Raw genomic sequence first — 108874 nt, 5'->3', positions numbered from 1 at the left:
ACACGCCCCTGGCGACATCGGTTCGGCGCTCCTTCTGGCACGCTTTCGCTGTCCAGATCGCCAATCCAAAGACCGCGATCGTCTATGCCAGCGTCTTTGCTGCCCTCCTGCCGAGGGACGTTCCATTCTGGATGCTGATATGCCTGCCTCCCCTGATTTTCTGCATCGAGGCGGGCTGGTACGCGGTGGTCGCCTTCGTCTTCTCCGCACCAAAGCCGCAGCAGCTCTATCTACGCGGCAAGCGGTTCATCGACCGGACAGCCGGCCTCGTGCTCGGACTGCTGGGGGTAAGGCTGACGGCGGAGGCGGTCCAGGTGTCAGGCTGAAATGGCGTGCCACTTACAGGCATTGCAGGCCCGGACGGGATTGCATGATGTTGAAATCGCGATCCTTCTTGCAGAAGCGGGAGGTCATGTTCGATGCAAGATGTGCCAATGATTACGTCCGTTGATCGACGGACTGTAAGTCCTTTTCGGCGTAGTGTTCTGTAGTTCAAGGCGGATTTGCGGGCGAGCTCCGGACTTAAGCATTGGCGCGAGCTTGAAACGCCGCAATCGTCCATCGAGGAAAGCCGCGCGTTCCTCGATGCGGGCGCCTTGCTGCTTTTCCATCAGGATCAGATCACCGACGACAATTGCATCTGGCGCGTCGTGGTGAAGCAAAACTTGAACCTTATCGTCTTCACGACCATTCAGGAAATTTATCCAGACGGAAGTGTCTACGACCATCATGAAGCCTCGGGAAATTCGCGCATCCGGCGCATTTCATCGAGATCGCCGTCCCATCCTGCTCCTCCAAGGTCCAGAAGGGCCTGCCTTGCCAGCAACTTGTCGCGTAGTTGTCGAAGTGCAGTGTCCACGGCCGCTTATTTGGTGGCGTGACGGGTCAGCGCCATGACCTCTTCAAGCAGATCGTCATCCATTTCGATATTGGTCCGCATGAGCATGACCTCTGTCCATGGAACATCCAGGATCATACACAAAGGCAGTGGGACTAAAAAGGCGACTTACTGGAACGCGGTTTCGTAGAAGCTCCTGAGCTTGCGCGAATGCAGCTTTTCCTTCTTCATCGCCCCAAGTTTCTGCAGCGCACGAATGCCGATCTGCAAATGCTGGCTCACCTGGGTGCGATAGAAGGCCGTCGCCATGCCGGGCAGCTTCAACTCCCCGTGTAGCGGCTTGTCGGAGACGCAAAGAAGCGTGCCGTAGGGCACACGGAAGCGGAAGCCATTGGCGGCGATCGTTGCCGATTCCATGTCCAGCGCGATGGCGCGCGACTGCGACAGCCGCTTTACCGGCCCGCGCTGGTCGCGCAGTTCCCAGTTGCGGTTGTCGATGGTGGCAACCGTGCCGGTGCGCATGATACGCTTCAGCTCGAAACCCTCGTAACCGGTAATTTCCTCGACAGCGTCCTCGAGCGCCAGCTGCACTTCGGCAAGCGCCGGGATCGGCACCCAGACAGGCACGTCATCATCCAGAACATGGTCCTCGCGCACATAGGCATGGGCAAGCACGTAGTCGCCCAGCCGCTGGCTGTTACGAAGACCGGCGCAATGGCCAAGCATCAGCCAGGCATGCGGGCGCAACACCGCCACATGGTCGGTAATGGTCTTGGCGTTTGAGGGACCGACGCCGATATTGATCATGGTGATCCCGGCATGGCCTTTCATCTTCAGGTGATAGGCCGGCATCTGCGGCAGACGGGGCGGGTTGATATCGCCTTGCGGATGGGAAGACCCCGCCGGTGTCACGATATTGCCGGGCTCGACAAAGGCCGTATAGCCCTCGCCACCGTCGGCCATCAGCTTGCGGGCATAGGCGCAGAACTCGTCGATATAGAACTGGTAGTTCGTAAACAGCACGAAATTCTGGAAATGCGAGGCGCTGGTTGCGGTGTAATGCGACAGCCGGGCCAGCGAATAGTCGATGCGCTGGGCAGTAAAGGGCGCCAGCGGATGCGGCTCGCCGGGCTTGGGCTCATATTCGCCATTGGCGATCTCGTCGTCGGTCGTCGTCAGATCGGGCGTATCGAACAGGTCGCGCAAAGGCACATCCACGAGCGACGAGGCATCGGCCTCCACATGCGCTCCTTCGCCAAAGGCGAAATGCAGCGGAATGGGCGTTGTGGATTCAGAGACTGTGATCGGCACTTCATGATTGCGCATCAAAAGGCCGAGCTGCTCTTTCAGGTAATGGCGAAAGAGATGCGGCTTCGTCACCGTGGTGGTGTAGACGCCCGGTCCTGTCACATGCCCGTAGGACAGACGCGAGTCTATATGGCCGAAACTGGTCGTCTCGATACTGACCTGCGGATAGAAGGCGCGGTAGCGGCCTTCAATCGGTGCCCCCTTGGAAAGGGCGGTAAAATTGTCGATCAGGAAATTGGTGTTGCGCTCGTAAAGCGCGGTCAGTTCATCGACTGCCGACTTGGCGTCCGTGAATACCTTTGGCTCGTAGGCGTCAGGCTTGATGAAACTGATGGATGATGGCTGTGAGATTCGTGTGTTCATGCGCCATTATAGAGTGGAGTTTTTGGCAGGCAAGCGACGGTTCAATGACGAAATTCAAAAAAATATGCGGTTTGTTGCGACGTGTTCGCGATTTTCAGGCCAGACCTGACGCGTCCTGGTCCTGAACTCTCAAAATCAGCTCATCGACTGGCGCTGCAGGCTGACGAAAAGAACAAGGCCCGCGCCCTGTTTGGCAATCACCGGTTCGCCGCTCTTGGCCATGCCCAGGGCTGCAAGCGGCCCCAGCAGCATGACGGCCATCAGCGCAAGGCGAAGGCCGGAAGAAAAAGTGTTGGTCAGCGAGTTTGTCATTGTCCTGGTATCCCGTGTTTGTGGCATCAGCTTTGAGCGACGCAGAAAATGCTGTTGGGGTGAAAGCAGGGAATGCTGGTGCCGCGATGAACGCGCTGCTCGGGCTTTTCAACGAGGGCGCTCATCACCAGAGCGAAAACCGTCATTGTCAACGTGAAGATCGTAAAGCGCCGTGCCAGTTTTCCCATGTCCCTCAATCCTCTTCCAGATCGTTGGACCCTTTATGACAGAGGCTGCCTGAACGCTTGCTGATGCGGGCATTCATCCAGCGTTCAGAAGCGTTAACAGCGGGAAAGATGTGGGGTTTGGCTGCGCGAGGCCGGTTTCAGATCTCGGCCGCTGCAAAGATACCAGACACCCAATCGAGAAATACCCGCAGTCGCGGTGAAAGCTGGCGGTTCTGGGGATAGAGCGCAGACAAGGGCGTGGGCGAAGGGGGATGGTCGGGCAGGACTTCCACAAGCGTGCCCCGGTCCAGATCGGGTTTGAGCCGGTAGCGCGGCGCCTGGATGAGGCCGAAGCCGAGGCGCGCGAGTTCTGCCATGGTGTCAGAATTGTTGACCGTCACCCGGCTCGGCAACTCGACCATGCGCAATTCGCCCCCAACGGTGAATTCGAGCGGCATTACCGTTCCCGTGCGCGAGGATACAAAGCCCACGCATTGATGACCGCCCAGTTGTTCGGGCGAAGCGGGCATGCCGTGCCGCGCCAGATAATCGGGGCTTGCGCAGGTCACTTCGCGAATATCGGTGAGGTGTCGCATGATCAGGCCACTATCCGGCTGACTGCCGGCGCGCAGAACGCAGTCCACACCCTCGCGCACCAGATCGACGATCCGGTCGCCCTGGCCGATATGCAGATCGAGTTTGGGATTGCGGGCCAGAAATTCCGGCAATTTGGGCAACAGATAGGTATGGGTCAAAAGCGGGTGCGCGTCGATCCGCAACAAGCCCTGCGGCTCCGCATTGCGAAAGGCGGAGTTTGCCTCCTCGAATTCGGTGAGGATCTGCTGGCATCGCTGGTAATAGGCCTGACCATCCAGTGTCGGGCGTACAACGCGTGTCGTCCGCTCCAGCAACCGGGCACCGAGCTCGGCCTCCAGCTGCTTGATCGCTTCCGTCGCTGTCGAGCGCGCCAAGCCGAGATCGCTGGCAGCAGCACTAAAGCTGCGCCGGTCGACGACCCGGGTGAACAGATGCATGCGGTCAAGACGGTCCATTTTCATTGTTCATCACAGACGAATTAACATGTCAATTATGGTGTTATTGTTTGGTTGCGGGTTCGGTTCTATCTCCTGTTCACCAACCAAGGAGAAAACCATGACTGAACATAAACAGAAGACCGCAATCGTCACCGGCTCCTCCAAGGGCATTGGCGCGGCTATCGCCCAGCGCCTTGCCAAGGACGGTATGGCCGTTGTCGTCAATTATTCCCGCGATGCCGAGGCGGCCAATGCCGTGGTGTCGAAGATCGAGGCCGATGGCGGTCGAGCGCTTGCGGTCGCGGCGGATATCGGCACCGCGCATGCCATGGCTTCGCTGTTCGATGCGGCCGAAGAGGCGTTCGGCGGCGTCGACATCCTCGTCAACAATGCCGGCATGATGCAGCTCTCGCCTCTGGCGTCCGTCGAGGATGACGCGTTCGAGCGGCAGATTGCCGTCAATCTTGGAGGCGTATTCCGGGGCATGCGGGAAGGTGCCAGGCGATTGCGCGATGGCGGTCGCATCATCTCCTTCTCCTCCAGCGTTGTCGGCCTCTACCAGCCAACCTACGGCGTCTATGCCGCCACCAAGGCTGCCGTCGAGGCGATGACCCATATTCTTGCCAAGGAGCTTGGTGCCCGAAATATCACCGTCAATGCGGTTGCCCCCGGTCCGGTCGAAACCGATCTGTTCATGCAGGGCAAGCCGGACGAACTGGTCAAGACCATTGCCGGCATGAACCCCTTCAAGCGTCTCGGCCAGCCGGACGACATTGCCAATGTCGTCTCCTTCCTCGCCAGCCCGGATGCCGGATGGGTCAATGGGCAGGTCATCCGCGCCAACGGCGGCGTGATCTGAGCGCCGCCTGCCTGCTTGTCTCCATCAAACCCATCACCAACGAAGCGAAAGGACCGCATCATGCCGTTCATCAATATCAAGACTCCGCAAGGAGCGCTGTCGAAGCAGCAGAAGGAAGAGATCGTCCATCGCGCCACCGATATGATGGTGGACTATTTCACCGAGGCCGCACGTCCGCACACCATGGTGCTGATCGAAGAAGTCAAGGATGGGGGCTATGCACGTGCCGATGAGGTCTTCACCATCCCCGAAAGTTACCGGGCGAAAGACTGATCTGACCAAACGGGAGGCGAAGGCCCGGGCCTGAGGATGCCCGGGCCTTCAGTCTATTCATCATAATGTCGGATGCGGATCAGAGACGTGTCCAGGTCTGGCTCTTGCACAGAACCGCCAGCACGCAGCCTTTCATCTTCAGGGAATTGCCGGACACGGTTCCGGACCCGGCATAGGTCTTGTCGGTTTCCGGGTCGGTGATCTCGCCCTTGTAGGCATCGCCGGCACCGCGCATCTTGCCGATCTGTTTGCCGGCATGCTTGCCGCTCTTCAGCGTGACGCAGAATGCGCCGCCGCAGGGCGAGATATCGGCGGTCGCGCCGCTTGCCGTCTTCCATTGACCTTGAATGGGTTCGGCTGCCTGTACGCTTGTGACCGACAGCGCCAGAGCGGCGCCAAGAATGAGTTCCCGTATCAATGTTGTTCCTCCCGATAGCGATGCCGGTGCCTGATTTAGGCCTGGCATCATGTTGGCAATGGTTTCACCGCTCCACCCGGCGCGTGCCATCGGTTAAGAAATAACTTACGCGCACGTAAAGGTAAAGTGGGGAGACGGCTGTCTCCGGCTGCATTTTTCCATGCGAAAACCAGCGATTCCGGTTTTTCATAAAAACGGGAACGAAAATCGTGGTGAATTTTCCGTTTAAACCATCGCATGAAGAATCCGTAAAATTTTCGCCAAATCCCACTGTTCTCAGGGGCAGCGATGCTTAACAAATTCCCAAGTTTACGAACAATTTGTACTTTGTTTTCAGCAAATTAACTCTGCCTTTTAAGCGCCTGTTGAAGCCCGTTTGGCATAGTGGGCTCATCAAACGAGCAGGGAAAACCTGCCGACGCTTGAAGGGTCGAGACGGAGCCGCAGAAGACGGACCGGACCCGACAAGCGGATCGCAAGGGCAAAACAGGGCAGACGGAACAGACAAGCTTTTTAACAGGGATAGTACCAATGGCACGCTTTGAAATGCACACTTCAGAAATGGCCACCATGGGTGGCGAAACCAAAGCTGATGTATTCCGCGATATGGGGCTGATGTATGCCACCGGCCGCGGTTGCAACGTCGACCTCGTTTCGGCCCACAAGTGGCTGAACATCGCCGCGATCAAGGGCTGCGACCGCGCCGCTGAATTGCGCGCCGATCTGGCCCAGACCATGAGCAAGCTCCAGCTCGCCGAGGCGCTGCGCGCTGCCCGCGACTGGATGACAATGCACTGATCGTCTGATCACACAATTCTCCGGGCCGACGGCCCGGCGCGACACAATAAAAAAGAACCCTCTTGCGAGGGGACCGTGGCGGGGGACCTTTGGACGGGGCCGATGCCAACACATCAGAACCGCGACCGGCAGGAACAAGGCCGGCGCGGTTCTTTTTACGTTTGGCTTCCGTTGGTTATCCTGACCCGCTAGAGCGCTTTCAACACATCTGGAAGCGAAGCTTCAAGAAGGTCCATGGCGGCTGGAACACCGGCTGAAATGCGCACGCATCGATTGAGCGGTGCGACGCCCGGCATGCGGATGAACACCCCATGCTCCATCAATCCGTCGACTACGGATTTTGCATAGGCGCCATCACGCCCGCAATCGATGGTGACGAAATTGGTCGCGGATGCCAGCGGCTTCAGCCCGTTCGTCTCGGCGATGGCGGCAATCCTGTCGCGCGAGGTCTTGATGGCGGCAATCGTCTGGCCGAGATAGGCCTGATCCTCAAGGGCTGCCAGTGCTGCAATGACCGAAAGGCGTGGCATGCCGAAATGATTGCGGATCTTGTCGAAATAGATCGCGGTTTCCGGCGTGCTGATGGTGTAGCCGATACGAGCGCCGGCCAGTCCATAGGCCTTGGAGAATGTGCGGGTGCGGATCACGTTCGGGCAATCGATCAACGCATCGATTTCGGGCACCGAACCCTCTGGCGCCGTCTCGCTATAGGCCTCGTCCAGAATCAACAAAGTCGTTTCCGGCAGCGCCCTGGCAAAGGAGACGATGCTGTCTGCATCCCACCAGCTTCCCATCGGATTGTCGGGATTGGCGAAATAGACGATCGGCGCATTCTCACGGCGAACCGCATCCAGCAGTCCGTCGAGATCTTCGCGATCATCGACATAGGGCACTGTCACCAGCCGCCCGCCGAAGCCGGTGACATGAAAGTTGAACGTGGGATAGCCGCCAAGAGATGTCACAACCGGCATGCCGGGTTCGATGACCATGCGCACGATCAAACCGAGCAGATCGTCAATGCCCTCGCCAACGGCAATATTGGCGGCAGCGACGCCAAGATGCCGGGCGAGAGCCTGTTTCAGCTGAAAGTTTTCCGGATCCGCATAGCACCAGACCTCGCCGGCATTGTCGCGGATGGCCTGCAGCACGGAGGGCGCAGGGCCGAAACCACTTTCATTGGCGCCGATCCGGGCCTTGACCTTGAGGCCGCGATTACGCTCGATGGCTTCGGGACCGACAAATGGAACGGTGGAGGGCAGGGCGCTGATCAACGGTGTAAAGCGCTGGAATGCGGACATTTCTGAAGTTTCCCGGGCATTTGAAAGAGGGCATCTGGAATAGGCGCGCCCACAATAGGGGCTAATTCGCGCTGTGCAAGCACGCCAAGGCCGCAGAAAGACCGGAAATGAAAAAGGATTTGCGCGCCTTCGTCAGGACAGGCGTGACAAAGGGGAGATGCCGCGACGGGTCTTAAAAATCGCGCGGCCTGCGCCCCATGCCGGGCGGAAAGCCGACGGTTGGACCGGGACGTTTCTGGCGCACATCGTCCCCCATCAGGAAGTCCGCACGGATGATCTGCTGCAGGATGTCATCGGGAATGGGCGCAATGAACTTCACCCCGACGCGCGTGCCGTTGCGATAGGCTTCCGCACAGCCGATCCGGCGGGAAATGCCGATGACCTCAATATAGTAATGCAGGCCGAGGCCGGCCGAGGTCGACATTTCCAGCCCCGCGCCGCCGCGGGAAATATCCAGGATTTCGCAGTTGCGGATGGAGATGTTGTTCATGCAGGGGCTGACTGTCCACACACGGGCGGGGCGGCGCACCTGATACCGGTCCCAGCGCCGCTCGTACATTTCGGAATTGACCGTCGCCAGATGTGTTCCAGACTGCATGCTGTCCCTCGATCCTTGGTGTTCAAGAATATCCTCAATCAGCATGCTGCCTGAAAACTGTTCCTGTCAGGTCAATGAAAAGGTTAAACTTTTACACTTGGGTCGATGGCCCGAGCCTCTGAAAATTCCCGGTTTCCCGAACGCAAGCAATTGATGAACGGTAATTCATGGAACAACGGCTCAACCGCACTTGTTACCGATTGGCACACCAATTCGGTGTCATCGACGACAGGAGAAAACCACATGAGCCAATTCAAAGTACCAACCAAGTCCTGGGTGATTGTCTGCGACGGCGCGCGGGCTTTGTTCATTCAAAATGACGGCGATACCGAAAAGCTGAATTTGCGTGTGGCCGAACGGTCGTCCCAGGAGGATGAGCCAAGCCGGGATCTGGGTGCCGATCGGCCCGGTCGCTCGCACCAGTCGGTCGGGAATGGAAGAAGCGCCATGGAAGAGACAGACCTTCATGCGCAGGCCGAGGAGGCGTTTTTGAAAAGGACCGCCGAACGGGTCAACGAGATGGTCTATGACAAGACCATAGAGGATTACGTGCTGATCGCACCGCCGTCAGCGCTTGGCACCTTGAGACAGCATCTCAATGCGGCATCGACGGATGCGGCGAGCGCTGAAATTCCGAAGGATCTGACCAATCAGCCAATCACGGATATCGAAAAGCATCTGACCAGGCTCAGGGCCGCCTGAGCCGATCCGAACGAGGACGAAAGCCGGCACGCCCTTGAAGGCTGTGTCGGCTTTTGTCACATCACTGGCTGAGTTCGAAGGACAGCCGCACCACATGATGCAGGAATTCGGGGTCGATCAGCATATTGAAGCCAACCGTGACCTTTTCTTCCTCGCGGCGGATGACCGTGCAGCCGATCTCGTCGTGAATGCCCAGAATTTCCAGGAAAAAATGGGCCGGCACATCGAACTGGGGGCTCACCTCGAGTTCGGCTCCGTAACGCGAGATCGATTGAATGAGGCAGCGCATCGAACTGGTTGTGCTCAGGCGATGGCCGACAAATATGATCCGCCCCGGCCGGTCGATCCTGAATTTCTCATAGATCTGGTCCGGCGGTATGTCCTGTGTCGTCTTAGGCGTCGTTTGCAAGGGCATGGCACCCTCCCCAGACTTGTTTTTTAGGTACCCACTATAGCGCAGCTTTACGCATGAAGGGTGAAGAGATTTCTTCAAATCCCAACAATCTGCGCCGATCTGCCACAACTGCGAAGACTCTCGGATCGGCCCCGCTTGACAGGATCGCACAGCCCTTGCATATCTCGAAACGGTTCGAGGCACCGGCCGCCCGCAGGCATAATTGCCCCTGGTTAAGTCCTCTTTTCTAAAACTGGTTCAGCCCATCCTGCGCATGCGCAAATGGGGCAATGCGGGTCCCTTGTTTCAGTTGTCGCATGCCTGTTCAGGAAAGAGGCAAGCCATGTCCACATCAATGGCACATCTGACGATTGACGACCTCAAGGCCCAGGCCAAACGCCTGCGCCAGGCCATGTCCGCTGCCGGAACTCCGGTTGGCCACAGCCGCGCACTCGAACTGGTGGCCAAAAGCCATGGCGTGCGCGACTGGAACACACTCGCAGCGCTGGCCAGCCGCCACGACAACGCACCCTTGCCGCCGGCATCGGTCGGCGCTCTGGTCTCCGGCGAATATCTCGGCCAGCGTTTCACCGGCAAGGTGCTTGCCTTGCAACAACTCTCCGACAGCGACTTCTACGCCATCACGCTGCATTTCGACGAACCGGTCGATGTCGTCACCTTCGACAGCTTTTCGGCCTTTCGCCAACGTGTGAACGGCACCATCGACAGGAAAGGCGTCTCCCCAAGACAAACCTCCAACGGCCGCCCGCAAATCGTGCTGGATCGGTGAGGGTAGGTGGGACAAGGCAAATCGGGCAGCTCCGCCCCTTCGTATAAGCAGGGGGCGGAGGTGGAGCCGGGCTTTGGCGCAATGGTTGAAATGGGGCCGGGAGGGGAAGGGCGGGTTTGGAATGGAGGAAGAAATAGCTGCCATGAGCGCCAGCAACCTCCATGCCCGCTTCCGACCCCGTTGCGGTAGTTGCAAGGTCACCGACGGCTTCGCGGATACCGCCGTTCCACTTACATAGCTCGGGAGGCATTCCAGCGGGCTCTAAGCCAAAGGTATTTCGCGAGGATGCCTTCGTCGTTGCGGTGCTGCTCAACCCAGTTGTCGATCTTGCACTGAATGATTTGTGCAAGCTCTTCACTCCTGGCGTAGCCAGTCAAGAAGTCGGTTTCGTAGTAGCCGTCGTCGGCGAGCAAGACAAAATGCCAATCTCTCGGCAGGTTCGAAGCCGCAGCCTCAACATCGAAGTCAAGCGCTCGGTCGATGATAACTCGAGGCATCTTCGCGACCTTGCTTTCGAGATGATACGCGCAGTTCAGCGCTGGTCCGAACGCGATCGCATTCATATGGAATAGCGGACCGACGGTCACTCCCCCACGTATCGGCAGCCCGAGCATCAACATGCTGGTCTGGAATTCCGTGACGAACTTTAGCAGCCGGAACAGGTCATGGTAATCTGAGTAGGGAAAGGAGATTATCAAGCTGTCGGAAAACTGCGAATATTCATCTCGCGACGGCTGATCTGAAGTTTCCGTCTCAACATAATCTCGCGTCCGCGCCACAAAAGACCACACTGCGTTCAATAGGATTTTCCTGAGCTCAGAGTTGGACTCCGATTCTTCCACGGCTTGCCCCCAGCCTAGGATATCGAAGAAGGCGACCGCACGAGTTTGATACTCGAGCGGTGCCTCGCTATCGTAACTGGCGATGAAATTTCGAGGGGTGCGCTTCCTCTCTTGCTCGGAGCTCACCTCAGGTCGATTTCTGGTCGACCGAACGGACACAACATTTCGAAACTGACCATCATGATAGACATCTATTGATCCTTTTCCAAAGCCGCCACTATTGGCCCTCAGGCAGGGAACTGCCGGCTCAGGGGTCAAACTTGAGGTTATTGCAGCCGCACAGCTCAACGAGATGGCGAGCCCAACCACCTCATTAACATAAAATATCAGTCTGCGGCGATGAATTCCAAGGCTTCTGCTTGATCCATGCTTACGATTCGATCGACGAGGCAATCTGGCACACTACGTGCAAAGACAGGCTTCTTCGCAGAGCCTTGTGATGTCGCTGCCTTGTGTACGCCGACCATATTGAGCACACGCAGTACTTTGTTTTCTTTTGCGATAGGATGCCCCCAAGTCTGCCTCACCGCATGTGTACGGTTCCTGTCCTGATCAAGCGGCCCCTTCCCAAGTCGTTCGGAGAGCAAACCAGCCAAATAATCTTCCAGATCAAGTTGCCTCAACAACTCAATGTCGAAAAATCCGACAGCATTTTGCGCGGCACGTATAACGGCAGCGGCTTCCTTAAAGTGAGGCGGCTCCGAAGCGTCAAAATGCTTTAACATATCATTAATCAACAGACCCGCGTAGTCACGCTGAAGCTCGGTATGCTTAGATTTCAGGCAATCCCGTTCGTCTGCCGTTATGTCATTATCTGACAAGGAGTGAACCCTTCGGTTTCTCCAAGCAATCCCAAGGCTTAGGAGGGCAGCGTGTTCCGGAGGCAACGGACCAGCGTGGGCCAGGAAGACCGAAAGCCTCTTGCTCACACTCTGCCCAGTTCCATCCATCGCACTTCGGAAAGCAGACGCAGAAATAGCAAATGGCTTCCTATTTGTGCGCATCATATAGGTGTCAAGTGCATCAACCGCGCGGACTAGAGCAAGATCCAGTGAAAACATCCGGCTTCGGTCTGCCGAATCCTTTGCACTCTTAGGGTTCCATGACGTCCTGAACTCTTCGTCCGGCGTAGCTGTCCCGTCTCTGACCGCTTGCAAGCCAATCAATATTGTAATCAAAAAATGATTGGCCTGTCCGAGAAGCCGTTTGAAGACAGCCCGAGCTTCAGTTCTCTTCAGTTCATAAGACATTTGGTACGCCGTGCGCGAATTGAACGCGCCCGTCCGCTTTGAAGGAGCATATAGAGCCCTTTAAAGGCGGTGCTCAAATCAGAGCTACGGCGCAAGCTACGTTAGACGAGCGGACACCAGGAATGCAAGGAAAATAGACTTCTTGAAGTGCAACAGCAGTCGCGACAAGATTTTATACCGTCAATTTCGAAATTTGAAGTAATGCATCGCCGGCGACGGCAATCGGGCGCCAGGGTGAAAACTCTGTCTGCTTCCATGTGTTGCCAGCCGAGAGCTGTCGGGCAGGAATCCACCCCAAGTTAGTCATACTGTCTGATTTGGCGGGCGGCATCTTTCAGAGGATTCAAAAGAAGACTGAACGGCCGAAATCGCGGCGCGAAGCAGAAATGATTTCCGCAAGGGGGCCGGGAGGGGACTGGCGGGTTCAAGGTCCATGAATGGTCAAGGCGGATATTTTACGCGCAGCTGGCTCGAAATTGCTTTCGACACAGGGCGATGATTAGGTGGTGTTGAGAGCACCCCCTTCTTTGCGCGTCCATACCCGCCTTTCACAGATCCCGCTCGATCGATCCAAGACAAATTCTTGTCGCGTGCAATGAAGGGCTCGTTTGTAAATTCTATCTGGAGGCGAAGCGGTGCCTGGCCGCCGCCGTTTCCGGCATGTAAAACGATACTGCATTTCCTTCCGGGTCGCGGAATTGAAACGTCCTGTTGCCCCAGGGCATCGTCTTCATGTCGTGCACCAGTGGCACCCTTTCCTTTAGCCGCTCGAATTCCGCATCGATATCCTCGACCTGAAATTCCAGATAGGCGGTACGGTTCGATCCTGCCTCGCCGCTTCCTGCTTTCCAAAGTGCGACGGTTTCGGCTGCGCCGATTGCCAGCGTCGCACCGGGGCAGACGATTTCGGCAAAAACCGGCGCAAGCCATTCGGCCTTGACGCCAATGACCATTTCATAAAAAGCGACCATCTTGTTCAGATCGGCTGCAATGAGGCGGACTGATGCGAGTTTCATTCTTTTGCCATTGGTTTGAGGGCTGATCGTTAAATTTGCGACCCGTTGCTTGTGGCACAGCCCTCTTGCCACCATTATGGCAGCAGGAGTCAGTAGCGATGCGCCGTGCCGACCGTTTGTTTCAGATCATCCAGATATTGCGCCGTTCGGAGCGGGCGGTGACGGCGGCTGCAATCGCCGAAGAGCTGGAAGTGTCCAAGCGCACCGTCTACCGCGACATCGCCGATCTCATCGGCCAGCGTGTCCCCATCCAGGGCGAGGCAGGATTTGGCTATGTGCTCGATCGCAATTACGACATGCCGCCGCTGATGCTGACCGTCGACGAAATCGAGGCTTTGGTTTTGGGTGCGCAATGGGTCACGGCCCATTCCGACCGTTTGCTGGCCAATGCCGCGCGTGACCTCGTTGCGAAAGTGACAGCGGCGATCCCTGAAGAGCTTCGGCCGTTCATCGCCGAGCCGAGCATTGCCGCGCGACAACCGCTCTTTCCCGAACCCGAAGATGGGCTTGCCGCGAAACTGCGTCAATCGATCCGCGATGGGCGCAAGCTGCTCATCGTCTACCGTACATTGGATGGAAAAACGACAGAAAGAGTGGTCTGGCCGGTCACTTTGGGTTATGCGGAGACAAGCCGTCTGTTGATCGGCTGGTGCGAATTGCGGGCGGGTTTTCGCCACTTTCGATGCGACAGGATTCAATCTGCGGACATTCTCGATCAGCCGATCGGGTTGCGTTCGGGAGATCTGCGCCACCGTTGGCAAAGATGGCGGGCGCAAGAGTTGATGCGGCTCCAAACTGCGGGGGATAATGTTGCCCTATAGCGGACAGGCTGCGCGCGCGTCAGCGCAACGCCGCGATGGCAGCGTTTGTTATGCCATCAATCTGGAACCCAGGAAAATGAGCCGTTGAAACCGATCCGAACCGACCGTCTGGCGATCAGGAATTTCCGTATGGGCGATGCGGAGGCCTTGTTCGCCTATCTGCGGGAGCCGACTGCGAGTTGCTTCTTCTCGCTAAAACTCGCCGATCTGGCGGCATCCGAAAGCGAGGTTCTAAAGCGCGCTGGCGACGACGAGTATGTCGCCGTTTGCCTGCAGGAATCGGGCGACCTCATCGGCGACCTGTTCGTCCATCCAGATGCCGATTGGCCGGACGATGAAGAAAAAGCGCAACAATCTGACACGGTATCTGTGGGCTGGAACTTCAATCCACTGTTCAGTGGCGAAGGCTATGCGTTCGAAGCCGCACAGGCCCTGTTTGAAGACTTATTCACGCGTCGGAATAAAAGGCGCATCTACGCCTATGTCGAGGATCACAACACCTCGTCGCGGCGGCTGTGCGAAAAGCTTGGCATGCGAAAAGAAGGCCTATTCCTGGAATATGTCACGTTCCAGAACGACAGCGCCGGAAATCCGATCTACGAAAACACCATGCAGTACGCCATTCTGCGGCATGAATGGGATCGACGTTAAACCACCTGTCCAGGGCTGCCTGTTGGTGATCGCGGGCAAGAGCCTTGGTCCGCTTCCCCATCTCGGTCAGGGAGGTGAGGCCAGATAAGCCGCGTGGCTGCCGCGGAAAATCTTGCGGCCGGTGTGAACGGGCGCAATGGGGGGATTATCCGGCGAATGCGATAAGGGCGGCCCCACCCTTATCTCACGCAAATCCATAGAAATCGGCGGTCGCCGCACTTGATGCGGGCGACCGCCGCAATCCTTATTGAAACGCTTGCAGACCGGTCTGCGCACGGCCCAAGATGAGCGCGTGGATATCGTGGGTGCCTTCATAGGTATTGACGGCTTCCAGGTTCATCACGTGGCGGATCACGCCATATTCGTCAGACACGCCATTGCCGCCATGCATGTCGCGCGAGACCCGGGCGATATCGAGAGCCTTGCCGCAATTGTTGCGCTTCATCAGCGAGATCAGTTCGGCCGGTGCCCGGTGTTCGTCAAACAGGCGGCCGAGACGCAGGCACCCCTGAAGGCCAAGCGCGATCTCGGTTTCCATGTCGGCAAGCTTCTTCTGGATCAACTGGGTGGCGGCCAGCGGCTTTCCGAACTGCTTGCGGTCGAGCGTATATTGGCGCGCAGCATGCCAGCAGAATTCGGCAGCACCCATGGCGCCCCAGGCAATGCCGTAACGGGCGCGGTTGAGGCAGCCGAACGGGCCGGCCAGACCCGACACATGCGGCAGAAGGTTTTCTTCCGGCACGAACACGTCCTGCATCTGGATCATGCCGGTGGCCGAAGCCCTGAGCGAGAACTTGCCCTCGATCTTCGGCGTCTCGAAGCCCTTCATGCCGCGCTCAAGCACAAAACCCTTGATCTTGCCGTCATGGGCATCCGATTTCGCCCAGACCACGGCCACATCCGCGATCGGTGAATTGGTGATCCAGTTCTTGGCGCCCGAGATGGAATAGCCGCCATCGACCTTCTTTGCGCGGGTGATCATGGAGCCGGGATCGGAACCGTGATCGGGTTCGGTGAGACCGAAGCAGCCGACCCATTCGCCAGACGCGAGCTTGGGCAGATATTTCGCCCGCTGTTCATCCGTGCCGAAGGCGAAGATCGGATGCATGACCAGCGAGGACTGCACCGACATGGCCGAACGATAGCCGGAATCGACCCGCTCGACTTCGCGGGCAACCAGTCCATAGGCCACGTAATTGGCGCCAACGCCGCCGAATTCCTCCGGAATGGTGGGACCAAGAAGGCCAAGCTCGCCCATCTCGCTCATGATTTCGCGGTGGAAGATTTCATGGCGGTTGGCCTCGGTCACGCGGCTCATCAGTTTGTCCTGACAATAGGCGCGCGCCGTATCGCGGATCATCCGCTCTTCGTCAGTCAGCTGATCTTCCAGCAGAAAAGGATCTTCCCACACGAAATGCGCCATCCTGGCGCGGGCCTGTTCGGGCGTTGCGGTGTGATGGTCACTCATGGGTGCGTCCTTCCGGGAATGGCTGCTTGTTTTGCGACCATAGGTACAACAGCTTTGTCTCCGAGAAAAGCCCGAAGATTCAGGCTTTTCATCTCATTCTCGATCTTGCGGCGAGGACTTAAATCATTCCACTGGGGAATGAGTTGTTGGGTGCGTTGCGTCTTCTTTGGATAGGCACGGGGTTGTCGAGCCGGCGACATATATGGTTACCACCCATGACGCCGTTTGCCGGCCCTGCCATCCTTGACGGGGTGATACCGTCACGGTATCGCTGGACCGCAGATTGCCCGCCGCAAGACGGGAACTTCAGTGCATGGCAGGAGTACGGCGTGACGGACAGGCTGGTCATCATCGGGGCAGGGCAGGCAGGTTTTGCGCTTTCTGCCAAACTGAGAATGCTGGGCGACATGCGGCCGATCACCATGATCGGTGCCGAACCGGAGATCCCCTATCAGCGACCGCCGCTTTCCAAGAAATATCTGCTCGGCGAGATGACGTTCGAGCGCCTGACCTTCCGTCCGGCTGAATGGTTTGTGGAAAACAAAGTCGAGCTCAAGCTCTCCACATGGGTAGACGCCATCGACCCTGCGGCACAGACAGTCACGTGCCGGGGCGGGGAAGAAATCGCCTATGGCACACTGGCCTTTGCCACCGGCTCCACGCCGCGCCGCCTGCCGGCAGCCATTGGAGGCGATCTGAAAGGCGTGTTTGTCGTGCGCGACAAGGCCGATGCGGATTGCCTGGCGGTGGAGATGAAGCCGGGTCGCACACTGCTGGTGGTCGGCGGCGGCTATATCGGCCTTGAGGCAGCAGCCGTGGCCCGCAATCTCGGTCTGGATGTCACCGTGATCGAAATGGGGGAGCGCATTTTACAGCGTGTCGCCTCGCGGGAAACAGCCGATGCCATGCGGGCGATCCACGAAAGCCATGGCGTGACCATTCGCGAAAAGACCGGTCTGGTGCGGTTGATCGGAGAGAACGGACATGTCACCGGCGCCGAACTGGCCGACGGCACGACGATGGCAGTTGATCTCGTGATTGCCGGGATCGGTGCCAGCGCCAATGATGCGCTGGCGACTGCAGCAGGCCTTGCGACGTCGAACGGTATCGTCGTCGATGAATATGCGCGTTCGTCCGATCCGAACATTTACGCTATGGGCGATTGTGCCGTTCTTCCGTGGAAGGGCGCGCAGGTGCGCCTGGAATCGGTGCAGAATGCCATCGATCAGGCGGAAGCCGTAGCGTGCCTGCTGGTCGGTGGAACAGAGCCCTATCGCCCAAAGCCGTGGTTCTGGTCGGATCAATACGATGTCAAGCTGCAGATCGCAGGCTTCAATCTCGGTTTCGATGAAACTCTGGTTCGTCCGGGCAGCCGCGAAGGCAGCCGGTCGGTCTGGTATTTTTCCCATGGGGAACTGATCGCAGTCGATGCGATCAACGATGCGAAGGCTTATGTGACCGGCAAACGCCTGCTGGATACCGGCAAGATAACGCCTGATCTGGCGATTCTGGCCGATCCTCAGGCGGATCTCAAACAGCTGCTGCAATAGAATTGTATCGAGGGGGTGGGGGGCACTGTCCGGTTCGCGGTACATTCCCCTTGGCGTGGATCGTACAGGGATTTTCAGATAGCGGGCGAGGGGCGGGACTTGCTGCGCCCTAGCGCCCGCCACGCTCCAGAATAGGTATGCACATATCCAGATCATGCGATGCCAGATGCGCATAACGCATGGTCATGGACAATGTCTGGTGACCCAGCCACATCTGCACACGGCGGATATCGATACCACCCTGAACCAGACGCGATGCGCATGTGTGGCGCAGGACGTGCGGAACAACATCCTTGTCGTCGCCAAGACCGACAGTGGCCTTGCAGGCATGCCAGCAGGTGCGAAAACGCTGCTGATCGATCATGGAAAAGGGGCCGGGCTTGCGACGATCGCCGTTTTCAACGGCCTTGCGGGCGCGATCGGTCAACGGAACCGAGCGGCTGCGGCCGGATTTGGTGACCCAGAAGGTCGCGCGGCAATCGGAGATATCGTTCCAGCGCAGATTGAGCGCTTCGCTCAGACGTGCTCCGGAATCCACCAGGAAGACACAGAGACGATAATAGTCATCCGACTGGGACCGGATGGCTTCAAACAGATCGTGTTCTTCCACGCCGTCGAGAAAGCGGATTCGTCCCGCACTTTCCTTTTGGCGTTTGAACTCCGGCAAGCTGTGAATCTCGCCCATCTTGTTGGCCTTTCGCAGCAATTTGCTAAGGGCCGCCATCTTGCGATTGATCGTTGCGTTACTGTTACCGCGCTTGCGCAGGATGCCAATCAGGCTGTCGAGCATATCCTGGCTGAAACAGGCGAATTCCGGTTCAACCAGAAGGTCGTGCATTTCGTGGATGAAATTCGTCACATTGTATTTGTGAGGACCGTTCATCCACAGGATGTCACCATATTTGCGAAACATCTCCCGCAACGACGTATTTTTCACGACAGATAGCCTGGCTCTTTCGCCATGCTGATAGTTTACGCTGTACTCGGGTACATTACCCGTAACGAACGACGCGCCGATACCGGCCTCTACGCTGCTCAAAACCAGTCCCCCTTAAAGAGACGAACGAAAAACGCTCGCCGCACACTGAGTAGTGGAGCAAATTGTTATAGTCAATAAACGATATGCAGCAATACGGTCCCATCGTATTCACATATCTATCTTACAAAGGCTTCAAATACGGTCCCATCGCATTGTCGGCCATCGCCCTTTCAGAGGGCAGAAAACCCGGCCCTAAGGCCGGGTTCCCGTTTCGATCAGATGATCGAATTAGAACGAACGCTGCAGACGGAAGTAACCGCCGAAGTCTTCGGTTACATCGTCATACTCGACGGTAGCGCGAGCAAGCAGGTTTTCGACTGGGTAGTAGTCGAAGGTTACGCCGTAAAGGAAGCGCTCTTCGCCGTTGCCGTAAGCTGCTACGCCCGATGCACCGCTCTTGGTGTAGTCATCCCAGTACTGAACAGACGGGGTGATGGTCAGCTTTTCAGTAGCCTTGAGGGCGTACGAAGCAGCAATCGACCACTCGGACTGATCCCAGTAGGCGTTGTCGCCTGTCGAGTAGACAGCAGCAACCTGAAGCGAACCGGGACCAACATCAGCCTTAACGATACCGCGGATAGCGCCTTCTTCGGTGTTGTTGTCGTACGAACCGAGCAGGTTTGCGGACACTGGACCGAAGGCAACAGCGAGGTAACCGGTCACACCGATATCGTGGTATGTGTCACCTTCGAGTTCGTCCAGCGAGATGCCAGCTGTGAAAGCGTCGGCTGCGTAAGTGTATGCAACCGAGACGAATTCGGTTGTGTCGCCGAGGCTGTCGGTTTCGCCAGCAATGCTCGAATCCCACCAGCTGTAGAACCAACCAGCCTGGAAGCCGCCGAGAGCGATATATGCCGAGTCAGCATAGATATCGTTGCCGCCGTTGTTCGATGTGTCCATTTCGAAGGTGATGTAGGACTCAAGAACACCGAGTTCGGTGTCGCTCTTGGCCGAGAAGTTAACCCAAGCAAGGGTCTTCATGTCCCAGTCGTCGCCGTACCAGCCAGAAGCGCTGCTACCGTTAGCGTCACGGCTATCCTGCGTGCCGAAGTCGACCTGGAAGCGCATCGCACCAGAGATCTGCAGGCAGGTTTCAGTGCCAGGGATATAGAAGTAGCCGGTGCCGAAAGCGTCGCAAACGCGAACGTATTCCATAGGCTCAGGAGCAGCAGCGACGATGGCGTCAGCGGCCTGCGCGCCAGAAACTGCAGCAAGTGCGGCAGCGGAACCGAGCAAAAGGCTCTTGATGTTCATTATTGACCTCCAGTCAAGTTTGATATGGGTCTGGGTGTTTTGGCTGAAGGACAGCATTCCCTGCCCCATCCCCGTCGATATTCAGAAGACGGACGATCCACCGCCTCGCTTCCGATGTTGAAAATACAAAATGAATGCCGTCATGCAATCAACAAACCGTCGTTTGAAACTTTTCTGCCCCCCCTTCCGTCCATGATGTTGCTGAAAGGACACAAACGGGGTGCTGGCGGCGATGATCTGTTTACTGATTGTTAAGAAAGGCTTTGTTTTTTCAGCACTTACGCTCACGACCGAAGCTGCAGATGGAAGGCCGCTGTTTCACTATATATAATAGACGGCTATGCCGTCATGCGGAGAGAAGCCCGGAATTGCGGCGTTTGCTAACTGTTGCGTTTTGGTTTTGCGCTCCCCGGGAATAAGTGAGCCATGATCTTTTTTCAGGGCCTTTGTCGTTTGAAGAGAGATTTCGGCCCGAGTCACTGGAAAAAAATCGCCGCTGATTCTGGCTTCGGCGATTCGGTCGCCTCATTCCATCGCGGCGATCGTCGGTGATTCACTCAATGTGGACGGTGCGGGGTGGCGTTCCTCGCCTCTTGCGGTGGAAAAAGCGGTAGCCGGTTAAAAAGCCTTGCATTCGTAGTTTCGACGCAATAATCAGGCGTCACCGGAGAGGTGGCCGAGTGGTCGAAGGCGCTCCCCTGCTAAGGGAGTATACCAGAGATGGTATCGAGGGTTCGAATCCCTTCCTCTCCTCCATAACCCCAGCATTCATATAGTCTGCTCGAAAGTGCCGGTTTTCCGGCTCTTTTTACGATTTGGGCACGCCGCACATATCTCGTTGCGCCTTGGCTGCTGCGTTGATTCCCGGTGTTTTCAGATAGACCATTGAACAGCGGCGTCTCGATACGGATAATAGGTATGGCGTGTGGAGCAGGTGCTGTATCCGCATATCACCATTGTTGGCGGGTTAGAGCCGGGAGCTGGTAAGGCGGTCATGATCAGCGTTTTCGAGCGGGCGGCGCTTCTGGCCGGTCGCGCCATTCTTGAGGTTTACGAGGCTGGGCCGGATATTTCCTTGAAGGCTGACTGCTCGCCGGTGACCGATGCTGATAACCGTGCAGAGGCCATTATTCTGGGCATCCTGGCCGATTCCTTCCCTGATATACCCGTCGTGGCCGAAGAAGCCGTTGCCGCCGGTCATGTTCCCGATATTGGCAGTGGTCGCTTTATTCTGGTTGATCCGCTCGACGGGACAAAGGAATTCATCGATCGAAACGCCGATTTCACAGTCAATATTGCCCTTATAGAGAATGGGGCGCCGATCATGGGCGTGGTCTATGCGCCGGCAAAGGGCGTTGCCTATCTGGGATCGGCCAGTGGGGCGGAAAAACTGACCATTACTGGCCAGTTTGACGTGACTGAGCGCCATCCGATCCAGGCTAGAAAGAGCTGTTTGCCTGTTATCGCAATTGCCAGCCGTTCCCACAACAGTGCGGAGACTGACGCTTTTCTACGTGACAACGGCATCAGCGGCTGCAAATCCATTGGTTCATCGCTGAAATTCTGTTTGTTAGCCGAAGGCCAAGCGGATGTTTATCCCCGCTATAGCCGCACCATGGAATGGGATACGGCGGCCGGCGACGCCGTGCTTCGCGCTGCAGGTGGCCTGACAACCACTCTCGACGGACATCCGCTTGTCTATGGCAAGCGAAACCAGGCGGCCGATTGCGATTTTGCCAATCCGTTTTTTATCGCCCGGGGTGCCTGAAAGGGCGACGCATTTTGGGGTCCCCTTATTGCAGACGTTTTACCGCGAACATCAAAGCGCGCCGTGCCTCAATGATATGCACCTCAAAGTCCGGTGCCATAAGAGGCCCGACCGCTTGCCAGAATGGAAGCGCTTCGGGGGCTATATCCTCAATAATAACCCACCCTTCAACTTTGATCTTATTGAGAAAATAGGAAAGCGTGGTCAGATTGGCATCTGGCGAATGCAGCCCGTCATCGATCACAAGATCAATACTGTCTTCAGGTATATTCAGGTCCAGGAAGCTCTCGGCCGCAGTCTGGTCAACCCAATGTGTGTGTATTCGACTTTCTTGAAATAGAACGCCTCGATCTATATCTGCTCCCTCAATCTTCGCATTAGCGAAGTAGTCGCGGAATGCGCGCAGCGAGGCTCCAGGTTTGCCGAAGCGGCCCATATTAGAGATTACATGGGTGTTATTCGTGCCGAGACCGACCTCAAATACAGAGGTGACAGTCAGCGGATCTTTGAACAGGGACGCATAAAAAAGATGGTAGTCGTGCGTTGTTGCTTTGTCGCTTCCGTAGTCCGTTAAAAGGCTACGGAGCTTTTCCGTATTTTCCTTGCCTCGTTGGGATCTATCCTCAAACGTCGCGACAGACGCCAACTCGGGGAGAGAGGATGCGAGTCTTTTAGCAGCAAACTTTGAGAAAACGGGGAATATGTGCTCGGCCGTGGCAAGTGTCATCCGCGCACGGTCAATGTATTTTCCGCCGCTATGCGGCGCATAGAGCGGTAGAGCCGAACAGAGATCGTAGTTCACCAATCGAGCTGAGTTAATTGCATTCCGCCAACGTCGTCGCGAAAAAAACGGCAAATTTGTGCGTATGTACTTTTTGATATCCCTACCGCGAATTCTGTCCACGTTGTCCCCAACCCAAAATCAATTGCTATGGCGATAGTTGTTAGCGTCTTCGCGGCAAGTGACACAATCATAAATTGACGTTTGTTCGCAAACGGATTGACGACAGCAAATCATTCGTCGACCTCAGATTTGAGATTTTTTAATCAAGTATATGATTTATATGAATATATTTGGATTTTAGCGACCCTTCGATGCTCATAATTGACTGGAGGTCAATAATGAACATCAAGAGCCTTTTGCTCGGTTCCGCTGCCGCACTTGCTGCAGTTTCTGGCGCGCAGGCCGCTGACGCCATCGTCGCTGCTGCTCCTGAGCCTATGGAATACGTTCGCGTTTGCGACGCTTTCGGCACCGGCTACTTCTACATCCCTGGCACTGAAACATGCCTCAAGATCGGCGGCGAAGTGCGTGCGACTCTGCAGTTCGGTGATGCCTATGACGATACGGATTACGCTGCCGGTGCGACGTCCAGTGCGGACCAGGACAGCGAAACCTGGGATTACGAACTGCGTGCTCGCGTAGACTTTGATACCAAGGCCGACTCCGAAATCGGTGTCATCGGTGCCTTCATCGGCATTGAAGCCAACATGGACGGTGCACGTCCTTGGGCGTACAACTCGACTCTTGGCGCTCCTGATCAGCGTGGATTTGACAACGACGTTTATGTCCGGTCTGCCTATATCACGGTCGGTGGTTTCAAAACCGGTTATACGACCTCTTTCTGGGATGACATCGGCATCTCTGGTGAAAACGATTACTTCACCGATACGACCACCTTCTTCTTGGCGAGCTACACTTACTCGTCGGATGCTTTCAGCGTAGGCGTCGGCATTGACGATCTCTCGCAAAGCTACACCGGAGACGAAGTTGGTATCGAAGGCATGGTTTCGGCCGCGTTCGGTCCGGCAAGCCTCGGCGTTTATGGCGTGTATGACTTCGGCGCCGAAGAAGGTTCTATCGCAGCTCAGTTGTCCGCTGGCGTTGGCCCGGGTACGTTTGAGCTTTATGGTGCCTATGCTTCCGGCGCGTCGGTTTATGCTTCGGACGCAGAGTGGACCCTCGGTGCCGCTTACGGCTTTAAGGCGACCGAAAAGTTTACGATCACTCCTTCGGTTAACTATTGGTCGGATGTTGGCTTCGCAAGTGGTGTCGACGCTTGGGGTGCGGGCCTGCTTGCCTCTTACGAACTTACGAGCGGCCTGACGCTGTCTTCGACTGTCGATTACTACGACGAAGACGGTTCCGACGGCGACTGGTCTGGCTTCTTCCGCCTGACCCGTTCGTTCTAATCTGATCTCCTGATCTGATTACGGAAAGCCCGGCCTCATAGGCCGGGCTTTTTGCATTCTATGGTTGGAGCTTTGATTACATTGACCCGTGATCAGCCGCCCGAGACAAAATCTCCAATCGCCGCGCCGATCCCTTCCAGATGCAAGACCGGCGCGTGGCCCTGTCCTTCGGCGATCACAACCGTAAGCCCGGCATGCTTTTCGGCCATCCGCGCAACAATACCCTCCGTCAACAGCTTGGAATTCTCCCCCTTCACCACCATCACGGGCAGACCCGCAAACTTATCGAATTGCGGCCAAAGATCCGATGGCGGTTTGCTGAGGTCGAGATCGGCAAACTGGCGCGCGATCGCCGGATCGACATCGGGACGGATCATGCCATCCACCTCGCGGTAGATGGCCGCTGCCATATCGCGGAAATCATCCGCTGAAAGTGCCGTAAATTCAGCGCCATGGTTATCCCGAACATAAGCCGTGGCCTCCTCCCAGTCCTTGGGGGCGGGGCGAGGCGAGGTCAGATAACTTTGAATATGTCGCAGCCCTTCGATGCCAAGTTCCGGCCCGACATCGTTCAAGACAACCGACTCAATCAGCTCCGGTCGCATGGCGATCAGCAGATGCAGGATCAAGCCGCCGCGCGACGTGCCGATAAAACTGGCTTTGGTAACACCGAATGCCGCGCAGGCCGTCAGGACATCGCCTGCCTCGACAACGAGATTGTAGTTCTGCTTGTTGTCGTCCCAGCCTGAGAGCCCGCGGCCCCGCGAATCGAGTGTGATCACGCGGCAAGAACTGTCCCTGTCAGTCAGCTGCACCGCCAGATCATGGAAGTCGCGGGAGTTGCGGGTCAATCCGGGCAGGCAGACAATGGTTCGGGTGGCCTTCGGATCACCGTAGATCCGGGCATACAGCTTCAGTCCATCGCTGCTGTCATAATATTCCTCGCTGAAACCACTTTGCTGACCCATGAAATCCTCCAATGACTGGACGCTTCACGCGATGAGCTAGCGTCCATAGCGCAGATCGTGCTCGATTTCGGCCTTCTGGCCAAGCCGCACTTTGTAGACCTCGTAGTTTTCCATCACCCGCTGCACATAGTTGCGCGTTTCGGGAAAGGGAATGCGCTCGATCCAGTCCACCACGTCGTCAATGGGCCGGCCCGTCGGGTCGCCGTAACGGGCAATCCACTGCGGAACCCGCTTTGGGCCAGCATTATAGGCAATGAAGGTCAGGATGTAGGATCCGCCGAAACTGTCGATCTGCTCGCCCAGATAATGCGCCCCGAGCGTGGCATTATATCCCGCATCGCTGGTCAGTCTGTCCGGCGAATAGGCAATTCCGTGCCGACGGGCGACACCCTTGGCGGTTCCCGGCAGTAATTGCAGCAGTCCGCGGGCATTGGCAGGCGAAACGGCTGCCGGATTGAACGCGCTTTCCTGTCGCGCAATGGCGTAGGCCAGGGCCGTGCCCGAGCCCGCAATATTGGCACTGGCAGGGATGACGCCGATCGGAAAGGCAAGCGCCGGCACATCGATACCGCGTCCATAGGCGATCTTGCCGATCTGCAAAGACAGTTGATGATCGCCGGATTTCTCTGCCTTGGCCGTCAGCAAAGCAAGCTCGCCGGGCGAATCGAGTTCGTTTGCAAGTGCGCGATAAAGGCTGGCCGCGCGCCAGCCATGCCCCGCCTGCTCGAAACGCGAAATGGCCTGAACTGCCTCGCGGCGTCCGAATCGGGTGCGCTCCGCTTCATTCGGCGCGGGATAATCTATCTTCAAATTGGATTGCTTGAGACGCGCTGCCGCGAGCTGGCCATAGAATGTGCTGGGAAAATTGGCGGACTTGCCGAAATTGGCCGTCGCTCTGGCCTTGTCGCCGGCCTCTTCTGCCGTTCGGCCCAGCCAATACCAGGCACGCGAGGCTGAGATCGGCCCGCTGGAGACGCTGAGGATCTTGCTGAAATGTCTGGCTGCCGCCTTTGTGTCATCCAGCCCGCGCAGCGCAAACCAGCCTGCGTGAAATTCTGCGTCAACAATATCGGTCGGTTCCGTGGCAAGATGGTTGGCAACAAGTCGGTAGGCCTTGCTGAATTTCCCATCATCCGCCAGCCCGCGCGCGGTGATGCGCTGTTCGTTCCACCACTCGCCGGGATTGATCAGCTTTTTCGGATCGTGCGGCGCCTTGGCCAGCAGCGCTGCCGCCTCGTCATACTTGTCCTGATGCCGCAGGTTCTCAATCTGGATGAAAAGATATGCAGGGTCATTGACCCATAGATTGTCCACCGCCTGGATCAGCTCATCTGCCCTGGACGAGCGATTGATGACGGCACTCCAGGCATTATAGAGCGACGCTGCCTGACCCAACTGCGAAAAGCGTTTCGCCTGGGTCACGCGGCTGCGATAGAGCAAATAGTCCATCCGGGCCTTGTGATCTTCGACGGATAGCAGACCGGGAAAGGCGTCAAGGATTGTGTCCTCGAGCTTGGTGTTGAGGGCGTCGCCGTGCCACAGACGAAGGATAAGCGCGCGTGCTTTTGTCTTTTCGCCTTTGGCAAGCTCGGCTTTGGCAAGAACGATGGTTCCTTCAACCGTCTCGGCGCGACTGCTGCCAAAGGCTGCAAGCACCTGATCCGCCGGCGGATCTTCCCGGTAGAGCGCCCGTTCCGAATTGGCCCGAAGGGCTGCCAGACCGGGCCAGGTCTTCAACTCGCGCTGGGCAGCGGCAATGTCTGCGGATGGAACGCTGCTGAGCCCCGACATGGCAATCGACCATGTCAGCATATGGCGATCGAGCGATTGTTTCATGCCGTTTCGGATGGAGAGTGCCTGAGCACCGTCCTTGTTGGAAAGGGCGTCCAGACCGGCCTTCAGATCGCTATTGACGGGCGCAATTGGCGCGCCATGGTCGGACAGGCTTTCGGCAAAGGGGGCAGGCGGTTTGACAGATGGAACCGGTACGAAGCCAAGCGCATCTTCAGCCACAGCCGGGGCAACGCAGGCGACCCAGATAGCAATTGCGGATGCAAGACAAACACGGCGTGTCATGGGGCTCCTTGAAGCGGCATGGCATTCTGCCGCCCGGTGCAACGCGATTGGCCGAAGCATACCACATCCGAAAGATTTCGGGCTTTTACGTTGGCGATTTCTCGCTTAAAAGCCTTGGGCACGCCAGCTTGTCGCCGTCAGGGGGCAAAATGAACTGTGCGCCTCGTAACCGATGAATGCGGCTGAACAATGAATTCGGCCGTCAGGGAGTTTCTTGCATGTTCCAGGGTTCCATGCCCGCGCTCGTCACACCTTTCGCCGAAGACGGCAGTGTCGACGAAGCTGCATTTGCCGCTCATGTGGAATGGCAGATCGCTGAAGGCTCGTCCGGTCTCGTACCGGTGGGCACAACAGGCGAATCGCCAACTTTGTCCCATGCCGAGCACAAACGGGTGGTGGAACTGTGCATCGAAATTGCCAAAAAACGCGTGCCGGTGATCGCCGGTGCGGGATCCAACAATACACGCGAAGCGATTGAGCTTGCTCAGCATGCCGAAAAGGCGGGTGCCGATGCACTGCTGGTGGTTACGCCCTATTACAACAAGCCTACGCAAAAGGGCCTGATTGCGCATTTCTCGGCCATCGCCGATGCCGTTTCGCTGCCGATCATCATCTACAATATTCCCCCGCGCTCCGTCATCGACATGTCACCGGAGACAATGGGCGCGCTCGCCAAGGCGCATAAGAATATTGTCGGTGTGAAGGATGCGACCGGCAAGATCGAGCGCGTGTCCGAACAGCGCATCACCTGCGGCGAGGACTTCGTCCAGCTGTCCGGCGAAGATGCAACCGCGCTTGGCTTCAATGCCCATGGCGGCGTTGGCTGCATTTCCGTGACCGCCAATGCTGCTCCGCGTCTCTGTGCCGAATTCCAGGCGGCGACGGCCGCCGGCGATTTCAAAAAGGCGCTCGACTATCAGGATCGCCTGATGCCGCTGCACAAGGCAATCTTCCTCGAGCCGGGTGTCTGTGGCGTCAAATATGCGCTGTCAAAGCTTGGCCGCATGAAGTTCACCGTGCGCTCGCCGCTGGTGCCGTCGGTCGAACCGTCGACGGCATTGGCCATCGATGCCGCGCTGAAGAATGCCGGACTTCTGAACTGAGTGTATAATGAGAGGGCGGGCACAGCCTTGGCTCTGTCCGCCTTTTCTTTGCCGCTGATCGACACTACATAGAAACAATCATGAGCCCCGGCGCGTTTGCAACAGGGCGAAAATAGACATTCCGGGAGAATGGATCGGTATCATGGCACCCAAGGGCAGCCAGCGTGTGGTCAAAAAGATCGTTGCGGAAAACCGCAAGGCACGCTTCAACTATGAGATCATGGACACCTACGAGGCCGGCCTGGTGCTGACTGGCACCGAGGTCAAAGCCTTGCGCGAGGGAAGGGCCAATATCGCCGAATCCTATGCCTCGGACGAAGGCGACGAGATCTGGCTGATCAATTCTCATCTTCCGGAATATCTCCAGGCCAACCGCTTCAACCACGAACCGCGCCGTCGCCGCAAACTGCTGCTGTCCAAGCGCGAGATCGGCCGCATGCGGGTGGGGATCAATCGCGAAGGCATGACACTGGTGCCGTTGAAGATCTATTTCAACGAACGCGGCAGGGCCAAGCTTGAACTGGCGCTTGCCAAGGGCAAGAAGCTGCACGACAAGCGCGAGACCGCCAAGGAACGCGACTGGAACAGGCAGAAGTCCCGTATTCTGAAGAATTCGGGTTGAACCCATCTCCTGATATTGCCGGCATATCCACTGAATTGAATATGCCGGTCGCTCGCAGGTCTTTGTTAAAGGCCGCTTCGCCCCATCAGCAATAAGAGCGATGCCCGTTCGGAAGACGCCGCATTGCGCCGCGCGCGCAACAAAGCGTGCGAACACGCGTTGATGCCATCCCCTGACAGTCCGATATCGCGCAATTGCCGCTCGTCGACATCGACGAGACGATTCACTCGATATCCTCGGTTCATGACGCGATAGAGCCAGACCAATACGCGCACTGGAGAACGGATGCAGCTGCGCAGTGTCCGAGCGGCAGAGGCAAGCGGGCCGGTGATGTCTTGGTCTATCGAGCTCATGGTCCTGTTCCTTTCAAAAATCAGGCGCAAAGAGGGGTAGCCCGCCTCTCGGTTGAGCAGCAGGGCAAAGGTCTGGGTTGGAGGTTCGACGGAGAGCCGGAAAATAATCGTCGGCTCAGGATGCGGCGCGAAAATGCCGCCACTGCGTCAATCGGTCCAGCGAATGTTTGGAATGTCTCGCATCACGGATGATGATGTTTTGCGGGAAAGCAGTGCGTTTTTACGTGCCTATGCCGTGATTCGAGAGGGCTAAGCCGCCCCGTAAACCGATGCCGCAGCGTCCTTGATGGCGGCCATGGCCTTTCGGTAGGGACGGGGACCATGGCTGATCCTTGCAACGCCAAGTCTGGCGAGCGTCTCGGTCGACGCTGCCGTGCTCATCGCCGTGATGTTCACGGGAAGGGCGATTGCACCGCAGATTTCGGCGATCAGGTTTTCTGTAGCCAGTCCGGGAACGAAGAACCCGTCAGCGCCAGCCTCCGTATAGGCAAGCCCCCGCGCAATCGCATCCGGCATCAGATCCGGGTGGCGCTCAGCATTAGTTTCGGCCAGAAAATAGTCGTTGCGCGCGTTGATAAAGAGCGGGACCCCTTCAGCGAGCGCCATGGCGCGGATCGCCTTGATGCAGGCGACCTGTCGCTCGACACTGTGCATCCTGCTTTCATTGTCAAAGCTGTCCTCGAAATTGATTCCGACGGCACCGGCTTTGATGATTCTGAGAACATTGGCAGCCACCGCCTCGGCATCGAGCGCATATCCGCTTTCGAAATCCACCGTGAGCGGCAGATCGACTGTCGCCGTTATGCGCGCCGTGACCGTTTCAACCAGATCGAGTGGAATGCTCTCCCCATCGGCATAGCCATGGGCTGCGGCAACAGACCAGCTCCCGGTGGCAAGGGCCGGCGCTCCTGCCTCTGCAACGGCCTTTGCCGATCCGGCATCCCATATATTGTAGAGCACGAGCGGATTTCCCTTCACGTGAAGGGCGGCGAATGTCTTTGCTTTGTCAGCGCTCAAGGTCAGTTCCAATCTCTTTCAGTTCGCAATAGATGCTTTAAATTGACCTGTGTGTCCGGGCGATCATGCGTTTTTCGTGCTCCAGAAGCCATCTCTTGCGCCACAGGCCGCCACCATAGCCTGTCAGAGAACCGTCGGCGCCCAGCACCCGGTGGCAGGGGATGACGATGGCGATCTGGTTGGCACCGTTGGCGCGGGCAACGGCACGCACGGCGCTATCGCGACCGATTGCCTTTGCCTGGTCGGAATAGCTGCGCTGGGTACCCGGCGGGATCCGCCGCAATTCTTCCCAGACCTGCCGCTCGAATGGCGTGCCATGGCCACCGATCCGCGTCTCGAAACCATCGTCATGGCCATCGAAATAACGGTTCAATTCGCGCCTTATCTGCTCTGTGATCCCGGTGCACCCCATCACGATACCGCAGCTGCTGTTTTTCTGCAGTCGGCGAATTTCGGTTGGCAGGGCAGGGCGGTCGATGAATTCCAAAAGATGTAAAGCGTGGTCGCAAACAATCGCCATCAATGGGCCAATCGGTGTCTCGATCCAGTCGGCTTTCAGGAGCGGCTTGCCCTTCATCCGCGCAGGGGCATCGCCAAAGAGCTGGGTGATGGCGGATCGAAAGCCGCTACCGGAATCATATCCGGCGTCGAGCTGGGCATCGATCACATCGGCACCAATGGTCAGGCTCTCGGCGGCCTTGCCCACACGGCGAAGCCGGGCAATTTCCAGAAAGCTCATGCCGAATTGCCGTTTGAAGGCGCGCCGCACCGTGGTGCGATCCAGCCCCATAGCCTCGATATCGGCCTCGCACCAGCGTCGCTGCGGCTCGGCATCAAGCGCAGACAGCAGGCGCGAGACAATGGGATCGTGACCCTTGAGTCTGAGCATCGGAGTGCAGCGCTTGCACGGACGGAACCCTTTTTCCAGGCAGACGCCGACGGTCTCCTCAAAGATACAGTTTTCGCGCTTTGGCTTGCGGGCGGGGCAGGTGAAACGGCAGAAGATGCCGGTGGACGAGACACAGACATAGGCGAAGCCGTCATAGGCGGCATCGCGCTGGATCAGCGCGTCATAATAGGTGTCATCTGTGGGGCGAGTAAGCAGCATGGCGTGACTTTAGCCGATTTCACCGACCATGCCGCCGAAAAAGAGGCGTTGATTTTTAAAGCCGCTACATCGCGCGAAAGAACGTGTGGCCTGATTGCAGCCAGCCTCGCGGCCGGCATTTCAACATCAATCCTCGAATTCTTCCTCTTCTTCTTCCACCGCAGCCGGTGCCGGACGTTGCATGCGTTCGCCCGGATCGCGTCCAACTTCCGCTTTCAACGAAATAAGATCGATAAAGTGATCGGCCTGGCGGCGCAGGTCGTCTGCAATCATGGGTGGTTGCGTGGCCATGGTGGAGACCACAGTCACCTTGCGTCCGCGGCGCTGAAGCGCTTCGACCAGCGTGGTGAAATCGCCATCGCCGGAGAAAATCACCAGATGGTCGATCGTCTCTGCCTGTTCCATGGCATCGACGGCAAGCTCGATATCCATATTGCCCTTGACCTTGCGTCGGCCCATGGCATCGGTAAATTCCTTCGCGGGCTTGGTCACGACCTTGTAGCCGTTATAATCGAGCCAGTCGATCAGCGGGCGGATGGAGGAATATTCCTGATCCTCGATCAACGCTGTGTAGTAATAGGCCCTGAGCAGATAGCCGCGCTTCTGAAATGCCTTCAGCAATTTGCGATAATCGATATCGAAGCCGAGGCTTTTCGAGGCGGCGTAGAGATTGGCACCGTCGATGAAAAGACCGATTTTTTCGCGTGGGTCAAACATTCCCAAAATTCCTCGTCATACAAAACGTCACGATTGACAAAAGCGGGCCAAAAACAATTCACTGCTATGATGGTAATGATTAACTCACGTAAATTATGAATTAATCATATAAGGAATTTCTTTAGAGCAAGAAACGTCGCATTCCAAGCACGCATAGGTTGAGTTTAACTTTATATATATTAAATGTGTCATGGATAGCGCTTCTCAAGGCCGATCTGAGGAAAAACTTGAATTTGTCGTCCATTGATTGTATCGCGTCACCCAATCCCATGAGAACTCGGTTACAAAAGGACAGGCCATGGCCCGTGTCACAGTTGAAGACTGCATCGACAAAGTAGACAATCGTTTCGAGCTGGTGCTGCTCGCCAGCCACCGTGCGCGCCAGATTTCGCAGGGCGAAGCAATCACCATTGACCGCGACAAGGACAAGAACCCTGTTGTAGCCCTACGTGAGATCGCTGATGAGACCCTGTCGCCAGGCGACCTGAAGGAAGACCTGATCCATTCGCTGCAAAAGCACGTCGAAGTCGACGAGCCGGAACAGGATATGGGCTCGTCTGCCGCGTCCAATTCGGATGTGGTCAAGGCCGATCAGGACGACGACATGCCGGAAACGGTTTCCTTCGACCAGATGTCGGAAGAAGACCTGCTGGCCGGCATCGAAGGCCTCGTGCCACCGGAAAAGAGCGACGATTACTAATCGTCAAGATTTATTGCCCTAATCTGGGCATATCTGATGCTATTGTTGTGCGCCAATCTCAGAGATTGGCGCGCTTTTCGTTTTTAGGAGTGGCTTTGCATGATGCGGCAATACGAACTCGTCGAGCGAGTTCAACAATATAAGCCCGATGCTAACGAAGCTCTCCTGAACAAGGCATATGTATATGCCATGCAAAAGCATGGCCAGCAGAAGCGCGCCAGCGGCGACCCCTATATCTCCCATCCACTCGAAGTTGCCGCCATTCTGACCGACATGCATCTCGATGAATCGACGATCGCGGTCGCCCTCCTGCACGACACCATCGAAGACACCAGCGCCACTCGTCAGGAAATCGACGAACTGTTCGGTGAGGATATCGGTCGCCTTGTCGAGGGACTGACCAAGATCAAGAAACTCGATCTCGTGTCGAAGAAGGCCAAGCAGGCCGAAAACCTGCGCAAACTGCTTCTGGCGATCTCCGATGATGTCCGCGTCCTTCTGGTCAAGCTGGCTGACCGCCTGCACAATATGCGAACGCTCGAGCATATGCGCGACGACAAGCGCGCCCGTATTTCCGAAGAGACGATGGAAATCTATGCGCCGCTGGCCGGACGCATGGGTATGCAGGATATGCGCGACGAGCTGGAGGAATTGTCCTTCCGCTATATCAATGCCGAAGCCTATGAGACCGTCACCCACAGGCTGGAGGAGTTGTCGCAACGCAATGAAGGCCTGATCAAGAAGATCGAGGACGAGCTGGAAGAACTCCTGATCGCCAACGGTCTGCAGAATGCCCATGTGAAGGGCCGGCAGAAAAAGCCCTATTCGGTCTTCCGCAAGATGCAGTCGAAATCGCTTTCCTTCGAACAACTGTCCGATGTCTACGGTTTTCGCATCATCGTCGACGACGTGCCCGGTTGCTACCGGGCGCTCGGTATCGTCCATACTCGCTGGCGCGTGGTGCCGGGCCGGTTCAAGGATTACATATCGACGCCCAAACAGAACGACTACCGCTCCATTCACACCACCATCGTCGGTCCGTCGCGGCAGCGTATCGAGCTGCAGATCCGAACGCAGCGGATGCACGACATTGCCGAATACGGTATCGCGGCCCATTCTCTCTACAAGGATGGCGAGGGCGGCGAGGGCGAACTGCTGTCGAAGGAAAGCAATGCCTATTCCTGGCTTCGCCACACCATCGAGCAATTGTCCGATGGCGACAATCCGGAAGAGTTTCTGGAACACACCAAGCTGGAGCTGTTTCAGGACCAGGTGTTTTGTTTCACGCCCAAGGGCAAGCTGATCGCGCTGCCGCGCGGTGCGACCCCGATCGACTTCGCCTATGCCGTCCACACCAATATCGGCGACACCACCGTCGGCGCCAAGATCAACGGGTCGATCATGCCGTTGGTGACACGGCTGTCCAATGGCGACGAGGTGGAGATCATCCGCTCGGGCGTGCAGGTCCCGCCGGCTGCCTGGGAGGAAATTGTCGTTACCGGCAAGGCACGCTCGGCCATCCGTCGCGCCACCCGCATGGCGATCCGCAAGCAATATGCCGGCCTCGGTCACCGCATTCTGGAGCGCACCTTCGAGCGTGCCGGCAAGATCTTTTCCCGCGATGCCCTGAAGCCTGTGCTGCACAGGCTCGGCCAGCGCGATGTGGAAGACGCCATCGCCTCGGTCGGGCGTGGCGAAACCTCCTCGCTGGATGTGCTGCGCGCCGTTTATCCCGATTATCAGGACGAGCGCGTCACGGTGAAGCCGGCCAATGACGAGGGCTGGTTCCACGTGCCAAGCGCAACGGGCATGATGTTCAAAATGCCGGAGCGTTCCAAGGAGGGCGAGGGCGCAGACCTCGAGCTGGCGCCGCTGCCGATCCGTGGCTTGTCCGGTCCGGTCGAAGTTCGCTTCTCACCCTCGGGTGCCGTGCCGGGCGACCGCATTGTCGGTATCGTCGAAGATCAAAAAGCCATCACCATCTATCCCATCCAGGCGGGCATCCTGGAGAAGTACTACGATGAGCCCGATCGCTGGATCGATGTGCGATGGGACCTCGATGAGGCCAATCGCTCGCGCTTTTATGCCCGCATCCTGCTGAATGCGATCAACGAGCCTGGAACGCTTGCCACCGTCGCCCAGACCATCGCCGGCCTCGATATCAATATCCGAACCCTGACAATGGTCAGGGTCGCTGCCGATTTCACCGAAATGGCCATCGATATCGAAGTCTGGGACCTGCGCCAGCTCAACCAGCTGCTTGCGCAGATGAAAGATCTGGATTGCATCTCTACCATCAAGCGCCTCTACGACTGACCTGCAAGGTGGCAGCGCAGGAGCTATGCTGAACCTGCAATGCGAAAATACGCGATTTCACTGTGTCGCCTTTTGTGTCGGTAAGGGCGCTGCGTGCAATTTTGCGGGAAGGCAGTGTTTCTGGCGAATTTGCTACTTTTGAGAGCGGCGAAATGGCGATACGCCTAATTCGATTGCGTCACTTGCACAAAGATTGGTCGTTTTTTCGGCGTCGTTATGCGCTTGACGCATGGCAGCGTGACCAAGTCGGATATAGTCATTTGTGCGTTGCACCATTATATTGGTGATCAGACAAGACACGGACATCCTGAAAGGAAGAAACCATGTTTGGACCGATCCGCAAATTCGCACGTGCATTCCGCATCCCAAGCGTCGATGAACTGGAAACCCAGTATCTCAACAACTCCTTCGACCGCGTTGACCTTGAGCATCGTCAGCGTCAGGTTGATCGCGGCATGTTCCGCCGCCACAATTTCTGATCTCGCAAAAGCTTGATCGATCGGCCGGGAAATAATTCCCGGCAGCCGGATGCAAGCGGCCATGAGGCCTTGTCATTGCCGCTTTTGTTCCACTACATGTGACCCATGCTTTTTCGCCGACGCAAGCCTGCCGGATTGTTTGAAAAACTGCGTGGGTTGTTTTGGCCACGCAAGGGATTCGCGCGACCATTTCATTATATCGTCAAGCGCATCTTGAGATTGACAGCCTCTCCCCATGCCATTGCTGCCGGTGTTGCAGCGGGTGTGGCGTCTTCCTGGAGCCCCTTCGTCGGCTTCCATTTCCTCATCGCTTTCGCCATCGCTTATCTCATCGCCGGCAATATGATTGCTGCTGCGATTGGAACAGGCTTTGGAAATCCTCTGACATTTCCATTTCTCTGGGCCACCACCTGGGAGATTGGCAACCGCATGCTCGGTATCCCTCATGGGGACCCCCATCGCCATATCAATCTCTGGCATCTGTTTGAGCGTGCCGAGCTTTCGCAGCTCTGGGGGCCTATCATCAAGCCCATGGTCGTTGGCTGCATACCGCCGGCTCTGATCAGCGGCATCGTTGTCTACAGTTTCACCTATTTCGCCGTGCGCGGCTTCCAGGCACGCCGCAAGGCACGGCTGGCTGAACGTGCGAAAAAACGTTTCAACGCGGCCATCGACGGCATCGCCAGCGTATAGGACCCCCATCATGATCATTGGTATCGGCAGCGATCTGATCGACATCACCCGTATCGAGAAATCGATCGAACGGTTCGGAGATCGCTTCGTCAATCGTTGTTTCACCGATGTGGAGCGCCACAAATCCGATCGCCGCAAGAACCGTGCTGCCTCATATGCAAAGCGGTTTGCGGCTAAGGAAGCCTGTTCGAAAGCGCTCGGCACCGGCCTTGCCAACGGCGTGTTCTGGAAAGACATGGGCGTGGTCAATCTTCCCGGCGGCAAGCCGACCATGTCCCTCACCGGCGGCGCTGGCGAGCGCCTGGCTGAACTGATGCCGGCAGGCCACGAACCTTACATCCATTTGACCATCACCGATGAACACCCCTATGCGCAGGCCTTCGTGATTATCGAGGCAAGACCGGTTGCCGGTTGAGCCTGCAGGCGTTAGATGCTTTTCGCCGGTCTCTACCGTTGCCGCGAGAGCGGTTAGCGACTAGACAGGGCTGAATTACCAGAAAAAGGAAGACGACGCGTGGCCGAAAGAGCTGAGAAGTCACAGAACGCCCTGTGGGAAAACATAAAGGTCATCATCCAGGCCCTGCTGCTGGCAATGATCATCCGAACGGTGCTGTTCCAGCCCTTCACCATTCCGTCCGGCTCCATGATGCCGACGCTGCTGGTGGGTGACTACATCTTCGTCAACAAATTCTCCTACGGCTATTCCAAGTACTCGCTGCCATTCTCGCCTGACCTGTTTTCTGGCCGTATTCTTGCAAGCGAGCCCACACGCGGTGACGTCGTGGTGTTCCGCTTCCCGCCAAATCCCGAGATCGATTACATCAAGCGTCTCGTCGGCCTGCCGGGTGACCACATCCAGGTCATCGACGGCGTTCTCTACATCAACAAGAAGGCTGTTCCGCGCGAGCCCGACGGTTCCTTCACCTCGGACTATCGTCTGGATCCAGGCGAAGATGTTCCGGTCTATCGCGAGACCATGGACAACGGCAAAACCTATGACACGCTCGATCAGGTCCAGTTTTCCCGCGGTGACAACACCCGTGAATTCATCGTGCCTGAAGGCCATTATTTCATGATGGGCGACAACCGCGACAATTCGCTCGACAGCCGTTTTGATGTCGGATTCGTGCCGGCGGAAAATCTGGTCGGCCGCGCCTCGATCATCTTCTTCTCGCTTGGCAATGACACGTCGTTCCGTGAAATCTGGAACTGGCCTGCCAATATGCGCTGGGACCGTCTGTTCAAGGTTGTTGAATGACAAAGGCGAACGCTCAGGCCGAACTGCGTGCCAAGGTCGAGGCAGCGATTGGCCATGAATTCGCCGACAAGACGCGACTGGACCGCGCGCTCACCCATTCGAGCGCGCGCCGTCAAAAGGGCAGCGACTACGAGCGGCTCGAGTTCCTGGGGGACCGGGTTCTCGGCCTTTGCGTGTCCGAACTGTTGTTCCGGACCTTTCTGACGGCGACAGAGGGCGAGCTTTCGGTGCGCTTCAACCAGCTGGTGAGCGCCGAGACCTGTGCCCAGATTGCCGACGAACTGGAGCTTCATCGCTTTATCCGCACAGGCTCGGACGTGAAAAAGCTGACCGGCAAGAATATGCTGAATGTGCGCGCCGACGTGGTCGAGAGCCTGATTGCCGCCATCTACCTGGACGCCGGTCTCGAGGCCGCCCGCGCATTTATCCTTCGCTTCTGGAGCAGCCGGGCCACAAAGGCCGATGCGGCCCGGCGCGACGCAAAGACCGAATTGCAGGAATGGGCACATGCCCATTATGCGGTAACCCCGAACTACAGGGTTGATGATCGCTCCGGACCGGATCATGATCCCCGTTTTACGGTTACTGTCGAAATTCCGGGTGTTGCACCCGAAACGGGCGTAGAACGCTCCAAGCGCGCAGCAGAGCAGGTTGCTGCAACGCGCCTGCTGGAGCGCGAAGGCGTCTGGCAACCGTCAGGCGAAGATTGATTGGACGATATGACAGAATTTGAAGAACATTCCGCCGCTGAAGGGTCAGCCGACGGCGAGGCCCCGACCCGCTCGGGTTTCATTGCCTTGATCGGCGCGACCAATGCCGGCAAGTCCACCCTGGTCAATCGCCTGGTCGGCGCCAAGGTGTCGATTGTCAGCCACAAGGTGCAGACGACCCGCGCCGTCATGCGTGGCATCGCCATCCATAACCGCACCCAGATCGTATTCATGGATACCCCCGGCATCTTCAAGCCAAGGCGCAGGCTCGACCGTGCCATGGTGACCTCAGCCTGGGGTGGCGCCAAGGATGCCGATGTCATCCTTCTGTTGATCGATAGCGAGCGCGGTTTGCGCGGCGACGCCGAGTCGATCCTGGAAGCGCTGAAAGATGTGCATCAGCCGAAGATCCTTGCGCTCAACAAGATCGATCGGGTGAAGCCGGAAGATCTGTTGAAGCTGACGCAGGCGGTCAACGAGATCGTGCCCTTTGAGCGCACTTTCATGATCTCGGCCACCACCGGTTCCGGTTGCGACGATCTGATGGATTTCATGGCGGCCCGTCTTCCGGAAGGTCCCTGGTATTATCCGGAAGACCAGATTTCGGATCTGCCAATCCGCCAGCTGGCTGCTGAAATCACCCGCGAAAAACTGTTTCTGCGTCTCCATCAGGAGCTTCCCTACGCCTCTCACGTCGAAACGGAGAAGTGGGAAGAGCGTAAAGACGGATCGGTGCGCATCGAGCAGGTGATCTATGTCGAGCGCGACAGCCAGAAGAAGATCGTTCTGGGCAAGGGCGGCGATGCCATCAAGGCCATCTCCACCGCATCCCGCAAGGAGATGTCGGAGATCCTCGAACAGCCGGTACACCTGTTCCTGTTCGTGAAGGTTCGCGAAAACTGGGGCGATGACCCAGCCCGCTTCCGCGAGATGGGGCTGGAATTCCCCAAGGGCTGATTCCAATCAAGCCGGCAAACGGCGGGCCACGAATTTTGCGATTGGCCCGCCCAGCAGCAACACCAGCACAAACCGCACCGTCTGCAGCGCCATGACGAAGGATATGTCGACTGGTGTGGATGCGGCGATAATGGCAATGCTGTCGAGACCGCCGGGGCTGGTTGCCAGATAGGCGGTCATCGGATCTATGCCGAGACCCTTCCACAGAATGATCGCCAGCAAGCCACTGAAGGCGAGCAGCACGACGATGGACAGAGCAATCTGCGGCAGAGCGTTTGCGGCATGGCGCAAAATACGCCGGGTAAAGCCGAGCCCGATGCGCCAGCCGAGAACGCCATAGCCGGCGGCCAGCAACCAGATCGGCAGTTCGACCTCTATCAGGCCCAGACTCTTTAGAATCGTTAAGGCAATCATCGGCAGCAGCATCGTCCCGGCCGGTATCTTGAGTGCTGCGCCCAGGGCGCTGGCACTGATGGCGACGACGATCGTTTCGGTAAAGGCGATCCAGTCTACCGGTGGCCACCAGTCTATCGGCGCGCTTTGCTCTCCACTTGCGTGAAATATGAAGGCAGCCACCAGCGAGGCGGATGCAGCCACAGCGACGACACGCAGATATTGCATGAAGGCGACCAGCCGCGCATCCGCTCCATGGGCCTCGGCCATCAGAACCATCGCCGACGCACCACCGGCAGAGGTGCCCCAAACACCTGTGGTTCCCGGTAGAGCACCCGCGCGGGCCAGAAGATAACCGAACACGCTCGTGGCGCCGATCACGGACAACACCACGGCAATGAAGATGGGCCAGTCATCGAGGAAGGCTGGAATGACGCCCGGATCGAGAGAACGCGCGATGACGCAGCCGACCAGCGAGTGGGCGGCGATATAGGGAATGCGAGACACATTCAGTCGAGCGCCATTGGTCGCAAACAGGATTGCCGTCAGCATCGGCCCCATCAGCAGGGCTGCTGGAATGTGCCACCATTCCAACAGGCCCGTGATCGGGACGGTGACCAGCAGGAGCAGTCCCCATCTGACCTGGGCCGGAAGGTTGGTCAGGATACCGGGGTCGGCTACATGTTCCTTGGATAATGGCATCGGGGTCTCCATCTCCGCTATCGCCTGAGAGAATGTGGGCGCAGTGGTCCGTTGGCCGCTGCCGGCAAGGGTCGCGAGACATGTCCTGTCGCGCAAAAGGCGGTTGGCTGAGAGGGATGTTGACGCATCAAGGCGGCCTTATGGTGGGGCTCTGGAAAGGGCTGGACCCAATCTCGACAAGATAGTATGTGAGGTTGTCCTCACAAAAAGATATATGAGCATGGCCTCGCAAAAGTCAATATCCGAAACCGAAGTCAAAGCGAAGACGCCGCAGCGCAAGCGTGGGCGTGACCGAGTCGCCCAACTTCTGGAGGCGGGAGCAGCAGTCTTTGCGGAGCGCGGCTACGATGCCGCCACCATGACGGAGATCGCGGCGCGGGCAGGGGCCGCTATCGGTTCGCTCTATCAGTTCTTCCCCAACAAGGAACTTCTGGCCGACGCGCTGGTCGAACGCTACGGCGAGCACGTATTCGAGCGGCTCGACGAAATAGAGGCGCAAGTCACTGCGCTGACAGCAGACCAGTTGACGGATGTCCTGCTCTCGGTCTTCCGCAATCTCGCAGCCGAGCGCCAGCTTGCTCTGTCACTGCTCGATGCCCGCTGGACGGGACCATCTGTGCGGCCCGGCCACTTCCGCAGTCACATACGTGCCAGGATCGCCGGCATCCTCCGTCTATGGAACGGCGAGCTTGTGGAGACGGACGCTGCCATCCACGCAGCCGTCATCTTGCAAGCCATGAAGGCGGATGTGCAACTGACCGAGGAAGCGCCTTATCCGGCAAAGAACTCCGTTGTGCAGGCATGGCGGGGCATATTGCGTGACTATCTCGCCAAGGTGAAGCCCGACGCTGCGAACTGACGACATCGATCGGGACCGGAACCTCTGTCGATTTTTACTGTGTCCCGCCGCCCGCTGGTGTAGAAAACACCCATGCAGTGGAGCGACGAATCCATCCTTCTCGGTGTCAAGCGCCACGGCGAATCCAGTGTGATCGCCGAGATGATGACGCGCGCCCACGGTCGTCATCTGGGTCTCGTTCGCGGCGGGCGGTCCCGCACACTGCAACCGGCTCTTCAGCCGGGCAATCGGCTGGATGTGACATGGCGCGCGCGTCTGGATGAACATCTGGGTGAATATCGCATCGAGCCGGTCCGTTTGAGGGCGGGCGAGCTGATGGAAAGCGCGCTTGGCGTCTACGGCGTGCAGGCACTGGGCTCACTGCTGCGCCTTTTGCCGGAGCGCGACCCGCATCTGCACCTTTATGAAGCGCTGGATGTCATTCTGGACAATCTGGGAGAACCGGCCGCCGCCGGGGAACTGTTCATCCGGTTTGAACTCGCGGTGTTGAACGATCTGGGTTTCGGCCTTGACCTTGCACGATGCGCTGCGACCGGCACCGAACGCGATCTCGTCTATGTCTCGCCAAAGTCGGGACGGGCGGTCAGCCGTGACGCGGGCGCGAATTGGGCCGACAAGATGCTGCCACTGCCGCCATTTCTGCTGGCAGGTGCGGCAAAGTCTGCCAACCGGGACAGCCTGTCCGATGCCTTTCGACTGACTGGATATTTTTTGTCCAGACATGTCTACGAGCCGCGCGGGCTGGAACCCGGCACGGCGCGAGACGGTTTTCTTCAGGCGGCATTGAAGGTGTTGCCGCCGGCCATGTTGCCAGGGCCTGCACCGGTCTGACCGTTGCCGCTCGACGATGACATATGGGCGTGAATGGCCCGTCTGAGTTCTGTAATGCTCGAATAACTGCCGCCGTCCAGTTCGATGACTGGAAATTTGACCGCAATAAATTTCACCCGGTCTCCATCTGGAACGGTGATGCCGACAGGAACGCCGGCATATTCAACAACTTGTTTTTCCATAATGCTATTCCCCGCCTACGCGATCCGCGCGGGCATCCTTGTAACGAATGTCGATTTAATCAGTTCCGGTACGCCGTCACATTCGACAGAAATTTCGCATCGGGCTTTTTGTCGGCCGAAGCGATACAGGATGCCAGGAGTAAGCGGCATGATGGTACACAACACGCATTGCGCGAACCTCCTCTTTGGCGTGACCGCCTGCAGCGGTCGTTGGCAATTTTGACCGTCGGTTCACTCCGACTTGAGTAAAATAGGAATAGTGGAACGAGCGGTCAACGGTCGATACGAAATAAATAAAATCCTATTCCGTATCGTTATGTCATATTGCTGCCATGCAGCATAAAATTCTTCACAATTATGTTTATCTGGATTCGTGTTTGCATGCAACTTTATGCATGTACGGCTGCGTTTCGCTCCACCGCCCGTTCGGCAATAGGCCAGTGAACGATGGCGGCAAACACGCCTAGCGCGACTCCGAACCACCAGACAGAATCGTAGGAACCGAATTTGTCATAGAGATATCCGCCCATCCACACGCCGAGAAACGAGCCGATCTGGTGCGACAGGAACACCACGCCGCCCAGCATGCCGAGATGGCGTGTGCCGAACATGATTGCAACCAGTGCATTGGTGGGCGGCACGGTGGATAGCCACAACAGACCCATGACAATGGCAAAGACCACAACCGAAGTCGGCGTCTGGGGCAGCAGCAGGAATGCCGTGACGACGACCGAGCGCAGAATATAGATCAGCGACAGGAAGTGCGGCTTTGAATAGCGCTGGCCGATAAAACCGGCCCCCAGGGAACCGATGATGTTGAAAAAGCCGATCAGCGCCATGGCAATTACCGCATAGCGCGCATCGATGCCGATATCGCCAAGATAGGCAGGAAAATGCGCGGTGATGAAGGCCACCTGAAAACCGCAGACGAAGAAGCCGGAGGCCAGCAGGACATAGCTTTTGTGGCCCAGCGCTTCGCGAAGCGCCGCACCCGCCGTCTGCTCGAACTGCGCTTGGGATTGCGTGCCGGACTTGGAGTTACCTCTGAGAGGATAGGCGAGCAGCGGGACAACCAGCATGAAAATGCCGAGATGGACCAGGCTGTCGGACCAGCCGAAATTGGAAATCAGCGCCTGGCTGAGCGGGGCAAACAGGAACATGCCGGCAGAACCCGCCGCAGTGCCGATCCCGAAGGCAAGCGAGCGCTGTTCGGGCGCCACATTGCGCGCAAACGCCGAGAGAATGATGCCGAATGAGCCTGATGCGACCCCAAGCCCGACCAGCACGCCGCCACCGACATGCAGCCAGATCGGGGCGTCGGCCTGCGACATGATAATGAGGCCCGCCGCATAAATGAGGCCCGAAAGGGTCAGTACGCGGGCGGTGCCATATTTATCGGCGAGCGCGCCGAAAAATGGCTGCCCGAGTCCCCAGCAGAGATTCTGGATGGCCATGGCCAGACCGAATGTCGAGCGGTCCCAGCCGGTGTCGGCCAGCATCGGTAGCTGGAAAAAGCCCATGGCCGAACGCGGACCGAAAGTCAGCATGGCAATCAGCGAGCCACTGGCAATGATCAGCCAGGGCATAGGGCTGCGAATGATTTTTTCCATAAAGACGTCCCTCGTTCACCGCGATCATAGGTAGCACTGGAGGCGCCGCCAAACGTATTTTAATGAAGATCCCATCAAGGATGGTGATGCTTCATGTGTTCGCACTGCTTTGGGGGGGCGCTGCCTCTCGGGGAAAAATAGACAAGGCTTTCGGCAAACCGGATTTCGTGCCGAGTGATCAGTGCTGTGATGCGTCCTTTCGTGCCCACCGGCCAAGGGCAGTCACAGGATAAAACGCAGCGACGTTCGGGCAGAACTTATTGGAACAGTTGCAGGATAGCCTGCGAATTGCCGTTGGCGATAGACAGTGCCTGTATGCCAAGCTGCTGTTGGGTTTGCAGTGCCTTGAGCCGGGTCGATTCCTCGTTCATGTCGGCATCAACCAGCCGACCGACGCCGGTTTCGATCACATCGGACAAGTCTGCGGCGAAATCTGTCTGCGTCGAGATTCGCGTGCTGAGCGCACCATAGGTCGCTGCCACGTCGGTCGCATATTCCTGAACATAATCGAGCACCTGGATCATCTCGTCGAGATCGGTGTTGCTGGTCGACGAATCGAGCGACATCTCAGTGATGGACGGATAGCCAGAAACGAGGGGCGAGTCCGATTTGAACAGGACCCATCCGGTGGCCATGCCGTTTTCCAGAGCGAAATCCTGGCTGGTAAGGATGCCGAGATCGCCGACATGGCCGTCGAGGAAGTCGAACAATGCAAATGTCGACGACGGCACTGTCGTCTGAGTTTCGTCGTAGTAGTCGACCTTGATCGTGTCTATGGCGACGGTGCCGTCGGCCGCCCGCGTGAAGCCACCGACAAGATACTTGTCCTTCACCAGGTTTTCGTCATCTGCGGTCTCGAGATAGAGCCAGTTTTCCCCGTTGAAGCTCGAGGACTTCGAGATGCTCAGCAATTGATTTTTCATTTCGGTCACTTCCGACCAGATCTTGTCACGGTCGACGCCGGGTTCACGTGCCGCCACGAATTTCGCCTTGATTTCGCTCAGGACATCGATGGAAGCTTCCATCCCCATATAGGCCGTATCGACCTTGGCTGCGCCGAAGGCGAGCGCATCCTGAACGGCGGAAAGAGCCTTGTTGTCGGAGCGCATGGTGGTTGCAATCGACCAATAGGCGGCATTATCGTCTGCACCTTCGACACGGTAGCCACTGGAGACCCGTGACTGGGTCGTGTTCAATTGCGAATTGATAGAGCGCAAAGTGTCGAGCGCCGCAATGGCGGCGCCATTCGTTTGAATGCTGACCATGAGGCGAAGCTTTCCAGGCAGTAATACTATATCGGCAATACATTGCTCATCGGGAATTTCCCGCCGCCCGTCATGGCGATGTTTGTGCATGTCTAGAAATATTCGGATATTGTGAACGTTCTTTTAATCACCCCAAAAAAGAACCCGTCATTACTGATAGGCTATTTTCGTGCTTTGAAAGTCCAGCCATCTTCGCGCACGTCCAGCACGGATACCGTGTCGCCGAGCTTCAAACGTCCTTCGCCACGCGGCACCGTATTCCAGCCGAATAACGGCCCGGGAACACGCCTGTCCGCTGACATGCGCAGACGCCCCATGGCCGGCATGGGATTGGCACCCTCGCGCGAGCCGGTCGCCTGATCCTGCGTGGTCATGATGCAACGCGGGCAGGGCTTGACCAGATCGAACACCATGTCGCCAATCTGGATCACCGACCAACGATCCTCGGCCCAGGGCTCGTCGCAATCGACGACGATGTTGGGGCGGAAGCGATCCATGCCCACCGAGCCTTCGCCATGGGCTTGCATATCGGCGTTGAGGGCCGCAAGCGAAGCGGTTGTCGTCACCAGGATCTGGTAGCCGTCGGCAAAGGTCACAGGGCTGTCGGGACCTGCCCATTCGGCACTTGCCGTGCGGCTGGCGCCGCTGTCGAAGAACACCAGCTTCACATCGCGGCCGAACCAGTCGGACAGTTTGGCATCGACAGTGTCGTCGGCGGCTGCTGCATTGACGATGGATTTCCAGATGGCCACGTCCATGCGCTTGTCGGGATGCGGCGGTGCCACCATCATCTCCCGCCCGTCATCCATGACAAGGCGAATATAGCCGGAATGGGGAAGGGCAGTCAGGCGGGCAAGCGCTGGCAGTTCGCGCTGGGTGATGAAATGGCCGGAAGCATCGACAAGCATCATTCGGCGGTCGCCCATCAGTCCGCGTGCATCAATCATCGCTTCGGGGATCGCAATTGCGCGTGCGCTCTTGAATGGATAGATGTTGAGTGCGCTGACCTGCATGATGTCCCTCAGATTTCCTCGAAAAACAGATCGTAGACCTGTTTCAGTCTGTCATGGCGTTCGCTGGCAAGCCGCCGTCCGGCAGGGGTCTGGAAGCCGTCGGCCAGTTTGAACAGTTTTGCCGGGAAGTGGTCAATGGCAAAGGCGCGGTCATCGAGCGCGCGGTTTTCTGCACGCGGGTCCGCGGCATCGTAGAGCGCGGAGCCCATCCGTCCGGCGATATAGAAGCAACGGGCTGCACCGATAATACCGATGGCGTCCAGCCTGTCGGCATCCTGCAGGATCTTCGCCTCAAGGCTTTCGGGCGCGATGCCGGCTGAAAAGCTGTGGGCGGCGATGGCATGGCAGACAGACGAAATGTCCGGGTCACTCCAGCCCATGTTCCTGAGAATGCCTGCGGCCTTGTCGGCGGCCAGCGTGGAGGCCCTGGACCTGAGCGGTGAACTCTTTTCCACGGAGACGCAATCATGCAGCAGGACGGCTGCCGCCAGAATGCGACCCTCTCCACCTTCGTCGCCATGGATGCGCATCGCATTACGAAACACGCGGGCAATATGGGCCAGATCATGCGCCCCGTCGTCACCGCCCTCTATCGCGTGGGGCATGAGCTCGGTTGCAAGGGCTTCATAAGGCCGAAAACCGGCAAGGAATTTTGCATCTGTCATGGTTGTGGTCCGGATTGGTTGGCACGACGGCCGCGCCAGCGCTCTGGCTACAAATCGCAATGGCGGTTTTGTAGGCTAGAGATCGGCGAAAGAAAAGGACCGGAGACAGCATGTGACAAGGCCCAGTCGCGTCGCGGGTAAGGCAACGCGCCCGAGGAGTGCTGGCGGCGATGGGCGTTACATCGATTGCGTTCGCAATAGTAAGAATGGTTATTAAAATTAACCGATCATTAATTGGTTTTGATCCGTCCCTGAAATTCGGTAATATGTGTGCGACCCTTTTTGATTTTTGCGTCGGGGCAGGCGGACGTCAATATTTCAGGGGGTATATGATGACATCAATTTCTTCAAATTATACAGCAACTTCATCCTATGTTCAGAGCCTTGACACCAATGGCGATGGTGTTGTGAGCGCAGAGGAACTGGCGGCAGGCGACAAGAAGAGCGGTCGAACCCAGGACCCCACAGTCGAAGTTGGCGGTAGCGCGGCCGCACAGTCCCAGCTCTCCAGCATGTTGTTTCAGTCGATGAACGCGGCAAGCGACAGCGGCACAATGAAACCACCCTCATTTGCCGATATGTTTGCGGCCATGGATGACGATGGCGACGGCAGCGTGAGCGAGGCTGAGTTCGTTGCTGCACGTCCAGAGGACGTGACGGAAGAGATGGCCACAGCACTCTTTGGCCGGATCGACAGTGAGGGCAGCGGTTCTATTTCCGAAGACCAATATGTATCGATGATGGAAGCGCAGCCTCCGATGGGCCCGCCGCCACCGCCGCAAAACGAAGACACTGAGCAACTGTCCTTTGCCGACCTGTTTGCCGAAATGGATAGCGATGGCGATGGAACAGTCAGTGCAGCCGAGTTCGTCGCCGCCCGTCCCGATGATGTCACCGAAGACATGGCGACACAGCTTTTCAGCGATATAGATACGGAGCAGACGGGATCAATTACCGAAGAGCAGTTTACCACTGCAATGACGGCTATGCGGACCCCGCCGGAAGCCTCAGCTGAAGACGTTGATACTGTCAGCCTTGCCGACATTCTTGAAAGGGTCAATGCACTTTTCTCTGAATATCTTGCCGACGCGGCAGACGGCGCCAGCACGGAATCTATCCTCGTGTGACCATTCGAGATCTTTCGATCTCGCCGGGCCAGCAACATAAAAAGTCCACAAAGTAGAAAGGGGTGTTTCTTCCGAAACACCCCTCTTTGCCGCAGGAATTCAGAAAAGCTGCCCTCAGCGAGCCTCTTTTTCCTCCACCGGTGGTCTTTCCAGCTTGGCCGCCAGTTCGCCGGAATAGGTAACCTGCGGGAACGGGATCGAGATGCCCGCATCGTCAAACGCAAGTTTCACCGCTTTGGTCAGGTCGCGCGATGTGGTCCAGAAATCTGCCGACGCTGTCCAGTAGCGCAGCGTCAGGACAACTGCGCTGTCTCCGAGTTCCATCACAAAGGTTGCCGCCTCCGGATCGGACAGCACGCGTGTGTCGGCTGTTGCGAGCTTCATCATGATCTCTTCGGCCTGGGTAATGTCGTCCTCATAGCCGATGCCGACATTGAGATCGAAACGGCGTGTCGGCTCGCGGCTGAAATTGACGATCGGCACATTCCAGAGCGTGGAGTTGGGGGCCAGCAGATACTTCCCGTCAAAGGTCTTCATTTCCGTGGCAAACAGGCCGACTTCGCGCACGGTGCCGGAAATATTGCCGGTATCGATATACTCACCCACCCGAAATGGCCTCAGCACCAGCAGCATGATCCCGGCTGCGATGTTCTGCAAAGTCCCCTGCAAGGCAAGCCCGATGGCCAGACCCGCTGCACCAAGGGCGGCGAGGATGGAGGCCGTCTGCACCCCGAATTGTCCCAGCACGGCAATGAAAACCATGATGAGGACGGCATAGCGCACCACATTGGAGAGGAAGACCGCGAGCGTTTCATCGACACCTCTGACCCGGCCGAGTCCACGGCGTGCCCAGCGACCGAGGATAGCGGCGAAAGCCCAGCCGATGATGAGCAGCAGAAGCGCGCCAACGATCGAGAAGGAATATTCCACGGCAATCGCGCTTGCCTGACTGAGTGCGGCGCGCGTTGCGATGAAAAACTGTGATGTCTGTTGTTCCATGCGTTCAATTGTCCCCTTGCAGGTCGGTGTCTATCGGCCACGGGGAACGGAAGGATGCCCTGAATAGAAAAGGGGTCTCACGATTTCCGCCAGAGTTGACGGCAATGGGAGACGCTGTTCGGGCCCGGCTGTTCCTCGAGGATATGCTGGCAACGCAGTGACGGAACGGCCGGACGCCCGTCTGTCGCCAAGTTTCTAACGTAAGTAAGCTCCATAAGTTCCAGCTAAACTGGACCACGGTTCTTCCGAAGTCCAGTCTAGGGGAGAATAATGCTCAGCTCGCCGCATTTTCGGCATTGAGAGGCAAGAGGAAGGGAGCGGCCTCCTTGAACTCTGCACCGCGGCCTATCGATTTGACGGCAGCCCGCAAACGACCGTCCCGCTCGAGCAGACGGTCGGCAATATCCACCAGCCGTGCATTCGGGGTCGCATGCGCCGACGCTTGCCGGAGGCGCTGCACCAGTGCCGCATCCTCCTGCTCGGGATGAACGGCGAGAGCCGCAATCAGTGCCGCCGCTGGGGAGCGCGACACGCCAAACCAGCAATGAATGAGAAGCGGCGCGCTCCGGTCCCAGCCACGGGCAAAATCGATGATCGCCCGCACATGACTGTCCTGCGGCGCGATCAGCTTTCCGGTGCCGGCAAAGCTGATGTCGTTGACACCGAGCTTCAGGTGGCGCTCCGCCTGGATCACCGCGGGGCGATGGAAGTCCTGATTGGCAGCCATCAGGCTGATCATTTCGCATGCGCGGTGCCGCACGGCCATTTCGGCAATATGCGACAGCGGAGAGACGATGATCAATGTCATGATTTTCCGGCGCGTTCTGCGTCGATAGCTTCGAACCGGCGAACGAAATGGACCTGCGCCGTGGTCGCGGCTTCCGGCGCGATCGGCAGCATCTCGCGACTGAAGCCGCGCGGCATGCCGAACAATTTCTTGGCTTCGGTCTCGGAAAAGCCGGCAAGCTCGACTGCCTCGAAATAGGCGGCGATCTGGTCGGCCTTCTTGATCTGCGCTTTTAATTCACGGCTGGGATGCGGTGCCAGGCCGAATCGCAGATGGATGGCCGCCTCCAACCGTTTCTCGACCGTTTTGTAGCCACCGCCGACGACGGCTTTGAACGGCGAGATCATGTCGCCGATCACGAATTCCGGCGCGTCATGCAGCAGTGCCATCATCCGGTCGTCTGCACTGGCCTGCGGCTGGTTGATGCAGAAGATCTGCTCGACCATGATCGAGTGCTGCGCCACCGAAAAGGCATGGTCACCATGGGTTTGACCGTTCCAGCGCGCCACACGCGCCAGACCGTGGGCAATATCGATCAGCTCCACATCAAGCGGTGAGGGATCGAGCAAATCCAGCCGTCGGCCTGAAAGCATGCGCTGCCAGGCCCGCGCCGAAATCGGTGTAACGGATGCCATTGCGGTCAGCTTTCCTCGGACGGCTGTGGAAAACTGAGCCCGGTCCAGCCCGCAAGGGTGAGAGCCACAGGGACTTTCCCTGCAAGAATCGGTGTGTCGGAAGCCATGGCGTCTCCGGCGCGATCGATCCTGACTATTGAAAGTCCACGCTTTCCGGCAATGGTGCCAAGCGTGCCGAGTGGCTTGCCACCGGCGGTAATCTCCGTGCCGGCTGCGGGCAAAGGCGCTTCAGCCGTCACGATGACCAGACGCCGGCGGGCGGTTCCACGATGCTGCATGCGGGACACGACTTCCTGTCCGACATAGCATCCCTTTTTGAACGAAACACCCGCGTTCAGATCCATCATCACGTCATGGGGATACACATCGTCCAGCGCAAAGTCGAAGGGGGTCTCCGGAACGCCAGCCAGAACTCTGAGCGCATGATAGCCCTCGATCGTGTAATCGCCATGTTTTCCGGCCTGCCGCATGACGGGAATACCGGCAGCGGCAAAGCGCATGTCCACAACCGCGTCGTCGCCTGCAATATCGCCCCAGGTGACGGTCACGCCGTCACTCGGCTCGTTGGAAATCTCGACCTTCGAGCGCAGCTTGTACATGGCAAGGCGCTTGCTCATAGCCTCTGCATTGCTGGCCTGGGTGTCGACAATGAAGTCTGCGCCGTCCCGCCAGATCATGAATGCGAACTGGATCTTGCCCTGCGGGGTCAGCAAGGCTGCTGGCATGGCCTCGCCTTGAGGCAGGCTATCGAGATCGGTGGTGATGAGATTTTGTAAAAATTTTTCGGCATCGGGTCCGCTCAGGCGGATGAGTGCTCTGTCTGGCAAGAGTGCGGCTGGCATCGTTTTCGTATCCGATTGGGTAATGAAATTGTCAAGTTGTCGGCGGTCACGAACGATTCATGCATATCAGACCCGCATTGGGCGAGCATGACAATGCCCAATTCTTTCGAATCAGTAAATAGAACGTGTACGGCCGGCCCCTTAACCGGAATGAAATCAGTCGCCGCCCAGCAGGAAACGCCATTCGCCGTCCGGGGAAATCCCCAGGCGGAAGAAATTGTAATTGCCGATCTCCAGCATGCTGGCGAAATCGCCGGCCGTGACGATACGGAAAAGCTGAACCTTTTCAGGCGCCGTCAGCGCCTGAAGCGGCTTTTCGGCAAAATAGGGCCAGACATACATTTCGCTCGGCGTTCCGGCATTCACACGCGCATAACCGGCTGCCAGCAGATCTTCGATAATGGCCAGGATCTCGATCCCGTCATCGTCGCCGGAAAAACCCTTGAGGACGTCCACCGGGTCGGAATCTGACCCACTCAGTTGCAACTGCGTCTGGTTGGGGCCGGGATTCATCAGCGGCTTCAGCTTGGAAACATCACCGGTCGCCGTTGCGTCGATGATCAGCTGGCGCATGCGCTTTACGGGTTCGGGAAGCTTGTCGAGGTCGAACTCGACCTCAACGGTGCCAGACTGCGACGAATCATCGGTCACCGCCTCATCGTCAGCGGGCGCAGAATTGATCAGCGGGTCGGGGTCGGGAATGCCAAGCGCACCGTCATTCGGAAGCTCGTCTGCCGGCACATCCTCGGGCGGCAGAAGTTCGCCATTGGTTGTTCCGCGATCGTCCGCACCGGGGATGGATTTCAGTTGTGAAAGTGCAAAAACGCCGTTGCTCTGCGCGGCAAGCCCTGCCGTACAGATGATCGCCGCCAAGGTCGGGCGGAGAATGTATCGACGCAAGGCGGTAGCTCCGACGCGCATCGCTTTATATCCTGATAGTTACTGCAAGTTACGCTGAGGTGAGAATTCGCCGGCAACCATGCGTTCACGCAGCGACTCAAGCAAGGCTTCGGCACCTTCTTCGCCCAGCACGCGAATCGTTTCGCGCATCGCAAGAGCGATCGCCGCATCGGCGATGATTTCCGGCTCGATGCCGTCTGCCATGCCGTCGGCCCAGGCTTCATTCTGGTACTCAAGCGCGGCCTGCATCTTCTCGTGGACAATCATGTCATCGATTTCGTTGCGGCGCGGTTCCATATACTTATTCCTCGCATGCATGCAGTTCTTACTGAGCTCTTAACGACATTAGCAGCCTTTTCTTAAAACGACACGGGTGCCGATCAAAAGAGGTGAATTTATCGTTAATTTCCAAAGCGCGCTGCAATTTCGGTCGCCAGTGTTGCGCCTTCGATACGATATCTCCGCTCCACGTCAACCGCTGCCGGCGTACATTCGACGTGAATTGCCGCAAAAGACCGGTATCCGCGGTTAAATGCAGCCGTCAGAACGCTGCGCCGACCCGGCTCGTCGGCAGTCTCGGACTCCAGAAGGGACTGCATCGTCTCGCGCCATTCCGGCTCTTCTCCCTGATCGCAGAGATTGCGCAGATAATGCACGGTGCCCAGAATCTCGGCCAACCGCGCCAGTTGTGTGTCATAAGCCGTCGGTTTTTCGCCCGCAGCTGGCACATCGACGATGGCGTTATCCACAGCCAGTGCAGGCCATGGCGAAAACGCCAGGATCGCGAGAAGGGCAAGAATGCGGTCTGGTCTTGTCACTAAGATGCGCTCGTGAACGATAGCGCAGCACTTTGAGAGGCTGCAAACACACATCATTTAACCGGCTTCCTGTTCGCGCGCCAGCGATTCGATGCATTCCAGTACACTTGGGGGAGCCGGGAGCTTTGCCGCATCCTCCAGGGGGAACCAGTCGGCCTCCAGAGCATCGTCTGCGGCCACGACGGCGCTGATGCCCTCAACATCCACCCTGAATACCGACAGAAGGAAATGGCTGGGAGGGCCATCGCCATCGCCTTCCGCTTTCAGGTCGTAAAACGCATAGAGACGCGGATTGGTGGCGGTCACCCCTGTTTCCTCCTCAAGCTCTCGCAGTGCAGTCTCTTCCAGCGTTTCACCGGGCTCGGAGCGGCCGCCGGGGAATGCATAGAGATCGGCCGCAGGCGGATTGCGACGTCGTACCAGAAGAACCTGACCCGCGAAGACGGCGATGGCGGAGGCGGCTGTCTGTGGTGTGGGGTAAGAATGGGTCATCGGCTCCACTTCCTTTGCGACATCCGATCATAGAAGCAAAGGCGCATGCCTGTCAGCGTCTTTCGGCATATGGTCTGCTTGACCGTGAGCAGGCAGGGTGCGAAGAAAAATCATGTGCGGACGCTTTGCTCTCGATGCCACGGCTGAACAGGTGCTGGAATTCCTCAGCGTGATTCGCATCGAGGACTTCCCGCCGCGGTTCAATATAGCGCCAACGCAGCCCATCCTGATGGCTGTCGGTTCACCCAGGGGCGAGCCTGGCAGCAACCTGCCCAATCGCGAGGCCTTGCTGGTCCGTTGGGGTTTCCTTCCCGGCTGGGTGAAGTCGCCCGATGATTTTCCGCTGCTGATCAATGCGCGGGCGGAAACGGTCAATGAAAAGGCGTCGTTCAGGGCAGCCATGCGCCACAGGCGTGCACTTGTACCGGTGTCCGGATTCTACGAGTGGCGGCGCTACCCCAAGGGTAGCAAGCAGAAGTCTCAAGCCTACTGGATACACCCGAAGAATGGCGGTCTTGTCGCCTTTGCAGGCCTGCAGGAGACATGGGCCTCGGCCGATGGTTCCGAACTTGATACGGGCGCCATCATCACCTGCGCTGCCAACACGGCGATATCGAAAATTCACGACCGCATGCCGGTGGTCATCAAGCCTGAAGATTTTCCACGCTGGCTGGATTGCATGAATTACGAGCCACGCCAGGTGGCCGATCTGATGGTGCCGACCGACGATGATTTCTTCGAGGCCGTGCCGATCTCTGATCTGGTCAACAAGGTGTCCAACACCAGTCCGGAAATCCAGAACAGGGTGGAAATAGCACAGCCTGATCCAGCACCCTCGGATAAATCTGCAGGGTCCGGTCAGATGTCGCTATTCTAGAGAGCTGCTTGTCAAACAAGACAAGAGAATAACTCTAACACGCTACAGGTGCTGCATGATTTCAAGTCGAACAATTGTCGATTTGAAAACTGCAGAAGATGCAGATACCTGGCTTCAGGCTGGCTGAGGCTTCGGTTTGCGCTTGAGCATCAGCGCTGCAGCAGCAACGGCTTTCAACCCGACAGGGCGGTATTGTGAAACGAGGTCCGATTTTTGCGGCGCTGGGGCCGGCTTCTTCGGCGACATGATATTTCCTTGCTTGCGCGTTCTGGTGTTCATCACTGTCCAGAATCTTTGCCTGAACATGACAAAAGCATGACAGAGACAGGCAAGGACGCAAATCACATTAAAACAACACAAACCACATTTCGCGACTGTTCCCGTATAACAAGCATCAGGTCAGTGATCGAAACTGGCGGTCATACGCCTCGGTCGAGGTCGTTTTCCTCATGCTCGTTGGAGTCATCTTCGACCGTCAGCGTCCCATAACGGCGACGCCAGGCGCGCGCGCCGAAGGGCAGGGTGATGAGGTAGAGCAGAACTGTCAGGGACAGGACCTGCCAGGTAAAGCTCATCAGCAGCGCCACATACAAAACGACCGTCAGCATCAGCGGCAAAACGAAATCGCGCCGGATGCCTTGCGTGGTGGACTTGCCCGACCAGACCGGAAGGCGGCTGACCAGAAGGAAGCCGATCAGCACGGTATAGGCCGAAGCGGCATAGGCGAAGGTTTCTGTGATCTGGACCCCAAGGAAACCGAGATAGACCGGCAAAAGCACCAGCAAAGCGCCTGCGGGTGCCGGCACGCCGACGAAATATTCGGACTGCCATTTGGCCTTCTGCTTGCTCTCGTCCATGACGTTGAAGCGGGCAAGGCGAAGACCGGCGGCAATGGCGTAGACCAATGCCGCGATCCAGCCGAGGGAACGGGCCTGATCGAGCAGGAACACGTAAAGCACCAGCGCCGGGGCCACACCGAAATTGACGATATCGGCCAGCGAGTCCATTTGCGCGCCGAATTTCGAGCTGGCCTTCATCATGCGCGCAATGCGCCCGTCAATGCCATCGAGAAAGGCAGCCGCGAGCACCATCATGACCGCCAGTTCGTAGCGATTTTCGAAGGCGAGGCGAATGCCGGTCAAACCGGCGCAGATGGCCAGAACAGTAATGACATTGGGGATGATCAGGCGAAGCGGTATTTCGCGCAGACGAGGTCCACGCGCCGCATTGTTCTGTTCTTCCGGGTCAATGGTGGGAAGGTCTCTCTCTGGATGGGGCGCTTGCATATTCCTGGGCTTCCTCAAGGTCAGCCGCGACGGCTGACCACCGGTCCCTTTGGCGAGCCGAATTCGGCAAGCACGGTTTCACCGGCAATGGCGGTCTGTCCGATAGCAACCCGCGGCTCGGCGCCGGCGGGAAGGAAAACATCCAGACGCGAACCGAAACGGATCAGGCCAAAGCGCTCGCCGGCATCCAGCGAATCGCTCGGATTGGCCCAGCAGACGATACGGCGTGCCACGAGACCGGCAATCTGCACGACGCCGATATGGCCGTGGCTGGTGTCGATCACGAGGCCATTGCGCTCGTTGTCCGTGCTGGCCTTGTCGAGCTCGGCATTGAGGAAGCTGCCTTCCTGATAAGAGATATTGACGATCCGGCCACGCATCGGTGCGCGGTTCACATGGCAGTTGAAGACATTCATGAACACAGAGATGCGCAGCATCGGTTCCGCGCCCAGATGCAGCTCTTCCGGCGGAATGCGCATCTGGATCGACGACACACGCCCGTCAGCCGGGCTGATCACCAGATCGTCATCCTGCGGCGTCACACGCTCCGGGTCGCGGAAGAAATAAGCGCACCACAGTGTGAACACCATCCCGACCCAGAAGAGCGGCTCCCAGATCCATCCAAGCACCAGCGAGGCAACAAAAAAGATCGCCACAAAGGGATAACCTTCCTTGTGGACGGGCACGATGGTGTTACGCAGGCTGTCGAACAGGCTCATGGGCCTTTTGTCTCCACTCAAAAAACGATTGGAAGCTGACTACCGCGAAAGCCTGTCAGGAGCAATGGCGCATGGCAAAAGCCTGATCGCGCAGCCACAACATCTAAAGACATCCAGATAGCGTCCCTCATGCCTGATGTGGTGATTGGCCAACGGATTTCCAGAGGCAACGCTTGCTCGCCCCAGACGTCAGTTCGCCGGCTGCTTGCGGATCACCACACCCTCGGCATCGCTTTCGCGCACCTGGCGCAAATGCTCTTCGGCTTCGGTGGCTTCACGCTGTCGATTCCACATCGAGGCATAAAGGCCATTCTGGTCGAGGAGATCGCGATGGGTTCCCCGTTCGGCAATCTGCCCGCCCTTCAGCACGATGATCTCGTCGGCATTGACCACCGTCGACAGTCTGTGGGCGATCACCAGCGTGGTACGGTTTTGCGATACAACGTCGAGTGCGGCCTGAATTTCCTGTTCGGTGGTTGTGTCGAGCGCCGATGTCGCCTCGTCGAGGATCAGGATCGGCGGTGCCTTCAAAACGGTACGCGCGATCGCCACGCGCTGCTTTTCTCCGCCCGACAGCTTCAGCCCACGCTCGCCAACCATGGTCTTGAACCCTTGCGGAAGGTCGGCAATGAAATGCTTGATCTGCGCCACTTCGGCGGCCTGTTCGACATCCTCATCAGAGGCCGACGGCCTGCCATAGCGCACGTTGTAGGCAATCGAATCGTTAAACAGCACGGTGTCCTGCGGCACCATGCCGATGGCAGAACGCAGGCTCTTTTGCGTGATCTCGCGCACATCCTGGCCATCGATGGTAATCGCGCCCGACTGAACGTCGTAGAACCGGTAGAGGAGGCGGGAGATCGTCGACTTGCCGGCACCCGACGGTCCGACCACCGCAACGGTCTTGCCTGCCGGAACCTCGAACGAAATACCCTTGAGGATCGGTCGGTCGGGATCATAGGAAAAATGCACATCGTGGAATGCAATGGCACCCTGGTTGATCTGCAGCGGCTTGGCCCCTTCCTTGTCGGTGATCTCCGGCGCAACGTTCAGCAGATCGAACATCTGCTCGATATCCGTCAACCCCTGGCGGATTTCGCGATAGACGAAGCCGATAAAGTTGAGCGGCACCGAAAGCTGCAGCAGCATGGCGTTGACGAAGACGAAATCACCCACAGTCTGTTCGCCGCGCTGAACGGCAAGCGCCGACATGATCATCATCACCGTCATCCCCAGACCGAAGATGACGCCCTGGCCAAAGTTCAGCCAGCCAAGCGAGGTCCAGACCTGGGTCGCCGATTTCTCATAGCGCTCCATGGAATCGTCGAAGCGACGGGCTTCCATGTCTTCATTGCCGAAATATTTGACCGTCTCGAAGTTCAGAAGCGAATCGATCGCCTTGGTATTGGCCTCGGTATCGCTGTTGTTCATGGCGCGGCGGATGGAAATGCGCCAGTCGCTGGCCCGGATGGTGAACCAGATATAGGCAGCCACAGTCACAGCCGTGACCGCAAGATAAGAAAAACCGTAGCCCCACCAGAAGATGACAGCCGTCAGCAGAAATTCCAAGACGGTCGGGATCGAGTTCAGGATGGTAAAGCGGACAATCGTTTCGATACCCTTTGTGCCGCGCTCGATGATGCGCGAAAGCCCGCCGGTCTTGCGCTCCAGATGAAAGCGCAGCGACAGCTGATGCATATGGACGAAGGTCAGATTGGCGAGCCGGCGCACGGCATATTGCCCGACACTGGCAAAAAGGGCGTCTCGGAGCTGGTTCAGCCCCCACTGGGCGATCTTGGCGACGTTATAGCCGGCCACAAGCGCCACGGCAGACAAGAGGAACAGCGGCAGGATGCCCGTCGCATCCATCTTGCCATCCAATGCATCGGTCGCCCATTTGAAGAAATAGGGCACCAGCATCAACACGGCCTTGGCGAACACCAGAAACACGGAGGCCCACACAACGCGCATCTTCAGATCGAAGCGTTCCGCCGGCCACATGAAGGGCCAGAGGTTCAACAGTGTCCGCAATGGATTGCTGTCGTCCGCAGATACGGTTTTCTTGGTGTCGGCCATGGTCTTCCGCCCCCGGGTAACCTGTATTTCAAGATGAAAAGCGGCGGTCCTTGAGGAACCGCCGCCGCTCAGCAGATAGGGCCATGGTTATGCGAATGCAATGGCAGGCCGGCAAACTAGGGTATTTGAGGCCGGTTAGTTGCCCGGTTTTTCCCCGCGCAGACGACGGCGATGGATATCTTCGGCCTCATTTTCCGGCAACGCACTGTCCGGGATCGTGAAGATCTGTCCCGGTTCGATCAGGTCGGGATTGAGGATCTGCCCCTCATTGGCCAGATAGATCGTCGTATAGCGAACGCCCTGACCGTAGATGCGTCGCGAGATCTGCCAGAGCGTATCGCCGCGACGAATGATCACGCTGTTGGCGCTCTTGGTCAGAGGGGCCTGCTCGATCGTCGCCGGTTCGCCGGCTGCGGTCTGCACCTGCGCCCCCGAGGCAGCGTCTGTTCCCGACGCGATGGCCGCAGGGGCCTGTGTCGGTGTCGGAGCAGCGTTCAGTACATCATCGATCAACTTTGCCAGATCGGGAAGGGCAGCGCCAACCGCCGCCACATCTTGCGGCAGTGCCTGAAGCGTGTCCAATGCCTTGCCTGCAGCCTTGGCCGTCTTGGCGATATTCGCCGCAATCTGTTCGCCGGCATTGGTGGATGGGCGGAACTCGCTCAAGGACTTCAGCGAGAAGGAGGTCGCAGACCGGGCAGCGGCCAGCGCTTCCATGGTCGGCTGCTTGCCGTCGACATAGAGCGAGCGAAGTATGGCAAAGGACTTGGACAGCGCGTCACGCTGCTTCTCGAAGGCGCCTTCTTCCAGAGGCACCAGCGCGTCCGGCTGGCCGCTTTCAGCGTCGGGTGCCTTGGCAACCACGGAGACCTGAGAGCCTTCGGGCCGTTCGAACGGCACGGAGGCGCGCACGATTACATTGCCGTTTTCGTCGATCAGATCGACCCGGATCGTGTGAGAGCCAACGGAAAGCGACATCTTGCCTTCGACCACGAAATTGCCGCCGGCATCGGCGCTGGCATCGCCAACGAACGTCTCGTCGGCATAAGCGCGCACTGTGCCACCCTTTTTCGTCGCACCGGCAATGAAGATTTTCTCGTCTTCAATTTCGACTGCGGTGACGCGGATCGCCTGACCATCGCCGGATGACGCAAATGCCGGCTCCGTCGTGGTGGTGGACGGTGGCAGTTCGGCTGTTTCGGCCGGTTCGGCAGTGGCTGCCGTTTCGGCTGGCGCAGGAGCCTCCGTGGACTGCTCGGCAACACGAGGCTGCTTGGTCGATTCAGCCACCTGGTCCGGCATGGTCAGAACCTTGCTCGCTTGCCCGGGCGTTGTGATCATGGCCAGAAGATTTCCGCTGGCATCCTTGGGGACGGAAACCGTCGCCACCTGTTTTGAGGTCACGACCTTGCCGTCCTTGGTCGTTGCACGCAGGGAAAGCGCGTAATCGCCAGGTGGCAGCGGGTTTTCGGTCACGGCGACGAAATCGCCGCTTTCACCGGCCTTGTCGGTGGCAATCACAGTGTCGCCGTCAACGACATCGACCTGGCTGTCAGGAAGCGAGCGACCGGCAATGACGGTTGACCCATCGGGTTCGACCCGCAACACATCGAATTCGGGAAATACCTCTGCGCTGACAGCAGGGGATTGATCCGCTGACGCAGAAGAGCCTTCGCTGGCCGGCACGTCGACGTCCATGCCGTCGAGAGCCTTCTCGATCAATCCGATAAGCGGCGCTGCAGCCTCAGGTTCGCTGGGCAGGGCCTTCAAAACGGAGAGCGCCTTTTGCGCACCGGCGCGTGTGGCGGTCATGGCGGCGCCGGCTGCCTTTTCAATATCGTCGGGAATGTTGATCGTGGCCAAGGCCGAGACGGAGGTTTCTGCAACGGCTCTGGCACCGGCATAGGCATCAGCTGTCGGGAGTTGTGAATCGGCAAACAGCGAAGCCAGCCCCTTCACCGCATTGCTGGCTTCCTCCTGCAGGCGTGCCATCTTTTCCGTCGCTTCGGCTACGGCACTGGTGACGGGCGCGGTATCAGCAGATTTCGATGGGGTCTGCTCGCTGCCGCTCGGTTCGGGATCCTCGGTAATCCGCGGCAACACGAAAAACACCATCAGTATGGTTGCAAAGCCAAGAACCAGTAGAGCCAGCCAGCCGGCGCGGTTTTTCATCATCAAGCCTCTCCAGACGCGCGGTTGCCAATTCCTACAACCGAGGGCCGATATTCCCCTTTTTTCTTGCTAGCGTTATCTATCTCGTTGCACAAGCGTTGCAGCGTGCAAAGGCTTGTGCCTTTAAGCCTTTTCCGCCAATTTTATGGGCCTCGCCGTACCATCTGCCTCTTTTGTTGAAATGACTGGAAAATCTGTGCCAAATCGATCTATTTGCGTCTATTGCGGTTCTCAGCCGGGGCGCGGTGACATCTATATGAATGCCGGCCGCGCGCTTGGTCGGGCGATTGCTGAAAACGGTTTCCGCCTCGTCTATGGCGGTGGAACCAAGGGCATCATGGGCGCTGTCGCAAGCGGTGTTCTGTCCGCCGGCGGCAATGTCACCGGCATCATACCCGAATTTCTGGTCGACATGGAAGCCACGCGCCATTCGCTGGGGCAACTCGACGAACTGATTGTCACCAAGGACATGCATGAGCGCAAACATGCCATGTTCGAGCGCGCCGATGCCTTTGTCACGCTACCAGGCGGTATTGGCACGCTGGAAGAGATTGTCGAGATCATGACCTGGGCGCAGCTTGGACGTCACGGCAAGCCGATGGTATTTGCCAATGTCGGCGGGTTCTGGGATCCGATGCTGGAACTCATTCGCCACATGCAAGAGCAGGGCTTTATCCACACAGCCCATCTGGTCCAGCCGCTGGTGATCGATCAGGTGGAGGATATCGTTCCGCAGATCATGGAGAAATGGCAGCAGATGAGTGACCCGTCCGGCGCCGAAGAGGTCATCTCAAAACTCTGAACTCTGAACTCTGAACTCTGAACTCTGGGCCTGATGCGCCTAGCTGCCGAAATAGTTGAAATACGCCCAGGCAAGAACGAAGGCCGCAATGACGCCGAGCGCGACCAGCAGCTTGTTCAGGCCTGGCCGTGGCGGCTTCGGCTCTTTGGGCTTCGGGGGGCGCTTGAATTCCACGACATTGGACACGTGTTTGGCTCCGATATATTCACTGGCTCCGGGACGCATCCCTGAGCTTTTGTCATGATACTATTCGACACCGTCTACCCGATATCAGTCAACGATGAACAAAACGGCACCAACTTGCGTCGATGAGCGATGCGGTTCTGCATTGTCTGCGACCTGATAGCTCATGCCAGGGCTGAGCACGAAGATGCGGCCATCTTCCAGCTCGGTCGTCAGTTCGCCGGAGACGCAAAACAGCACATGGCCTTTGACGCACCAGTGGTCGGCCAGATAACCCGGCGTGTATTCGACCATGCGAACGCGGATATCGCCGAACTGGCGTGTCCGCCAGCGCGCGGCCCCGGTTTCGCCGGGATGGTCTGTCGCTTCGACTGTGCTCCAGTCTGTGGTGCCGAAGGGAATATCCGTCATCTTCATGTGCAATAGCCTCGCTCTGAAATCACAAGGGTGGCGTTGTGGGCGGACGTTTGCGGTAGGCCGTCAGCAACGGCCAGGAATAAACGACCAGCGCTGCCCAGATCAGCGGGAAGGCGATGGCGCGGGCCGTGCCGAACGGTTCGTGGAATATGAAGACGGCGACCAGAAAGATCATGGTCGGGGCAATATATTGCATGATCCCGATGGTCGATAGCCGCAGGAGCTTGGCCCCGTTGGCATAAAGGATCAAGGGGACTGCGGTGACGAGACCGCTCGCCATCAAGAGCAGCGTGTCGGTGCGATCGGACGCCAGGAAATGCCCCTGGCCGGTGATTGCCAGATAGATGAGATATCCAAGCGCAAATGGTGCGAGCAGCAAGACTTCCAGCAGGAAGCCTTGATTGGGCCCGATCGGCAGTGTCTTGCGGAAGAAGGCGTAAAATCCCCAGGTCACCGTAAGGCTGAGTGCCACCCAGGGCAGACTGCCGGTCTCGAATGCCAATATGGCAACAGCGATGGCGGCAAGAACAATGGCTGCAATTTGGGTTTTCAGCAATTTTTCCTTCAGCAGCAGCGAACCGAGCATGATCGAAAACAGCGGATTGATGAAATAGCCAAGGGCGGTGTCGAGCGCGCGTCCGGCACCGATGGCCCAGACATAGATGCCCCAGTTGATGCTGATGAGAGCCGCTGTCAGCGCTGCCATGGCCAGCATGCGCGGGGAACGTAGCGCAATTTTGAGATCGCCGGTCCGGCGCAGCAGAATGAGGATGATACCAGCCACTGGCACAGACCAGAGCACGCGATGCGATATCACTTCCGCTGGCGATATATGTGCCACCGCCTTCATGTAGAGAGGCAGGAAGCCCCACAGGAGATAGGCCGAAAGCGCAAACATGAACCCGCGCCCGCTATCTTCATTCTTCGGCACTTCAACCGTCGTGTTCGTCGCCATGGTGTTATCCGCCCAACTGCTTTTTTCAACGCGGTAGCGGAACCTGCATGAATGAGCAAATTCATTTACTTGAACTATCCGGGCCTGCAACCCGTCACCAGACACAGCCATTTAAGGAGGTACCGGAGGGCCGGTCAGCTAAGCCGCTCACCTTCGGTCACATAGTTATGTCAGTCTGACCGTTCTTTGACCCGCCAGGGCGGATCTATGCGATTCTCGCCGGCGAAATAGAGTAAAACGCGATTGCCGCCGGGGTCGAAAATCTCAGCTTCCCGCCACAGCCAGGACTGATCCTGAGGGCCGGTCGTGAAGCTCAGGCCTATGGCCTTCAGGCGAGCGACCTCGGCGTTGAGATCATCGCATTCGAAATAGACCGTGGTGCCGCCGCCACTTGCCTCGCCCTGATGCAGCGAAAATGTACTGTCGCCATCGGGGCAAAGGAAACGCACATAGTGCGGACGCGAATCGACGATGGGCTGGAGGCCGAGCGCTGTGTAAAAATTCCAGCCGGCATCGAGATCGGGCAGGGTGACAGTGACCTGGTTGAGCCGCATGGCTTACTCCGCAGCAATTCTGCCCGCCAGCGCGCGGTTCTTCATCAGCTTGTAGACGATCGAATCCATCAGGGCCTGGAAAGACGCGTCGATGATGTTTTCGGAGACGCCGACTGTCCACCAGCGCTGGCCGTCGCCATCGGCGGATTCGATCAGAACGCGGGTGATCGCCTCGGTGCCGCCATTGAGGATACGCACCTTGAAATCCACCAGTTCCAGATCGTCGATTTCATGCTGGTATTTGCCCAGATCCTTTCGAAGCGCCAGATCGAGCGCGTTGACGGGGCCGTCGCCTTCCGCAACCGACATGATCTTTTGCCCGTCGACCACGAGCCGCACCACGGCTTCCGAGACTGTCTTCAGGTCGCCATTGGCATCGAAGCGTCGCTCCACCATCACCCGGAAACCGTCAATGCCAAAGAAGTCGGGAACCGTGCCCAGCGTGCGGCGTGCCAGCAGTTCGAAACTCGCATCGGCACCCTCATAGGCATAGCCGGTCGCTTCGCGCTCCTTGACGATCGAGATCAGCGTATCGAGACGGGGATCGTCCTTGGCGACATCGATCTTGCGGCGCTTGAGCTCGTTGATGAAATTGGCCTTGCCTCCTTGGTCCGACACCATGACCTTGCGGAAATTGCCAATAGTTTCCGGCGGCACATGTTCGTAGGTCTTCGGGTCCTTCAGCAGCGCGGATGCATGAATGCCGGCCTTGGTCGCAAAGGCTGACGCACCGACATAGGGCGCCTGATGGTCCGGCGAGCGGTTGAGAAGTTCGTCAAAGGCGTGGCTGAGACTGGTAAGCTCCAGCAGCTTCTCGCGGTCGATCGAGGTCTTAAAGCGCGCCGCATAGGTATCCTTCAGCATCAGCGTCGGGATAAGCGTAATGAGATTGGCATTGCCACAACGCTCGCCGATGCCGTTGAGCGTACCCTGTACCTGCCGCACCCCGGCCTCGATGGCGGCCAGCGAATTGGCAACGGCCTGTCCGGTATCGTTATGGGCATGGATGCCAAGCGCCGCCCCCGGAACGCCGGCCGCGATCAGGGCCGAAACGGTGTCGCGGATTTCAGAAGGTTGTGTGCCGCCATTGGTATCGCACAGCACCACCCAGCGCGCGCCGGCGTCATAGGCAGTCCTGGCGCAGGCCAGCGCATAATTTGGATTGGCCTTGTATCCGTCGAAGAAGTGTTCGCAATCGACCAACGTCTCCTTGCCGGCCGCGACGGCCGCTTTCACGCTGTCGTGGATTGATTGCAGGTTTTCCTCATTGGTGCAGCCCAGTGCGACCTTCACATGATAGTCCCAACTCTTGGCCACGTAACAGATCGCATCCGATTGCGACTGGATGATCTGGTTCAGCCCCGGATCGTTGGAGATCGACACGCCTGCGCGCTTGGTCATGCCAAAGGCGACAAAGGAGGCGCGTAACGTGCGCTTCTTGGAAAAGAAAGCGGTATCGGTGGGGTTGGCCCCCGGATAGCCACCCTCGACATAATCGATGCCGAAATTGTCGAGCATGGTCGCAATCGCGATCTTGTCTTCCAGCGAAAAGTCGATTCCCGGCGTCTGCTGCCCGTCGCGCAGGGTGGTATCGAAGAAAAAGATCTTTTCACGAGTCATGGATGGCGCCTCCCGGGCAGTCTTGTCGTTGTATGTTTGTCAAAGTCACCCTCTGGCCTGACGGCCGTCTCCCCCGCACGCGCGGAGAGACCGAGCCTCTGACCGTCGAGGCACCCAGAATGCTTCGCGCTTTGATCATCTGGAGCGGGCGAAAAATGGCTGGGTGCGGGCCCGGCAAGACGCAGTCGCCCAGCTGTCTGCTCCCTTGTGGGGGAGATGCTGGCCGGGCAGAAGGGACATCTTGCATGCACGTCATCTCAAGGCTTCCCCGCAAATCGGTCCGTCGCCCGGATCAACTGGTCGAGGATGCCCGGTTCCGTAAACGCATGGCCAGCACCTTCGATAATGTGGAATTCGGCGCGCGGCCAGGCCTTGGCAAGATCCCATGCATAGCGCAGCGGGCAGGGCATATCGTAGCGTCCATGCACGATGACGCCGGGAATGTCCTTCAGCTTATAAGCATCGCGGATCAGCTGGCCTTCCTCAAGCCAGCCGGCATTCATGAAGAAGTGGTTTTCGATGCGGGCAAAGGCGAGCGCAAATTCCGCCTCGCCAAAATTTTCGGTGCGGTCGGGATCGGGCAGGAGCGAGATCGTCGCCCCTTCCCACTGGCTCCAGGCGCGGGCGCATTCGAGCTGGATCTCGCGGTCCTCTTCGGTCAGGCGCCTGTGATAGGCTGCCATCATGTTTGAGCGTTCGCCTTCCGGAATGGGAGCGACGAACTGCTCCCAGCGGTCCGGATACATCTCGGAGACGCCGAACTGGTAGTACCAGGCCAGCTCCGCCTTTGTCAGCGTATAGACGCCGCGCAACACGAGTTCGGACACGCGATCCGGATGGGTTTCCGCATAGGCAAGCGCCAGCGTGGAGCCCCAGGAGCCGCCGAACACCAGCCATTTGTCCGCGCCGATCATCGCGCGCAGCTTTTCGATGTCGGACACCAGGTGCCAGGTGGTGTTTGCCTCAAGCGAGGCATGCGGCGTCGACCTGCCGCAGCCGCGCTGGTCAAACAAAATGACGTCGTAAAGTGCCGGATCGAAGAGGCGTCGATGAATGGGGCCAATGGTGCCGCCCGGACCGCCATGAAGAAAGACGGCAGGCTTTGCGCCTTTCGTGCCCACCCGTTCGAAATAGACGCGATGACCGTCGCCAACTTCAAGAAAGCCGGTCTCGAATGGTTCGATCTCGGGGTAGAAGCTGTGCAGTTCATCACTCATGTGTCGTCGTCCTTGGTAGGCCAGGCATCGGTGTCGTGGTCAGGATGCTGATAACTCTCAATCGAATTGAAAAAGGCCTCGTATTCTGGGCTGGTGAAACCGGGAGCTTCGAACAGTTCTTCGATCCATGGCAGACCGCGATGCCGATTGACCTGGACTTCGGGCTTGAACTTTTCCGGATGATCGAGCGTGCCGATCGCGAGTTCAAGGCCGCCTGGATGCTGATAGGTGAGGGGCGTGCCACATTTCGCGCAAAAGCCGCGCTTCACCTTTGCGGACGATCGAAACAGCGTCGGCTGCCCGCGTGTCCAGGTGAGATGCGCCAGATCGGCAGAGATGAAGGCACCGAAAAAGCTGCCGAACTGTTTCTGGCACATGCGGCAATGGCAGATCGACGGGCGCCCGAGCTTTGTGGCCTTGAAACGCACGGCACCGCATTGGCACCCGCCGGAAAACGCACCTTCTGTCATACGCCTTGCTCCTTGGGACGCCAATGATCTGGCTCGACGGCAGGGTGAACATCGAAGCTTGTGGTATCGGTATCAGGATGCTGGAAGGTGACGATCTCGGTCAGAAACGGCGCGTTTTCGACGTCATCCAGCGTGGTGTGTTCCGGCAAGTCATGCAGGTGCTCGACAAAGCCGATCTTGGCTTCCACCCCATACTGCACCACCGGTGGCAGCGCCGAGGGATCGTCGAAGGCACCGGCCGCAAGCGCGATCCCGTCGGGCGCTTCATAGGTCAGCGGCGTGCCGCAATTTGCGCAAAAGCCGCGCATGGCGAAGTTGGAGGAGGGGAAGCGCTTCGGCGCACCCCGAGTCCATTCGACCGTTCCGTCCTTGACGTCGACGAGCGGCGCATAATAGGCACCGAATGCCTTCTGGCACATGCGACAATGGCAGATCGAGGCGGTCAACTTGCCTCTTGCCTTGAACCGCACCGCGCCGCACTGGCAGCCGCCGGAATAGGATGAAGCGCTCACTGGGTTTCCTCCTCGGGCCATGTCTCCGTGTCATGGTCAGGATGTTGATGGACGGCTCGAGCAACGTCTCGAAGCCAGGCCTGCTCTTCTTCCGAGTCCGGTTGATGCGCGATCCCGTCCAGTTCGCCGAACCACGGCATCTTGGCGTCCGTGCCGCATTGCATGCGTGGCATGACGCTCGCCGGCTCATCCAGCGAGCCCAGCACGATATTGATGTGGTCGCTATTGCCGTCGAAGAACAACGGCGTTCCACATTTTTCGCAAAAGCCCCGGCGCACCTTGTCGGAGGACTGGAACCAGCTAGGCTCGCCGCGCGTGATCCAGAAATTCTCCCAGGCGGCATTCCCGAGCGGCATGAAATAATTGCCCGCCGCCTTCTGGCACATGCGGCAATGGCATAGATGCGCATTGCGGATACCGCCCTCGGCCCGATAGCGCACCGCCCCGCACTGGCAACCTCCGGAATGGGCTGTCATCCTGCATCCTCCAACCAGTTTTCGATCCTGAATTCAGGGACCGCCGAAAATTCGCGGACATTGGCTGTAACCAAGGTCATGCCGAGCGAGCGTGCATGGGCGGCCACGAAGAGATCGGTCGCGCCAATCGGCTTTCCCTGTTTCTCACGGAAGTTGCGTATCTCGGCAAAATGATGGCTCGCCTCCGCCTCGTCAGGGAGTATCTGAATGCGCGTGAGAAATTCCTCGACAATCGCATGCACTCGCGCCGAGCCTCGCTTCAGGGCACCGACGCGCAATTCGGAGGCGACGATCGAACTGACGCACAGTGCATCGTCCCCCAGATCAAGCCACCGCTTGCCAGTCTCGCCAACCGGGTTGCGCATGGCGTCAGAGACGATGTCGGTATCCAGCATGTAGCGAGGCGATGTCATAGGACGATGTCTCGCGGCGGCGGTTCACGCAGGTCAAAGTCGACATCCATATCATCGTGGTCCAGCGACGGCTGCGCGCTCAGCCACTCGCTAAAGCTCTGTCTGTCAGCATTCACCGGCTCAAGGGTAATTTTATTGCCCTCCTTGCGCATGGTCACCGCGTCGCCTGGGAAATCGAATGCAACAGGAATGCGAACGGCGCGATTGCGACCGTTCTTGAAGATCCTAACCTGTCTTTCCATGTCATTTCGACCTCTCTCAAGCGCAGGCATATGTCTCAGCATATGCCTTGCTGCCAGCTCCCACAATTCACCGCTTCACCTCCCAGCTTGTCACCCGCTCGCCGGTCTCCTTGTCCTTGCCATCCTTCAACTGGATACCCTTGGCGGCGAGGTCGTCGCGCAGCTTGTCGGCTTCGGCGAAGTTCTTCGACTTCAGCATTTCAAGTCGCATATCGACCAGGGCCTGGACCGCACGTGTCAGGTCGTCGCTGATATCGGACTTCTTCGGCGCAACGCCAAGCAGTTCGGCACTGGCGACGAAACGCGCCAGTCTCGATGGATCGGCATTGGCAGCGGATGCCAGTGCATGCAGCGCATGAATGGCCGCGACCGTGTTCAGATCGTCAGCCAGAGCAGCCATGACGGATGGGTCGGGGCTGGCATCTTCGCCATCTCCGGCGGGCCATTTGGCGAGCAGTCTTTCAGCTTCCTCCAGCCGCTTCACCGAAAAGTCGATCGGTTCGCGGTAATGCGTCATCAACATGGCGAGCCGCAGGACCTCGCCCGGCCATTTGCGTCCGCCAAAGGTGTCCGTTTCCAGAAGGTCGTGGATGGTAACGAAGTTGCCATCCGACTTCGACATCTTGCGGCCTTCGACCTGTACGAAGCCGTTATGCATCCACACATTGGCCATGACATGGGTGCCATGGGCGCAACGCGACTGGGCGATCTCGTTTTCGTGGTGCGGGAAGATCAGGTCGAGCCCGCCACCGTGAATATCGAATTCCTCACCGAGATAACGGCCGGACATGGCAGAGCATTCGATATGCCAGCCGGGGCGACCATGGATAGCGATTTTCTCGCCATCGAGGACGAAGTCGCCGGCCCAGCCGGGCTGGTCGGCAGCCGATTCCTTCCACAGCACAAAGTCTGCAGGGTTCTTCTTGTGCGCTTCAACCGCAACGCGCGCACCCGCCTGCTGGTCCTCCAGCTTGCGCTTCGAAAGCTGCCCGTAATCGGCCATGGATCCGGTTGCAAACAGCACTTCCTTGCCCTCTGTGCCTTCGGCCACATAGGCATGGCCCTTGTCCAGCAATTGCTGGATGATGGCGACCATCTGCGCGATGTTGTCGGTCGCGCGCGGCTCTATGCTGGGCGGCAATGCGCCCAGGGCGGCGACATCGGAGTGAAACTGATCGGCCGTCTTTTGCGTGACTTTGGCGATGGCCTCGTTGAGCGGCAGATCGGGAAAGTCGCGCAGCGCCCGCGCGTTGATCTTGTCGTCGACGTCGGTGATGTTGCGGGCATAGGTCACGTGGTCAGCGCCGTAGAGATGGCGCAGCAGCCGGAACAGCACATCGAACACGATCACCGGGCGGGCATTGCCGATATGGGCAAAGTCGTAGACGGTCGGACCGCAGACATACATGCGCACGTTATCAGCATCGATCGGCTCAAAGTCGATCTTGTCGCGCGTCAGTGTATTGTAAAGCTTCAGGCCCGTGGCCATGCGTTTCTCCCATAATAACAGTCTTGCCGGCTGGACCGGGTCGCTTGTCATCTGGGACTTGTTCAGGAGACGAAAACGGCCAGGCCAGCGGATGCGCTAGCGAATAATAATCCGGCAAATGCAGATCGTCGTTTTCATGGTCACGGTTATGGCGCGGGCCGGGGAATTGGTCAAGGGGCGTGCCTGCGCTCCGTTGTCTTTTGACATATGTGAGCAATGCTCACGTAACGTAAAGCTTTTTAAAGACCATGTGCCCTAGCGTGTTGTAACGCCCATGAGACGAGTTGTCCGCTATGAATGATCTGTTGCATCTGCCGACCCTGCTGGTGTTGTTTGCCGCGACGATTCTAATGGCCGGTATTCTTCTCATCAGGGCGTCGATCAGAAAGCCTGCGAGCCCGGTGGTCAAGGTCCTGATCGCGGCGGCACTGACGGGATCCGCCGGAAGTCTCATCCATGGTATGCGCGGCAGCCTGCCGCTTTGGTTCGAAACCTCCGTCGGTCTCACCTTGGTCAATCTGGGAGCCGGATTGTTCTGGCTCGGCGTCGTCCTGTTCCATGGGCGAAGAGCTCATTTTCTGTATGCCATTCTTGGTGCCATTCTCTGGTTTGCCTATTCGCTTGTACCGGCTGTTCAGGCATCGGTAGTTTTGCGCAGCATCGCAGTCTCCCTGGTTCTCGGTACCTATGCGACGCTGTCCGGTTGGGAAATCAAAAGAGCGGCCGCCGATGAACCTCTTCCGTCCCGCATGATTGTCGCAAGCGTGAACATCGCCCGTGGCCTGGGCTGGTTTATGATCATCCCCCTGACATTCCTGCTTGGGCCGAGCTATCTGCCGGATGGGAGCCATGCCGGATGGTTTGCCCTGTTGACCCTCTGTATGACGCTGGTGGGGATTGTCTGCCTTGTCGGCTTGCTGGTGCTGTACAAGGAACGCGATGGCCGCATTTTCGAGCTGGCCTCGGAGCGCGATTCCCTGACAAACATCCGCAATCGCCGCTCGTTTGTGAAGCGTGCGCAAGACCTCCTGTCGGATACTGCATGCCAGGAGTGTCTGTTGCTGCTCGATATTGATGACTTCAAGACCATCAACGACACCCATGGCCATGCAGCCGGCGATCAGGTGTTGATGGCCGTTGCGCGGTTGCTCCAGAGCAAACTCTCGCCGCAGTGGAATTTTGCCCGTATTGGCGGCGAGGAATTCGCATGCCTCATTCCCGGTCAGAGCCTGGAACATGCGCTCGCGACCGCCGAAGCCTTACGTCAATCCGTTGAAGAGATGGTGACGCCATTTCAGGGCAAAGCGCTCAAAGTCACCACGAGCATCGGCATTGCCCGGCGCAGTAATGTCGACCAATGGCTCGACGATTTGCTGGCGGCGGCCGATCGAGGTCTTTATGCTGCCAAGGATGCCGGGCGAAATTGCGTTCGACTGGCACCTGTGGTCACGGTTTTCAGCGGCGATAATGGTGCGATGCCCAGTCGTCAGATAGCGTCGGCTTCCGCTTGAAGCCTCGCCAATATAAGGGCAGCAGTCTTCACCTCTTCGAATTCAGTGCGAGACCGTCGACGAGAACACGTTGATGACGACAATGCCGGCAATGATCAATGCAAGCCCGATAATGGCGGCAAGATCCAGCCCCTGGCGAAAGACAAACCAGCCAACGGCAGACACAAGAACGATGCCGAAGCCGCTCCACAAGGCATAGGCGATGCCGACAGGCAGCGTGCGCAACGCAATAGACAGCATGTAGAACGCGGCTCCATAGCACAAAAGGCTCATCACAGATGGCCATAGCCGTGTGAACTGCTGGGTCTGCTGCAAAAGGCTGGTGCCGGCGACTTCGAAAGCAACTGCGATCGCGAGAGAGCCGTAGGTGACATAGACAGGGTTCATGATAGGCGCTCTCGGGTCATGGCGTTCAGTTGTTCAGTCATGGCGCGCACCTCGTCTGGCGCAGCGGCCGTGCCGGTAATGGTATCGAGCCAGAGCCCGTCTGCCGCAGCGCGGGCAATCCTGAGAGTAAGGTTCGCACTCTCGCCATGGTCGGAAAGCTTGCCGCCAATCCACTGCGCCCAGCTCTGGCGAAGATCGGCATCGGCAAGCGTGGACACGTAAAGTGCGGCCCAAAGCGGTTCGCTTCCAGCTTTTCCCTCTGCCAGAACGGCCGCAATATAGGCACGGCTGAACCGTCCGTAAGGGACGTCGTCCGCGTCCATGCGCTCGTTGAGATCAAAGTCGAAACGCTCGATGAGATCGTCGAAAACGGCACGGATCAGCACTGCCTTGCTGGGATAGTGGTGGAAGAAGGCCCCCTTGGTCACGCCGGCCTCCAGGCACACTGCATCGACTGTCACGTCTGCAATGCCGCGATGCGTGGCAATTCTCGCTGCCGCATCCAGCAGCATGCGCCGCACCTTTTCAGGCTGTTTCTTTCTCTGAATGGCTTTCATAACTAAACATACCAACTAAAAGGTATGTTTCAAGGGCATGTCGACTATTTGCTCACAATTCTCGGATTTTTACGCGCTTTTGAATGTCACGGTCCATGCCGCGATTGCCCGGCCAAATCTCGGGAGAGGGTTTCGGGCTTCAGTGAAGCTCCCGCTCTGCCGCGATCATTGTGTCGATCATCAGCTGGCGGGTCTGGTCGGCTGGAACGGCCGAAAGGACCAGCCGCAAGGCCTCCAATGCCGCGGCCTCGCCATGCTCCATTTCGAGGCGCACAACGGTCGCCACGATCAGATTGGCTGAAGCGGCGGCAGCTTCCCTTTGTATCTCGGTCAGTTCGCCATTGCCGGGATCAGTGCGCGTCTCTTCCGCATGAGACAGAAGATGCACGGTGTCCTGCGTAATTGAATTGAAAGAATCTGTCAGAACACGCTCCATCGCAATATGACAAAATTGTTACGATGAGAAAGCTGACAATTAGCTGACGGTCAGATGACAAAGGCGATCTGCTGCGCAGCATGCACAGCCAATTCGACGCTGCCGCGCCTGTGCCAAGGCGTGAACGCGGCGTGTCTAGCCAGCCTCTTCCGGGGGAGCATTGTTAATCAGCGCGTTACCGACTTGCTTGCGCCATTCATTGCTGGTCATGGCAGAGCTGATCAACCGCATGGCTTCCAGAACCGCTTCCTTGCCATGCTCGCGATTGAGCCGCACCATCGCGGCGGCGACGAGATTTGCAACGGCCTCTGCCTGTTCTTTCTGGACGTCGGTCAGGTCCGGTGGCATGACCACTCCTTGAAAGGGCTGCATGTTCCTGAGGCAGGAAAGTTTCGCCTTGTGCGGTGAAACCTCCGTAAACCTACTACTCCAGATTTTGGCGGGCGGCAATCAACGCCCGGGGAAGGCGAGGTAGGTTACCTATTCCGGCAGGCGGTAGTCCTTGAGCTTGCCTTCGCGCACCACGAACAATTTGCCGGTTTCGGTCAGCTCGGGACCGCATAGCGGAAGAAGTGCCGATGCAACGTCGCGCGGATGGGGCAACGTATCGGGATCTTCGCCCGGCATCGCCTGCGCGCGCATGGCGGTCCGTGTGGCACCGGGATCGACCGAGACGATCTTGAGCGGCAGTCGCTTCGTCTCGCCGGCCCATGTGCGTGCCAGCGCTTCGACGGCGGCCTTGGAAGCCGAGTAGGGCCCCCAGAACGGCTTGCACGACTGCGCAGCACCCGACGACAGGATCAATGCACGTCCCTGATCCGATTTGACAAGCAGCGGTTCCAGCGAGCGGATAAGACGCCAGGTTGCGGTGACATTGATGGTCATCACCTTTTCAAACACCTTGGCCTCGACATGGCCGATGGGCGAGATAACGCCCAGCACGCCGGCATTGGCGACCATGATGTCAAGCTTGCCCCAGCGTTCGAAGATCGAACCGCCCAAGGCGTCGATGGCATTCATGTCGGCGAGATCGAAGGGTACAAGCGTTGCAGAACCGCCGGCAGACTGGATGGCATCGTCCAGCTCTTCCAGCCCGCCGATGGTGCGCGCGCAGGCAATGACATGCGCACCGGCCTTGGCGAGTTCCAGCGCCGTGAAATAGCCGATGCCACGTGAGGCGCCGGTGACGAGCGCGATCCGCCCCTTCAGATCAACTGTCATGCTTTATTCCTTGCCGCTCAGCCCGCGCTGGCGAGCATCGATATCTTGTTGCCGACCGACTGGTCACTCTGCTTGTCGAGAAGACGTGTTGGATAGTCGCCGGTGAAATAGTGGTCGGTAAATTGTGGATTGGCGGCGTTGCGCGGTTCACCGCCAACGGCCATGTAGAGCCCGTCGATGGACAGGAAGGCCAGCGAGTCGGCGCCGATATACTTCGCCATCGCCTGTTCGTCTGCATACTGGTTGGCCAGCAGCTTGTCCCGGTCCGGCGTGTCGATACCGTAGAAGTCGGGATAGAAAATCATCGGGCTTGCAACGCGGATATGCACTTCCTTGGCGCCGGCATCGCGGATCATCTGCACGATCTTGACGGATGTCGTGCCGCGCACGATCGAATCGTCGACCAGCACCACGCGCTTGCCTTCGATCATCGCCCGGTTGGCCGAATGCTTGAGCTTCACGCCAAAGGCGCGGATCTGCTGTGTCGGCTCGATGAAGGTGCGGCCCACATAATGGTTGCGGATAATGCCGTATTCGAACGGAATGCCGCTCTCCTGCGCAAAACCGAGTGCTGCCGGCGTGCCGCCGTCAGGAACTGGCACGACAACATCGGCCTCCAGTGGCGCTTCCTTGGCAAGGTTCACGCCCATGGCCTTGCGGGTCTGGTAGACATTGCGGCCGCTCACGACGGAATCGGGGCGGGCAAAGTAGACATATTCGAACAGGCAGGCACGCTCCGGCTGCGGATGCGCCGGCATGCGCGACTCGATGCTGATCGAACCATCGGGCTGGATCTCGCAAATGACCACTTCGCCATTGCGCACATCGCGCACGAATTTGGCACCGATGATATCGAGCGCGCAGGTTTCCGACGCGAAGATCGGAACACCATCCAGATCGCCCATCACCAGTGGACGGATGCCGATCGGGTCGCGGGCTGCAATCAGCTTGGTGCGCGTCAGCGCAACCATGGCATACCCACCTTCCATCTGCCGGATGGCATCGATGAAACGGTCGGTCGTGGAAGCATGGCGCGAGCGCGCGATGAGATGCAGAACCACCTCGGTATCCGAGGTCGACTGACAGATCGCGCCGGTGGCGATGATCTGGCGGCGCAGCGTCAGTCCATTGGTGAAGTTGCCGTTATGGGCAATGGCAATGCCGCCTTCTTCCAGTTCGGCAAACAGCGGCTGCACATTGCGCAGGGCCACTTCGCCGGTCGTGGAATAGCGGGTGTGCCCGATGGTCATGGCCCCTGGCAGTTTCGCAAGCGTTGCCGGATCGGTGTAGTGGTCGCCCACAAGGCCCATATGCTTTTCGGTGTGAAAATGCTTTCCATCGAAGGACACCATGCCGGCGGCTTCTTGTCCGCGATGCTGAAGCGCATGCAGGCCAAGTGCGGTCAGCGTCGCTGCATCGGGGTGGCCCAAAATGCCAAACACGCCGCACTCTTCATGCAGCGTGTCACCATCGAGGATATTGTCTTCACGGGCGGAATGCGGGTGGTTCATTGCGGCAACCCTTGGCTACGTGTGCGAATTGGCCATATGGCGACACAGGGGACGTTTTTCCAGCCATGGCCGTGAACGGGCGTCCATTGATCGCATTTGAGGGCGCTTTTGCGGCAGATACCGCTCGGCGTCAATTGTTTGTTGCAGGTGCGTCCTCGGCAGGCACCTGTTCGGCGGGCGTATTGCCCTCCGCATCTTCCTTGCCGAGAATGCGTGCCCTGAGCTTAGGCTCGATGTCTTCCGGAAGCACGGCTTCCAGTTTCAGCACCAGCGCATCCAGGAATGGCTTCGATTTCGCTTCATTGACCCAGTCAGGACGCTGGCGAACGTCGATCAGCCAGTTCCAGAAGGCAACGGCGACCACCAGTAGCAGAATGCCGCGCGCCGCACCGAACAGAAAGCCCAGCGTGCGGTCCAGTGCGCCGATGCGGCTGTCGATAATGAAGTCTGCGATGCGCGATGTGATGAACGAAATCACGATCAGCGCGATCAGGAACACGATGCCGGCAGCGGCCGCAAGCGCGATCCGGTCGTCCGATGTGTAGTTCTTGATATAGGGCAGAATGAACGGATGCAGATAATAGGCGGCAGCCACTGCGCCGGCCCAGCTGGCAATCGAAAGAACTTCGCGCGAAAATCCGCGCACCATGGCGAGTACGGCAGAAAACAGAACGACGCCGATGACAATACCGTCGAAAATCGTGATGGGCATAAAATCCAACTCCACAAGACCCGGCTTGCGGCCCCCGTTTGCCGCTGCCACCGTCACCGGTGGAGCCATTCTCTCTTATTTCGGCCCGACGTGCAAAACGCCACAGGCAAAATCTTCAATCCCCGTCGTTTTCTCCTTTGTTGCGCAAACTGGCTCCCGCAATACGCGCGACCAGATCCGGCAGGCTTTCGATCTCGCTGAGGCGTTTGCCCGCACCCTTTGGAAGGTCCGGAGACGCCGCCGGCAGGACCGCTGAGGAAAAACCGAGCTTTTCGGCTTCCTTGAGGCGCTGGGCAGTATGCGCAACAGGTCGGACGGCGCCCGACAGGCTGACTTCGCCGAAATAGACGCAATCTGCGGGAAGGGCAAGCCCGGCAAGCGATGAAACAAGGGCTGAGGCCACAGCCATGTCGGCGGCTGGCTCGCTGATGCGGTATCCACCGGCAATATTGAGGTACACATCGTGCTGTCCAAGCCGCACGCCGCAATGGGCTTCAAGCACCGCGAGGATCATTGCCAGCCGTGATGAATCCCAGCCGACGATGGCGCGGCGTGGCGTTCCAAGCGAGGTCGGCGCAACCAGTGCCTGCACTTCCACCAGCACAGGCCGCGTCCCTTCCATACCGGCAAATACGGCGGCACCGGGGGATTTTTCATTGCGTTCGCCCAGAAACAGTTCGGACGGGTTTGCGACCTCGCGCAGGCCCCGGTCGGACATTTCGAACACGCCGATCTCGTCGGTCGGCCCGAAGCGGTTCTTGACGGTCCGCAGGATGCGGTAGTGATGGCCTCGGTCGCCCTCGAAATAGAGCACGGCATCAACCATGTGCTCGACCACGCGCGGACCGGCAATCTGGCCTTCCTTCGTCACATGACCAACCAGAACCATCGTGGCGCCGGTCTGCTTGGCAAAACGGATCATGGCTTGCACCCCGGTGCGCACCTGCGTGACAGTGCCCGGCGCACTGTCTGCCGTGTCGCTCCAGAGTGTCTGGATCGAATCGATGATCACCAGATCCGGTCGCTTGCCTTCTGAAATGGTGGCGAGGATGTCCTCGACATTGGTCTCGGCTGCCAGCAGCACATCGGTATCGGCCGCGTGAAGACGCTGCGCTCTCAGGCGCACCTGCGCAACGGCTTCTTCGCCGGATACATAAACGACGCGCTGGCCCTTGCGCGACAATGCGGCGGCTGCCTGCATCAAGAGCGTGGATTTGCCGATGCCGGGATCGCCGCCGATCAGCACGGCCGAGCCCCGGACAAACCCGCCGCCGGTTGCCCGATCCAGTTCCGCCATGCCGGTCGCGATGCGCGGCGCCTCTTCGATCTCGCCGGACAGGGCGGTCAGAGTAACCGGTTTGCCCTTTTTCGGCGTCTTGCCGGGTCCACTGCCGATGCCACCCATCGGGTCTTCTTCGACAATCGTGTTCCACTCGCCACAGCCATCACACTTCCCAGCCCAGCGGGAATGTACGGTGCCACAGTTCTGGCAAATGAATTGGGTTCTCGGTTTGGCCATGCAGTCTACGCTTCCGGTGGTGTGATAAGAACAAATGCGGAACAAGCCTCTTCTAGACCGCTTTCCGTTCGCTATCAAGCCATCGTGGGAAAGCGATCAAATGTCCTCTTGTTCGACATATCGGCGCTCATATCGCAGGCCCATGCCTGTCAGCATTTCATAGCCGATGGTACCGCCGGCGCGGGCGACATCGTCGAGCAGCATGTTTTGGCCGAACAGTTCGACATAGTCGCCGATCTTGAATGCCTGCTCCGGAACATCGGTCATATCGAAAATGGTGATGTCCATGGTAATGCGTCCGATCACCGGAACCCGGTAGCCGGCGATAAAGCCGAAAGCCCCTTCGCTGACACTGTCGCGCAACGGGATGCCGTGGCCGGAGAGGGAACGCAGGTAACCGTCGGCATAGCCGACGCTGACAGTGGCAAGTCGGCTGTCACGCGAAAGCCTGTAGCTTGCGCCATAGCTCACCGTTTCCCCCGCCTTTGCAGAGCGTATCTGCAAAATGCGCGCCTCCGCCGTGGCCACGGGTCGCATCGGGTTTTTCACTCCCGACACGGCCTCACCGCCATAAAGGGCGATGCCCGGACGGGTCAGGTCGAAGTGATAGTCTGGGCCATGAAAAGTGCCGGCAGAGGCGGCCACACTCGCCTCGATACCGTCGAATGCCGCACGAACGGAGCGGAATGATTGCAGTTGCTGCTGGTTCATCGGGTGTTGAGGGTCATCGCCGCACGCCAGGTGGCTCATGACCAGAACTGGCGAAAAGCTCGCCGGGCGGGAGACGTCGCTCGACAGTTCCATGGCGGCCTCCATGGGCAGCCCAAGCCGGTTGAAGCCGGTATCCACATGCAGCGCGCAAGGGTGATCGCCATGGTTGGAGACGGCGGACATCCAGAAGGCAAGCTGCTCCTCCGATGCCAGAACAGGCACCAGATCATTGTCGAAGAAGGTTTGTTCCATGCCCGGCCAGACACCGGACAGCACGAAGATGCGCGCCTCCGGCGCATAGGGGCGAAGCGTTTCGCCTTCGGCGGGAACTGCCACGAAGAAGTCGCGCGCGCCGGCGTGATAGAGCGTGCGCCCGACATCTTCGATGCCCAGTCCATAGGCATCGGCCTTTACCACGGCGGCGGCGCGGGCCTTGCCAGAGCGCTTTGCCATGTCCCGCCAATTATCGGCAATGGCCGGCAGGTCAATCGTCAGGCGCAAAGGCGCTGAGTGGAAGTGTTCGTCGGGGTCGAAATTCATGGGGGATTGGGACATCGAGATTCACGAATAGGGGAGGAGCCTTGGGTTCGGCCGAACCTAGCACTTTTATTCAAGACCGAAAGGCTGCCATGCGCTAATATTTTGCCATGCACAATGTCTCGCAACAGGATGCCGCAACGGAAATGCCGCTCATAGGTGGAGAGCATGCCAGCTTCTGGCGTGACACCCGCTTTGGCGGCATGGAGTGCCTGAGTGCGACTTTCCAGACCCACGCCTATCCGCCCCATGCCCATGAGACATTCTCCATCGGGGCCATCGAAAACGGCAGCCAGATTGCCAGTATCAATGGGGCACGGGAAGAAACCGGCCCCGGCAATCTCTACCTCATCAATCCCGAAGTTGTGCACGACGGTGCGCCGGGTGCAGATGGCTATCGCTATCGAATGATCTATCCGGGCCACGACCTCTATCGCGATATTCTGGAGGATGTGGGCGGAAGGGCAGTTCACGGCAGTCCGGCATTTCAAAGAGGCCTGCCCAAGGATCCCGAACTCGCCGCCGCCTTTGCCCATGCCCACAGAGCACTGGAGCAAAAGGCCGGTGCCCTGGAGGGCGAGGAGAGCATGTTCCGCGTTCTGGCGGCAATCTTTGCTCGACATGGCAGCCGAATTACAGCACCTGTCGATACAAAGGAGCGCACGGCGGTGCGCCGCGCCCGCGACTATCTGAGCGACAATTATGCAACCGACATCGGATTGACCGAACTGGCCCGCATTGCCGGCCTGTCTCGCGCGCATCTCATCCGTGCATTTCGGCGCGAATATCACATTACGCCGCACGCCTTTCTGACCGATGTCCGGGTGCGCCAGGCGCGCGCCATGCTGATGCTTGGAAAGGCGATTGCCGATGTCGCCTTCGATTGCGGCTTTGCCGATCAGGCCCATTTCACCCGCCACTTCAAGGCGCGTACCGGCATCACCCCGGGCCAGTTTCGCAACGCCTGACACTTTCCTTCAAGACCGACGGATGTCGCACGTCTATTGGCAGAGACCCGATGCCAACAGGACGTGTTCATGCACCAGTGTTCCAAGATTGACGAATTTCTAAAGGGTGCGCGCCGCATCCTGCCCCTGATGATCGCAGTTGTTCCCGTCGGCGCGGTCTTTGGGGCCGTCGCTGCAACCAAAGGCCTGTCGCCGGCCGAAGCCACGCTGATGAGCGCACTGGTCTTTGCCGGAGGATCGCAGTTCGTGGCCATGGATATCTGGTCTCACCCCGCCAGTTGGGTCTCTGTCGGTTTTGCAGCTCTGCTCGTCAACTTGCGCCACGTTCTGATGGGGTTCTCCATTATTCCGAAACTGGAGAGGTTCAGCAAATGGCAAAAGGCAACAAGTCTGTTGTTTCTGGCCGATGAGATCTGGGCTGTCGCCGAATTTCACGGGCGCCAGACAAGGCTTACGTTTTCATGGTTTGCGGGTGCCGTGATGCCGTTCTACTCAGCCTGGGTCCTGTCAGCCCTGCTCGGGGCAATGCTTGGAAGCGGGATCGGAGATGCGGCGGTGCTTGGGCTGGATTTTGCCTTTCCGGCGGTCTTCATCATTCTCATTATGGGGTTCTGGAAGGGCAGGGATACAGGGCGGGTGCTCCTGGCCAGCGCCGGCTGCGCCTTGATCGTCCAGTATTTCATCCCCGGCGTCTGGTATATCGCTGCCGGCGCCGTGGGTGGCATGCTGGCCTCGGCTGTGTCGCCCAGACGCGCGGTTGAGACGTAAGATGACGATCGATCCGGTCACCCTCATCGCCATCCTCGCAATGGCTGCCGCCACTATCGCAACGCGCCTCAGCGGACTATTTCTGCATCGCATGATGTTCATGTCCGACGAGCGCAGGCGCGTGCTCGATGCCATCCCGCCGGCAGTCTTGGCCGCAGTCGTTACCCCAACGGCCCTCGCCACCGGTTGGGCAGAGACATTGGCCTGTGCGGTCACGGCCCTTGCGGCGAAACGCCTGCCGTTTCTGGCAGCCCTTTGTCTCGGCATAACCAGCGTAGCGGTGCTGCGCCGGCTGGGGCTGTGACAACCGGCATTAAGCACATTTGGTAGTTCTTCTGTGATGATAAACGCCCAGATGGTAACAATGCCGAACGGTTGCACGAAACAGGTGCAAGCCCGGTATCGCAATGGGGGCGAAGAGGGTGACGATACGGCAAGAAAAACAGAGTGACGACGCGCGAGCCGAAGTCGATTGCTCGTCGCAGCCTGTGCATGAGGCTTTCGCCAGCGACAAGACACCGCTGATCGTCGATCTCGATGGAACGCTTGTCAGGACGGACCTGCTCTATGAGAGCTTTTTTGACACCTTGTCGCGCGACCCCAAGCGTCTTTTCGATGCGGGCTTGGTGCGCGACTTCAGCCGTGAAGGCTTGAAGGCGAAACTGGCCACAACTTCGCGCATCGACTACGCGCAGCTTCCCTATAATGAAAAGGTTTTGGCGGTTGTCGAGGAGGCCCGAAAAGAGGGGCGCAAAACCTATTTGGCCACAGCCAGTCATCAAAGTCATGGCGAAGGTATCGCTGAGGCACTCGGTCTGTTCGACGGCGTCTTTGCCTCCGATGACAGTGTCAATCTGAAGGGCGCGCGCAAGGCTGAGTTGCTGGTCGCTCAGTTCGGCGAGGGTGGCTTCGACTATATCGGCAATCACGACAGCGACCATGAAATCTGGAAGCATGCGCGCCGCGCCTATAGCGTCGATCTGGCGGTATCATCGTCGAAACGATTGACCCGCGCGCACGCAGATCACGTGGTTGTCGAGGAAAGACGCTTCGACTTCAAGGCGCTGATCAAGGGTTTGAGGCCACACCAATATGCCAAGAACGGGCTGGTCTTTGTGCCGTTGCTGACGGCGCATCAGTTCAATCTCTTTGCGATCACGCATGCCTTGATGGCGTTCGCAGCCTTTTCGCTGTGTGCGTCCGGAGCCTATCTTCTCAACGATCTCCTCGACATTCAGTCGGATCGAGGACATCCGACCAAGAAGAACAGACCCATCGCTTCCGGTCGACTGCCGATTACGGTTGCGATCGCACTTGCACCCATTTTGACCGTTCTGTCCTTCTTGATCGCCTTTTTTGTTTCGCCCGCATTCTTGCTGGCGCTTGCCGTCTATTACGTCGCGACCAACCTCTATTCCTTCACCCTGAAGAAGCGGATGTTTATCGATGTCGTCGTCTTGTCTTTGCTTTACACGCTGCGGGTCTTTGCCGGAGCGGCAGCGATTGATGTCGTGATCTCCGAATGGCTCTTCGCGTTCTCTTTGCTCATCTTCACGGCGCTTGCGCTGGTCAAACGCTATGTCGAGCTCTCGACCCGACTCGACAAGGGGTTGGATGATCCGTCCAGTCGCAATTACAAGATCGCCGATCTGCCGATTATTGCTGCGCTTGCGGCATCGGCCGGCATGAACTCCGTCATGGTTCTGGCGCTTTACGTTTCATCGAACGACGTTGCCCGTGCCTATAGCCATCCACATATTCTGTGGGGTTTGTGCCCGCTATTCCTGTACTGGATTGCGCGCATCGTCATGCTGGCCCATCGCCGTTATGTCGATGAGGATCCCATAGCCTTTGCTCTCAAAGACGACCGCAGCTGGGCCGTCGGGCTGATTGCCATCGCGCTTGTGCTGGTGGCTCATTGAGCGGCGGGGACGAATGATGAACCCGGACCGCTGTCTATCGTGCAGGATTTCGCAAGCGAGGAAAGCGTCATGACCTCTGTGAGTGAAGCGCCGAAACGCGGAAGCCTTGGCCTGTTTGACGTTTCGCCCTGGATCGCCATCCTGCCGGCGACGCTGTTGACCTTCCTGTTTTCCGGCTATGCACCGATATTCAACAACAATATCTATCACCTGCCGATCATGCTGGAGAGCTGGAACTTGCCGCAGTTTCAGGATGATGCCTTCATCCAGTCACTGCGAAACTTCTCGTCCGGCTTTTGGCTTTTGTTCTCAGGCGTCGGCCACTACATCGCCCCGAGGGTTTTTCTAACTGTATGGCTTGGGGTCACGCATCTCGCTTTTTTGGCCGCAGGGCTGCATTTCGCCGGAAGTCTCGGCTATCGCAACCGCCGCCAATTGAACCTGTTCGTCCTGCTCTTCGCGGTCTCGTCGATGACGGTTGGGCTGACCGTGGGCGGCGGCGGGTTGATGCTCAGCAATTTCAGCCATTCGGAACTGGCCAACGCCACGATGATCTTCGGTCTCTCCTTTGCGTTGAGGCGGCAATATGGCCAGGCAGCAGTGCTCACATGCGCGACCTTCTTTCTCAACGCCTTCATGGCGGTATGGATGATCGCGCCATTGCTGCTGCTGGCAGTCTACCAGTTGTCGGCCGGTACGCTTTCCGTGAGCAAACTGCTACGCGATGGCCTTGTCGGCAGCGCCGTCGGCCTGATCTTCCTGCTTCCGCCCCTTTTGAACATCGTCAATAATCCCGAACTGGCCGCACCCCTTGATTTTTCCTATCCGGAATTCCTCTGGGATTTCTATCCGCCGCATTTCTTTTTGAACTCTGTGCCAGCGCGCGAATTGATAAAGCTGCTGGGATTGTTGCTGATCCTGTTCCTGTCGGTCAGGTTCCATGGCCGGAAATCCATGGAATTTCAGATGGTGGCACTCGGGGCTGTGGCAGTCATTGGCATTGGCGCGCTTGTGCCTGAGGTTACCGATGCGCGCCTTGTCCTCAACCTGCATCTGATCCGTGGTGCTGTGATGGTGGCGATCCTCGCGCCGCTCAGCTTGGCGCTGGTTGTCTCCCATTGGCTTCTTTTCCCGCAAAATACATTTCGAAAACGCTATGCGTTGATGCTGGCCGGTATTCTGATCGCGCCGATCCAGCTATCGCCCCTGGCGGTTTTGGTTCTGGGCTATGTTCACATCGCTGAAAGGCGGGAATCCAGGCCCAAGGGGCGAACGGACCGGTTTCTGCACAAGGTCGCCTGGGGGTTTTTGGCGCTTTGCATTCTGGCGGTGCCTGTCAGAGCTTACAAGGCGATCCGCATATCGAATGACGATAGGCAAGCTGTCGAGGCGTGGGGCGCCGTGGGGACGTGGGCGCGGCATGGGACGCCTGCTCAGGCCACATTCCTTTTGTTTCCTGTTGCCGAAGAATCTCCAGAGGTCGGATTTGAAGAGACCTCAATGCGGGGAATATGGTTCGCGGGAAAATTTGGCGCCGCGGTGATGTGGTCGCCGTCCTATTACCCGCTCTGGCAGAGCCGTATGATGGCGTTCACGCGCCTCACCACACCGCAGCAACGCCTGCAATTCGCGCAGCTGGCGGAGATCGACTATCTGGCAATGCCGTGCGATCGAACCGTCACGCAGGAACCGGCTCACCGCGAAGGCCCGATCTGCATCTACCGAACCAGTATGGCGACCGGCTATGCGTCGCGCTCCGGGGGCAATCTTCCATGAACTATCTTCTGATCCTGATCAGCGTGTGCCTGAGTGCCTTCTCCCAGGTCATCCTGCGCTACGGCATGACCCGTCCGCTGATCGTCGAGGCGATGTCGGGAAACGCCTCGCTTGCGGCGATCCTGATGGCAGTCGCCAAGTCGCCCTATGTGATCGCAGGTCTTGCCTGTTACGGTTTCGGCGCTGTCCTCTGGCTGTTCGTGCTGTCGAAGATCCCGGTTTCCTTCGCCTATCCCTTCGTGTCTCTCGGCATCGTGCTCACGACGATCACCGCCATCGTCGTGCTCCGGGAGAGTATCAGTATCAGCTCTGCCTTCGGCGTCATGCTGATCGTTGCCGGCATCCTGGTCATGGCACTCGGTCGGGGGCAGGTGGGGACGTAGGCCCGCTGAAACCTAGGTTTCTTCGTAGGGCGTAAAGCTTGGATCTGCCAGGTCTGCAAAGCGGGTGAATTCCGCCTGGAAGGCAAGCTTCACCGTGCCGGTCGGTCCGTGACGCTGCTTGGCGATGATCACGTCTGCCGTGCCCTTCACCTTGTCCATCAGCATTTCCCATTCTTCATATTTGGGATCTGAGGGATCGCGCGGCTCCATGTTCTTGACGTAATATTCCTCACGGAACACGAACAGAACCACGTCGGCGTCCTGCTCGATCGAACCGGATTCACGAAGGTCGGAGAGCTGCGGACGCTTGTCTTCTCGGCTTTCGACACCGCGCGACAGCTGCGAAAGCGCAATGATCGGAACATTCAGTTCCTTGCCGAGTGCTTTCAGGCCGGTGGTGATCGCGGTGATTTCCTGCACGCGGTTTTCACTCGACTTGCCGCTGCCGGTCATCAGCTGGACGTAGTCGACCACCAGGCAATCGAGCCCACGCTGACGCTTCAGACGACGTGCACGCGCGGAAAGCTGTGCAATGGAAATACCACCGGTCTGGTCAATGAACAGCGGAACCTTCTGCATGGTCTGCGAGAAGCCGACCAGTTTTTCGAAATCCTGCTCGGTGATGTCACCGCGGCGGATCTTCGAAGACGACACTTCGGTCTGCTCCGACATGATACGGGTTGCCAACTGTTCCGACGACATTTCGAGCGAATAGAAACCGACCACGCCGCCGTTCTTGGCCTTTAACGAACCATCCGGCTGAATTTCCGGCTCGTAGGAGGCCGCGATGTTCCAGGCGATATTGGTCGCAAGCGAGGTCTTACCCATACCCGGACGTCCGGCAAGAATGATCAAGTCGGAACGTTGCAGCCCGCCCATCTTGTTATCGAGCGACATGATGCCACTGGAAATGCCGGACAGTTGGCCGTCTCGGTTATAGGCTTCGCCTGCCATGTCCACGGCAAGGGCAACAGCGTCGTTAAAGGCCTGGAAGCCACCGTCATACCGTCCGGTTTCGGCAAGCGAGAACAGCCGGCGTTCGGTGTCTTCGATCTGCGCCTGCGGCGGCATGTCGAGCGGCGCGTCATACGCGATATTGACGACATCCTCACCGATCTGGATCAGCGAGCGCCGCAGGGCCAGGTCGTAGATGGCGCGCCCATAATCCTCGGCATTGATGATGGTCACCGCCATCGATGCCAGACGCGCCATATACTGCGCGATGGTCATGTCGCCGATCTTTGCGTCCGTTGGCAGGAATGTCTTGATCGTGACAGGATTGGCCGTCTTGCCCATACGGATGATCTCTGAGGCAACCTCGAAGATCTTGCGGTGTAGCGGCTCGTAGAGATGTTCCGGCTTCAGAAAGTCCGAAACACGGTAATAGGCGTCGTTATTGACGAGGATAGCACCGAGAAGGGCCTGCTCCGCCTCGATATTGTTGGGTGCCTCACGATAGTGAGGTTCCTCTTGCTTTGCGGGCACAATTTTCCGAAGGGCATCGCTCATGGCGGCGTTCATCAACTCGTGTTTGAGGCGTTGTTATGATGGTCACGGTTTGGCGTCGCAGCCCTCAGGAGTCAACATCAAAGCCGAACCTAATCAGATGCCACTTTGATGCCATTGGCGTTTTTCCTGTTGTCCAAAGTAATCCACAGCGTCTTGCCGATGACCGTCCAATATCGACCAATTTAGCGTGATTCGCCTTGCGCTGCGCAAGGGAATCTGAGTTGCGCAAAAATTGGAAAAAGTGCAAAGACAAAATATTTGCTATAAACGTTATGGTATATACATATGACTTGTGGTAATTATATGCAGACTGACGGAAAGCGCGCAGCCTGCTGCCACAATCCGTCGCACCAATGTCCCAAAAACGGTTAGCCTGTGAAATCCCCCTCCGCGTCCCAAACGCTGCCGTTCGCGGTAGCGGTGCGGCACAGGCAAAGAGAAAGCCCGGCTCGCATGAACCGGGCTTTCTTGTTTTCAGAAATTTCAACGAAGGCATGTGGGCGCTAAATCGCGCCTTGTTTGGCCAGCCGATGCTCAGCGCACCATCCGATCACCTCGGATAAAACGCTGAGCCAATCGATCGGTCTTACTTGTCGTCTTCGTCTTCTTCAGATGCTGCAGGTGCGTCTGCAACATCATCTTCGTCTTCGTCGCGGTCCGGGTTGAAGAAGTCTTCCGGACGCAGGGCGTCTTCGTCGACGCCGTAGATGGCATCAGCCGAAGTGAGGTCTTCACCCTTGGACTGGCGCTCTGCTTCATCAGCCGAACGGGCGATGTTCAGTTCAACCTTGATTTCGACTTCGGCATGCAGGTGGATGGTAACCTTGTGCAGGCCGATGGTCTTGATCGGATGCTGCATTTCGACCTGGTTGCGGCCGATTTCGAAGCCTTCTGCAGACAGGATCTCGACAACGTCGCGAGCAGCAACGGAGCCGTAAAGCTGACCGGTTTCGCCAGCGGCGCGGACAACGATGAAAGACTTGCCGTCAAGAACGTCGGCAACCTTCTGGGCTTCCGACTTGCGCTCAAGGTTGCGGGCTTCAAGCTGCGCGCGTTCGCTCTCGAAGCGGGCCTTGTTGGCAGCGTTGGCACGAAGGGCCTTGCCCAGAGGCAGCAGGAAGTTACGAGCATAGCCATCGCGAACCTTCACGGTTTCGCCCATCTGGCCAAGCTTGGCAATGCGTTCAAGCAGGATCACGTCCATTTTGGTTTCCTTTCGGTTGTGTTCAATTTGATCAGGGTTTCGGTTGATCTTTTCCAGACTTGCCGTTTGGCGTCAGAGCGACCGTACGGCCGGTGTCGGCAAGTCCGATGACGAGAAACAGGAAGAGCGGAAAAAACATCAGCAGCGACAGATATGCGATGATCAGAACGGGCGTGCGCCAGTCCTTGCCGCGTGTCCGGGCATGCATCGAGGCAAAGCCGGCCATGACAAAGCCGGCGCCAAACGCGCCACAGATGGTCGCACCGATCAGCGCTGCCGTGCCGCCGACGAAACAGGCAACAATGCCTGCTAGAAAGATGAAGAGCGCATTGCGGTTCATGCGCATGGCTGACGGAATGTCTTCGCGCGGACGCAAGGCATGGCCGGATGCCGCAACAATACGCGAGGCAATGTAAAAGGCCGCCGTCAGCATCATCACCCACATGCCGGCCTGGACGATCGGCAGCGCCATCAGCATCATGCCCTCGACCTGCATGATCTGGCCGGCATCCATGGACAGCGACGGATCTGCCGTGGTCGTCGACGTGATGATCATATCGACCATCTGCGACACCAGCTCGGGGCTATAACCGATCATGACCCCGAGCGCGATCACTGCAAGGCTCACGATGCCGCACAGGTGCAAAAGGATGTCAGACAGCGGATACCAGGCCATCAGATCGTCCGGACCGCCCAGTTCGCTTGCAGGCCGTGCCAGATTGGCCAGATGGCTGATCCAGCCAGCCGGAAGCAGGGTGAAGATGGCCATGGCCAGCGCAAACATGGGAGAGACGGTAACAGCGCCGACTGCAGCCGCAGTCACGATTGCCGTGACGGCGGCCATATTCCCCCAGCCGAGACCGACGATCAGGACGGGCAGGGCGGATGCGGCGTAAAGAATGGAAGACAGGGGCGGTTGCGCGCTCGCGCCCAGCACAAGCAGGACGGCGGTAATACCAGCAAGCATGCCGGTCAGCAGCAATTTTCCGTTCATGGTCTTCACAGTCGCTGTCCTGCCTTCAAGCAGTTAGGGGAGATATCCCCAACATGGGTTTTGTGCCTGAAAACAGGCGGTCGTTCTGGTCCGATCCGCGCCCAACGCGAAAGGGAGATGAGACCCGCTGAAATCAATCAGCGGGTCTCGGTATCACTTACGATACAACGTAAGGCAACAGGCCGAGGAAGCGGGCGCGCTTGATGGCCTTGGCCAGTTCGCGCTGCTTCTTCTGGGAAACAGCCGTGATGCGGGACGGTACGATCTTGCCGCGCTCGGAAATGTAGCGCTGCAGAAGACGAACGTCCTTGTAGTCGATCTTCGGAGCGTTTGCGCCGGAGAAGGGGCAGGTCTTGCGACGACGGTGGAACGGACGACGAGCCATATCAGCCATGGTCAATACTCCTTAAGCACGATCTTCGCGTGGGCGGCGTTCAAAGCCACCTTCGCGTGGGCCACGGTCTGGGCGATCGCCATCACGGCGCGGGCCACGGTCAGGACGGTCACCATCGCGACGCGGACGATCATCGCGATCGCGCTTCTGCATCATGGCCGACGGGCCTTCTTCGTGGGCTTCCACTGCGACGGTCATGTAACGAAGAACGTCTTCGTTGATGCGCATCTGACGCTCCATTTCATGGATCGCGGCACCAGGAGCCTCGATGTCCATGAGAGCGTAGTGAGCCTTGCGGTTCTTGTTGATGCGGTAGGTCAGGGACTTGAGGCCCCAGTTTTCTACGCGCCCGACTTTGCCGCCATTAGCTTCGAGAACACCCTTGTACTGTTCGACGAGGGCATCAACCTGCTGAGACGACATATCCTGCCGGGCAAGGAATACATGTTCGTAAAGAGCCATTGTAGACTTGCCTTTCTTGCGGTTATCAATACCCGGATCCGGCGCTAAGCCTCAACGACTGGTCCTGTTCGGATAAATCCGTAGGCAAGAAAAGCGTTGTTCGAGACGGTCGAGAGCGGAGACACGGGAGACCGGAACCCTGTGGTTCCTGCGGCTTTCGATGATGAAAACCAGCCCTCCGTTCAGCCACCAGCCAAATGACCGGGTATATGTGAACAGCGCGCTTATACGGATTTCTGGAAGGAAGGCAAGGGGCGGTGGAGCAAAAGCCCGGATGACCGCCCTTTGCGTTGCAATTCACACCGCAGCGCCGGATGTGGCGCGCATATGCGCCAGCGAACGCGAAGCCATATAAAAGGTGCAAAAGCCGTTGACCAGAGAATAGCCGAACACTGCGACTGCACTGCCTGTGGCGAGCGGAGCCATGGCAGATCCAACGGCATTGGCATAGTTGACGCAAAACAGCGTCATCATCAAAGCGAGACTGTGATATTCGCCGGCAAGCACAAGGCGACCGTCTGCCTGTCGATACGTATCCCGCGCCGGCCTGATCGACGACACGAAGATAACAGCCAGTATGGCACCGGCGGCTATGCCTGCAAGGGCAGGTTCGGCAAAATGCTCCTGCGCCAGTTTGGCGAATATCAATGCAAGGAATATGGCTGAGGGCAGGATGATCTGGACGGGCGACTTGACGTGGGGTCGTGTCCGTTTAACTCCTGAATAAACGAGATAGGCGAGAATGAGCCAGGCCCAGCCTGGTGTATTTTGAAGAACGACAAGGAACGTATGCATGGTGAAAACCCCTTTTCGGACGGTGGTGAGAGTGGCTGTTGGGGCAATCAGCGCATCGGTCGTGACGGTAGCAAGTCGGCATGCGTGAACGGTCGAATAAATGCGTGATTGGTCGCACTGTGCGGTCCACGCTTCGTGAAATGCGCAAGGATTATTCTTCTCCCCGCACATACGTCTTGTTGATTGCTGCCATATTTCTGATCGGGTTGTCGGGGCCGTTCGGCACATTCGCCTCACTCGGATTTGTAGAGCGCTATCTTTATTGGGCGGTGATGATCACATCGACCTTCGCCGTCGGTAATCTCGTCGGCACCTGGGTCCAGCAGCTACTTGGCGAGAAGGGCTGGACGCCAACAATGCGCTTTGTGCCGATCGGCGTTGCCGCCGGCATTGCCGTTTCAGTCGTCGTGGCCTTGGTCGACGCCGTTGTATTTGGCTGGAGCGGTCTGTCCACCGAACGGCTGCTTCAACTCCTGGGCTACAGTCTGCCGGTAGCCGTGGTCATTTCGGCGGCCATCGTCTTGATGCATGATACCGCAGCTGTGTCCGGTTCCGGTGACAGTGGCGATGATGCGCGCGAAAATGGCGTGCCGCGTCTTGTCGAGCGCTTGCCCTTCGACAAGCGCGGGCGGATCATTTCCATGTCGGTCGCGGATCACTATGTCGAGGTGACGACCGTTCGCGGCAAGGCAATGCTGCTGATGCGCCTTCGCGATGCAATTGCGGAGGTGGATGGTAACAAGGGTCTGCAGATCCACCGCTCTCACTGGGTTGCGCTCGATGGGATCCGCGCCGTGCATCGCGGTAGCGGACGCGTGGAGATCGAAACTGAGGTCGCAGAGCGTTTGCCGGTCAGTCGCTCCTATCTGGCCGATGTGCGCTCTGCGGGGCTTTTGCCGTAAACGCTCAAGCGAGGGCCGACAAAGTTCGCTCGATCACAACAGCGCGAATGTGTAGCCGGCATAAAGGGCGAGCATGATGACGCCGGCGCCCCGGCCGATTTTCCGCCCGAAGAAAAGCATACCGGCGAAAACCGCGGTCACACCCACCATCACCGGAACGTCAAAGGTCGAAAAGCGGCTTGCCACGGGGATCGGCAGGACCAGTGCGGTGATGCCGAGGATGCACAGGAGGTTGAAGATGTTGGAGCCCACCACATTGCCGATCATGATGTCGGAGTGGCGCTTCAGCGAAGCGCTGATGGCGGTCGCCAGTTCCGGCAGGCTGGTGCCCACGGCAACGACGGTCAACCCGATCACGGCCTCAGGAATGCCGAATTCACGGGCAAGCGAGGTTGCTCCGCGAATGAGAAGCTCGGCGCCACCGAAAAGGATGACGAGACCAAGGGCAATCAGCGCCGATGTGAAAGGCCAGGAGAGCATCTCTCCCTTGGCCTCTTCGGGAGTATCCAGATCCGGCTTTCCGCTCTCTTTGACATAGGTGTAGCCCAGATACGCGGCCAGCATGAGCAGCATGATGATGCCGGCAATGCGGCCGATATAGGAAAATTGCACGAGGCCAAGCACGACAAAGCTCGATGCCAGCATGACCAGCGCATCGCGCTTCACCGAGCTGTTCCAGTTGCTGATCGGATATATGATCGCGCTGACGCCGATGATCAGCATGATATTGGCAATATTGGAGCCGACCACATTGCCGATCGAGATATCGGATGCGCCACTGAAGGCGGCGCTGAGCGAGACCAAAAGCTCAGGCAGGGATGTCCCGAAACCAACGATCACCAGAGACACGACGAGCGTCGGGATATTGAGCTTTCCCGATAATGAGACCGCCCCACGCAAAAGCCATTCGGCACCGAAATAAAGTGCAACAAGCCCTGCGGCGATCAATAGGAAATCCATTCGTCTCTCTTTGTCTCTAGCGCATAAAGAAGGCGGCCCTTTCGGGCCGCAACTTCAGATGACATGGGAATGCGGGACGCGCATTCCAAGGTGACGCGGCACTTTTCCGGGGCTGGACGGAAAAACAATGCCGGACGTGTGAGCGCCGTTCAGATCGGAGCGGGATATTGCCGGTGAATGCGGGCAATTCCGTTCATCATTTCGGCACTCAAGGTGAGATCCGCAGCGCCGATATTGGTCTTGAGCTGTTCCATGGTCGTGGCACCGATAATGACGGAGGCCATGAAGGGGCGTGTGAGGCAGAAGGCCAAAGCCATGGCCGATGGATCGAGCCCATGCTCCCTGGCGAGGTCCACATAGGCCCGCACAGGAGCTTCCTGCAATGGCTGTAGGCGACCGCCGAGATCGGAGTTGATCGATCCGCGCGAACCGGCGGGTACCTCGCCATTTAGGTATTTGCCGCTCAACATGCCGGCGGCAAGCGGCGAATAGGACAACAGTCCGACATCTTCATGATGTGAAAGCTCGGCCAGATCCAGATCGTAGGTGCGGTAGAGCAGGCTGTATTCGTTTTGCACGGTGGCAATGCGCGGCAGGCCCTTCTGCTCGGATGTCGTCAGATATTTCTGTACGCCCCAGGTCGTTTCGTTCGACAGACCGAGCGCCCTGACCTTGCCGGCCTTGACCGCATCGTTGAGCGTTTCGAGGATCATCAGGATGTCGTCGGACGCTTTCTGGCGGTCCTGCTCCCAAGGGGCGTAGGTCCAGGATCGGCGGAAGTGATAGTGACCGCGATTGGGCCAGTGGATCTGGTAGAGATCGAGATAATCCGTCTTCAAGCGACGAAGGCTGGCGTCCAGCGCTTCACGAATGCCCTCGACGGTGATCGGGCCACCATTGCGGATATAGGGGCGTCCTGGGCCTGCAACTTTTGAAGCCAGCACCACCTTGTCGCGGTTGCCGTTCTTCTGAAGCCAGTTGCCGATAATCTCTTCGGTCTTTCCGTAGGTCTCCGGCGACAGCGGGGTCGTGGGGTAAAGCTCGGCAGTGTCGAAGAAGTTCACGCCTTGATCGAGCGCGTAATCCATCTGTTCGAAAGCGTCAGCCTCGTTGTTCTGGCTACCCCAGGTCATGGTGCCAAGGCAGATTTCCGAAGCCGAGATATCGGTGCGGCCAAGTTTATTATATTTCATGATGAAATTCGTCCGGGTCTATGCGAGTGCAGATCAGGGTTTGGAAGGTTCCGGGCGAATTTAGGGTTTTACGCGGCGGGTGCAAGCGAGCAGCGCATGTTTTATTGATTTCAACCGCCAGCCGCGGCCTGTTCTGTGTCTCTCCGGCATGGGGCAGGCAAGCCTCCGTTCAACTGCGCATCGGGGCTGAGAAGAACGCCACAAGCAGGGGACGCAAAGGACGTCTCACTTGACTCCCGCGCGCAGAATGTGAATTGGAGGGTCAAAATGACAGGGAAGGATTGAGCCCGATGACTGTGGCATTCACCTTTCCCGGCCAAGGCAGCCAGGCTGTCGGTATGGGCCGGGACCTCGCAGACGCCTATCCGGAAGCGCGCGCGGTATTCGATGAAGTCGACGATGCACTGGGGGAAAAGCTCTCCGCCGTCATGTTTGACGGACCGGAAGACAAGCTGACCTTGACCGCCAACGCGCAGCCCGCATTGATGGCGGTCTCCATGGCCGTCATCCGTGTGATGGAAGCCCGCGGCTTCGTGCTGAAGGACAAAGTGTCATTTGTGGCCGGCCATTCGCTCGGCGAATATTCCGCACTCTGCGCGGCGGGCACATTTTCCATTGCCGATACCGCCCGTCTTTTGCGCATTCGTGGCAATGCCATGCAGGCAGCAGTACCTGTCGGCGAGGGTGCCATGGCGGCCATCATCGGTCTGGAACATGGCGACGTCGAGGCTATCTGTGCCGAGGCGGCAGCGTCAGGCGCCTGTCAGATTGCCAACGACAATGGCGGCGGCCAGCTGGTGATCTCGGGTTCCAAGTTGGCCGTGGAAAAGGCTGCAGCTTTGGCATCCGAGAAGGGTGCCAAGCGCGCCATCATGCTGCCCGTCTCCGCACCTTTCCACTCGGCGCTGATGGGCCCGGCTGCAGACGCCATGCGCGACGCGCTGGGCACGGTCGAAAAGCATAGTCCGGTGGTGCCGGTGATTGCCAATGTTCGCGCCGCTCCCGTCTCCGATGCTGCACTGATCGCAGATCTTCTGGTCGAGCAGGTAACGGGTCAGGTCCGCTGGCGCGAGACGGTTGAGTGGTTCGCAGCCAATGGCGTTACAACACTTTACGAGATAGGCTCCGGAAAGGTTCTGACGGGAATTGCCCGTCGTATCGACAAGACTGTGACTGGCGTCACCGTCAGCACGCCCGCCGATATTGATGCTGCTTTGGCCGCTCTGATCGGCTGAAGGCTTACAAGAAACAAGGATATCCACAATGTTTGATTTGACCGGCCGCAAGGCCCTCGTCACCGGCGCATCCGGCGGTATCGGCGAAGAGATCGCCCGCCAGCTTCATGCCCAGGGCGCGATTGTCGGCCTGCATGGAACACGCGTTGAAAAGCTTGAGGCACTTGCCTCCGAACTCGGTGATCGCGTGAAGATCTTCCCGGCCAACCTGTCCGACCGCGCCGAAGTCAAGGCGCTGGGCGAGAAGGCCGAGGCCGATCTCGAAGGTGTCGACATCCTCGTCAACAATGCCGGCATCACCAAGGACGGCCTGTTTGTGCGCATGTCCGATGATGACTGGGATGCCGTTCTCGAAGTCAATCTCACCGCGGTCTTCCGTCTGACCCGCGAACTCACCCATCCGATGATGCGCCGTCGCTTTGGCCGCATCATCAACATCACCTCCGTCGTTGGTGTGACCGGCAATCCGGGACAGGCCAATTATTGCGCCTCCAAGGCCGGCATGATCGGTTTTTCCAAGTCGCTCGCGATGGAAATCGCCACCCGTAACGTAACCGTCAACTGTGTCGCTCCAGGCTTCATCGAAAGTGCGATGACCGAAAAGCTGAACGACAAGCAAAAAGACGGCATCATGGGTGCAATCCCGATGAAGCGCATGGGTAAAGGTGCCGAAGTTGCCTCGGCTGTTACCTATCTTGCGTCCAACGAAGCCAGCTACATGACAGGCCAGACCTTGCATGTGAACGGCGGAATGGCCATGATCTAAAACAGCTTGGCTCGCACTGGAACTCTGGACGCAATTGTATGTTGAGGGTGTTGTGAGGCATGATTTTCGGGCTTTGCGCTGACAGGAAAGCATGTTAAGCGGGCCGTGACTGTGAACAGTCGTCCCGAATTTACAGGCGGGAGCCACATAGTATACAGGCTGTCCCTGAATTGGGCGGGACTGAACGGGTTTGCCGATGAACGCGAAATTTGATCGCCTCATCGGTTTTAAAGCAGGGTAAGGGTCCATCACGGCACCCTTGTTAAAGATAAAGGTCGAGGAAACCGACATGAGCGATATCGCAGAACGCGTAAAGAAAATTGTTGTGGACCATCTCGGCGTTGACGCCGACAAGGTCGTCGAAGGCGCCAGCTTCATTGATGACCTGGGTGCCGACTCCCTCGACACGGTCGAACTCGTCATGGCATTCGAAGAAGAATTCGGCGTTGAAATTCCGGATGATGCCGCAGACTCGATCCTGACTGTTGGCGACGCCATCAAGTTCATCGAAAAGGCCCAGGCCTAATTGGTCTGTCAATGACGGAGCGGACAGTCATGTCCGCTCCCGCTAGGCCCGCCTCAAGCGGGCCTCACTGTTTCTAGATGGCATTTGTAGAAAAATACGGGGTGGACGATCGGCGATGAGACGTGTCGTTATCACGGGTACCGGAATGGTATCTCCATTGGGTTGCGGGACGGAAATCACGTGGAAGCGGCTTTTGGAAGGCCAAAACGCTGCCCGTCGTGTCACCGAGTTTGAAGTCGACGACCTGCCTGCCAAGATTGCCTGCCGCCTTCCATTTGGCGATGGTTCCGACGGAACCTTCAATGCCGATGACTGGATGGAACCCAAAGAGCAGCGCAAGGTCGATTCTTTCATCATTTATGCGATGGCTGCTGCCGATATGGCGCTGAATGATGCCGGTTGGCATCCGAAGAGCGACGAGGACCAGATCGCCACAGGTGTTATGATCGGTTCCGGCATCGGCGGCATCGAGGGCATTGTCGACGCCGGCTACACGCTGCGCGACAAGGGACCGCGCCGCATATCGCCCTTCTTTATTCCCGGTCGCCTGATCAACCTTGCCTCCGGCCAGGTTTCGATCCGCCACAAGCTGCGCGGCCCCAATCATTCCGTCGTTACAGCCTGCTCCACTGGCGCCCACGCCATTGGCGACGCAAGCCGTCTGATCATGCTGGGCGATGCCGATGTGATGGTGGCCGGCGGTGCCGAATCTCCCGTCAGCCGCATTTCGCTCGCAGGTTTTGCCGCCTGCAAGGCGCTGTCGACCGATCGCAATGACGACCCGACCAAGGCCTCGCGTCCCTATGACCGCGACCGTGACGGCTTCGTCATGGGTGAAGGGGCCGGCATCGTGGTTCTCGAAGAACTGGAACACGCCAAGGCACGCGGTGCCAATATTATTGCGGAAGTCGTCGGCTACGGCCTGTCGGGCGACGCCTATCACATTACCGCACCATCCGAAGATGGCGACGGTGCCTATCGCTGCATGAAAATGGCCATGAAGCGCGCCGGCGTCACTGCCGACGACCTTGACTATATCAATGCGCACGGCACCTCGACCATGGCCGACACGATCGAGCTTGGCGCCGTCGAGCGCCTTGTCGGCGATGCCGCCTCGAAGATCTCGATGTCCTCGACCAAGTCGGCGATCGGTCATCTTCTGGGGGCTGCCGGTGCCGTTGAAGCGATCTTCTCGGCGCTTGCAATTCGTGACAATATCGCGCCGCCGACCCTCAATCTCGACAATCCGGACGTCGAGACGAAGATCGACCTCGTGCCCCATAAGGCACGCAAGCGCGAGATCAACATTGCGCTTTCCAACTCCTTCGGATTTGGCGGCACCAATGCGTCGCTGATCCTGCGCAGATACGAGGGCTGACACCTGGCCGGTCGGCTACGGTTCCCGGTAATCTCGGCTTCGTATCATGCCCCAGAACCTGTATTTTGCCGCAATGGAACGGCAAGAGACAGTGACCCCGAAATGAAGAGGACGACAGGTGACCGACAACAGCCAGAACAGCGCGAATGCCGGCGGGCGTGGTAACGGGGAGGGCAGCAAAGGTCCCATCATCCCGAAGTCGCCGAATGAGGCGCTGCGTCCGGAACGCGTGCCGCAGCCGCCCAAGCGGTCGCGCAAGGCCCACAGCCAGCTTGTCATTTTCCTGAATTTCCTGATGACGATTGCAGTTGCGCTATGCATCGCAGCCGTTGCCGGCTTTTATTACATCATGTCGCTCTACCAGGAGCCGGGACCGCTGGCGACCAATGCCAATCTGGTCGTTCGAAACGGTGCGGGTCTGGCCGAGATCGCCAATACCCTGGAGCGAAACGGTGCGGTCTCGGACGCCCGCGTGTTCCGCTACGTAACGACCACCTATCTCGATGACGGCGACACGCTGAAGGCTGGCGAATACGAGATCAAGGCAGGCGCGTCGATGAAGGAGATCATGGAATTGCTGAAGTCCGGCAAGTCCATCCTCTACTCCTTCTCCGTGCCTGAAGGCTTGACCGTCAAGCAGATCTTCGCGCGAATGGCCGATGACCCCATTCTCGAGGGTGATCTGCCGGAAGAATTGCCGTCCGAAGGTAGCCTTCGCCCGGAAACCTACAGGTTCTCGCGTGGCACCGAGCGTAAGGAAATCGTCGGCCAGATGATTGCTGGCCAGAAAAAGCTCGTCGACGACATCTGGGAAAAGCGTGATCCTGATCTGCCGATCAAAACCCGCGAAGAGTTCGTCACGCTCGCATCGATCGTGGAGAAGGAAACAGGCAAGGCCGATGAGCGTGCCCATGTGGCATCCGTCTTCATCAACCGTCTGGAAAAGGGCATGCGCCTGCAGTCCGATCCGACCATCATCTATGGACTGTTTGGTGGCGATGGAAAGCCGTCCGATCGCCCGATCTACCAGTCCGACCTGAAGAAAGAGACGCCCTACAATACCTATGTGATCAAGGGGCTCCCGCCGGGACCGATCGCGAATCCGGGGCGGGCGGCACTGGAAGCGGTCGCCCAGCCGTGGAAGACCAAGGATCTGTATTTCGTGGCAGACGGCACGGGTGGTCACATGTTTGCTGCGACGCTTGACGAGCATAACGCCAATGTTCGCCGCTGGCGCAAGATCGAGGCTGAACGCGGCGTTGATCCCGACGTGGTACAACCGGCGGATCAGTAGGCAGTTGAGACTGCCGGGCAGGGGATAGAGTATGGCGCTTCAATCGATGACGGGTTTTGCCCGAAGCGAAGGCACCAGCGGTCGTTACCGCTGGGCATGGGAGCTGCGCTCCGTCAACGGCAAGGGGCTGGACCTGCGCCTTCGCCTGCCATCTGGAATGGAAGCGTTGGAGAATGATGCCAAGACGCTGGTGTCCAGCCGTCTGGCGCGTGGCAATGTGCAGATGGGGCTGAACGTCTCGATCAGCGAAAGCCGCATGAGCGCCAGGGTCAACCGCGACGTGCTGGATGCCGTTTTATCCCTGCGCGATGAACTGGGAGCGGATATCGTCGATCCGGCGCCGATGCGCATGGATACGCTGTTGCAGATTCGCGGACTGGTCGATTTCGAGGAAGAAAAAGACAGCGACGAGGCAATCGCTGCGCGCGACAAGGCCATTCTCGATGGCCTGGAGAAAGCAGCCATTGCGCTTTGCGATATGCGCAGCTCCGAAGGTGAGGCCCTTGGCAAGCTTTTATCCGCCCAGGTCGACAGGATCGAGGAGCTTGCGCTGGTCGTTGAAAACGATCCCTCGCGCTCGGTTGAGGAGATCGCGCGCAAGATCGAAACACAGATTTCCACGTTGATGGAAACTGCCACGAATCTCGACCGCGATCGCCTGCATGCGGAAGCCGCCATTTTGGCCACAAAGGCAGATCTGCGTGAAGAGATCGACCGGCTGAAGGCGCATGTCGCTGCTGCCAGAGATCTTCTACAAGCAGGTGTACCCGTTGGCAGAAAGCTCGACTTTTTGGCCCAGGAGTTCAACCGCGAATCAAATACAATATGCTCCAAGTCCAATTCCGTGGCGGTGACCGCCGCCGGTATTGAACTCAAGGTCGTGATCGACCAGTTTCGCGAGCAAGTTCAAAACCTGGAGTAACCCGCCTATGGCGAAACCCGCATCTATCGAGATTGCCCGCCGTGGCCTGATGCTCGTGATTTCCTCGCCATCCGGCGCCGGCAAGTCGACGATCGCACGCACGCTTCTTGCAAAGGACGGGAACATCGGGCTCTCGGTCTCCGTGACCACGCGAGAACGTCGCCAGAGCGAGATCGAGGGTGTGCATTACCACTTCGTCTCTAAGCGCGAATTCGAACGTCTGCGTGAATCCGATTCGCTGCTGGAATGGGCGGAAGTGCACGGCAATTTCTATGGCACGCCGCGTGAGCCGGTGGAAATGGCCATGGGCGATGGTCGCGACATGTTGTTCGATATCGACTGGCAAGGTGCCCAGCAGCTTCAGGACAAGATGTCAGCCGATGTCGTATCCGTCTTCATCCTGCCACCAACAATGGCCGAACTGCAGTCGCGTCTGCACCGTCGAGCCGAAGACACGGAAGAGGTCATCCAGACCCGTCTTGCCAATTCACGGGCAGAGATCGCCCATTGGCGCGAATATGACTATGTGATCGTCAACGACGATTTGGACAGCGCCTTCGATTCCGTTCAGTCGATCGTCAAGGCGGAACGGCTGCGCCGCGACCGTCGCCACGGTTTGTTTGACTTCGTCGATCATCTGGTGACCTGACGCTCACTGGTCGGTTGGTGTGCTTACTAAAGTCACAACTTATTGGAATGTGTAAATTTACTAAAATTAAATACACATAGCGCGATATTGCTCCTGAAACTGCAACCCCAAGTTAGCGGCGGATGGAGCACTTATGCGATTTATCGATATACCGGTGAGATGGCGGTTATGCGCCGCACTTGCATTTCCTTTGATGATGCTGACTGTCCTTTGCTATGTGCAGATCAGTAGCGCTTTCACGTCCTACAAGCATGCCAGACATATCGAGGCTGTTGGTGCGGATCTCGCTGTCATGGGTGATTTCATTCACAATCTCCAAGTCGAGCGTGGTTTGACTGCAGGGTTCCTCGGCTCCAAGGGCACCAAGCGTGGCGATGACCTGAAAGCCGCGCGCGCAGTGAACGACCAGAACCTGGCCTCGATTGACGCCGTGCTGAAGCATATCGAGAGCGAGGACTTTTCGGTGTTGTCGCGCGATGCAGCTAAGATCCGCGATGAAATGAACCGCATGCCGCAGATCCGCAGCGAGATTGATGCTTTGACCATGGCCGGCGGAGACGCCTTCGCATTTTACACCGGGACCATCTCGGATCTGATGGATTTGTCCCGGGAGTATTCGATGTATGGCGTATCAGGCGGAATTGCCAGCAAACTGGTCGGTTACAGTCTGCTGATGAATGCCAAGGAACTGGCCGGTCGTGAACGCGGTATGGGCAATGGCTTCATTGCCTCCGGGCAGTTCGATCCCGCCCGATACATGACTTTCGTCAGCATGTTCGGTGCTGAACAGGCGCTGCTGAATCAATATGTTGCTCTTTTGCCTGAAAGTGTGAGGAAGGAATTCCACCAGAGCCTGGCGACAAAGGAAGCCGAAGCAATAGACGCTGTTCGCGAGCAGATGTTTGCAGGTGGTTCGGGTGCTGATCTGAGCGGTCTGGATGCTGCGACATGGTTCGGTCTCACCACCAAACGGATCGACCAGCTCAAGCAGATCGAAAACGAGTCGCTTGCCAGCATACTCTCCGATGCAAGCGCAATTGCGTCCGCTGAACGTCAACATATGCTGACCGTTGGCGGTCTGACCGCGGTTGGTTTCGTGTTTGCGCTTCTTCTTGCCTGCACACTGGCCAACAGCATTTTGAAGCCGCTTGGCCAGTTGACCCGGACGATGGATGATTTGGCCGACGGAAAAGTGGATGTGCTTGGCATTGAAAGCGACCGCAAGGACGAGATCGGGATGATGGGACGTGCCGTCGGACGATATGCCGATCTTGCCGTAGAGCGAGCCAGGAAACAGCGCGAAGAAGAGATGAAGCTGGAGACTGCAGCACGGGCCAGGCGCGAGGAGGAGGAGCGCGAGCGTGCCGCGCGTGCCGCCGAAATCGCCTTCGCTGTAGAACAACTCGAAGGTGGTCTATCGGCGCTGGTTGCGGGTAATCTCGATCATCGTCTCGACAAACCGTTTGCGAAAAACATCGATGGCCTGCGGCTGAATTTCAACAGCTCCATGGACAAGTTGGGCTCGGTTATGGCCACGATCACCCAGAGCGCACAATCGATCAACAATGGATCGACGGAGCTGAAGCAGGCAGCCGATGAGCTTGCACAGCGTACAGAGCGACAGGCAGCAGCGCTGGAACAGGCCTCGGCCTCTCTGAACGAGGTGTCGGGCACCGTTGTCGATTCTGAGCGACGAGCCGAATCGGTCAGTAGTATTGTCGGCGAGGCCAGCAAGGAAGCGCGGCATTCGGAAACTGTGGTCAGCGACACGGTCAAGGCCATGGGACGTATTGAGGAGTCATCCGGTCAGATCAGCCAGATCATTGGCGTGATCGACGATATCGCATTCCAGACCAATCTGCTGGCGCTCAATGCCGGTGTCGAAGCGGCCCGTGCTGGGGAGGCCGGGAAGGGCTTCGCCGTCGTGGCGCAGGAAGTGCGCGAATTGGCGCAACGGTCAGCCACTGCCGCACGCGAAATCAAAGCCCTGATCCAGAGATCGGCCGAGGAGGTTCAGGCCGGTGTCAATCTGGTCGGTGAAACCGGAACGACGCTCAAGGGCATCGAGCAGCACGTGTTGCAGATCAATGAGGAAATTGCAGCCATTGTGCGCTCGTCGCGCGAGCAATCGACGTCGCTTCGCGAAATCACAGCCGCAATCAACCAGATGGATCAGGTCACCCAGCAGAACGCCGCCATGGTGGAGGAGACAAGTGCTGCCACGCACAGTCTGGCATCAGAAACAGATCGCCTGAATGGACAGGTCGGCATGTTCAGGACGACGCGTACGGCAACCGTTTCACGGGCAGCCTGATGGCGGTTGTGCCGTTCAGATGAGGTTTGCCAGCCGGCAGAACTCTTCCACCGATAGCGTTTCGGCCCGGCGTGCCGGGTCGATCTGCGCTTTGTTGAGAAGCGCCTCACCACCCAGCGACTTGACGCTCTGCCGCAGCATCTTGCGTCGTTGGCCAAAGGCAGCATGTGTCACCTTTTCCAACTGCGCTGCCTCGCAGGGCAGGGGCGTCACAATGGGCGTCAGGTGAACCACTGTCGACGTAACCTTGGGCGGTGGCGAGAAGGCTTGTGGCGGTACATCAAAGGCCATATGCGCCTCTGTACGCCAGCCAGCGAGCACCCCGAGACGCCCGAAGTGATTGTCGCCCTCGCGGGCAACAATCCGTTGCCCCACTTCTCTTTGAAACATCAGCGTCAGGGATTGCCAGAAAGGCGGCCATTCCGGCGGCAAAAGCCAGTTCACCAGCAATTGTGTACCAACATTATAGGGCAGGTTGGCGATAATCTTCACCGGACCGTCTGGCGCCAACAACTCGAAATCAGTTTTGAGAGCATCGCCTTCGATCACCTCGAGACGCCCCGGATAATGGTCGGCAATCTCCTGGAGGGCAGGCAGGCAGCGGCTGTCGCGCTCAATCGCAATCACCTTCTTCGCACCGAGTGCGAGGATTGCGCGCGTCAGGCCGCCGGGGCCGGGGCCGACCTCGATGACGGTGACGCCATCCAGCGAACCGGCCGTACGCGCAATCTTCTGGGTCAGATTGAGGTCCAGCAGGAAGTTCTGCCCGAGTGCCTTTTTGGCATCAAGGCCATGCTTCGCAATGACATCGCGAAGCGGTGGCAGTCCGTCGAGTGCTGCCATCAGTTTTCTGTATCCGTTGTCCGGCTGATCTCGTCTGCCATCTTGAGTGCCGCTACAAGGCTTTGCTCTCGGGCAAGCCCGGTTCCGGCAATGCCGAAGGCGGTGCCATGATCGGGCGAGGTCCGCACGAAGGGAAGGCCAAGTGTCACATTGACAGAATCGTCGAAGCCGAGTGCCTTGACCGGGATCAGTGCCTGATCGTGATACATGCAGACAGCAACGTCATAGCGACGGCGTGCGTCGTCGTGGAACATGGTGTCGGCCGGCAGGGGACCGAAGGCATCGATTCCCTCGTCACGAAGCTTCATCACGGCAACATGAACAATATCGGCATCTTCACGGCCGATCGCTCCGCCTTCACCGGCATGGGGATTGAGCCCTGCGACGGCCAGACGTGGCGAGGCGATACCGAAACGGTTCTTCAGATCTGTTGCCGTGATACGGCAGGTATTGACGATCGCATCAATTGTCATCGCCGCCGGCACATCCTTGATCGGAATATGCACGGTCACCGGCACAGCGCGCAGCTTGGGCCCCGCCAGCATCATCACCGAGTGAAAGGTTTGACCGCTGTGGCGTGACGCAAGATCGGCCAGAAACTCCGTGTGGCCCGGGAACTGGAACCCGGACTCATAGAGAACCGACTTGGCGATCGGGTTTGTCACCATGCCGCGGACCTTGCCCGCAAAGCAGAGTTCGACCGCCGTCTCGATAGCTGCAATGGTTACTTTTGCAGTGGCCACATGCGGTTCGCCTGCGACGACATCGACGCCCGTGCTGAGCGGCAGAACCGGAAGTCCGGCGTCGAATTTTTGCATTGCGCCGTCAGCATCGGTCTCGATCAGCGGAACGTCTATTTCCAGCTGTCGCGCGCGGATCGCCAGAACTGCAGGATCGCCCACATAGATGAAGGGCGGGATGGCATCCTGCCGGCGACGGTGCCAGGCGTTGAGCGCAATATCTGGCCCAACACCGGCGGGATCGCCCTGGGTCAGCGCAAGGACAAGGCTGGAACGATCGATCATGCGCGGCTTTCGGTTATTTGTAGACGATCTGCGCTTTGCTGCGCAGTTCTTCGAGGTACTTGGCAGCGTTTGGATCTTCTTCGCCACCGCCCTTGCCGAGATCTTCTGCACGGAACACGACCTCGGCGGCAACGTCGTCCGAGACCTGACGCTGGTTACAGATCGCCAGATACTCAACGCCCTTTTCGGTGACGCGCGTACCTGTTGTGCCGTTCGAGGCCTTTTCGATCAGAGGTTTCCATTCCGGTGGCAGTTCCGGTGCCATCACACGGCCCAGATTGCGGATCGAGACATCGCGGTAATTGGCCGCAAATTGCATCGCATCGTCACAACCGGGAAATTTGGAACGTGAAGCATTTGCTTCCGCCTGACGTTTGCCGGTGATCTGCCCCTTTTTCGACGCCGGAATGACGAAGATGACCTGTTTGAGGAAATATTCAGTCGTCACGGGCTTTTGCTTGTTTTCAAGCATCTTGGTGACGAAATCATCCTTCGAGAGTCCACCGCCGGAACCGTAACGTGCCTTGAGCAGACGCGGCCAGCTCATCTGCACGGCAATATAGGACTTGAAATGCTCAGCGGTCACGCCCGCCTGAGCGAGAATCGTGGTCATCTGCTTTGCCGACAGCTTGTTGGAGGCTGCGAAACGGGCGAAGGCAGCATCCACCTCGGCTGTGCTCACCGAAGCGCCGACCCGGGCGATCTCCTGCCGCTTCAACTGCTCGTCGACGAGTTCCTGGAGCGCCATCTTTGGCCCAGCGCCGGGGCGGCGCTGCAACCGAAGGAAAGCGGCCCGCTTGGCGACGTCTCCACTGGTGATAGCTGTCCGATTGACGACGGCCCGGATTTCGGTCGCTGCATATGCTGCAGGCGCAATCGCCGGTGAAAGGGAGGTGCATGCCAGAACCGCCGCGCAAGCGAATGCAGCAAGCCTTCCTCTTCTCCCTGTGTTGGTCATATGTCTCACTCCGCGAGGCTGGAAGACGCCACGCAGGCGTCTTCAATCTCTTAGCTTACTATAAGTTTCCGCAGGAATTGCACAATCCTTGCGGCAAAACAATGACCCGCGCCGCAAGGAATATTGATCTTTCAGGCCGTCACAACGCGTGAACTGAAATCAGTTGAAACCGTCGAGTGTTGTGTCGCCGACCTTCACGTCGCCGAGCGTGCGGAAGGAGAGACGCGCACCAATGGCCCAGTCACTGGCCGACTCGTCATTGACGTCGCGCTTGGCCGAGTAGACCAGCGAGAATACCGTGCACTCATCGGCGTAGGAGAAGCCAACACCGTGGCGACTGATTGCCGAATTGTTGATATCCCAGGTCATCGAGCCGAATAACGACCAGTATTCATCGACGTTCACTGCGCCTGACGTTTGCAACTCGTCGTTATCGCTATCGAGACCGTAATCGGGCTGCGCAGCGATCCGTGTATAAGTCAGGTTCGCCTGCAGCGTTTCATTGGTGAAGGAAAGCGTGGTGTCCGCACGACGGAAGTCCAGATCCTTCTCATCAAGACGCGCATTGGTAGCGAGCGACAAACCGTTCGGCAGGTCGACCGCAGCCATGCCGACATAGTCCGAGCGACGCGATTCAAGACCGCTGTCGGCACCAACCTTCACCAGGTCGTCTGTCGCAAACGAGTTTTGCCCGGCAAGCTGGAATGACTGTCCAACAATGCTGCGGAATCCGATGCCGTTATCCAGAGACCCGGTATAGCGAATGCCAAGATTGGCGCGCGTGCCGCCTTCAACGCGATCGTAACCGGAGAATTTGTCGCGGTCGAACAGGTTCGTCGCATCGAATACAAAGCTCTGGGCGTCTTCGTTGGGCAGTCGTCCCGCATATTGTTCGTCATTGCGCGCATAGATCTGCGCGATGGGCTCAATGACATGGCTGCTGTTGGCCGTTGTCACAAGAAGCGGATAGCGTGCCTCAAGGCCGGCTGTCGCCATGCCCCGTGTCGCGCTTGTCCCGCCATAGTAGTCGCCGGTGTAAGCCGACGGATCGCTCATCGCCAGGCCATAGACGTCCCCGCGAACCGCAAGCAGGGGCGTCAGCAGCAGCCCGCCGGGTGCAGTCAGTGTGCGCTTCCACTCAACTTCGCCACTCAGGCGCGTCATGTTTCCCTTCAGGCCCCGATAGCGCGTCAGGTCGTCGATGCCGTCATTGTCGGTATCCACAGTCAGGGCATCGGCCTTGAAGCGCGACAGCGACGTAAAGTTCAGATTGGCGGAGAGCTGACCACCCGCAACCGCTTCCGGTGCATAATAGCTGTAATCGACGACCGGCAGGACCGTCGGTTGCTGCTTTTCAGCCGTATCGTCCGGGTCGGCGTCCTGCACGTCGAAATAATATCCACGGGCCTCGAACGAGTTCCTGTCGCCAAGTCCCGTCAGGTAAATCTCGTTGGTATGGGTGGTGTCGTCCAGGCCGTCGAGATCGTAAGTGCGGGCAAAGTTGTTGTCGCTCTGCAGCATGACATCCCAGCCGAACGCCCAGCGGGGATTGATATCGAAATTGCCCTTGGACGATATCATTCCGCGAAGATCGTTTTCTGCGTCGCTCGTTCCAGCGTCGAAGTCGTCCGAATTCATCTGATTGATGCCGGCAATTCGAACAGAAGCTTCGCCATTGTCGAAACGCTGGCGGAATTCCGTGTCAAGCAAGACACCCTGGCCGGTAAAGCCGGTTGCGCTGATCGTTGCATCGCGGTGGTTGTCGAACACGTAGTAATAGGGAACCGTAACTCCGAAGCCGATATTCTCGGCTGTCCGCATCGTGGGAAACAGGAAGCCGGACTTCCGCTTGACCGTATTGTCCGGAACTTCAATCGCCGGCAGTGTCGCAATCGAATGCCCAAACAGCTCGAAGCGTGCCTTTTCGAGACGAACCGTATGGGTCACTCCGTTCTGAACGACGCGCTCTGCCTTCACTTGCCAAAGCGGCGGACGCTCCGGATGCTCGGCACACGGCAGGCAGGCGGTGTAGACACCCTTGTAGAGAATGACCTCCGTGCCACCCACACGCTCGCCGCGTTCGGCAGCCATGCGTGTATTGTCGGTTGTCTCAATGCGAAGCGCATTGATGAAGCCATTGGCAAAATCGTCAGTGACGTCAAGCGTGTCGGCGTAAAGACGGTTGCCGCCGGGTTCCACCATCTCGATGTTGCCGGTCGCAATCAGTCGACCGGAGCGCTGGTCGTACTCGACCTTGCGCGCCACCATTTTATAGCCGCCGTAATTGATCTGCACCGCACCCTGAGCGATGATTCGCTGGGCGTCGCGATCGTAAACCAACTCGTTTGAAGCAAGGACCAATTTGGCATCGTCAGGAACGGACGATGGGGTCAGTTGCCCCATGTCGGTTGCTTGCTGAGCGTGCGCCTGCTGCACACCGAACGCGCCCACGGACAGTGCCGTGCTCGTCAGTAGGGCCGTGCAGAGCCGCCAAATCGTCTTGCGGTACACTGCCGCCACTAACCGTCCTCCTGGTGCAGCAATACGGTCGCTCCGAGTGACATCGCAACGACCACTGGAATCCAGGCCGCAACGAACGGAGGAACAACACCGCTGCTTCCGAATGCTTTCACAAGCACAGTCACAACATAAAGCACGAAGCCTGACAGGATTCCACCGAGAATCACCGAGCGGGATTGGTTGAACCGGCTAAATTTCAACGAAACGGTTGCGGCAATCAGTGTCATTGCGACCAGAAGGAATGGGAGTGACAATAAGGAGTGAAACTGGGTCTCGAGCGCCTTGGTCGATACCCCATAAGATCTGGCGACTGCAATTTTCCTAGAAAGATCATAAAATCCAACGGTCTCCGGCTGCGCAAGGCGCTCTTGAACGAATTCCTGTTTCAAATTGGTACTGACTTTGGCTGTGGCGAGCCTTGTGGGAATCTCGCCCGGCCGAGTCTGTGTAACATCGTTAAGCTGCCAGTAACCATCTTTCAACTTAGCTGTGCGTGCATCCTGTCTCAAAACGATTCGGCCGCCGCTGTCGAAGTGGATAAGCACCGCATCGACGAGTTCGGTCCCGTTGTCGGACACGGTTCGCGCACCGATAATCACGTCGTCATTGCCGCTGATTTGCCGCAACCACGGGATGGCCGTGGACGTGCTCGCCTTGCCACCTGCATTGCGCAGCGTCGTTTCAAGGTTCAGTGCCTGGCCTTGCGCCCAGGCGGCCAGCGGGTTGACGGCCAGAGTGGTAACGAGCCCGACCATCAATGCGCCGAACGCAAAGGGCATCATGAATTGCCACACCGAAATACCGGCTGAGCGCGCAACGACGAGCTCCGATTTCCGGTTCAGCGCGATCAACACCGTCATGCCGACGAAAAGAGAGATGAAGGGTACGGTCTGCTGGATGATGAGCGGCAGCCGCAGCGCTGTCATGTAAAGCGCGACCGTGGCGGTGAAACCGTCGATGTCGCCGAAGCGTCCGCTGGTTTCGCTGAAATCGATCAGGAACGAGATCGCCGTCACGCCGATGAAGAACCACAGGGTGAGCGCCAGGTAACGGCGCAGAAAGTAGCGGCTAAGCGTCGATACCATCAGCTTTGCCCTCCGCTTTTGCCGGTGTCGTCGAATCGGTTGCGAATCGTGTCGAGCAATTGACTGCTGCGATAACCGATCGCCTGGGACAATCGCTGCCGGTGGGGCTTGCGTGCTCTGGCCAGCATCATAGCAGCGATCAGGGCTGCAACACCTGGAACCGCATAGACGAGCGGCGCAAAGAGCGCATTTCGCTCGACGAGCGACAGTGTGTAATTCTGTAGCAGGTATATCAGAATGGACAGTCCAAGTGCCGCGACCATCGGATGCAGACGTGCTTCGCGATGAGAGCGGGCGTCAGCGGAGACCACCAGCGAGATCAGGGCGAAGACGAAGGTCAGCGCCC

119 protein-coding genes and 2 tRNA genes (2 of these 121 running past the window's edge) are annotated in these 108874 nt (G+C 58.1%); 43 read left to right on the top strand and 78 right to left on the bottom strand.

Features of this window, described 5'->3' with window-relative positions; all coding sequences use genetic code 11:
* Window positions 1-326 carry the end of a LysE family translocator gene (locus ACQQ2Q_RS01750; RefSeq protein ID WP_428185297.1) on the top strand. 334 nt of this gene lie to the left of the window's left edge, so the window shows 326 of its 660 coding nt (coding positions 335-660); its start codon lies beyond the left edge, outside the window; its stop codon occupies window positions 324-326.
* Window positions 327-410: 84 nt separating this feature from the next.
* Here the strand turns inward: ACQQ2Q_RS01750 and ACQQ2Q_RS01745 are convergent, their stop codons facing one another.
* From ACQQ2Q_RS01745 to ACQQ2Q_RS01720, 6 genes are all read right to left on the bottom strand, one after another.
* Window positions 411-731 (bottom strand): hypothetical protein, encoded by a 321-nt coding sequence (locus ACQQ2Q_RS01745; protein ID WP_428185296.1) that lies wholly within the window; start codon window positions 729-731, stop codon window positions 411-413.
* 134 nt (window positions 732-865) lie between these two features.
* The gene (locus ACQQ2Q_RS01740) at window positions 866-976 is read right to left on the bottom strand and encodes a type II toxin-antitoxin system VapB family antitoxin (protein ID WP_428185295.1); all 111 of its coding nucleotides are present in this window, start codon (window positions 974-976) and stop codon (window positions 866-868) included.
* A gap of 30 nt (window positions 977-1006) precedes the next feature.
* Window positions 1007-2509 (bottom strand): AMP nucleosidase, encoded by a 1503-nt coding sequence (locus ACQQ2Q_RS01735; protein WP_428185294.1) that lies wholly within the window; start codon window positions 2507-2509, stop codon window positions 1007-1009.
* A 135-nt stretch (window positions 2510-2644) separates the two neighbouring features.
* Complete coding sequence (locus tag ACQQ2Q_RS01730) at window positions 2645-2821, bottom strand: hypothetical protein (protein WP_428185293.1); 177 nt, start codon at window positions 2819-2821, stop codon at window positions 2645-2647.
* 26 nt (window positions 2822-2847) lie between these two features.
* Complete coding sequence (locus ACQQ2Q_RS01725; protein ID WP_428185292.1) at window positions 2848-3009, bottom strand: hypothetical protein; 162 nt, start codon at window positions 3007-3009, stop codon at window positions 2848-2850.
* Between the two features lie 137 nt (window positions 3010-3146).
* On the bottom strand, window positions 3147-4040 hold the full coding sequence (locus ACQQ2Q_RS01720; RefSeq protein WP_428185291.1) for a LysR substrate-binding domain-containing protein: 894 nt from the start codon (window positions 4038-4040) through the stop codon (window positions 3147-3149).
* Window positions 4041-4140: 100 nt separating this feature from the next.
* Here ACQQ2Q_RS01720 and ACQQ2Q_RS01715 point away from each other — a divergent pair, with 100 nt between their 5' ends.
* Both ACQQ2Q_RS01715 and ACQQ2Q_RS01710 read left to right on the top strand, forming a co-directional pair.
* Window positions 4141-4881, top strand: coding sequence for an SDR family oxidoreductase (locus ACQQ2Q_RS01715; protein ID WP_428185290.1), 741 nt, complete (start codon window positions 4141-4143; stop codon window positions 4879-4881).
* 60 nt (window positions 4882-4941) lie between these two features.
* A complete protein-coding gene (locus ACQQ2Q_RS01710; protein WP_428185289.1) occupies window positions 4942-5154 on the top strand; it encodes a tautomerase family protein in 213 nt (70 codons plus the stop codon).
* Window positions 5155-5233: 79 nt separating this feature from the next.
* Here ACQQ2Q_RS01710 and ACQQ2Q_RS01705 read toward each other — a convergent pair whose 3' ends face one another.
* A complete protein-coding gene (locus ACQQ2Q_RS01705; RefSeq protein WP_428185288.1) occupies window positions 5234-5572 on the bottom strand; it encodes a DUF2147 domain-containing protein in 339 nt (112 codons plus the stop codon).
* A gap of 531 nt (window positions 5573-6103) precedes the next feature.
* Between ACQQ2Q_RS01705 and ACQQ2Q_RS01700 the strand changes: the two genes are divergently transcribed.
* Window positions 6104-6370: a sel1 repeat family protein gene (locus ACQQ2Q_RS01700; protein ID WP_428185287.1), complete on the top strand. Its 267-nt coding sequence runs from the start codon at window positions 6104-6106 to the stop codon at window positions 6368-6370.
* Window positions 6371-6558: 188 nt separating this feature from the next.
* Here the strand turns inward: ACQQ2Q_RS01700 and ACQQ2Q_RS01695 are convergent, their stop codons facing one another.
* Together ACQQ2Q_RS01695 and ACQQ2Q_RS01690 are read right to left on the bottom strand one after the other, a co-directional pair.
* The gene (locus tag ACQQ2Q_RS01695; RefSeq protein WP_428185286.1) at window positions 6559-7668 is read right to left on the bottom strand and encodes a pyridoxal phosphate-dependent aminotransferase; all 1110 of its coding nucleotides are present in this window, start codon (window positions 7666-7668) and stop codon (window positions 6559-6561) included.
* A gap of 172 nt (window positions 7669-7840) precedes the next feature.
* Entirely contained in the window at window positions 7841-8266 is a 426-nt protein-coding gene (locus ACQQ2Q_RS01690; protein ID WP_428185285.1) for a PilZ domain-containing protein, read from the bottom strand.
* Between the two features lie 243 nt (window positions 8267-8509).
* Here ACQQ2Q_RS01690 and ACQQ2Q_RS01685 point away from each other — a divergent pair, with 243 nt between their 5' ends.
* Window positions 8510-8968 carry a host attachment family protein gene (locus ACQQ2Q_RS01685; protein ID WP_428185284.1) on the top strand — a complete coding sequence of 153 codons (459 nt, stop codon included), beginning with the start codon at window positions 8510-8512 and terminating at the stop codon, window positions 8966-8968.
* 61 nt (window positions 8969-9029) lie between these two features.
* Here the strand turns inward: ACQQ2Q_RS01685 and ACQQ2Q_RS01680 are convergent, their stop codons facing one another.
* Window positions 9030-9383 carry a hypothetical protein gene (locus ACQQ2Q_RS01680; RefSeq protein WP_428185283.1) on the bottom strand — a complete coding sequence of 118 codons (354 nt, stop codon included), beginning with the start codon at window positions 9381-9383 and terminating at the stop codon, window positions 9030-9032.
* 322 nt (window positions 9384-9705) lie between these two features.
* Here ACQQ2Q_RS01680 and ACQQ2Q_RS01675 point away from each other — a divergent pair, with 322 nt between their 5' ends.
* Window positions 9706-10152 (top strand): glyoxalase superfamily protein, encoded by a 447-nt coding sequence (locus tag ACQQ2Q_RS01675; protein WP_428185282.1) that lies wholly within the window; start codon window positions 9706-9708, stop codon window positions 10150-10152.
* Between the two features lie 230 nt (window positions 10153-10382).
* Here the strand turns inward: ACQQ2Q_RS01675 and ACQQ2Q_RS01670 are convergent, their stop codons facing one another.
* The 4 genes from ACQQ2Q_RS01670 to ACQQ2Q_RS01655 form a co-directional block, all read right to left on the bottom strand.
* Window positions 10383-11120: a hypothetical protein gene (locus tag ACQQ2Q_RS01670; RefSeq protein WP_428185281.1), complete on the bottom strand. Its 738-nt coding sequence runs from the start codon at window positions 11118-11120 to the stop codon at window positions 10383-10385.
* Window positions 11121-11320: 200 nt separating this feature from the next.
* Entirely contained in the window at window positions 11321-12244 is a 924-nt protein-coding gene (locus ACQQ2Q_RS01665; protein WP_428185280.1) for a hypothetical protein, read from the bottom strand.
* Window position 12245: 1 nt separating this feature from the next.
* A tRNA-OTHER gene (locus tag ACQQ2Q_RS01660) sits at window positions 12246-12337 on the bottom strand.
* Window positions 12338-12861: 524 nt separating this feature from the next.
* A complete protein-coding gene (locus ACQQ2Q_RS01655) occupies window positions 12862-13260 on the bottom strand; it encodes a VOC family protein (RefSeq protein WP_428185279.1) in 399 nt (132 codons plus the stop codon).
* A 98-nt stretch (window positions 13261-13358) separates the two neighbouring features.
* On the opposite strand from ACQQ2Q_RS01655, the gene ACQQ2Q_RS01650 reads away from it, so the two are divergent.
* Window positions 13359-14081, top strand: coding sequence for a helix-turn-helix transcriptional regulator (locus tag ACQQ2Q_RS01650; RefSeq protein ID WP_428185278.1), 723 nt, complete (start codon window positions 13359-13361; stop codon window positions 14079-14081).
* A gap of 84 nt (window positions 14082-14165) precedes the next feature.
* Window positions 14166-14732, top strand: a complete 567-nt coding sequence (locus tag ACQQ2Q_RS01645; protein WP_428185277.1) for a GNAT family N-acetyltransferase — start codon at window positions 14166-14168, stop codon at window positions 14730-14732.
* A gap of 244 nt (window positions 14733-14976) precedes the next feature.
* On the opposite strand, the gene ACQQ2Q_RS01640 is transcribed toward ACQQ2Q_RS01645, so the two are convergent.
* Window positions 14977-16200 carry an acyl-CoA dehydrogenase gene (locus ACQQ2Q_RS01640; protein WP_428185276.1) on the bottom strand — a complete coding sequence of 408 codons (1224 nt, stop codon included), beginning with the start codon at window positions 16198-16200 and terminating at the stop codon, window positions 14977-14979.
* 329 nt (window positions 16201-16529) lie between these two features.
* Between ACQQ2Q_RS01640 and ACQQ2Q_RS01635 the strand changes: the two genes are divergently transcribed.
* Entirely contained in the window at window positions 16530-17750 is a 1221-nt protein-coding gene (locus tag ACQQ2Q_RS01635; RefSeq protein ID WP_428185275.1) for an NAD(P)/FAD-dependent oxidoreductase, read from the top strand.
* Window positions 17751-17859: 109 nt separating this feature from the next.
* Here the strand turns inward: ACQQ2Q_RS01635 and ACQQ2Q_RS01630 are convergent, their stop codons facing one another.
* Both ACQQ2Q_RS01630 and ACQQ2Q_RS01625 read right to left on the bottom strand, forming a co-directional pair.
* Window positions 17860-18789: a tyrosine-type recombinase/integrase gene (locus tag ACQQ2Q_RS01630; RefSeq protein ID WP_428185274.1), complete on the bottom strand. Its 930-nt coding sequence runs from the start codon at window positions 18787-18789 to the stop codon at window positions 17860-17862.
* A gap of 228 nt (window positions 18790-19017) precedes the next feature.
* On the bottom strand, window positions 19018-20043 hold the full coding sequence (locus ACQQ2Q_RS01625; RefSeq protein WP_428185273.1) for a porin: 1026 nt from the start codon (window positions 20041-20043) through the stop codon (window positions 19018-19020).
* Between the two features lie 666 nt (window positions 20044-20709).
* Here ACQQ2Q_RS01625 and ACQQ2Q_RS01620 point away from each other — a divergent pair.
* Window positions 20710-20799, top strand: a tRNA-Ser gene (locus tag ACQQ2Q_RS01620).
* Between the two features lie 238 nt (window positions 20800-21037).
* A complete protein-coding gene (cysQ, locus tag ACQQ2Q_RS01615) occupies window positions 21038-21811 on the top strand; it encodes a 3'(2'),5'-bisphosphate nucleotidase CysQ (protein WP_428186458.1) in 774 nt (257 codons plus the stop codon).
* Between the two features lie 25 nt (window positions 21812-21836).
* Here the strand turns inward: cysQ and ACQQ2Q_RS01610 are convergent, their stop codons facing one another.
* Complete coding sequence (locus ACQQ2Q_RS01610) at window positions 21837-22613, bottom strand: hypothetical protein (RefSeq protein ID WP_428185272.1); 777 nt, start codon at window positions 22611-22613, stop codon at window positions 21837-21839.
* A 320-nt stretch (window positions 22614-22933) separates the two neighbouring features.
* Between ACQQ2Q_RS01610 and ACQQ2Q_RS01605 the strand changes: the two genes are divergently transcribed.
* Window positions 22934-24004, top strand: coding sequence for a porin (locus ACQQ2Q_RS01605; RefSeq protein ID WP_428185271.1), 1071 nt, complete (start codon window positions 22934-22936; stop codon window positions 24002-24004).
* Window positions 24005-24096: 92 nt separating this feature from the next.
* Here ACQQ2Q_RS01605 and ACQQ2Q_RS01600 read toward each other — a convergent pair whose 3' ends face one another.
* Window positions 24097-24972 carry an alpha/beta fold hydrolase gene (locus ACQQ2Q_RS01600; RefSeq protein ID WP_428185270.1) on the bottom strand — a complete coding sequence of 292 codons (876 nt, stop codon included), beginning with the start codon at window positions 24970-24972 and terminating at the stop codon, window positions 24097-24099.
* Window positions 24973-25008: 36 nt separating this feature from the next.
* Window positions 25009-27048, bottom strand: coding sequence for a lytic transglycosylase domain-containing protein (locus tag ACQQ2Q_RS01595; protein ID WP_428185269.1), 2040 nt, complete (start codon window positions 27046-27048; stop codon window positions 25009-25011).
* A gap of 218 nt (window positions 27049-27266) precedes the next feature.
* On the opposite strand from ACQQ2Q_RS01595, the gene dapA reads away from it, so the two are divergent.
* On the top strand, window positions 27267-28151 hold the full coding sequence (dapA, locus tag ACQQ2Q_RS01590) for a 4-hydroxy-tetrahydrodipicolinate synthase (protein WP_428185268.1): 885 nt from the start codon (window positions 27267-27269) through the stop codon (window positions 28149-28151).
* A 142-nt stretch (window positions 28152-28293) separates the two neighbouring features.
* A complete protein-coding gene (smpB, locus tag ACQQ2Q_RS01585; protein WP_428185267.1) occupies window positions 28294-28773 on the top strand; it encodes an SsrA-binding protein SmpB in 480 nt (159 codons plus the stop codon).
* A gap of 65 nt (window positions 28774-28838) precedes the next feature.
* On the opposite strand, the gene ACQQ2Q_RS01580 is transcribed toward smpB, so the two are convergent.
* The 4 genes from ACQQ2Q_RS01580 to ACQQ2Q_RS01565 form a co-directional block, all read right to left on the bottom strand.
* Window positions 28839-29126 (bottom strand): hypothetical protein, encoded by a 288-nt coding sequence (locus ACQQ2Q_RS01580; protein ID WP_428185266.1) that lies wholly within the window; start codon window positions 29124-29126, stop codon window positions 28839-28841.
* A 249-nt stretch (window positions 29127-29375) separates the two neighbouring features.
* Window positions 29376-30143 carry an isocitrate lyase/PEP mutase family protein gene (locus ACQQ2Q_RS01575; RefSeq protein ID WP_428185265.1) on the bottom strand — a complete coding sequence of 256 codons (768 nt, stop codon included), beginning with the start codon at window positions 30141-30143 and terminating at the stop codon, window positions 29376-29378.
* 37 nt (window positions 30144-30180) lie between these two features.
* Complete coding sequence (locus tag ACQQ2Q_RS01570; protein WP_428185264.1) at window positions 30181-31251, bottom strand: bifunctional transcriptional activator/DNA repair enzyme AdaA; 1071 nt, start codon at window positions 31249-31251, stop codon at window positions 30181-30183.
* Window positions 31252-31377: 126 nt separating this feature from the next.
* Window positions 31378-31968: an NYN domain-containing protein gene (locus ACQQ2Q_RS01565; RefSeq protein WP_428185263.1), complete on the bottom strand. Its 591-nt coding sequence runs from the start codon at window positions 31966-31968 to the stop codon at window positions 31378-31380.
* Between the two features lie 298 nt (window positions 31969-32266).
* Here ACQQ2Q_RS01565 and rpoZ point away from each other — a divergent pair, with 298 nt between their 5' ends.
* The 8 genes from rpoZ (at window position 32267) to era (ending at window position 39081) form a co-directional block, all read left to right on the top strand.
* Window positions 32267-32668, top strand: coding sequence for a DNA-directed RNA polymerase subunit omega (gene rpoZ, locus ACQQ2Q_RS01560; RefSeq protein WP_428185262.1), 402 nt, complete (start codon window positions 32267-32269; stop codon window positions 32666-32668).
* A gap of 99 nt (window positions 32669-32767) precedes the next feature.
* Window positions 32768-34984 carry a RelA/SpoT family protein gene (locus tag ACQQ2Q_RS01555; protein WP_428185261.1) on the top strand — a complete coding sequence of 739 codons (2217 nt, stop codon included), beginning with the start codon at window positions 32768-32770 and terminating at the stop codon, window positions 34982-34984.
* 323 nt (window positions 34985-35307) lie between these two features.
* Window positions 35308-35463, top strand: a complete 156-nt coding sequence (locus tag ACQQ2Q_RS01550; protein WP_428185260.1) for a DUF3563 domain-containing protein — start codon at window positions 35308-35310, stop codon at window positions 35461-35463.
* Between the two features lie 105 nt (window positions 35464-35568).
* Window positions 35569-36156, top strand: coding sequence for a DUF2062 domain-containing protein (locus tag ACQQ2Q_RS01545; RefSeq protein WP_428185259.1), 588 nt, complete (start codon window positions 35569-35571; stop codon window positions 36154-36156).
* Window positions 36157-36166: 10 nt separating this feature from the next.
* Entirely contained in the window at window positions 36167-36571 is a 405-nt protein-coding gene (acpS, locus tag ACQQ2Q_RS01540; RefSeq protein WP_428185258.1) for a holo-ACP synthase, read from the top strand.
* 99 nt (window positions 36572-36670) lie between these two features.
* Window positions 36671-37414 carry a signal peptidase I gene (gene lepB, locus ACQQ2Q_RS01535; protein WP_428185257.1) on the top strand — a complete coding sequence of 248 codons (744 nt, stop codon included), beginning with the start codon at window positions 36671-36673 and terminating at the stop codon, window positions 37412-37414.
* A complete protein-coding gene (rnc, locus tag ACQQ2Q_RS01530) occupies window positions 37411-38124 on the top strand; it encodes a ribonuclease III (RefSeq protein ID WP_428185256.1) in 714 nt (237 codons plus the stop codon). The genes lepB and rnc overlap by 4 nt, the downstream gene beginning before the upstream one ends.
* Before the next feature lie 9 nt (window positions 38125-38133).
* Window positions 38134-39081 (top strand): GTPase Era, encoded by a 948-nt coding sequence (gene era, locus ACQQ2Q_RS01525; RefSeq protein WP_428186457.1) that lies wholly within the window; start codon window positions 38134-38136, stop codon window positions 39079-39081.
* A gap of 6 nt (window positions 39082-39087) precedes the next feature.
* Here the strand turns inward: era and ACQQ2Q_RS01520 are convergent, their stop codons facing one another.
* Window positions 39088-40176 carry an AbrB family transcriptional regulator gene (locus ACQQ2Q_RS01520; RefSeq protein WP_428185255.1) on the bottom strand — a complete coding sequence of 363 codons (1089 nt, stop codon included), beginning with the start codon at window positions 40174-40176 and terminating at the stop codon, window positions 39088-39090.
* Between the two features lie 220 nt (window positions 40177-40396).
* Here ACQQ2Q_RS01520 and ACQQ2Q_RS01515 point away from each other — a divergent pair, with 220 nt between their 5' ends.
* Together ACQQ2Q_RS01515 and recO are read left to right on the top strand one after the other, a co-directional pair.
* Window positions 40397-41035: a TetR/AcrR family transcriptional regulator gene (locus tag ACQQ2Q_RS01515; RefSeq protein WP_428185254.1), complete on the top strand. Its 639-nt coding sequence runs from the start codon at window positions 40397-40399 to the stop codon at window positions 41033-41035.
* 72 nt (window positions 41036-41107) lie between these two features.
* The gene (gene recO, locus ACQQ2Q_RS01510; protein WP_428185253.1) at window positions 41108-41866 is read left to right on the top strand and encodes a DNA repair protein RecO; all 759 of its coding nucleotides are present in this window, start codon (window positions 41108-41110) and stop codon (window positions 41864-41866) included.
* Here the strand turns inward: recO and ACQQ2Q_RS01505 are convergent.
* The 5 genes from ACQQ2Q_RS01505 to ACQQ2Q_RS01485 all read right to left on the bottom strand — a co-directional run bounded on the left by ACQQ2Q_RS01505 (window position 41809) and on the right by ACQQ2Q_RS01485 (window position 46601).
* Window positions 41809-42048 (bottom strand): hypothetical protein, encoded by a 240-nt coding sequence (locus ACQQ2Q_RS01505; protein WP_428185252.1) that lies wholly within the window; start codon window positions 42046-42048, stop codon window positions 41809-41811. The two genes, recO and ACQQ2Q_RS01505, sit on opposite strands and share 58 nt — an antisense overlap.
* Window positions 42049-42437: 389 nt before the next feature.
* Window positions 42438-43658 (bottom strand): MFS transporter, encoded by a 1221-nt coding sequence (locus tag ACQQ2Q_RS01500; RefSeq protein WP_428185251.1) that lies wholly within the window; start codon window positions 43656-43658, stop codon window positions 42438-42440.
* Between the two features lie 257 nt (window positions 43659-43915).
* Window positions 43916-44923 (bottom strand): flagellin, encoded by a 1008-nt coding sequence (locus ACQQ2Q_RS01495; protein WP_428185250.1) that lies wholly within the window; start codon window positions 44921-44923, stop codon window positions 43916-43918.
* A gap of 161 nt (window positions 44924-45084) precedes the next feature.
* Window positions 45085-45936, bottom strand: coding sequence for an MOSC domain-containing protein (locus ACQQ2Q_RS01490; RefSeq protein ID WP_428185249.1), 852 nt, complete (start codon window positions 45934-45936; stop codon window positions 45085-45087).
* An 8-nt stretch (window positions 45937-45944) separates the two neighbouring features.
* Window positions 45945-46601, bottom strand: a complete 657-nt coding sequence (locus ACQQ2Q_RS01485) for an HD domain-containing protein (protein ID WP_428185248.1) — start codon at window positions 46599-46601, stop codon at window positions 45945-45947.
* 170 nt (window positions 46602-46771) lie between these two features.
* On the opposite strand from ACQQ2Q_RS01485, the gene ACQQ2Q_RS01480 reads away from it, so the two are divergent.
* Entirely contained in the window at window positions 46772-47728 is a 957-nt protein-coding gene (locus ACQQ2Q_RS01480) for an EF-hand domain-containing protein (protein WP_428185247.1), read from the top strand.
* 114 nt (window positions 47729-47842) lie between these two features.
* Here ACQQ2Q_RS01480 and ACQQ2Q_RS01475 read toward each other — a convergent pair whose 3' ends face one another.
* From ACQQ2Q_RS01475 to ACQQ2Q_RS01440, 8 genes are all read right to left on the bottom strand, one after another.
* The gene (locus ACQQ2Q_RS01475) at window positions 47843-48727 is read right to left on the bottom strand and encodes a mechanosensitive ion channel family protein (RefSeq protein WP_428185246.1); all 885 of its coding nucleotides are present in this window, start codon (window positions 48725-48727) and stop codon (window positions 47843-47845) included.
* A gap of 274 nt (window positions 48728-49001) precedes the next feature.
* Window positions 49002-49535 (bottom strand): tyrosine phosphatase family protein, encoded by a 534-nt coding sequence (locus ACQQ2Q_RS01470; protein WP_428185245.1) that lies wholly within the window; start codon window positions 49533-49535, stop codon window positions 49002-49004.
* Window positions 49532-50149 (bottom strand): YfbR-like 5'-deoxynucleotidase, encoded by a 618-nt coding sequence (locus ACQQ2Q_RS01465; protein ID WP_428185244.1) that lies wholly within the window; start codon window positions 50147-50149, stop codon window positions 49532-49534. Before ACQQ2Q_RS01465 ends, ACQQ2Q_RS01470 begins: the two co-directional genes overlap by 4 nt.
* 5 nt (window positions 50150-50154) lie before the next feature.
* Entirely contained in the window at window positions 50155-50991 is an 837-nt protein-coding gene (locus tag ACQQ2Q_RS01460; RefSeq protein ID WP_428185243.1) for a YgfZ/GcvT domain-containing protein, read from the bottom strand.
* Between the two features lie 156 nt (window positions 50992-51147).
* Complete coding sequence (locus ACQQ2Q_RS01455; RefSeq protein WP_428185242.1) at window positions 51148-51912, bottom strand: hypothetical protein; 765 nt, start codon at window positions 51910-51912, stop codon at window positions 51148-51150.
* Between the two features lie 18 nt (window positions 51913-51930).
* Window positions 51931-52188, bottom strand: a complete 258-nt coding sequence (locus ACQQ2Q_RS01450; protein WP_428185241.1) for a hypothetical protein — start codon at window positions 52186-52188, stop codon at window positions 51931-51933.
* Between the two features lie 104 nt (window positions 52189-52292).
* Entirely contained in the window at window positions 52293-52709 is a 417-nt protein-coding gene (locus ACQQ2Q_RS01445) for a TIGR02301 family protein (RefSeq protein ID WP_428185240.1), read from the bottom strand.
* 57 nt (window positions 52710-52766) lie between these two features.
* Entirely contained in the window at window positions 52767-53201 is a 435-nt protein-coding gene (locus ACQQ2Q_RS01440; RefSeq protein ID WP_428185239.1) for an NUDIX hydrolase, read from the bottom strand.
* A gap of 112 nt (window positions 53202-53313) precedes the next feature.
* On the opposite strand from ACQQ2Q_RS01440, the gene ACQQ2Q_RS01435 reads away from it, so the two are divergent.
* On the top strand, window positions 53314-54078 hold the full coding sequence (locus ACQQ2Q_RS01435; RefSeq protein WP_428185238.1) for an SOS response-associated peptidase: 765 nt from the start codon (window positions 53314-53316) through the stop codon (window positions 54076-54078).
* A 114-nt stretch (window positions 54079-54192) separates the two neighbouring features.
* On the opposite strand, the gene ACQQ2Q_RS01430 is transcribed toward ACQQ2Q_RS01435, so the two are convergent.
* From ACQQ2Q_RS01430 to ACQQ2Q_RS01410, 5 genes are all read right to left on the bottom strand, one after another.
* Entirely contained in the window at window positions 54193-54324 is a 132-nt protein-coding gene (locus ACQQ2Q_RS01430) for a hypothetical protein (protein WP_428185237.1), read from the bottom strand.
* A gap of 173 nt (window positions 54325-54497) precedes the next feature.
* A complete protein-coding gene (gene pssA / locus ACQQ2Q_RS01425; protein ID WP_428185236.1) occupies window positions 54498-55364 on the bottom strand; it encodes a CDP-diacylglycerol--serine O-phosphatidyltransferase in 867 nt (288 codons plus the stop codon).
* Window positions 55365-55384: 20 nt separating this feature from the next.
* A complete protein-coding gene (locus tag ACQQ2Q_RS01420; protein WP_428185235.1) occupies window positions 55385-56083 on the bottom strand; it encodes a phosphatidylserine decarboxylase in 699 nt (232 codons plus the stop codon).
* A 189-nt stretch (window positions 56084-56272) separates the two neighbouring features.
* The gene (locus ACQQ2Q_RS01415; RefSeq protein ID WP_428185234.1) at window positions 56273-58159 is read right to left on the bottom strand and encodes an ABCB family ABC transporter ATP-binding protein/permease; all 1887 of its coding nucleotides are present in this window, start codon (window positions 58157-58159) and stop codon (window positions 56273-56275) included.
* A gap of 135 nt (window positions 58160-58294) precedes the next feature.
* On the bottom strand, window positions 58295-60334 hold the full coding sequence (locus ACQQ2Q_RS01410; protein ID WP_428185233.1) for a LysM peptidoglycan-binding domain-containing protein: 2040 nt from the start codon (window positions 60332-60334) through the stop codon (window positions 58295-58297).
* 178 nt (window positions 60335-60512) lie between these two features.
* Between ACQQ2Q_RS01410 and ACQQ2Q_RS01405 the strand changes: the two genes are divergently transcribed.
* Complete coding sequence (locus ACQQ2Q_RS01405) at window positions 60513-61133, top strand: TIGR00730 family Rossman fold protein (protein ID WP_428185232.1); 621 nt, start codon at window positions 60513-60515, stop codon at window positions 61131-61133.
* 39 nt (window positions 61134-61172) lie between these two features.
* On the opposite strand, the gene ACQQ2Q_RS01400 is transcribed toward ACQQ2Q_RS01405, so the two are convergent.
* From ACQQ2Q_RS01400 to cysS, 12 genes are all read right to left on the bottom strand, one after another.
* Window positions 61173-61319: a hypothetical protein gene (locus ACQQ2Q_RS01400; protein ID WP_428185231.1), complete on the bottom strand. Its 147-nt coding sequence runs from the start codon at window positions 61317-61319 to the stop codon at window positions 61173-61175.
* An 84-nt stretch (window positions 61320-61403) separates the two neighbouring features.
* Complete coding sequence (locus ACQQ2Q_RS01395) at window positions 61404-61733, bottom strand: DHCW motif cupin fold protein (RefSeq protein ID WP_428185230.1); 330 nt, start codon at window positions 61731-61733, stop codon at window positions 61404-61406.
* Window positions 61734-61755: 22 nt separating this feature from the next.
* Window positions 61756-62688, bottom strand: a complete 933-nt coding sequence (gene rarD, locus ACQQ2Q_RS01390; RefSeq protein ID WP_428185229.1) for an EamA family transporter RarD — start codon at window positions 62686-62688, stop codon at window positions 61756-61758.
* 170 nt (window positions 62689-62858) lie between these two features.
* Complete coding sequence (locus ACQQ2Q_RS01385) at window positions 62859-63242, bottom strand: VOC family protein (RefSeq protein WP_428185228.1); 384 nt, start codon at window positions 63240-63242, stop codon at window positions 62859-62861.
* A gap of 3 nt (window positions 63243-63245) precedes the next feature.
* On the bottom strand, window positions 63246-64862 hold the full coding sequence (gene cimA, locus ACQQ2Q_RS01380; RefSeq protein WP_428185227.1) for a citramalate synthase: 1617 nt from the start codon (window positions 64860-64862) through the stop codon (window positions 63246-63248).
* A gap of 257 nt (window positions 64863-65119) precedes the next feature.
* A complete protein-coding gene (gene pip, locus ACQQ2Q_RS01375; RefSeq protein ID WP_428185226.1) occupies window positions 65120-66079 on the bottom strand; it encodes a prolyl aminopeptidase in 960 nt (319 codons plus the stop codon).
* Entirely contained in the window at window positions 66076-66549 is a 474-nt protein-coding gene (locus tag ACQQ2Q_RS01370; RefSeq protein WP_428185225.1) for a GFA family protein, read from the bottom strand. Before ACQQ2Q_RS01370 ends, pip begins: the two co-directional genes overlap by 4 nt.
* Window positions 66546-67082, bottom strand: coding sequence for a GFA family protein (locus ACQQ2Q_RS01365; RefSeq protein ID WP_428185224.1), 537 nt, complete (start codon window positions 67080-67082; stop codon window positions 66546-66548). Before ACQQ2Q_RS01365 ends, ACQQ2Q_RS01370 begins: the two co-directional genes overlap by 4 nt.
* Window positions 67058-67537: a GFA family protein gene (locus ACQQ2Q_RS01360; RefSeq protein WP_428185223.1), complete on the bottom strand. Its 480-nt coding sequence runs from the start codon at window positions 67535-67537 to the stop codon at window positions 67058-67060. The genes ACQQ2Q_RS01365 and ACQQ2Q_RS01360 overlap by 25 nt, the downstream gene beginning before the upstream one ends.
* The gene (locus tag ACQQ2Q_RS01355; RefSeq protein WP_428185222.1) at window positions 67534-67950 is read right to left on the bottom strand and encodes a type II toxin-antitoxin system VapC family toxin; all 417 of its coding nucleotides are present in this window, start codon (window positions 67948-67950) and stop codon (window positions 67534-67536) included. The genes ACQQ2Q_RS01360 and ACQQ2Q_RS01355 overlap by 4 nt, the downstream gene beginning before the upstream one ends.
* The gene (locus ACQQ2Q_RS01350) at window positions 67947-68192 is read right to left on the bottom strand and encodes an antitoxin (protein WP_428185221.1); all 246 of its coding nucleotides are present in this window, start codon (window positions 68190-68192) and stop codon (window positions 67947-67949) included. Before ACQQ2Q_RS01350 ends, ACQQ2Q_RS01355 begins: the two co-directional genes overlap by 4 nt.
* Before the next feature lie 67 nt (window positions 68193-68259).
* Complete coding sequence (cysS, locus tag ACQQ2Q_RS01345) at window positions 68260-69681, bottom strand: cysteine--tRNA ligase (RefSeq protein ID WP_428185220.1); 1422 nt, start codon at window positions 69679-69681, stop codon at window positions 68260-68262.
* A 293-nt stretch (window positions 69682-69974) separates the two neighbouring features.
* Between cysS and ACQQ2Q_RS01340 the strand changes: the two genes are divergently transcribed.
* Window positions 69975-71192, top strand: coding sequence for a diguanylate cyclase (locus ACQQ2Q_RS01340; protein ID WP_428185219.1), 1218 nt, complete (start codon window positions 69975-69977; stop codon window positions 71190-71192).
* Window positions 71193-71234: 42 nt separating this feature from the next.
* Here ACQQ2Q_RS01340 and ACQQ2Q_RS01335 read toward each other — a convergent pair whose 3' ends face one another.
* The 9 genes from ACQQ2Q_RS01335 to alr form a co-directional block, all read right to left on the bottom strand.
* Window positions 71235-71579 (bottom strand): DMT family transporter, encoded by a 345-nt coding sequence (locus ACQQ2Q_RS01335; protein WP_428185218.1) that lies wholly within the window; start codon window positions 71577-71579, stop codon window positions 71235-71237.
* The gene (locus tag ACQQ2Q_RS01330) at window positions 71576-72136 is read right to left on the bottom strand and encodes a TetR/AcrR family transcriptional regulator (protein WP_428185217.1); all 561 of its coding nucleotides are present in this window, start codon (window positions 72134-72136) and stop codon (window positions 71576-71578) included. Before ACQQ2Q_RS01330 ends, ACQQ2Q_RS01335 begins: the two co-directional genes overlap by 4 nt.
* A gap of 139 nt (window positions 72137-72275) precedes the next feature.
* Window positions 72276-72524 carry a hypothetical protein gene (locus ACQQ2Q_RS01325; RefSeq protein ID WP_428185216.1) on the bottom strand — a complete coding sequence of 83 codons (249 nt, stop codon included), beginning with the start codon at window positions 72522-72524 and terminating at the stop codon, window positions 72276-72278.
* Window positions 72525-72707: 183 nt separating this feature from the next.
* Window positions 72708-72920, bottom strand: coding sequence for a hypothetical protein (locus ACQQ2Q_RS01320; RefSeq protein WP_428185215.1), 213 nt, complete (start codon window positions 72918-72920; stop codon window positions 72708-72710).
* A gap of 132 nt (window positions 72921-73052) precedes the next feature.
* Window positions 73053-73793 (bottom strand): SDR family NAD(P)-dependent oxidoreductase, encoded by a 741-nt coding sequence (locus tag ACQQ2Q_RS01315; protein ID WP_428185214.1) that lies wholly within the window; start codon window positions 73791-73793, stop codon window positions 73053-73055.
* 17 nt (window positions 73794-73810) lie between these two features.
* Window positions 73811-75304, bottom strand: coding sequence for an amidophosphoribosyltransferase (gene purF / locus ACQQ2Q_RS01310; protein WP_428185213.1), 1494 nt, complete (start codon window positions 75302-75304; stop codon window positions 73811-73813).
* Between the two features lie 130 nt (window positions 75305-75434).
* On the bottom strand, window positions 75435-76016 hold the full coding sequence (locus tag ACQQ2Q_RS01305; RefSeq protein WP_428185212.1) for a CvpA family protein: 582 nt from the start codon (window positions 76014-76016) through the stop codon (window positions 75435-75437).
* A 115-nt stretch (window positions 76017-76131) separates the two neighbouring features.
* Complete coding sequence (gene radA / locus ACQQ2Q_RS01300) at window positions 76132-77535, bottom strand: DNA repair protein RadA (protein ID WP_428185211.1); 1404 nt, start codon at window positions 77533-77535, stop codon at window positions 76132-76134.
* Window positions 77536-77631: 96 nt separating this feature from the next.
* Window positions 77632-78801: an alanine racemase gene (gene alr / locus ACQQ2Q_RS01295; protein WP_428185210.1), complete on the bottom strand. Its 1170-nt coding sequence runs from the start codon at window positions 78799-78801 to the stop codon at window positions 77632-77634.
* Between the two features lie 92 nt (window positions 78802-78893).
* Here alr and ACQQ2Q_RS01290 point away from each other — a divergent pair, with 92 nt between their 5' ends.
* The 6 genes from ACQQ2Q_RS01290 to ACQQ2Q_RS01265 all read left to right on the top strand — a co-directional run bounded on the left by ACQQ2Q_RS01290 (window position 78894) and on the right by ACQQ2Q_RS01265 (window position 84600).
* A complete protein-coding gene (locus ACQQ2Q_RS01290; RefSeq protein ID WP_428185209.1) occupies window positions 78894-79751 on the top strand; it encodes an AraC family transcriptional regulator in 858 nt (285 codons plus the stop codon).
* Window positions 79752-79820: 69 nt separating this feature from the next.
* Window positions 79821-80519, top strand: coding sequence for an AzlC family ABC transporter permease (locus ACQQ2Q_RS01285; protein WP_428185208.1), 699 nt, complete (start codon window positions 79821-79823; stop codon window positions 80517-80519).
* A 1-nt stretch (window position 80520) separates the two neighbouring features.
* Window positions 80521-80823, top strand: coding sequence for an AzlD family protein (locus tag ACQQ2Q_RS01280; protein ID WP_428185207.1), 303 nt, complete (start codon window positions 80521-80523; stop codon window positions 80821-80823).
* Between the two features lie 118 nt (window positions 80824-80941).
* The gene (locus tag ACQQ2Q_RS01275; RefSeq protein ID WP_428185206.1) at window positions 80942-82441 is read left to right on the top strand and encodes a UbiA family prenyltransferase; all 1500 of its coding nucleotides are present in this window, start codon (window positions 80942-80944) and stop codon (window positions 82439-82441) included.
* 69 nt (window positions 82442-82510) lie between these two features.
* Window positions 82511-84217 carry a hypothetical protein gene (locus ACQQ2Q_RS01270; protein WP_428185205.1) on the top strand — a complete coding sequence of 569 codons (1707 nt, stop codon included), beginning with the start codon at window positions 82511-82513 and terminating at the stop codon, window positions 84215-84217.
* Window positions 84214-84600 carry a hypothetical protein gene (locus tag ACQQ2Q_RS01265; RefSeq protein ID WP_428185204.1) on the top strand — a complete coding sequence of 129 codons (387 nt, stop codon included), beginning with the start codon at window positions 84214-84216 and terminating at the stop codon, window positions 84598-84600. Before ACQQ2Q_RS01270 ends, ACQQ2Q_RS01265 begins: the two co-directional genes overlap by 4 nt.
* 12 nt (window positions 84601-84612) lie before the next feature.
* Here the strand turns inward: ACQQ2Q_RS01265 and ACQQ2Q_RS01260 are convergent, their stop codons facing one another.
* From ACQQ2Q_RS01260 to ACQQ2Q_RS01235, 6 genes are all read right to left on the bottom strand, one after another.
* Window positions 84613-86109, bottom strand: coding sequence for a replicative DNA helicase (locus ACQQ2Q_RS01260; RefSeq protein ID WP_428185203.1), 1497 nt, complete (start codon window positions 86107-86109; stop codon window positions 84613-84615).
* A 586-nt stretch (window positions 86110-86695) separates the two neighbouring features.
* A complete protein-coding gene (rplI, locus tag ACQQ2Q_RS01255; RefSeq protein WP_428185202.1) occupies window positions 86696-87313 on the bottom strand; it encodes a 50S ribosomal protein L9 in 618 nt (205 codons plus the stop codon).
* A 31-nt stretch (window positions 87314-87344) separates the two neighbouring features.
* Window positions 87345-88307, bottom strand: a complete 963-nt coding sequence (locus ACQQ2Q_RS01250; RefSeq protein WP_428186456.1) for a DUF2232 domain-containing protein — start codon at window positions 88305-88307, stop codon at window positions 87345-87347.
* Between the two features lie 157 nt (window positions 88308-88464).
* A complete protein-coding gene (gene rpsR / locus ACQQ2Q_RS01245; RefSeq protein ID WP_428185201.1) occupies window positions 88465-88701 on the bottom strand; it encodes a 30S ribosomal protein S18 in 237 nt (78 codons plus the stop codon).
* A 12-nt stretch (window positions 88702-88713) separates the two neighbouring features.
* Entirely contained in the window at window positions 88714-89163 is a 450-nt protein-coding gene (gene rpsF, locus ACQQ2Q_RS01240; protein WP_428185200.1) for a 30S ribosomal protein S6, read from the bottom strand.
* Between the two features lie 297 nt (window positions 89164-89460).
* Entirely contained in the window at window positions 89461-89958 is a 498-nt protein-coding gene (locus ACQQ2Q_RS01235; protein WP_428185199.1) for a DUF6622 family protein, read from the bottom strand.
* An 80-nt stretch (window positions 89959-90038) separates the two neighbouring features.
* Here ACQQ2Q_RS01235 and ACQQ2Q_RS01230 point away from each other — a divergent pair, with 80 nt between their 5' ends.
* On the top strand, window positions 90039-90860 hold the full coding sequence (locus ACQQ2Q_RS01230) for a LytTR family DNA-binding domain-containing protein (RefSeq protein ID WP_428185198.1): 822 nt from the start codon (window positions 90039-90041) through the stop codon (window positions 90858-90860).
* A gap of 33 nt (window positions 90861-90893) precedes the next feature.
* Here ACQQ2Q_RS01230 and ACQQ2Q_RS01225 read toward each other — a convergent pair whose 3' ends face one another.
* Together ACQQ2Q_RS01225 and ACQQ2Q_RS01220 are read right to left on the bottom strand one after the other, a co-directional pair.
* On the bottom strand, window positions 90894-91820 hold the full coding sequence (locus tag ACQQ2Q_RS01225) for a calcium/sodium antiporter (RefSeq protein WP_428185197.1): 927 nt from the start codon (window positions 91818-91820) through the stop codon (window positions 90894-90896).
* 149 nt (window positions 91821-91969) lie between these two features.
* Window positions 91970-93013: an aldo/keto reductase gene (locus tag ACQQ2Q_RS01220; RefSeq protein WP_428185196.1), complete on the bottom strand. Its 1044-nt coding sequence runs from the start codon at window positions 93011-93013 to the stop codon at window positions 91970-91972.
* Between the two features lie 290 nt (window positions 93014-93303).
* On the opposite strand from ACQQ2Q_RS01220, the gene fabD reads away from it, so the two are divergent.
* From fabD to ACQQ2Q_RS01180, 8 genes are all read left to right on the top strand, one after another.
* Window positions 93304-94248: an ACP S-malonyltransferase gene (gene fabD / locus ACQQ2Q_RS01215; RefSeq protein WP_428185195.1), complete on the top strand. Its 945-nt coding sequence runs from the start codon at window positions 93304-93306 to the stop codon at window positions 94246-94248.
* A gap of 28 nt (window positions 94249-94276) precedes the next feature.
* On the top strand, window positions 94277-95014 hold the full coding sequence (gene fabG, locus ACQQ2Q_RS01210) for a 3-oxoacyl-[acyl-carrier-protein] reductase (RefSeq protein WP_428185194.1): 738 nt from the start codon (window positions 94277-94279) through the stop codon (window positions 95012-95014).
* 289 nt (window positions 95015-95303) lie between these two features.
* Complete coding sequence (locus ACQQ2Q_RS01205) at window positions 95304-95540, top strand: acyl carrier protein (protein ID WP_141147342.1); 237 nt, start codon at window positions 95304-95306, stop codon at window positions 95538-95540.
* A 115-nt stretch (window positions 95541-95655) separates the two neighbouring features.
* Complete coding sequence (gene fabF, locus ACQQ2Q_RS01200) at window positions 95656-96918, top strand: beta-ketoacyl-ACP synthase II (RefSeq protein WP_428185193.1); 1263 nt, start codon at window positions 95656-95658, stop codon at window positions 96916-96918.
* Window positions 96919-97036: 118 nt separating this feature from the next.
* Window positions 97037-98212, top strand: coding sequence for an endolytic transglycosylase MltG (gene mltG / locus ACQQ2Q_RS01195; RefSeq protein WP_428185192.1), 1176 nt, complete (start codon window positions 97037-97039; stop codon window positions 98210-98212).
* Window positions 98213-98243: 31 nt separating this feature from the next.
* The gene (locus ACQQ2Q_RS01190; RefSeq protein WP_428185191.1) at window positions 98244-99134 is read left to right on the top strand and encodes a YicC/YloC family endoribonuclease; all 891 of its coding nucleotides are present in this window, start codon (window positions 98244-98246) and stop codon (window positions 99132-99134) included.
* 7 nt (window positions 99135-99141) lie between these two features.
* Window positions 99142-99783 carry a guanylate kinase gene (gene gmk / locus ACQQ2Q_RS01185; protein WP_428185190.1) on the top strand — a complete coding sequence of 214 codons (642 nt, stop codon included), beginning with the start codon at window positions 99142-99144 and terminating at the stop codon, window positions 99781-99783.
* 193 nt (window positions 99784-99976) lie between these two features.
* Complete coding sequence (locus ACQQ2Q_RS01180) at window positions 99977-102097, top strand: methyl-accepting chemotaxis protein (protein ID WP_428185189.1); 2121 nt, start codon at window positions 99977-99979, stop codon at window positions 102095-102097.
* 15 nt (window positions 102098-102112) lie between these two features.
* On the opposite strand, the gene rsmA is transcribed toward ACQQ2Q_RS01180, so the two are convergent.
* The 6 genes from rsmA to lptF form a co-directional block, all read right to left on the bottom strand.
* A complete protein-coding gene (gene rsmA, locus ACQQ2Q_RS01175) occupies window positions 102113-102940 on the bottom strand; it encodes a 16S rRNA (adenine(1518)-N(6)/adenine(1519)-N(6))-dimethyltransferase RsmA (RefSeq protein ID WP_428185188.1) in 828 nt (275 codons plus the stop codon).
* Entirely contained in the window at window positions 102940-103965 is a 1026-nt protein-coding gene (gene pdxA / locus ACQQ2Q_RS01170) for a 4-hydroxythreonine-4-phosphate dehydrogenase PdxA (RefSeq protein ID WP_428185187.1), read from the bottom strand. Before pdxA ends, rsmA begins: the two co-directional genes overlap by 1 nt.
* Before the next feature lie 13 nt (window positions 103966-103978).
* Window positions 103979-104923 (bottom strand): SurA N-terminal domain-containing protein, encoded by a 945-nt coding sequence (locus ACQQ2Q_RS01165; RefSeq protein ID WP_428185186.1) that lies wholly within the window; start codon window positions 104921-104923, stop codon window positions 103979-103981.
* Between the two features lie 159 nt (window positions 104924-105082).
* The gene (locus ACQQ2Q_RS01160; RefSeq protein ID WP_428185185.1) at window positions 105083-107443 is read right to left on the bottom strand and encodes an LPS-assembly protein LptD; all 2361 of its coding nucleotides are present in this window, start codon (window positions 107441-107443) and stop codon (window positions 105083-105085) included.
* The gene (gene lptG / locus ACQQ2Q_RS01155; protein ID WP_428186455.1) at window positions 107443-108531 is read right to left on the bottom strand and encodes an LPS export ABC transporter permease LptG; all 1089 of its coding nucleotides are present in this window, start codon (window positions 108529-108531) and stop codon (window positions 107443-107445) included. Before lptG ends, ACQQ2Q_RS01160 begins: the two co-directional genes overlap by 1 nt.
* Window positions 108528-108874: the final stretch of an LPS export ABC transporter permease LptF gene (gene lptF, locus ACQQ2Q_RS01150; protein WP_428185184.1), read on the bottom strand. 835 nt of this gene lie beyond the right edge of the window; the window shows 347 of its 1182 coding nt (coding positions 836-1182); the start codon falls outside the window, past its right edge; its stop codon occupies window positions 108528-108530. Before lptF ends, lptG begins: the two co-directional genes overlap by 4 nt.

The organism is Agrobacterium sp. ES01 (assembly GCF_050320885.1).
Taxonomy (GTDB): domain Bacteria; phylum Pseudomonadota; class Alphaproteobacteria; order Rhizobiales; family Rhizobiaceae; genus Allorhizobium.
Note: the sequence above shows the minus strand (reverse complement) of the source record. Positions and strands in the feature narration are given on the sequence as shown.

What these genes read in the sequence shown, in the direction of transcription:
- ACQQ2Q_RS01650 (WP_428185278.1), top strand. Translation starts at nt 13,359, where the DNA reads ATGCGCCGTGCCGACCGTTTGTTTCAGATCATCCAGATATTGCGCCGT.
- radA (WP_428185211.1), bottom strand. Translation starts at nt 77,535, where the DNA reads ATGGCCAAACCGAGAACCCAATTCATTTGCCAGAACTGTGGCACCGTA.
- fabG (WP_428185194.1), top strand. Translation starts at nt 94,277, where the DNA reads ATGTTTGATTTGACCGGCCGCAAGGCCCTCGTCACCGGCGCATCCGGC.
- ACQQ2Q_RS01340 (WP_428185219.1), top strand. Translation starts at nt 69,975, where the DNA reads ATGAATGATCTGTTGCATCTGCCGACCCTGCTGGTGTTGTTTGCCGCG.
- ACQQ2Q_RS01420 (WP_428185235.1), bottom strand. Translation starts at nt 56,083, where the DNA reads ATGAGCCTGTTCGACAGCCTGCGTAACACCATCGTGCCCGTCCACAAG.
- ACQQ2Q_RS01405 (WP_428185232.1), top strand. Translation starts at nt 60,513, where the DNA reads ATGACTGGAAAATCTGTGCCAAATCGATCTATTTGCGTCTATTGCGGT.
- ACQQ2Q_RS01730 (WP_428185293.1), bottom strand. Translation starts at nt 2,821, where the DNA reads ATGACAAACTCGCTGACCAACACTTTTTCTTCCGGCCTTCGCCTTGCG.
- ACQQ2Q_RS01485 (WP_428185248.1), bottom strand. Translation starts at nt 46,601, where the DNA reads ATGACAGATGCAAAATTCCTTGCCGGTTTTCGGCCTTATGAAGCCCTT.
- cimA (WP_428185227.1), bottom strand. Translation starts at nt 64,862, where the DNA reads ATGACTCGTGAAAAGATCTTTTTCTTCGATACCACCCTGCGCGACGGG.
- ACQQ2Q_RS01470 (WP_428185245.1), bottom strand. Translation starts at nt 49,535, where the DNA reads ATGACATTGATCATCGTCTCTCCGCTGTCGCATATTGCCGAAATGGCC.
- ACQQ2Q_RS01315 (WP_428185214.1), bottom strand. Translation starts at nt 73,793, where the DNA reads ATGACAGTTGATCTGAAGGGGCGGATCGCGCTCGTCACCGGCGCCTCA.
- ACQQ2Q_RS01235 (WP_428185199.1), bottom strand. Translation starts at nt 89,958, where the DNA reads ATGCATACGTTCCTTGTCGTTCTTCAAAATACACCAGGCTGGGCCTGG.
- ACQQ2Q_RS01505 (WP_428185252.1), bottom strand. Translation starts at nt 42,048, where the DNA reads ATGGAAAAACAAGTTGTTGAATATGCCGGCGTTCCTGTCGGCATCACC.
- rpoZ (WP_428185262.1), top strand. Translation starts at nt 32,267, where the DNA reads ATGGCCCGTGTCACAGTTGAAGACTGCATCGACAAAGTAGACAATCGT.
- ACQQ2Q_RS01320 (WP_428185215.1), bottom strand. Translation starts at nt 72,920, where the DNA reads ATGCCACCGGACCTGACCGACGTCCAGAAAGAACAGGCAGAGGCCGTT.
- ACQQ2Q_RS01550 (WP_428185260.1), top strand. Translation starts at nt 35,308, where the DNA reads ATGTTTGGACCGATCCGCAAATTCGCACGTGCATTCCGCATCCCAAGC.
- ACQQ2Q_RS01725 (WP_428185292.1), bottom strand. Translation starts at nt 3,009, where the DNA reads ATGGGAAAACTGGCACGGCGCTTTACGATCTTCACGTTGACAATGACG.
- ACQQ2Q_RS01600 (WP_428185270.1), bottom strand. Translation starts at nt 24,972, where the DNA reads ATGGGTCAGCAAAGTGGTTTCAGCGAGGAATATTATGACAGCAGCGAT.
- ACQQ2Q_RS01690 (WP_428185285.1), bottom strand. Translation starts at nt 8,266, where the DNA reads ATGCAGTCTGGAACACATCTGGCGACGGTCAATTCCGAAATGTACGAG.
- ACQQ2Q_RS01680 (WP_428185283.1), bottom strand. Translation starts at nt 9,383, where the DNA reads ATGCCCTTGCAAACGACGCCTAAGACGACACAGGACATACCGCCGGAC.
- ACQQ2Q_RS01580 (WP_428185266.1), bottom strand. Translation starts at nt 29,126, where the DNA reads ATGAGCTCGATAGACCAAGACATCACCGGCCCGCTTGCCTCTGCCGCT.
- ACQQ2Q_RS01545 (WP_428185259.1), top strand. Translation starts at nt 35,569, where the DNA reads ATGCTTTTTCGCCGACGCAAGCCTGCCGGATTGTTTGAAAAACTGCGT.
- purF (WP_428185213.1), bottom strand. Translation starts at nt 75,304, where the DNA reads ATGAACCACCCGCATTCCGCCCGTGAAGACAATATCCTCGATGGTGAC.
- pdxA (WP_428185187.1), bottom strand. Translation starts at nt 103,965, where the DNA reads ATGATCGATCGTTCCAGCCTTGTCCTTGCGCTGACCCAGGGCGATCCC.
- ACQQ2Q_RS01225 (WP_428185197.1), bottom strand. Translation starts at nt 91,820, where the DNA reads ATGGATTTCCTATTGATCGCCGCAGGGCTTGTTGCACTTTATTTCGGT.
- ACQQ2Q_RS01710 (WP_428185289.1), top strand. Translation starts at nt 4,942, where the DNA reads ATGCCGTTCATCAATATCAAGACTCCGCAAGGAGCGCTGTCGAAGCAG.
- ACQQ2Q_RS01285 (WP_428185208.1), top strand. Translation starts at nt 79,821, where the DNA reads ATGCACCAGTGTTCCAAGATTGACGAATTTCTAAAGGGTGCGCGCCGC.
- ACQQ2Q_RS01475 (WP_428185246.1), bottom strand. Translation starts at nt 48,727, where the DNA reads ATGGAACAACAGACATCACAGTTTTTCATCGCAACGCGCGCCGCACTC.
- ACQQ2Q_RS01480 (WP_428185247.1), top strand. Translation starts at nt 46,772, where the DNA reads ATGGGCGTTACATCGATTGCGTTCGCAATAGTAAGAATGGTTATTAAA.
- ACQQ2Q_RS01385 (WP_428185228.1), bottom strand. Translation starts at nt 63,242, where the DNA reads ATGCGGCTCAACCAGGTCACTGTCACCCTGCCCGATCTCGATGCCGGC.
- ACQQ2Q_RS01500 (WP_428185251.1), bottom strand. Translation starts at nt 43,658, where the DNA reads ATGGAAAAAATCATTCGCAGCCCTATGCCCTGGCTGATCATTGCCAGT.
- gmk (WP_428185190.1), top strand. Translation starts at nt 99,142, where the DNA reads ATGGCGAAACCCGCATCTATCGAGATTGCCCGCCGTGGCCTGATGCTC.
- rplI (WP_428185202.1), bottom strand. Translation starts at nt 87,313, where the DNA reads ATGGACGTGATCCTGCTTGAACGCATTGCCAAGCTTGGCCAGATGGGC.
- ACQQ2Q_RS01740 (WP_428185295.1), bottom strand. Translation starts at nt 976, where the DNA reads ATGATCCTGGATGTTCCATGGACAGAGGTCATGCTCATGCGGACCAAT.
- ACQQ2Q_RS01330 (WP_428185217.1), bottom strand. Translation starts at nt 72,136, where the DNA reads ATGAAAGCCATTCAGAGAAAGAAACAGCCTGAAAAGGTGCGGCGCATG.
- era (WP_428186457.1), top strand. Translation starts at nt 38,134, where the DNA reads ATGACAGAATTTGAAGAACATTCCGCCGCTGAAGGGTCAGCCGACGGC.
- ACQQ2Q_RS01720 (WP_428185291.1), bottom strand. Translation starts at nt 4,040, where the DNA reads ATGGACCGTCTTGACCGCATGCATCTGTTCACCCGGGTCGTCGACCGG.
- ACQQ2Q_RS01520 (WP_428185255.1), bottom strand. Translation starts at nt 40,176, where the DNA reads ATGCCATTATCCAAGGAACATGTAGCCGACCCCGGTATCCTGACCAAC.
- ACQQ2Q_RS01165 (WP_428185186.1), bottom strand. Translation starts at nt 104,923, where the DNA reads ATGACCAACACAGGGAGAAGAGGAAGGCTTGCTGCATTCGCTTGCGCG.
- ACQQ2Q_RS01290 (WP_428185209.1), top strand. Translation starts at nt 78,894, where the DNA reads ATGCACAATGTCTCGCAACAGGATGCCGCAACGGAAATGCCGCTCATA.
- ACQQ2Q_RS01450 (WP_428185241.1), bottom strand. Translation starts at nt 52,188, where the DNA reads ATGGAACCGCGCCGCAACGAAATCGATGACATGATTGTCCACGAGAAG.
- alr (WP_428185210.1), bottom strand. Translation starts at nt 78,801, where the DNA reads ATGTCCCAATCCCCCATGAATTTCGACCCCGACGAACACTTCCACTCA.
- dapA (WP_428185268.1), top strand. Translation starts at nt 27,267, where the DNA reads ATGTTCCAGGGTTCCATGCCCGCGCTCGTCACACCTTTCGCCGAAGAC.
- ACQQ2Q_RS01565 (WP_428185263.1), bottom strand. Translation starts at nt 31,968, where the DNA reads ATGTTTGACCCACGCGAAAAAATCGGTCTTTTCATCGACGGTGCCAAT.
- ACQQ2Q_RS01220 (WP_428185196.1), bottom strand. Translation starts at nt 93,013, where the DNA reads ATGAAATATAATAAACTTGGCCGCACCGATATCTCGGCTTCGGAAATC.
- ACQQ2Q_RS01260 (WP_428185203.1), bottom strand. Translation starts at nt 86,109, where the DNA reads ATGAGCGATGCCCTTCGGAAAATTGTGCCCGCAAAGCAAGAGGAACCT.
- ACQQ2Q_RS01495 (WP_428185250.1), bottom strand. Translation starts at nt 44,923, where the DNA reads ATGGTCAGCATTCAAACGAATGGCGCCGCCATTGCGGCGCTCGACACT.
- ACQQ2Q_RS01695 (WP_428185286.1), bottom strand. Translation starts at nt 7,668, where the DNA reads ATGTCCGCATTCCAGCGCTTTACACCGTTGATCAGCGCCCTGCCCTCC.
- ACQQ2Q_RS01490 (WP_428185249.1), bottom strand. Translation starts at nt 45,936, where the DNA reads ATGCAGGTCAGCGCACTCAACATCTATCCATTCAAGAGCGCACGCGCA.
- ACQQ2Q_RS01180 (WP_428185189.1), top strand. Translation starts at nt 99,977, where the DNA reads ATGATGCTGACTGTCCTTTGCTATGTGCAGATCAGTAGCGCTTTCACG.
- pssA (WP_428185236.1), bottom strand. Translation starts at nt 55,364, where the DNA reads ATGCAAGCGCCCCATCCAGAGAGAGACCTTCCCACCATTGACCCGGAA.
- ACQQ2Q_RS01700 (WP_428185287.1), top strand. Translation starts at nt 6,104, where the DNA reads ATGGCACGCTTTGAAATGCACACTTCAGAAATGGCCACCATGGGTGGC.
- fabD (WP_428185195.1), top strand. Translation starts at nt 93,304, where the DNA reads ATGACTGTGGCATTCACCTTTCCCGGCCAAGGCAGCCAGGCTGTCGGT.
- ACQQ2Q_RS01465 (WP_428185244.1), bottom strand. Translation starts at nt 50,149, where the DNA reads ATGGCATCCGTTACACCGATTTCGGCGCGGGCCTGGCAGCGCATGCTT.
- ACQQ2Q_RS01715 (WP_428185290.1), top strand. Translation starts at nt 4,141, where the DNA reads ATGACTGAACATAAACAGAAGACCGCAATCGTCACCGGCTCCTCCAAG.
- smpB (WP_428185267.1), top strand. Translation starts at nt 28,294, where the DNA reads ATGGCACCCAAGGGCAGCCAGCGTGTGGTCAAAAAGATCGTTGCGGAA.
- ACQQ2Q_RS01595 (WP_428185269.1), bottom strand. Translation starts at nt 27,048, where the DNA reads ATGACACGCCGTGTTTGTCTTGCATCCGCAATTGCTATCTGGGTCGCC.
- pip (WP_428185226.1), bottom strand. Translation starts at nt 66,079, where the DNA reads ATGAGTGATGAACTGCACAGCTTCTACCCCGAGATCGAACCATTCGAG.
- ACQQ2Q_RS01665 (WP_428185280.1), bottom strand. Translation starts at nt 12,244, where the DNA reads ATGTCTTATGAACTGAAGAGAACTGAAGCTCGGGCTGTCTTCAAACGG.
- cysQ (WP_428186458.1), top strand. Translation starts at nt 21,038, where the DNA reads ATGATCAGCGTTTTCGAGCGGGCGGCGCTTCTGGCCGGTCGCGCCATT.
- ACQQ2Q_RS01190 (WP_428185191.1), top strand. Translation starts at nt 98,244, where the DNA reads ATGGCGCTTCAATCGATGACGGGTTTTGCCCGAAGCGAAGGCACCAGC.
- ACQQ2Q_RS01655 (WP_428185279.1), bottom strand. Translation starts at nt 13,260, where the DNA reads ATGAAACTCGCATCAGTCCGCCTCATTGCAGCCGATCTGAACAAGATG.
- ACQQ2Q_RS01675 (WP_428185282.1), top strand. Translation starts at nt 9,706, where the DNA reads ATGTCCACATCAATGGCACATCTGACGATTGACGACCTCAAGGCCCAG.
- cysS (WP_428185220.1), bottom strand. Translation starts at nt 69,681, where the DNA reads ATGGCCACGGGCCTGAAGCTTTACAATACACTGACGCGCGACAAGATC.
- ACQQ2Q_RS01250 (WP_428186456.1), bottom strand. Translation starts at nt 88,307, where the DNA reads ATGAACGGAAAATTGCTGCTGACCGGCATGCTTGCTGGTATTACCGCC.
- rsmA (WP_428185188.1), bottom strand. Translation starts at nt 102,940, where the DNA reads ATGGCAGCACTCGACGGACTGCCACCGCTTCGCGATGTCATTGCGAAG.
- ACQQ2Q_RS01265 (WP_428185204.1), top strand. Translation starts at nt 84,214, where the DNA reads ATGAACTATCTTCTGATCCTGATCAGCGTGTGCCTGAGTGCCTTCTCC.
- ACQQ2Q_RS01640 (WP_428185276.1), bottom strand. Translation starts at nt 16,200, where the DNA reads ATGAGTGACCATCACACCGCAACGCCCGAACAGGCCCGCGCCAGGATG.
- rpsF (WP_428185200.1), bottom strand. Translation starts at nt 89,163, where the DNA reads ATGGCTCTTTACGAACATGTATTCCTTGCCCGGCAGGATATGTCGTCT.
- recO (WP_428185253.1), top strand. Translation starts at nt 41,108, where the DNA reads ATGCAGTGGAGCGACGAATCCATCCTTCTCGGTGTCAAGCGCCACGGC.
- ACQQ2Q_RS01430 (WP_428185237.1), bottom strand. Translation starts at nt 54,324, where the DNA reads ATGTCGCCGAAGAAGCCGGCCCCAGCGCCGCAAAAATCGGACCTCGTT.
- ACQQ2Q_RS01355 (WP_428185222.1), bottom strand. Translation starts at nt 67,950, where the DNA reads ATGACATCGCCTCGCTACATGCTGGATACCGACATCGTCTCTGACGCC.
- ACQQ2Q_RS01360 (WP_428185223.1), bottom strand. Translation starts at nt 67,537, where the DNA reads ATGACAGCCCATTCCGGAGGTTGCCAGTGCGGGGCGGTGCGCTATCGG.
- ACQQ2Q_RS01460 (WP_428185243.1), bottom strand. Translation starts at nt 50,991, where the DNA reads ATGCCAGCCGCACTCTTGCCAGACAGAGCACTCATCCGCCTGAGCGGA.
- ACQQ2Q_RS01570 (WP_428185264.1), bottom strand. Translation starts at nt 31,251, where the DNA reads ATGCTGCTTACTCGCCCCACAGATGACACCTATTATGACGCGCTGATC.
- ACQQ2Q_RS01685 (WP_428185284.1), top strand. Translation starts at nt 8,510, where the DNA reads ATGAGCCAATTCAAAGTACCAACCAAGTCCTGGGTGATTGTCTGCGAC.
- ACQQ2Q_RS01410 (WP_428185233.1), bottom strand. Translation starts at nt 60,334, where the DNA reads ATGATGAAAAACCGCGCCGGCTGGCTGGCTCTACTGGTTCTTGGCTTT.
- ACQQ2Q_RS01370 (WP_428185225.1), bottom strand. Translation starts at nt 66,549, where the DNA reads ATGACAGAAGGTGCGTTTTCCGGCGGGTGCCAATGCGGTGCCGTGCGT.
- ACQQ2Q_RS01305 (WP_428185212.1), bottom strand. Translation starts at nt 76,016, where the DNA reads ATGCCCATCACGATTTTCGACGGTATTGTCATCGGCGTCGTTCTGTTT.
- ACQQ2Q_RS01435 (WP_428185238.1), top strand. Translation starts at nt 53,314, where the DNA reads ATGTGCGGACGCTTTGCTCTCGATGCCACGGCTGAACAGGTGCTGGAA.
- ACQQ2Q_RS01555 (WP_428185261.1), top strand. Translation starts at nt 32,768, where the DNA reads ATGATGCGGCAATACGAACTCGTCGAGCGAGTTCAACAATATAAGCCC.
- acpS (WP_428185258.1), top strand. Translation starts at nt 36,167, where the DNA reads ATGATCATTGGTATCGGCAGCGATCTGATCGACATCACCCGTATCGAG.
- ACQQ2Q_RS01205 (WP_141147342.1), top strand. Translation starts at nt 95,304, where the DNA reads ATGAGCGATATCGCAGAACGCGTAAAGAAAATTGTTGTGGACCATCTC.
- rpsR (WP_428185201.1), bottom strand. Translation starts at nt 88,701, where the DNA reads ATGGCTGATATGGCTCGTCGTCCGTTCCACCGTCGTCGCAAGACCTGC.
- ACQQ2Q_RS01335 (WP_428185218.1), bottom strand. Translation starts at nt 71,579, where the DNA reads ATGAACCCTGTCTATGTCACCTACGGCTCTCTCGCGATCGCAGTTGCT.
- ACQQ2Q_RS01395 (WP_428185230.1), bottom strand. Translation starts at nt 61,733, where the DNA reads ATGAAGATGACGGATATTCCCTTCGGCACCACAGACTGGAGCACAGTC.
- rarD (WP_428185229.1), bottom strand. Translation starts at nt 62,688, where the DNA reads ATGGCGACGAACACGACGGTTGAAGTGCCGAAGAATGAAGATAGCGGG.
- ACQQ2Q_RS01280 (WP_428185207.1), top strand. Translation starts at nt 80,521, where the DNA reads ATGACGATCGATCCGGTCACCCTCATCGCCATCCTCGCAATGGCTGCC.
- ACQQ2Q_RS01605 (WP_428185271.1), top strand. Translation starts at nt 22,934, where the DNA reads ATGAACATCAAGAGCCTTTTGCTCGGTTCCGCTGCCGCACTTGCTGCA.
- ACQQ2Q_RS01440 (WP_428185239.1), bottom strand. Translation starts at nt 53,201, where the DNA reads ATGACCCATTCTTACCCCACACCACAGACAGCCGCCTCCGCCATCGCC.
- ACQQ2Q_RS01270 (WP_428185205.1), top strand. Translation starts at nt 82,511, where the DNA reads ATGACCTCTGTGAGTGAAGCGCCGAAACGCGGAAGCCTTGGCCTGTTT.
- ACQQ2Q_RS01455 (WP_428185242.1), bottom strand. Translation starts at nt 51,912, where the DNA reads ATGCGCGTCGGAGCTACCGCCTTGCGTCGATACATTCTCCGCCCGACC.
- ACQQ2Q_RS01350 (WP_428185221.1), bottom strand. Translation starts at nt 68,192, where the DNA reads ATGGAAAGACAGGTTAGGATCTTCAAGAACGGTCGCAATCGCGCCGTT.
- rnc (WP_428185256.1), top strand. Translation starts at nt 37,411, where the DNA reads ATGACAAAGGCGAACGCTCAGGCCGAACTGCGTGCCAAGGTCGAGGCA.
- ACQQ2Q_RS01415 (WP_428185234.1), bottom strand. Translation starts at nt 58,159, where the DNA reads ATGGCCGACACCAAGAAAACCGTATCTGCGGACGACAGCAATCCATTG.
- ACQQ2Q_RS01515 (WP_428185254.1), top strand. Translation starts at nt 40,397, where the DNA reads ATGGCCTCGCAAAAGTCAATATCCGAAACCGAAGTCAAAGCGAAGACG.
- ACQQ2Q_RS01745 (WP_428185296.1), bottom strand. Translation starts at nt 731, where the DNA reads ATGATGGTCGTAGACACTTCCGTCTGGATAAATTTCCTGAATGGTCGT.
- ACQQ2Q_RS01625 (WP_428185273.1), bottom strand. Translation starts at nt 20,043, where the DNA reads ATGAACATCAAGAGCCTTTTGCTCGGTTCCGCTGCCGCACTTGCTGCA.
- ACQQ2Q_RS01365 (WP_428185224.1), bottom strand. Translation starts at nt 67,082, where the DNA reads ATGGCCCGAGGAGGAAACCCAGTGAGCGCTTCATCCTATTCCGGCGGC.
- ACQQ2Q_RS01735 (WP_428185294.1), bottom strand. Translation starts at nt 2,509, where the DNA reads ATGAACACACGAATCTCACAGCCATCATCCATCAGTTTCATCAAGCCT.
- fabF (WP_428185193.1), top strand. Translation starts at nt 95,656, where the DNA reads ATGAGACGTGTCGTTATCACGGGTACCGGAATGGTATCTCCATTGGGT.
- ACQQ2Q_RS01230 (WP_428185198.1), top strand. Translation starts at nt 90,039, where the DNA reads ATGCGTGAACGGTCGAATAAATGCGTGATTGGTCGCACTGTGCGGTCC.